The 99,041-nt window shown below is 73.1% G+C and carries 91 protein-coding genes and 2 riboswitches (1 of these 93 cut by a window edge); of the genes, 46 read left to right on the top strand and 45 right to left on the bottom strand.

Annotated features, from left to right (window positions below):
• Both CXY01_RS14185 and CXY01_RS21055 read right to left on the bottom strand, forming a co-directional pair.
• On the bottom strand, window positions 1–2,055 hold a 2,055-nt coding region (locus CXY01_RS14185), incomplete at its 3' end, for an ATP-dependent helicase (RefSeq protein WP_146928072.1).
• 85 nt (window positions 2,056–2,140) lie between these two features.
• Window positions 2,141–3,070 (bottom strand): DUF3152 domain-containing protein, encoded by a 930-nt coding sequence (locus CXY01_RS21055; protein WP_246125360.1) that lies wholly within the window; start codon window positions 3,068–3,070, stop codon window positions 2,141–2,143.
• A 47-nt stretch (window positions 3,071–3,117) separates the two neighbouring features.
• Here CXY01_RS21055 and CXY01_RS14175 point away from each other — a divergent pair, with 47 nt between their 5' ends.
• Window positions 3,118–3,786, top strand: a complete 669-nt coding sequence (locus CXY01_RS14175; RefSeq protein WP_146928068.1) for a TetR/AcrR family transcriptional regulator — start codon at window positions 3,118–3,120, stop codon at window positions 3,784–3,786.
• Window positions 3,787–3,880: 94 nt separating this feature from the next.
• Complete coding sequence (locus CXY01_RS14170; RefSeq protein WP_055915598.1) at window positions 3,881–4,105, top strand: DUF3107 domain-containing protein; 225 nt, start codon at window positions 3,881–3,883, stop codon at window positions 4,103–4,105.
• A 66-nt stretch (window positions 4,106–4,171) separates the two neighbouring features.
• On the opposite strand, the gene CXY01_RS14165 is transcribed toward CXY01_RS14170, so the two are convergent.
• Window positions 4,172–4,873, bottom strand: a complete 702-nt coding sequence (locus CXY01_RS14165) for a ferritin-like fold-containing protein (protein WP_146928066.1) — start codon at window positions 4,871–4,873, stop codon at window positions 4,172–4,174.
• Between the two features lie 333 nt (window positions 4,874–5,206).
• Here CXY01_RS14165 and CXY01_RS14160 point away from each other — a divergent pair, with 333 nt between their 5' ends.
• On the top strand, window positions 5,207–6,943 hold the full coding sequence (locus tag CXY01_RS14160; RefSeq protein ID WP_146928115.1) for a DEAD/DEAH box helicase: 1,737 nt from the start codon (window positions 5,207–5,209) through the stop codon (window positions 6,941–6,943).
• Between the two features lie 76 nt (window positions 6,944–7,019).
• On the opposite strand, the gene CXY01_RS14155 is transcribed toward CXY01_RS14160, so the two are convergent.
• Genes CXY01_RS14155 through CXY01_RS14145 form a run of 3 tightly spaced genes read right to left on the bottom strand, consistent with a single transcriptional unit; the run spans window position 7,020 to window position 9,256 of the window.
• A complete protein-coding gene (locus CXY01_RS14155) occupies window positions 7,020–7,790 on the bottom strand; it encodes a formylglycine-generating enzyme family protein (RefSeq protein ID WP_246125358.1) in 771 nt (256 codons plus the stop codon).
• Window positions 7,791–7,793: 3 nt separating this feature from the next.
• Entirely contained in the window at window positions 7,794–8,417 is a 624-nt protein-coding gene (locus CXY01_RS14150; protein ID WP_146928064.1) for a MarC family protein, read from the bottom strand.
• Window positions 8,414–9,256 carry a PHP domain-containing protein gene (locus CXY01_RS14145; protein WP_146928062.1) on the bottom strand — a complete coding sequence of 281 codons (843 nt, stop codon included), beginning with the start codon at window positions 9,254–9,256 and terminating at the stop codon, window positions 8,414–8,416. Before CXY01_RS14145 ends, CXY01_RS14150 begins: the two co-directional genes overlap by 4 nt.
• 59 nt (window positions 9,257–9,315) lie before the next feature.
• On the opposite strand from CXY01_RS14145, the gene CXY01_RS14140 reads away from it, so the two are divergent.
• Window positions 9,316–10,842, top strand: a complete 1,527-nt coding sequence (locus CXY01_RS14140; protein WP_146928060.1) for an aminopeptidase P family protein — start codon at window positions 9,316–9,318, stop codon at window positions 10,840–10,842.
• 180 nt (window positions 10,843–11,022) lie between these two features.
• Here CXY01_RS14140 and CXY01_RS14135 read toward each other — a convergent pair whose 3' ends face one another.
• Window positions 11,023–11,733, bottom strand: coding sequence for a general stress protein (locus CXY01_RS14135; RefSeq protein WP_146928057.1), 711 nt, complete (start codon window positions 11,731–11,733; stop codon window positions 11,023–11,025).
• A 117-nt stretch (window positions 11,734–11,850) separates the two neighbouring features.
• On the opposite strand from CXY01_RS14135, the gene CXY01_RS14130 reads away from it, so the two are divergent.
• From CXY01_RS14130 to CXY01_RS14085, 10 genes are all read left to right on the top strand, one after another.
• A complete protein-coding gene (locus CXY01_RS14130; RefSeq protein WP_146928055.1) occupies window positions 11,851–13,158 on the top strand; it encodes a magnesium transporter MgtE N-terminal domain-containing protein in 1,308 nt (435 codons plus the stop codon).
• The gene (locus CXY01_RS14125) at window positions 13,151–13,687 is read left to right on the top strand and encodes a DUF1003 domain-containing protein (protein ID WP_146928053.1); all 537 of its coding nucleotides are present in this window, start codon (window positions 13,151–13,153) and stop codon (window positions 13,685–13,687) included. The genes CXY01_RS14130 and CXY01_RS14125 overlap by 8 nt, the downstream gene beginning before the upstream one ends.
• Before the next feature lie 26 nt (window positions 13,688–13,713).
• Entirely contained in the window at window positions 13,714–14,853 is a 1,140-nt protein-coding gene (locus CXY01_RS14120) for an Mrp/NBP35 family ATP-binding protein (protein ID WP_146928051.1), read from the top strand.
• 274 nt (window positions 14,854–15,127) lie between these two features.
• Window positions 15,128–15,913 (top strand): DeoR/GlpR family DNA-binding transcription regulator, encoded by a 786-nt coding sequence (locus CXY01_RS14115; protein ID WP_146928049.1) that lies wholly within the window; start codon window positions 15,128–15,130, stop codon window positions 15,911–15,913.
• 14 nt (window positions 15,914–15,927) lie between these two features.
• Window positions 15,928–17,091 carry a galactose-1-phosphate uridylyltransferase gene (galT, locus tag CXY01_RS14110; RefSeq protein WP_146928048.1) on the top strand — a complete coding sequence of 388 codons (1,164 nt, stop codon included), beginning with the start codon at window positions 15,928–15,930 and terminating at the stop codon, window positions 17,089–17,091.
• Complete coding sequence (gene galK, locus CXY01_RS14105; protein WP_146928047.1) at window positions 17,088–18,293, top strand: galactokinase; 1,206 nt, start codon at window positions 17,088–17,090, stop codon at window positions 18,291–18,293. Before galT ends, galK begins: the two co-directional genes overlap by 4 nt.
• Window positions 18,294–18,594: 301 nt before the next feature.
• Window positions 18,595–19,593: a hypothetical protein gene (locus CXY01_RS14100; protein WP_146928046.1), complete on the top strand. Its 999-nt coding sequence runs from the start codon at window positions 18,595–18,597 to the stop codon at window positions 19,591–19,593.
• Between the two features lie 67 nt (window positions 19,594–19,660).
• The gene (locus CXY01_RS14095; RefSeq protein ID WP_146928045.1) at window positions 19,661–21,247 is read left to right on the top strand and encodes a hypothetical protein; all 1,587 of its coding nucleotides are present in this window, start codon (window positions 19,661–19,663) and stop codon (window positions 21,245–21,247) included.
• A complete protein-coding gene (locus CXY01_RS14090) occupies window positions 21,244–21,963 on the top strand; it encodes an ABC transporter ATP-binding protein (protein WP_146928044.1) in 720 nt (239 codons plus the stop codon). Before CXY01_RS14095 ends, CXY01_RS14090 begins: the two co-directional genes overlap by 4 nt.
• Window positions 21,960–23,207 (top strand): ABC transporter permease, encoded by a 1,248-nt coding sequence (locus CXY01_RS14085; RefSeq protein WP_146928043.1) that lies wholly within the window; start codon window positions 21,960–21,962, stop codon window positions 23,205–23,207. The genes CXY01_RS14090 and CXY01_RS14085 overlap by 4 nt, the downstream gene beginning before the upstream one ends.
• Here the strand turns inward: CXY01_RS14085 and CXY01_RS14080 are convergent.
• Window positions 23,147–23,713 carry a winged helix-turn-helix domain-containing protein gene (locus tag CXY01_RS14080; protein WP_146928042.1) on the bottom strand — a complete coding sequence of 189 codons (567 nt, stop codon included), beginning with the start codon at window positions 23,711–23,713 and terminating at the stop codon, window positions 23,147–23,149. The two genes, CXY01_RS14085 and CXY01_RS14080, sit on opposite strands and share 61 nt — an antisense overlap.
• A 58-nt stretch (window positions 23,714–23,771) precedes the next feature.
• Here CXY01_RS14080 and CXY01_RS14075 point away from each other — a divergent pair, with 58 nt between their 5' ends.
• Complete coding sequence (locus CXY01_RS14075) at window positions 23,772–25,040, top strand: MFS transporter (protein ID WP_246125356.1); 1,269 nt, start codon at window positions 23,772–23,774, stop codon at window positions 25,038–25,040.
• 31 nt (window positions 25,041–25,071) lie between these two features.
• Here the strand turns inward: CXY01_RS14075 and CXY01_RS14070 are convergent, their stop codons facing one another.
• The 4 genes from CXY01_RS14070 to glyA all read right to left on the bottom strand — a co-directional run bounded on the left by CXY01_RS14070 (window position 25,072) and on the right by glyA (window position 28,650).
• Window positions 25,072–25,884 (bottom strand): exodeoxyribonuclease III, encoded by an 813-nt coding sequence (locus CXY01_RS14070; protein WP_146928040.1) that lies wholly within the window; start codon window positions 25,882–25,884, stop codon window positions 25,072–25,074.
• A gap of 45 nt (window positions 25,885–25,929) precedes the next feature.
• Window positions 25,930–26,409: a VOC family protein gene (locus CXY01_RS14065; protein WP_146928039.1), complete on the bottom strand. Its 480-nt coding sequence runs from the start codon at window positions 26,407–26,409 to the stop codon at window positions 25,930–25,932.
• A gap of 70 nt (window positions 26,410–26,479) precedes the next feature.
• The gene (locus CXY01_RS14060; RefSeq protein ID WP_146928038.1) at window positions 26,480–27,361 is read right to left on the bottom strand and encodes a bifunctional methylenetetrahydrofolate dehydrogenase/methenyltetrahydrofolate cyclohydrolase; all 882 of its coding nucleotides are present in this window, start codon (window positions 27,359–27,361) and stop codon (window positions 26,480–26,482) included.
• On the bottom strand, window positions 27,361–28,650 hold the full coding sequence (glyA, locus tag CXY01_RS14055) for a serine hydroxymethyltransferase (protein ID WP_146928037.1): 1,290 nt from the start codon (window positions 28,648–28,650) through the stop codon (window positions 27,361–27,363). The genes CXY01_RS14060 and glyA overlap by 1 nt, the downstream gene beginning before the upstream one ends.
• 65 nt (window positions 28,651–28,715) lie before the next feature.
• Window positions 28,716–28,804, bottom strand: a riboswitch (ZMP/ZTP riboswitch).
• A gap of 137 nt (window positions 28,805–28,941) precedes the next feature.
• Between glyA and CXY01_RS14050 the strand changes: the two genes are divergently transcribed.
• Entirely contained in the window at window positions 28,942–29,931 is a 990-nt protein-coding gene (locus tag CXY01_RS14050; protein ID WP_146928036.1) for a class I SAM-dependent methyltransferase, read from the top strand.
• A 3-nt stretch (window positions 29,932–29,934) separates the two neighbouring features.
• Here the strand turns inward: CXY01_RS14050 and CXY01_RS14045 are convergent, their stop codons facing one another.
• Window positions 29,935–30,426, bottom strand: coding sequence for a GNAT family N-acetyltransferase (locus CXY01_RS14045; protein WP_146928035.1), 492 nt, complete (start codon window positions 30,424–30,426; stop codon window positions 29,935–29,937).
• A 48-nt stretch (window positions 30,427–30,474) separates the two neighbouring features.
• Here CXY01_RS14045 and purU point away from each other — a divergent pair, with 48 nt between their 5' ends.
• Both purU and CXY01_RS14035 read left to right on the top strand, forming a co-directional pair.
• On the top strand, window positions 30,475–31,338 hold the full coding sequence (gene purU, locus CXY01_RS14040; RefSeq protein WP_146928034.1) for a formyltetrahydrofolate deformylase: 864 nt from the start codon (window positions 30,475–30,477) through the stop codon (window positions 31,336–31,338).
• 117 nt (window positions 31,339–31,455) lie between these two features.
• The gene (locus CXY01_RS14035; RefSeq protein WP_146928033.1) at window positions 31,456–32,826 is read left to right on the top strand and encodes an extracellular catalytic domain type 1 short-chain-length polyhydroxyalkanoate depolymerase; all 1,371 of its coding nucleotides are present in this window, start codon (window positions 31,456–31,458) and stop codon (window positions 32,824–32,826) included.
• Window positions 32,827–32,946: 120 nt separating this feature from the next.
• Here the strand turns inward: CXY01_RS14035 and CXY01_RS14030 are convergent, their stop codons facing one another.
• From CXY01_RS14030 to CXY01_RS14015, 4 genes are read right to left on the bottom strand one after another with little or no spacing between them, the layout of a single operon-like run.
• The gene (locus CXY01_RS14030) at window positions 32,947–34,119 is read right to left on the bottom strand and encodes a sugar ABC transporter permease (RefSeq protein ID WP_146928032.1); all 1,173 of its coding nucleotides are present in this window, start codon (window positions 34,117–34,119) and stop codon (window positions 32,947–32,949) included.
• Entirely contained in the window at window positions 34,116–34,856 is a 741-nt protein-coding gene (locus CXY01_RS14025) for an ATP-binding cassette domain-containing protein (protein ID WP_146928031.1), read from the bottom strand. Before CXY01_RS14025 ends, CXY01_RS14030 begins: the two co-directional genes overlap by 4 nt.
• On the bottom strand, window positions 34,853–35,929 hold the full coding sequence (locus tag CXY01_RS14020; RefSeq protein ID WP_146928030.1) for a substrate-binding domain-containing protein: 1,077 nt from the start codon (window positions 35,927–35,929) through the stop codon (window positions 34,853–34,855). Before CXY01_RS14020 ends, CXY01_RS14025 begins: the two co-directional genes overlap by 4 nt.
• On the bottom strand, window positions 35,926–37,110 hold the full coding sequence (locus CXY01_RS14015; RefSeq protein ID WP_146928029.1) for an ROK family transcriptional regulator: 1,185 nt from the start codon (window positions 37,108–37,110) through the stop codon (window positions 35,926–35,928). The genes CXY01_RS14020 and CXY01_RS14015 overlap by 4 nt, the downstream gene beginning before the upstream one ends.
• A 397-nt stretch (window positions 37,111–37,507) precedes the next feature.
• Between CXY01_RS14015 and CXY01_RS14010 the strand changes: the two genes are divergently transcribed.
• From CXY01_RS14010 to CXY01_RS14000, 3 genes are all read left to right on the top strand, one after another.
• Window positions 37,508–38,806, top strand: coding sequence for an ABC transporter substrate-binding protein (locus CXY01_RS14010; protein WP_146928028.1), 1,299 nt, complete (start codon window positions 37,508–37,510; stop codon window positions 38,804–38,806).
• A gap of 151 nt (window positions 38,807–38,957) precedes the next feature.
• Window positions 38,958–39,860 carry a carbohydrate ABC transporter permease gene (locus CXY01_RS14005; protein ID WP_146928027.1) on the top strand — a complete coding sequence of 301 codons (903 nt, stop codon included), beginning with the start codon at window positions 38,958–38,960 and terminating at the stop codon, window positions 39,858–39,860.
• Window positions 39,860–40,756, top strand: coding sequence for a carbohydrate ABC transporter permease (locus tag CXY01_RS14000; RefSeq protein WP_146928026.1), 897 nt, complete (start codon window positions 39,860–39,862; stop codon window positions 40,754–40,756). Before CXY01_RS14005 ends, CXY01_RS14000 begins: the two co-directional genes overlap by 1 nt.
• Window positions 40,757–40,859: 103 nt before the next feature.
• Here CXY01_RS14000 and pulA read toward each other — a convergent pair whose 3' ends face one another.
• From pulA to CXY01_RS13980, 4 genes are all read right to left on the bottom strand, one after another.
• Window positions 40,860–46,646: a pullulanase-type alpha-1,6-glucosidase gene (gene pulA, locus CXY01_RS13995; protein WP_146928025.1), complete on the bottom strand. Its 5,787-nt coding sequence runs from the start codon at window positions 46,644–46,646 to the stop codon at window positions 40,860–40,862.
• Window positions 46,647–46,970: 324 nt separating this feature from the next.
• On the bottom strand, window positions 46,971–47,387 hold the full coding sequence (locus CXY01_RS13990) for a hypothetical protein (protein ID WP_146928024.1): 417 nt from the start codon (window positions 47,385–47,387) through the stop codon (window positions 46,971–46,973).
• Window positions 47,388–47,400: 13 nt separating this feature from the next.
• Window positions 47,401–48,390, bottom strand: coding sequence for a malate dehydrogenase (locus CXY01_RS13985; RefSeq protein ID WP_146928023.1), 990 nt, complete (start codon window positions 48,388–48,390; stop codon window positions 47,401–47,403).
• Between the two features lie 104 nt (window positions 48,391–48,494).
• Window positions 48,495–49,712, bottom strand: a complete 1,218-nt coding sequence (locus CXY01_RS13980) for an NADP-dependent isocitrate dehydrogenase (protein ID WP_146928022.1) — start codon at window positions 49,710–49,712, stop codon at window positions 48,495–48,497.
• A gap of 280 nt (window positions 49,713–49,992) precedes the next feature.
• Here CXY01_RS13980 and CXY01_RS13975 point away from each other — a divergent pair, with 280 nt between their 5' ends.
• A complete protein-coding gene (locus CXY01_RS13975) occupies window positions 49,993–51,084 on the top strand; it encodes an MIP family channel protein (RefSeq protein ID WP_146928021.1) in 1,092 nt (363 codons plus the stop codon).
• Window positions 51,085–51,237: 153 nt separating this feature from the next.
• Here CXY01_RS13975 and CXY01_RS13970 read toward each other — a convergent pair whose 3' ends face one another.
• The gene (locus CXY01_RS13970; protein ID WP_246125354.1) at window positions 51,238–51,576 is read right to left on the bottom strand and encodes a DUF3017 domain-containing protein; all 339 of its coding nucleotides are present in this window, start codon (window positions 51,574–51,576) and stop codon (window positions 51,238–51,240) included.
• Between the two features lie 140 nt (window positions 51,577–51,716).
• On the opposite strand from CXY01_RS13970, the gene CXY01_RS13965 reads away from it, so the two are divergent.
• Window positions 51,717–52,979 carry an FAD-dependent oxidoreductase gene (locus CXY01_RS13965; protein WP_246125352.1) on the top strand — a complete coding sequence of 421 codons (1,263 nt, stop codon included), beginning with the start codon at window positions 51,717–51,719 and terminating at the stop codon, window positions 52,977–52,979.
• Window positions 52,980–52,985: 6 nt separating this feature from the next.
• Here CXY01_RS13965 and purH read toward each other — a convergent pair whose 3' ends face one another.
• Together purH and purN are read right to left on the bottom strand one after the other, a co-directional pair.
• On the bottom strand, window positions 52,986–54,578 hold the full coding sequence (gene purH, locus CXY01_RS13960; RefSeq protein WP_146928019.1) for a bifunctional phosphoribosylaminoimidazolecarboxamide formyltransferase/IMP cyclohydrolase: 1,593 nt from the start codon (window positions 54,576–54,578) through the stop codon (window positions 52,986–52,988).
• A 35-nt stretch (window positions 54,579–54,613) separates the two neighbouring features.
• Window positions 54,614–54,701: riboswitch (ZMP/ZTP riboswitch) on the bottom strand.
• A gap of 23 nt (window positions 54,702–54,724) precedes the next feature.
• On the bottom strand, window positions 54,725–55,372 hold the full coding sequence (gene purN / locus CXY01_RS13955; protein WP_146928018.1) for a phosphoribosylglycinamide formyltransferase: 648 nt from the start codon (window positions 55,370–55,372) through the stop codon (window positions 54,725–54,727).
• Window positions 55,373–55,449: 77 nt separating this feature from the next.
• Between purN and CXY01_RS13950 the strand changes: the two genes are divergently transcribed.
• On the top strand, window positions 55,450–55,977 hold the full coding sequence (locus CXY01_RS13950; RefSeq protein WP_146928017.1) for a cytochrome d ubiquinol oxidase subunit II: 528 nt from the start codon (window positions 55,450–55,452) through the stop codon (window positions 55,975–55,977).
• A 6-nt stretch (window positions 55,978–55,983) separates the two neighbouring features.
• Here CXY01_RS13950 and CXY01_RS13945 read toward each other — a convergent pair whose 3' ends face one another.
• The 3 genes from CXY01_RS13945 to sucC all read right to left on the bottom strand — a co-directional run bounded on the left by CXY01_RS13945 (window position 55,984) and on the right by sucC (window position 59,492).
• Window positions 55,984–57,267, bottom strand: coding sequence for a cell division protein PerM (locus CXY01_RS13945; protein WP_146928016.1), 1,284 nt, complete (start codon window positions 57,265–57,267; stop codon window positions 55,984–55,986).
• 130 nt (window positions 57,268–57,397) lie between these two features.
• On the bottom strand, window positions 57,398–58,273 hold the full coding sequence (sucD, locus tag CXY01_RS13940) for a succinate--CoA ligase subunit alpha (RefSeq protein WP_146928015.1): 876 nt from the start codon (window positions 58,271–58,273) through the stop codon (window positions 57,398–57,400).
• Window positions 58,274–58,310: 37 nt separating this feature from the next.
• A complete protein-coding gene (gene sucC, locus CXY01_RS13935; protein ID WP_146928014.1) occupies window positions 58,311–59,492 on the bottom strand; it encodes an ADP-forming succinate--CoA ligase subunit beta in 1,182 nt (393 codons plus the stop codon).
• 249 nt (window positions 59,493–59,741) lie between these two features.
• Between sucC and CXY01_RS13930 the strand changes: the two genes are divergently transcribed.
• The 3 genes from CXY01_RS13930 to CXY01_RS13920 all read left to right on the top strand — a co-directional run bounded on the left by CXY01_RS13930 (window position 59,742) and on the right by CXY01_RS13920 (window position 61,449).
• The gene (locus CXY01_RS13930) at window positions 59,742–60,434 is read left to right on the top strand and encodes an AAA family ATPase (RefSeq protein WP_146928013.1); all 693 of its coding nucleotides are present in this window, start codon (window positions 59,742–59,744) and stop codon (window positions 60,432–60,434) included.
• A 254-nt stretch (window positions 60,435–60,688) separates the two neighbouring features.
• A complete protein-coding gene (locus CXY01_RS13925) occupies window positions 60,689–60,901 on the top strand; it encodes an RNA polymerase subunit sigma-70 (RefSeq protein WP_146844185.1) in 213 nt (70 codons plus the stop codon).
• On the top strand, window positions 60,901–61,449 hold the full coding sequence (locus CXY01_RS13920; RefSeq protein WP_146928012.1) for a Clp protease N-terminal domain-containing protein: 549 nt from the start codon (window positions 60,901–60,903) through the stop codon (window positions 61,447–61,449). Before CXY01_RS13925 ends, CXY01_RS13920 begins: the two co-directional genes overlap by 1 nt.
• Before the next feature lie 9 nt (window positions 61,450–61,458).
• Here the strand turns inward: CXY01_RS13920 and pcrA are convergent, their stop codons facing one another.
• From pcrA to CXY01_RS13905, 3 genes are read right to left on the bottom strand one after another with little or no spacing between them, the layout of a single operon-like run.
• Window positions 61,459–63,894 carry a DNA helicase PcrA gene (gene pcrA / locus CXY01_RS13915; protein WP_146928011.1) on the bottom strand — a complete coding sequence of 812 codons (2,436 nt, stop codon included), beginning with the start codon at window positions 63,892–63,894 and terminating at the stop codon, window positions 61,459–61,461.
• A gap of 58 nt (window positions 63,895–63,952) precedes the next feature.
• Window positions 63,953–64,435 (bottom strand): DUF456 domain-containing protein, encoded by a 483-nt coding sequence (locus CXY01_RS13910; protein WP_146928010.1) that lies wholly within the window; start codon window positions 64,433–64,435, stop codon window positions 63,953–63,955.
• 19 nt (window positions 64,436–64,454) lie between these two features.
• On the bottom strand, window positions 64,455–64,802 hold the full coding sequence (locus CXY01_RS13905) for a hypothetical protein (protein ID WP_146928009.1): 348 nt from the start codon (window positions 64,800–64,802) through the stop codon (window positions 64,455–64,457).
• A gap of 104 nt (window positions 64,803–64,906) precedes the next feature.
• Between CXY01_RS13905 and CXY01_RS13900 the strand changes: the two genes are divergently transcribed.
• From CXY01_RS13900 to CXY01_RS13860, 9 genes are all read left to right on the top strand, one after another.
• A complete protein-coding gene (locus CXY01_RS13900) occupies window positions 64,907–65,659 on the top strand; it encodes an SDR family oxidoreductase (RefSeq protein ID WP_146928008.1) in 753 nt (250 codons plus the stop codon).
• A 20-nt stretch (window positions 65,660–65,679) separates the two neighbouring features.
• Window positions 65,680–66,255, top strand: a complete 576-nt coding sequence (locus tag CXY01_RS13895) for a TetR/AcrR family transcriptional regulator (RefSeq protein ID WP_146928007.1) — start codon at window positions 65,680–65,682, stop codon at window positions 66,253–66,255.
• 4 nt (window positions 66,256–66,259) lie between these two features.
• Window positions 66,260–67,237: an NADPH:quinone oxidoreductase family protein gene (locus CXY01_RS13890; RefSeq protein WP_146928006.1), complete on the top strand. Its 978-nt coding sequence runs from the start codon at window positions 66,260–66,262 to the stop codon at window positions 67,235–67,237.
• Window positions 67,234–67,974, top strand: coding sequence for a glucose 1-dehydrogenase (locus CXY01_RS13885; RefSeq protein ID WP_146928005.1), 741 nt, complete (start codon window positions 67,234–67,236; stop codon window positions 67,972–67,974). Before CXY01_RS13890 ends, CXY01_RS13885 begins: the two co-directional genes overlap by 4 nt.
• A gap of 100 nt (window positions 67,975–68,074) precedes the next feature.
• On the top strand, window positions 68,075–68,821 hold the full coding sequence (locus CXY01_RS13880) for an ABC transporter ATP-binding protein (protein WP_246125350.1): 747 nt from the start codon (window positions 68,075–68,077) through the stop codon (window positions 68,819–68,821).
• Window positions 68,818–69,528, top strand: a complete 711-nt coding sequence (locus CXY01_RS13875; RefSeq protein ID WP_146928004.1) for an ABC transporter ATP-binding protein — start codon at window positions 68,818–68,820, stop codon at window positions 69,526–69,528. The genes CXY01_RS13880 and CXY01_RS13875 overlap by 4 nt, the downstream gene beginning before the upstream one ends.
• Window positions 69,528–70,406 carry a branched-chain amino acid ABC transporter permease gene (locus tag CXY01_RS13870; protein ID WP_146928003.1) on the top strand — a complete coding sequence of 293 codons (879 nt, stop codon included), beginning with the start codon at window positions 69,528–69,530 and terminating at the stop codon, window positions 70,404–70,406. Before CXY01_RS13875 ends, CXY01_RS13870 begins: the two co-directional genes overlap by 1 nt.
• Window positions 70,403–71,500 (top strand): branched-chain amino acid ABC transporter permease, encoded by a 1,098-nt coding sequence (locus tag CXY01_RS13865; RefSeq protein WP_146928002.1) that lies wholly within the window; start codon window positions 70,403–70,405, stop codon window positions 71,498–71,500. The genes CXY01_RS13870 and CXY01_RS13865 overlap by 4 nt, the downstream gene beginning before the upstream one ends.
• A gap of 5 nt (window positions 71,501–71,505) precedes the next feature.
• The gene (locus tag CXY01_RS13860; protein ID WP_146928001.1) at window positions 71,506–72,771 is read left to right on the top strand and encodes an ABC transporter substrate-binding protein; all 1,266 of its coding nucleotides are present in this window, start codon (window positions 71,506–71,508) and stop codon (window positions 72,769–72,771) included.
• A gap of 70 nt (window positions 72,772–72,841) precedes the next feature.
• Here the strand turns inward: CXY01_RS13860 and CXY01_RS13855 are convergent, their stop codons facing one another.
• The 5 genes from CXY01_RS13855 to CXY01_RS13835 are packed head-to-tail and all read right to left on the bottom strand — an operon-like array spanning window position 72,842 to window position 77,791.
• The gene (locus tag CXY01_RS13855; protein ID WP_146928000.1) at window positions 72,842–74,422 is read right to left on the bottom strand and encodes a long-chain-fatty-acid--CoA ligase; all 1,581 of its coding nucleotides are present in this window, start codon (window positions 74,420–74,422) and stop codon (window positions 72,842–72,844) included.
• A gap of 1 nt (window position 74,423) precedes the next feature.
• On the bottom strand, window positions 74,424–75,623 hold the full coding sequence (locus CXY01_RS13850; RefSeq protein ID WP_146927999.1) for an acyl-CoA dehydrogenase family protein: 1,200 nt from the start codon (window positions 75,621–75,623) through the stop codon (window positions 74,424–74,426).
• Window positions 75,623–76,681, bottom strand: coding sequence for a phosphotransferase family protein (locus tag CXY01_RS13845; RefSeq protein ID WP_246125349.1), 1,059 nt, complete (start codon window positions 76,679–76,681; stop codon window positions 75,623–75,625). Before CXY01_RS13845 ends, CXY01_RS13850 begins: the two co-directional genes overlap by 1 nt.
• 58 nt (window positions 76,682–76,739) lie before the next feature.
• The gene (locus CXY01_RS13840; protein ID WP_146927998.1) at window positions 76,740–77,153 is read right to left on the bottom strand and encodes an acyl-CoA thioesterase; all 414 of its coding nucleotides are present in this window, start codon (window positions 77,151–77,153) and stop codon (window positions 76,740–76,742) included.
• Entirely contained in the window at window positions 77,150–77,791 is a 642-nt protein-coding gene (locus CXY01_RS13835; RefSeq protein WP_146927997.1) for a QsdR family transcriptional regulator, read from the bottom strand. Before CXY01_RS13835 ends, CXY01_RS13840 begins: the two co-directional genes overlap by 4 nt.
• Before the next feature lie 101 nt (window positions 77,792–77,892).
• Here CXY01_RS13835 and CXY01_RS13830 point away from each other — a divergent pair, with 101 nt between their 5' ends.
• Together CXY01_RS13830 and CXY01_RS13825 are read left to right on the top strand one after the other, a co-directional pair.
• Complete coding sequence (locus tag CXY01_RS13830; RefSeq protein WP_246125346.1) at window positions 77,893–79,086, top strand: acyl-CoA dehydrogenase family protein; 1,194 nt, start codon at window positions 77,893–77,895, stop codon at window positions 79,084–79,086.
• Window positions 79,086–80,309: an acetyl-CoA C-acetyltransferase gene (locus tag CXY01_RS13825; RefSeq protein WP_146927996.1), complete on the top strand. Its 1,224-nt coding sequence runs from the start codon at window positions 79,086–79,088 to the stop codon at window positions 80,307–80,309. The genes CXY01_RS13830 and CXY01_RS13825 overlap by 1 nt, the downstream gene beginning before the upstream one ends.
• 56 nt (window positions 80,310–80,365) lie before the next feature.
• Here the strand turns inward: CXY01_RS13825 and CXY01_RS13820 are convergent, their stop codons facing one another.
• Genes CXY01_RS13820 through CXY01_RS13810 form a run of 3 tightly spaced genes read right to left on the bottom strand, consistent with a single transcriptional unit; the run spans window position 80,366 to window position 82,691 of the window.
• Complete coding sequence (locus CXY01_RS13820; protein ID WP_146927995.1) at window positions 80,366–80,821, bottom strand: MaoC family dehydratase; 456 nt, start codon at window positions 80,819–80,821, stop codon at window positions 80,366–80,368.
• A complete protein-coding gene (gene fabG / locus CXY01_RS13815; protein WP_146927994.1) occupies window positions 80,818–81,573 on the bottom strand; it encodes a 3-oxoacyl-ACP reductase FabG in 756 nt (251 codons plus the stop codon). The genes CXY01_RS13820 and fabG overlap by 4 nt, the downstream gene beginning before the upstream one ends.
• Window positions 81,570–82,691 carry an alcohol dehydrogenase catalytic domain-containing protein gene (locus CXY01_RS13810; RefSeq protein WP_146928100.1) on the bottom strand — a complete coding sequence of 374 codons (1,122 nt, stop codon included), beginning with the start codon at window positions 82,689–82,691 and terminating at the stop codon, window positions 81,570–81,572. Before CXY01_RS13810 ends, fabG begins: the two co-directional genes overlap by 4 nt.
• Window positions 82,692–82,787: 96 nt before the next feature.
• Here CXY01_RS13810 and CXY01_RS13805 point away from each other — a divergent pair, with 96 nt between their 5' ends.
• Window positions 82,788–83,918: a serine hydrolase domain-containing protein gene (locus CXY01_RS13805; RefSeq protein WP_146927993.1), complete on the top strand. Its 1,131-nt coding sequence runs from the start codon at window positions 82,788–82,790 to the stop codon at window positions 83,916–83,918.
• Here CXY01_RS13805 and CXY01_RS13800 read toward each other — a convergent pair.
• Window positions 83,915–84,331 (bottom strand): NUDIX hydrolase, encoded by a 417-nt coding sequence (locus CXY01_RS13800; protein ID WP_146927992.1) that lies wholly within the window; start codon window positions 84,329–84,331, stop codon window positions 83,915–83,917. The genes CXY01_RS13805 and CXY01_RS13800 overlap by 4 nt on opposite strands.
• Window positions 84,332–84,468: 137 nt before the next feature.
• On the opposite strand from CXY01_RS13800, the gene CXY01_RS13795 reads away from it, so the two are divergent.
• A complete protein-coding gene (locus CXY01_RS13795; RefSeq protein WP_146927991.1) occupies window positions 84,469–85,677 on the top strand; it encodes a hypothetical protein in 1,209 nt (402 codons plus the stop codon).
• A 24-nt stretch (window positions 85,678–85,701) separates the two neighbouring features.
• Here CXY01_RS13795 and CXY01_RS13790 read toward each other — a convergent pair whose 3' ends face one another.
• A complete protein-coding gene (locus CXY01_RS13790) occupies window positions 85,702–86,358 on the bottom strand; it encodes a LuxR C-terminal-related transcriptional regulator (RefSeq protein WP_146927990.1) in 657 nt (218 codons plus the stop codon).
• Entirely contained in the window at window positions 86,355–87,659 is a 1,305-nt protein-coding gene (locus CXY01_RS13785) for an ATP-binding protein (RefSeq protein WP_246125343.1), read from the bottom strand. Before CXY01_RS13785 ends, CXY01_RS13790 begins: the two co-directional genes overlap by 4 nt.
• Before the next feature lie 136 nt (window positions 87,660–87,795).
• Here CXY01_RS13785 and CXY01_RS13780 point away from each other — a divergent pair, with 136 nt between their 5' ends.
• Window positions 87,796–89,214, top strand: a complete 1,419-nt coding sequence (locus tag CXY01_RS13780; RefSeq protein ID WP_186813407.1) for a PspC domain-containing protein — start codon at window positions 87,796–87,798, stop codon at window positions 89,212–89,214.
• Window positions 89,214–89,840, top strand: coding sequence for a hypothetical protein (locus tag CXY01_RS13775; RefSeq protein ID WP_146927987.1), 627 nt, complete (start codon window positions 89,214–89,216; stop codon window positions 89,838–89,840). Before CXY01_RS13780 ends, CXY01_RS13775 begins: the two co-directional genes overlap by 1 nt.
• Window positions 89,841–89,910: 70 nt before the next feature.
• Here the strand turns inward: CXY01_RS13775 and CXY01_RS13770 are convergent, their stop codons facing one another.
• The 3 genes from CXY01_RS13770 to CXY01_RS13760 form a co-directional block, all read right to left on the bottom strand.
• Entirely contained in the window at window positions 89,911–90,480 is a 570-nt protein-coding gene (locus CXY01_RS13770) for an aromatic ring-opening dioxygenase LigA (RefSeq protein ID WP_246125340.1), read from the bottom strand.
• Window positions 90,481–90,629: 149 nt separating this feature from the next.
• Complete coding sequence (locus CXY01_RS13765) at window positions 90,630–91,769, bottom strand: glycosyltransferase family 4 protein (protein WP_146927986.1); 1,140 nt, start codon at window positions 91,767–91,769, stop codon at window positions 90,630–90,632.
• Between the two features lie 51 nt (window positions 91,770–91,820).
• Window positions 91,821–92,219 carry a DUF3817 domain-containing protein gene (locus tag CXY01_RS13760; protein ID WP_246125339.1) on the bottom strand — a complete coding sequence of 133 codons (399 nt, stop codon included), beginning with the start codon at window positions 92,217–92,219 and terminating at the stop codon, window positions 91,821–91,823.
• Window positions 92,220–92,381: 162 nt separating this feature from the next.
• On the opposite strand from CXY01_RS13760, the gene CXY01_RS13755 reads away from it, so the two are divergent.
• The gene (locus CXY01_RS13755) at window positions 92,382–93,263 is read left to right on the top strand and encodes a hypothetical protein (protein ID WP_146927985.1); all 882 of its coding nucleotides are present in this window, start codon (window positions 92,382–92,384) and stop codon (window positions 93,261–93,263) included.
• A 12-nt stretch (window positions 93,264–93,275) separates the two neighbouring features.
• Here the strand turns inward: CXY01_RS13755 and guaA are convergent, their stop codons facing one another.
• The gene (gene guaA / locus CXY01_RS13750) at window positions 93,276–94,862 is read right to left on the bottom strand and encodes a glutamine-hydrolyzing GMP synthase (protein WP_146927984.1); all 1,587 of its coding nucleotides are present in this window, start codon (window positions 94,860–94,862) and stop codon (window positions 93,276–93,278) included.
• A 110-nt stretch (window positions 94,863–94,972) separates the two neighbouring features.
• On the opposite strand from guaA, the gene CXY01_RS13745 reads away from it, so the two are divergent.
• The 3 genes from CXY01_RS13745 to CXY01_RS13735 form a co-directional block, all read left to right on the top strand.
• Window positions 94,973–96,808 carry an ABC transporter ATP-binding protein gene (locus tag CXY01_RS13745; protein WP_146927983.1) on the top strand — a complete coding sequence of 612 codons (1,836 nt, stop codon included), beginning with the start codon at window positions 94,973–94,975 and terminating at the stop codon, window positions 96,806–96,808.
• Entirely contained in the window at window positions 96,805–98,544 is a 1,740-nt protein-coding gene (locus tag CXY01_RS13740; RefSeq protein ID WP_146927982.1) for an ABC transporter ATP-binding protein, read from the top strand. The genes CXY01_RS13745 and CXY01_RS13740 overlap by 4 nt, the downstream gene beginning before the upstream one ends.
• Before the next feature lie 84 nt (window positions 98,545–98,628).
• On the top strand, window positions 98,629–99,041 hold the start of the coding sequence (locus CXY01_RS13735; protein WP_186813406.1) for a collagen-binding domain-containing protein. The gene runs 1,876 nt beyond the window's last position; 413 of the gene's 2,289 nt are visible here — the first part of the coding sequence; its start codon is at window positions 98,629–98,631; its stop codon lies beyond the right edge, outside the window.

Here is a 99,041-nt window from a genome sequence, read left to right as displayed (position 1 = left end):
CGCCTCGGCGTCGTCCGTGGCGGCGGGCGTCGCGCGACCCGCCACGAGGTCGACCAGCGCCTGCGCACCCAGCAGCGAGTCGCGCAGCCGCAGGTCCGGCCACGCCCCCTCCTGCACCCCGGCGACGACCACGAGGTCCCACTCCCGGCCCGCGGCCCCGGCCGGTGTCAGCACCTGCACGGACGCGCGGCGGGCCCGTGCGGCCAGCGAGTCGGAGGGCAGGTCCTGGGCCTGCAGCCAGTCGACGAACGCGGCGGGCGCCGATCGTGGCATCCGGTCCACGAACGTCTCGGCTGCGCGGAACAGCGCCAGCACCGCGTCCAGGTCCCGGTCGGCGCGCTCCCCCGCCGCTCCCCCGGCGAGCGCGGAACGGCGCCACGGCTCGGCCTGCTCGGCCGCGCTCCACAGGGCCCACAGGACGGTCTGCGCGTCGGCGCCCGGCAGGGCCGCGGCCGTGCGGCCGGCCGCGAGGACCCGCGCCAGTCGCGCGACCGGCCGCGCCCCCGGCACCTGCAGGGCGTCGTCCGACCCGAGCGCCTCGACGAGCAACACGTCGCTGGTCCGGCCGCCCCCCTGCGCCAGCTCGTGGCTGCGCAGCGCCCGCCGCACGCGCCGCAGCCCCACCGTGTCGAGGCCACCGAGCGGGGAGCACGCCAGCCGCGCCGCGGTGGTGGCGTCGAGGGTTGCCGCGCCGACGCAGACGCGCATCGCGTCCAGCAGCGGGCGCGCCGCCGGCTCCTCGCGCAGCGGCACGTCGCTGCCGAGCACGCTCACCGGCACCGAGGCTCCGGTCAGGGCGCGCCGCAGGGCGGTCACCTGGGCGCCCGACCGGGCGACGACCGCCATCTGCGACCACGGCAGCCCGCGCTCGACGTGCGCGCTGCGCAGCGTGTGCGCCACGAACGCCGCCTCCTGCGCGGTGCTCGGCAGCACGGCGACCCGCACGTCCCCGGCCCCGGGCCGCGCGGCGACGGCGCGCCGGTGCTGGACGGCGCCGACCGCACCGACGCGCTCGGCCACCCGACCGACCACGGACCGCAGCCCGGCGTCGTGGCGCCAGGCTGTCCGCAGCACGATCGTGCGGGCACCGAGCTCGCCCGGGCCCGACCCGCGTACCCCCGCGCGCCCGACCAGCGAGGGCGTCGCGCCCCGGAAGGTCTGCACGGCCGCGTCCGGGTCCGCCAGCAGCAGCAGCCGGGCCCCGTCGTCCGCGAGCACCCGCAGCAGGCGGGCGGTGGCCGACGTGCTCTCCTGGTGGTCGTCGACGACGACGAGTCGCCAGCGGGGCCGGACCGCCCCGGGCACCTCGTCGTCCCACGTCAGCAGCGCCTGGGCGGCCTCGTCGACCACGACGGCGGGGTCCAGCCGGGCACCGAGGTCGGGGGTGCCGGCGCGCAGCTGCACGACGTCGAGGTACTCCTCGTACAGCCGCGCCGCGCTGGCCCACACCGGCCGGTCGTGCTCCTCGGCGAGGGCGGCGAGGTCGACCGGGGTCAGTCCCCGCTCGGCCGCGCGCATCAGCAGGTCCCGGAGCTCGTCACGGAAGGGGCGCAGGCCGAGCACGTCGGGCCGGACCTCGGGCGGCCACGCGAGCGGCACACCGTCGCCGGCGGCGTGCCCCGCGAGCAGGTCACCGAGGAGGAGGTCCTGCTCGGCGCCGGAGACGAGCGTGGGGACCGGGTCACCCAGGAGCGATGCCCGGGACCGGAGCACCGAGAACGCCGCAGCGGCGGCGGTCTGCACGAGCGGCCGGCCCGACGTCCGGCGCAGCCGGGCGGACACCCGGTCCCGCAGGTCCGCCGCGGACCGCCGGCCCGACGAGAGGACCAGCACGTCCTCCGGTGACAGGCCGCCCTCGACCGCGGCGACGACCGCCTCGAGCGCGACCGTCGTCTTGCCGGTCCCCGGGGCGCCGAGCACGAGCACCGCGGGATCGGTCGCCGCGACGGCCGCCGCCTGCTCCGGGTCGAGCTCCACGAGCGCACCGGCGCCGAGCTCCGGGACGTCCGCGAACGCCGGGCGCACGAGGCGCAGCGCATGCGGGGAGCCGGTCACGCGACGATCCCATCACGAGCCACCGACACCGGGACGCACGACCCGCAGGGACCCGCGAACGACCCGCGAAGGACGCGCGCGATCGTTACGGGTACGGCCAGGAGCTCGGCACGCAGGGCGCCGCCCGGTAGCTCTGCTGCTGCATCAGCGGAGCCGGCTGACCGGCGCCGCGGCAGGTCTCGTGCCCGTGCCCGAGCAGGTGGCCGACCTCGTGGTTGACCAGGTACTGCCGGTAGCCCGTCTTGTCGACGCCGTACTCCTGCGTCGCCAGCACCCACCGGCGCAGGTTCAGGACGGCCCGGCCCTTCGTCCCGCACGAGAACTCACCCACCGTGTCCAGCGGCGCGCACAGGTCGTCGACCGCCGTCGGTGAGGCCAGCATCACACGCAGCTCGGCGTCGCCGTCGGTCCGTGCGAACGACAGCGACCCGTCGGCGCCCCACCCGCGCGGGTCGTTCAGGGTCGCCATGACGGTCGCCGCGAAGGCGGCCCCGTCGACGGCCAGACCGTCCTCCACCTCGACCCGCACGGTGCGGACGGCACCGGTGCCGGGACCGGGGTCGACGCCCGGGACGACACTGAACGTGCCCAGGCCGGACTCGACCACCTCGGGCGAGAGCAGTCCCGCCTCCACGTCCTGGATGGTGAGCCCGGGCGGCAGGGCGACGATGCCGGGCGCCGGCTCCGACGGGAGCATCCCGACCGGCGCGTCCACCGGCTCGGGGACGAGCGGCTCACGCCCGCTGGACCCCCGGCTCTGGGCGCCGACCCGGTCGACGACGTCGGCCGGTGCGGGCGACGAGGTGCCGAGCGCCGCGCCGACCACGCCGGCGGCCTGCGGGGCGTCCGCAGCCCACAGCGCGCTGCCGGCACCGACGGCGAGGCCCACGACCGCCACGAGGGCCGGGAGTGCACGGCCCCCGGGTGCCGCACGGCGTCGACGACGCGGGGCCGACCGGCGCAGGGACGCGCGGGTCAGGCCCCCGTCCGTGCGCAGCGGTTCCGGGGTCGTCACTCGGTCATCGTCGCATCTCCGACACATGCCGTGGCTACCATCGCGGGATGACGGACGGGACAGAGGACTCGACCCCGCGGGCTCGGAGCCCCCGGATGGCTCGCGACGAACGCCGTGCCCAGGTGCTGCGCATCGCCCAGGAGCTCTTCTCCTCCGAGGGCTTCCACCACGTCTCCATGGACGACATCGCGGAGCGTGCCGAGGTCAGCAAGCCGGTCCTGTACCGCCACTTCCCCTCGAAGCTCGACCTCTACCTCGCGGTCGTCGACCAGAACGGTGCCGATCTGCTGGTCGCCGTCGACGCCGCGGTGTCCGGCATCGAGCAGGGACCCGTGCGCCGGGGGGACGGGCGGGACGTCATCGCCGCGATCGTCGAGGCGTACATCATGTTCGTCGAGGGCGCAGGAGAGTCGTCCGCGCTGCTGTTCGAGTCCGACGTCACGCACGACGCCGACGTGCGTGCCCGGGTGGAGCACGCCTCCTCCGAGGCCGCCCGGCGCATCTCGGTGGTCCTGTCGCAGGTCACGGCCTTGTCGCTGGACGACGCGAGCATGCTGTCCGTCTCGCTGATCGCGATGGCGCAGGGCGCCGCGACCCACCGCCTGCGCCAGCCGTCGGACGTGGGGCCCGAACGCACCATCGAGCTGGTCACCCAGCTGGCCTGGGGCGGGGTGTCCGCGTTGATCCGGCCCGACTTCGAGTACGAGGACGCCTAGGATCGGACGACGTGCCACCGCCCACCGGCTGCGGCACCCCGGAAACGAACCACCGAGAACCACAGCGTGGAGTGAGGACGTGAAGGAGATGACGGTGGAGATCACCATCGGCGTGCAGAACCTGCCTCGGGAGATCAGCCTCGAGTCCGACCAGACGCCGGACGAGGTCGCTGCCGCCGTGGCCGCCGCCCTGAGCGGACGGCCGGCACTGGAGCTGGTGGACGTGCGTGGCCGTCGGGTCATCGTGCCGACCGCGAGCCTCGGCTATGTCGAGATCGGCTCCGAGTCGAAGGGTCGCGTCGGCTTCGGCAACATCTGAGCGCGCACGACGAAGCCCCGCACGGATCCGTGCGGGGCTTCGTCGTGAGGTCGTAAGGTCGTGCCGTCAGGCGGTGAGGCCGAGGCGGCTCATCCGACGCGTGTGCTGGGCCGTGAGCTCACCGAAGAGCTTGGCGGGCGCGTTCGGCGGTGCGGCGTCCGGGGCGCCGGCGGCACCGACGGAGACCAGGCGCACCAGGGCGGGCCGCTGCACCAGGAGCCGCTGGACCACACCGAGCGCCTCACCGACCAGGCGACGGCCCCACAGGGCGAGGCGGGCGGTGAGCACGCCGTCCGCCGACCCGGCGGCGTCCAGCTCGGCGACCGCGAGCTCGGCGTGCGAGGCGTCGTCGAGCACCTCGAGCACGACTGCGCGCGAGCCGGCGTCGAGCCCCTCGGCGGCGAGGCGGCAGAAGTCGTCGGCGACGCCGTACCCGACGTAGGCCTTGAGGAGCCGCTCCCACCACGAGCCGGGCTGCGTGCGGGCGTCGAAGTCGTCGAGCACGTCGTCGTACTGGCGGACGGCCGCGACGGGGTCCCCGCCGATCTCGGTGATGCGGGCCAGGACCCGGTCCCGGCGCTCGACGGCACCGGCCGCGAACCGGCTGAGCTCGAGGCGCTGCTCGATGGTGGGGGCCAGCGCGGCGTCGGCGGCGAGCCGGGCGAAGGCCACGTGCTCGAGCTGTGCGACGAGTCCGAGGAGCTCGAGGGCGTCCGAGTGCTCCAGGGTGCCCACCTCGGGAATGGCCTCGGCACGCGTCGTCGTCATCCGAGGATCGTAGCCCCGGCGGGGCGGCGACCGGCCTGCCGGGGTCGTCGGATAGACTGTGCAGGTAATTCGGTTGCCCGGTCGTCTAGGAATCCCCGTTGGTTCGACGATCAGACTTATTCTCGCGCAGCCCCGGACCCGTCCGGACGACGCGCGCGAGTCGACTTGCACGATCGGCTGCCGGCCAACCCGCGTGGTGAACTCCGCTGTCGCCCGGGACGCTCCGACACCCGTCGGCCCCGGCAGCGCGCGGCACACCACCCTTCGCAGTGAAGAGTCCTCGTGACCACCACCGACGAGACGCCGGAGCAGGTCTCTGCTCTGGCCGAGCCCATGACCCGTCCCCTGAAGAACACCTGGTCCTCCGTGCAGGCCGTCGAGGCGTCGTTCGCCGACTTCGACGTCCGCCCCGAGATCGTCCAGGCGCTGGCCGACGCCGGCATCACGCACCCGTTCCCCATCCAGGCGATGACGCTGCCGGTCGCGCTGTCCGGCCACGACATCATCGGCCAGGCGAAGACGGGTACCGGCAAGACCCTCGGCTTCGGCGTCCCGCTGCTGCACCGCGTGGTCGCCCCGGGCGAGGAGGGCTACGACCAGCTGCCCCACGCCGGCAAGCCGCAGGCCCTCGTCGTCGTCCCGACGCGTGAGCTCGCCGTCCAGGTGGCCGGCGACCTGGCCACCGCCAGCTCGCGCCGCAAGGTCCGCGTGCTGCAGGTGTACGGCGGCCGCGCCTACGAGCCGCAGATCGACGCGCTGAACAAGGGCGTCGACGTGGTCGTGGGGACGCCGGGCCGCATGATCGACCTGCTCAAGCAGCGCCACCTGGACCTCTCGCACGTCAAGGCGGTCGTGCTCGACGAGGCCGACGAGATGCTCGACCTCGGCTTCCTGCCCGACGTCGAGACGCTGCTCGCGGCCACCCCGGCGAGCCGCCACACCATGCTCTTCTCGGCCACGATGCCCGGCGCCGTCGTCGCGATGGCCCGCCGCTACATGACGCAGCCGACGCACATCCGCGCGGCCGACCCGGACGACGACGGCCAGACCGTCAAGAACATCAAGCAGGTCGTCTACCGGGCGCACGCGCTGGACAAGGTCGAGATGCTGGCCCGCATCCTGCAGGCCCGCGACCGTGGCCTGACCATCGTGTTCGCGCGCACCAAGCGCACCGCCGCGAAGGTGGCCGACGACCTGGTCGAGCGCGGCTTCGCCGCCGGGGCGCTGCACGGCGACCTCGGCCAGGGTGCCCGTGAGCAGGCGCTGCGCGCGTTCCGCCACGGCAAGGTCGACGTCCTGGTCGCCACCGACGTGGCCGCCCGTGGCATCGACGTCGAGGCCGTCACGCACGTCATCAACTACCAGTGCCCCGAGGACGAGAAGACCTACCTGCACCGCACCGGCCGCACCGGCCGCGCGGGCGCCAAGGGCACCGCGGTCACGTTCGTCGACTGGGACGACATCCCGCGCTGGGGCCTGATCGACAAGGCGCTCGGTCTGGGCATCCCCGAGCCCATCGAGTCGTACTCCTCCTCGGCGCACGTCTACGAGGACCTCGACATCCCCGAGGGCACCAAGGGCCGTCTGCCCAAGGCGCAGCAGACCCGTGAGGGCCTGGGCGCCGAGAAGCTCGAGGACCTCGGTGAGACCGGCAAGCGTGGTGGCGGGCGCCCGACCGGCTCGCACTCCGACCAGATCCGCGGCAACCGCGGCGGCGACTCGCGGCGCGGCAGCGACTCGCGGACCGACTCGCGGGGCGGGTCGGCGGCGCGCACCTCCGCACCGCAGACGTCCGAGCAGCGGTCCGAGCGCCCCACCGACGAGACCGGCGAGCCCCGTGAGGGTGGCACCCGCCGCCGTCGTGGCGGGCGTGGACGAGGTCGCGGCGAGGCCGGTGCCGAGAACACGACGCCCTCGGCCGAGGCGCCGGCGAACGGACCGTCCGCCGACCAGGGCGCCGACGGGGCCTCGACCGGCGGCGCGCGCCGGAGCCGCAGCCGTCGCCGCACGCGCAGCGGCCAGCCGGCCGAGGGCGGCGGCGCTCCGCAGGCGCCGGCCACCGAGGGCTGAGCAGGACCAGAAGCACGGACAGGACGGGGTGCGGGCTCAGCGGAGCTCGCACCCCGTCCGGCGTCGAGGCTGCCGGTCAGCGCCCGTCGTCGCGGCGGTCGCGGCGGGGCACCGGGGTCCCGAGCGGCGTCCATCCGAACGGGACGGGCCCCGGGAGGCTGGCCCGGGACAGGTCGGCCGCGGCCGACCACCCCTGCGCCTCGTCGGAACCGTCCGCGCCGACGCCACCGCGCGCCACGCGGAAGCCGACGTCCTCCAGCACTGCGCCCGGCGCACTGCCGCGGCGCACGGAGGCACGGCAGCTCCACGGCCGGTCCGCCCAGCCGCCGCCGCGCAACGTGCGGTAGTCGGCGTACCGCGCGGTGTCGGCGTAGTCCCAGACCCACTCCCACACGTTGCCGAGCATGTCGAACAGGCCGTAGGCGTTGGCGGCCTTCCGCGCGACAGGCTGTGGTCCGTCGACCTCGTCGGACGCGGTCCAGGCGATCTCCGCCAGCGGTCCGTAGGTCGGGGAGGTGGTCCCCGCACGGCACGCCCACTCCCACTCGGCCTCGGTCGGCAGCCGGTACCCGTCCGCGTGGACGAGCCAGATCACCTCCCCGTCGGCGAGCACGTACGCGGGCACGAGCCCGCCGGCGAGCGAGGCGGTGTTGCACCACCGCACCGCGTCGAACCACGTCACCGGGTGCATCGGGCGGTCCCCGCCCTCCACCGTCACGGGCGTGGTGGCGAGGGAGAAGGGGTCGAGCCGGACCTCGCGGCTCGAGCCGGTACGCGCGTCCCGGAGCACGACCGTCCCGCCGGGGACCGCCACGAGGTCGACGCGCGAGCCGAGCACAGCTCCCACGGGTCAGGCGGCCTTGATGAAGGCCTCGACGGCGTCGGCGACCAGCTGCACCGCGATGGCGGCGAGCAGGAGGCCGGCGATCCGGGTCACCAGGATGGTGCCGGAGTCGCCCAGGACGCGGTGGATGACGTTCGCGAACCGCATGGCCAGGTAGAGCGCCACGTGCACCGCGACCACCCCGGCGGCGATGGCGGTCCAGTCCGGCAGGGTCTTGTCGGACTGCTGGACGAAGACCATGGTCGCGACGATGGCACCGGGGCCGGCCAGCAGCGGCGTGCCCAGCGGCACCAGGGCCACGTTGACCTTCCCGTTCCCCGACGGCTGCGGCTCCTCCATCTTGCCGGTCAGCAGCTCCATGGCGATGAGCAGCAGGAGCAGCCCGCCGGACGCCTGCAGGGCGGGCAGCGTGATGTGCATGTAGTCGAGGAGCGACTGACCGAACAGCGCGAACGCCACGATCACGCCGAGCGCGACGAGCACCGCCTGGCGAGCGGCACGGTTGCGCTGCTGCCGCGTCATCGCCCCCGTCAGACCGAGGAAGATCGGCACCACGCCCGGTGGGTCCATGATCACGAACAGCGTGATGAACACGGACGCGAACAGGTACGCGTCGAAGAAGCCGCTCACGGCCGGACCACCTCCGTCGTCCCCTGGTCCTCGATCGCGGCGAGCACCTCGGGCGCGGTCAGGTTCTCCCCCAGGCGGTTCGCCTTGCCGGCGCCGTGGTAGTCGCTCGACCCGGTCACCAGCAGCCCCAGCCGGTCCGCGATCGCGGTCAGCCGCTTTCGCTGCGCCGGCGAGTGGTCGCGGTGGTCCACCTCGATGCCGCCCAGACCGGCCGCGGCGAGGCGGTCGAAGACGCGGTCGGGGACGATCCGGCCGCGGGCATCGGCGCCGGGGTGGGCGAACACGGGCACCCCGCCGGCCGCCCGGATCGCGCGCACCGCGTCGGGCCCGTCGGGGGCGTAGTGCGGCACGTGATAGGGCCCGGCGGCGGACAGCAGGTGCCGGAACGCGGTGTCCCGGTCCGGCACGACGCCGCGGGAGACCAGCGCGTCGGCGATGTGCGGGCGGCCCACGACCACGGCGTCGCGGGAGTGCTCCAGCACGTCGTCCCACGTGATCGGCACGTCGACCGCGAGCAGCTCCACGATCGCCTGCGCCCGGTGCAGGCGCGCGTCGCGGGTCTTGTCCAGCTCCGCCGTGAGCGCCGGGTGGGTGGGGTCCTGCAGGTAGGACAGCAGGTGGATGCTGATCCCGTGGGCGCGCGCCGAGACCTCGGTGCCCCGCACCAGCGCGATCCCGAGCGCCCGGGCTGCATCGGCGGCCTCGTCCCAGCCCGCGGTCGTGTCGTGGTCCGTGAGGGCCAGCACGTCGAGCCCGGCCGCGGCCGCGTCCGCCACCACCTGCGCGGGGGCATCGGTCCCGTCCGACGCCGTCGAGTGGGTGTGGAGGTCGATGCGCACGGCCTCACGGTAGCCGCACGCTCAGCCGCGTCCGTCCAGCCGGGTGCGAGGATGTCGGCATGAGTGAGGACCTGACGCCCGAGACCACCACCGAGCAGCCGTTGGCCGACCGCGGCAGCAACCGCTCGCAGCGCCCGGGCTCGGCCGAGTTCGTCCGGTTCATCACCTCCGGCTGGGGCGAGCGCCCGCCGTCGAGCCTCGGCCGGAGCCCGGCCGCCGACCACACCGCCGCCCGTCGGTCGGCGATCTCGGCGCAGTTCCCGGGCGAGCGGCTCGTCATCCCCGCCGGCACGTTCAAGCCGCGGTCCAACGACACCGACTACCGCTTCCGCCCGCACTCCGCCTTCGCGCACCTCACCGGGCTCGGGTCGGAGCAGGAGCCGGACGCCGTCCTCGTCCTGCACCCGGTCGAGGACGGCACGGGCGACGACGGGAGCGGCCACCGCGCCGTCCTCTACATCCGCCCGCTGGCCGGCCGGGACTCCGAGGAGTTCTTCTCCGACGCCCGGTACGGCGAGTTCTGGGTCGGCGCGCGTCCCACGCTCGAGGACCTGGAGAACCTCACCGGGGTCCGGACGGCGCACGTCGACGACCTGCGCGACGCCCTGGCCAAGGACGTCGGTGCCGACGGCGTGCAGGTGCGGGTGGTCCCCGACGTGGACGAGGCGATCGAGGAGCTCGTCGAGGAGATCCGGGCCACCGAGGCGGCCGGGCAGCGCGACGAGAAGCTGGCGGAGGCGCTCTCCGAGCTCCGGCTGGTCAAGGACGCGCACGAGATCGAGCAGATGCGCCTCGCGGTGGAGACCACGATCGACGGCTTCGAGAAGATCGTGCGCGCGCTCCCCGACGCGATCGCGCACCGTCGGGGCGAGCGGGTCATCGAGGGCACGTTCATCGGCCACGCCCGCCAGGAGGGCAACGCCGTCGGCTACGAGACGATCGCCGCGTCCGGCGAGCACGCCACGACGCTGCACTGGACGGACAACGACGGTCAGGTGCTCGCCGGTGAGCTGGTGCTCGTCGACGCCGGGGTCGAGGTCGACTCCCTCTACACCGCCGACGTCACGCGCACCCTGCCCGTCGACGGGACGTTCACGGAGGTCCAGCGCCGCATCTACCAGGCCGTCCTCGACGCGGCCGACGCCGCGTTCGTCGCCGCGGTGCCGGGCGCCCGGTTCCGCGACGTCCACGCGGCCGCGATGAAGGTCATCGCCGAACGGCTCGAGGAGTGGGGGCTGCTGCCCGTCCCTGCCGAGGAGGCGCTGCTGCCCGAGAACCAGCACCACCGCCGGTGGATGGTGCACGGCACCAGCCACCACCTGGGCCTCGACGTGCACGACTGCGCGCAGGCGCGGGCCGAGCTGTACCTCGACGGGATCCTCGAGCCCGGCATGGTGTTCACCATCGAGCCGGGCCTCTACTTCAAGTCGGACGACCTGCTGGTCCCGGCGGAGTACCGCGGCATCGGCGTGCGGATCGAGGACGACGTGCTGGTCACCGCGGACGGCAACGAGAACCTGTCCGCCGCGCTGCCCCGCGAGCCGGACGCCATCGAGGCGTGGATGGCGGGGCTGCTCGACCGCTGAGGGTGTCGATCGGGGTCACCGGTCGGCGTCACCTCGTGTGAAGGGACATCCCGACACAGGAGGCAGACATGGACCCGAACCTCGCACTGCTGTTCTCGAGGGCAGCGACCCTCCGTCTGATCGACGGCGGCACGGCCGACGGCCCGCAGGAGGAGCCCGCCCCGACGTTCCGCGAGCGCCTCAGGGCGCGGTCGGCGGCCCGGCGGGAGGCGCGGACGACGGCCCGGGCTGCCCGGGCTGGTCGGCAGGCGGTCCGCTCGGCGGAGCGGGTGGTCCGGGCGGCGGAGGCGGCGGCACGCTCGGCGAGCCCCACGGCTGGGAGCCCGCAGCCGGTGGGTACGCACCCGACGGATCCGACGGGCTTGTGGTGGTGAGGGGGGCCGGCGGCCGCGCTGGCCAGCCCGACTGGACGCCACCGATCTCGCGCAGGAGCTCGCGCGCCTTGTGCGCCTGCTCCTGCCGGCACAGCACCGCGTAGGACGACGCGACGATCTGGCTGGTCGACGTGAAGTCCCGCTTCCCGCGGGAGAACGAGTACGTGAGGATCGCGAACAGCAGGCCGAAGGCGCCACCGATGAAGATCGCGGGCACCAGCGGGCTCTGCGCGCCGGGAGTGGTGAAGAGGCTGAGCAGGAGCCCCACGAAGAGGCCGAACCAGGCACCGGACAGGAACCCGCCGAGGGCGACCCGGGGGTAGGAGAGGCGTCCGGTGACGCGTTCCACCATCTTCAGGTCGGTGCCGACGATCGTCACCAGCTGCACCGCGAACGCGTTGTCCGCGAGGTGGTCGACGGCCTTCTGCGCCTCGAGGTACGTGGCGTAGGAGGCGACCGTCTCACCCTGCGGCGGCGTGGGTGTGCGCGGGGGGCGGGCGTTACCGGAGATCGACATGCCGCGATCCTCCCCCAGCCCCGAACGGATCGCCAGACCCGGAGCGACGGGTGACGGGTGGCTGAACACTGGGCGGGGCGGCGGCCCGTGGCGCGCGGCCGGTCTAGGCTGACCGGCGTGAGCAGCGTCGGGACCAGGGTGTTCGTCGCGCGCCTTGCCGGGACCAACGTGTTCGACCCCCTCGGTGACCAGGTGGGGCGGGTGCGTGACGTCGTCGTGCTGGTGCGCCCCAAAGGGCTGCCCCGCGCCGTCGGGCTCGTCGTCGAGGTGGCCGCACGCCGGCGCGTGTTCCTGCCGCTCACGCGGGTCACCGCCATCGACTCCGGGCAGGTCATCTCGACCGGCCTGGTGAACATGCGCCGGTTCGAGCAGCGCGCCTTCGAGACCCTCGCGGTGGGCGAGCTGCTGGACCGCACCGTCGAGTTCGTCGACGGGTCGGGCCAGGCGACCATCGAGGACGTCGCCATCGAGCTGCAGCGCAACGGCGACTGGGTGGTCTCCAAGGTCTTCGTCCGCCGCAACCCCTCGGGCCGCTCGGGCATCCTGCGGCGGCGCGGCGAGACGCTGCTGGTGTCGGTCGACGAGGTCACCGGGCTGGGTCAGGCCAGCGCCGCCCAGGGCGCGGAGCTGCTGCTCGCGCAGTACGAGGACCTCAAGCCCGCCGACCTGGCGGACGTCCTGCACGACCTCGGCCTGACCCGACGGCTGGAGGTGGCCAGCGCGCTGGACAACGAGCGGCTGGCCGACGTCCTGGAGGAGCTGCCCGAGGACGACCAGGTGGGCATCCTGCAGGGCCTGGCCCTGACGCGCGCGGCCGACGTGCTGGAGGCGATGCAGCCCGACGACGCCGCCGACCTGCTCGGTGAGCTCCCCGACGAGCAGGCGGCCGAGCTGCTCGAGCTGATGGAGCCCGACGAGGCCAAGGACGTCCGGCGCCTGCTCGCGTACGAGGACAACACCGCGGGCGGTCTGATGACCACGGAGCCGGTGATCCTCGGGCCGGAGACCCCCATCGCCGCCGCCCTGGCGCACGTGCGCCGGCAGGACCTCACGCCCGCGCTGGCGTCGATGGTGTTCGTCGCGCGCCCGCCGCTGGAGACCCCGACCGGTCGGTTCATCGGGGTCGTGCACCTGCAGCGGCTGCTGCGCGAGCCGCCGCACGAGGCGATCGGCTCGATCGTCGACACGGACATCGAGTCCATCCCCGTCGACGCCCCGCTGCTGGCGGTGACCCGCAACCTCGCCACGTACAACCTGCTGGCGCTGCCGGTCGTCGACGCCGAGAAGCGCCTGCTCGGCGTGGTCTCCGTCGACGACGTCCTGGACCACCTGCTGCCCGAGGACTGGCGCGAGACCGACGACGAGGGCAACTTCCGGGACACCAGCGTCCTCGGCATCACGCGGCCGGGGGTGAGCCGTGGCTGACCGCCTGGACACGCCGCTGGAGACGCGCCGCCGCTTCATCCGCCGGCCGCAGCTCGACGAGGACGCGTCGGGCAAGGTCTCGGAGAGCATCGCCCGGTTCCTGGGCACCCCGCGGTTCATCATCTACCTGACGGTCTTCTGCCTCGTCTGGATCGCGTGGAACGTCTGGGCGCCGCCCGAGATGCGGTTCGACTCGGCGGCCCGCGGGTTCACCGCCCTGACCCTCATGCTCTCCCTGCAGGCGTCCTACGCGGCTCCGCTGATCCTGCTCGCGCAGAACCGGCAGACCGACCGGGACCGGGTGCAGGCCGAGCAGGACCGCCAGCGCTCGGAGCGCAACCTCGCGGACACCGAGTTCCTCGCCCGCGAGATGGCGGCGCTGCGCATCGCGCTGTCCGAGGTGGCCACCCGCGACTTCGTCCGCTCCGAGCTGCGCAACCTGCTCGAGGACCTGTCCGCCGAGCGCGAGCACGACGCCGACAAGGACCCGGAGGCGCCCGAGCGCGGACGCAAGGGGCAGCGGGGCTAGGTCCGGCGCGACCTTACGATGGGCCCATGCCTGACCCCACCGACCCCCTGATCGACGCCATCCGCGAGGCGCTCACCCGCGTCCTCGACCCGGAGATCAAGCGCCCGATCACCGACCTGGGGATGGTCCGCTCCGTGGAGGTCGACGGGTCCCGCGCGACCGTCGGCATCGACCTGACGACTCCCGGCTGCCCGCTCAAGGACACCCTGACGCGTGACGTCAGCACCGCCGCGGCGACCGTCGAGGGCGTCGACGACGTCGCCGTGGTGTTCGGCGTCATGTCGGCGGACCAGCGCGCGGCGCTGCGCACGATGCTGCGCGGCACCGACGCCGAGCCGGTCATCCCGTTCGCCCAACCCGGCTCGCTGACCAAGGTCTACGCGATCGCGTCCGGGAAGGGCGGCGTCGGCAAGTCGTCCGTCACGGCCAACCTGGCGGTCGCGATGGCCGCCGACGGTCTCAAGGTCGGCATCGTGGATGCGGACATCTACGGCTTCTCGATCCCCCGGATGCTCGGGGTCACGCGGCAGCCGACCCGGGTCGACGACATGCTGCTGCCCCCCGAGGCGTTCGGCGTGCTGGTCGTCTCCATCGGCATGTTCGTGCCGCCCGGGCAGCCGGTGGTGTGGCGCGGGCCGATGCTGCACCGCGCGCTGCAGCAGTTCCTCGCGGACGTCTTCTGGGGCGACCTCGACGTGCTCCTGCTCGACCTGCCCCCCGGCACCGGGGACATCGCCATCTCCGTGGCGCAGCTGCTGCCCAGCTCCGAGATCGTCGTCGTGACCACGCCGCAGGTCGCGGCCGCCGAGGTCGCCGAGCGGGCCGGGTCGGTCGCCGTGCAGACCCGGCAGCACGTGGTCGGCGTCGTCGAGAACATGTCCTGGCTCGAGCAGCCCGACGGCTCGCGGCTCGACGTGTTCGGCACCGGCGGCGGCCAGACCGTCGCGGACAACCTCACGCGCCTCACGGGCGGTGACGTCCCGCTGCTCGGGCAGGTGCCGCTGGACGTGCGCCTGCGCGAGGCCGGCGACGCCGGGACGCCCGTCGTGCTGAGCGCACCGGACTCCCCCGCCGCCCAGGCGCTGCGTGGCGTCGCCCGCTCGCTCGCCGCCCGCCGCCGCGGCCTCGCGGGCCGCTCGCTGGGCCTCACCCCGGCCGGCCGCTGACGCAGCGTCTCCACTCCATCGGGCAAAGCACGGACGAGTGCGGACGCGAGGCTCACCCCGTTCCGGACGTCCGCACTCCGGCGGGTTGGAGCACGCACGAGTGCGGACGTCACGCCCACCTCGTCGCCGACGTCCGCACTCCGGTGGGTTCGAGGACGCACGAGTGCGGACGTCTGACGGAACGTCGCCGGCCTGTGCGGTCGAGCACGCGCCGGCGTGAGGTGAGCGCCCAGCGCGTGTTGAAGTTTGTTTGTTTGCGTGCGAGAGTGTTCGGGTGCTTGCGTCGCAGCGTCAGGAGCGGATCCTGGCTGCCGTGCGTACCGAGGGCGCCGCGCGCGTCGCGGACCTGGTGGAGAGCCTCGACGTCTCGGACATGACCGTCCGGCGCGACATCGCCGAGCTCGCGCGCGCTGGCCTGGTCCGCCGGGTGCACGGGGGCGCCGTCGCCCCGGACGCGCCCGGGCGGCCCACCGACGAGCCGGGCTTCGACGCCAAGCGGTCGTGGGCCGGCGCCGAGAAGGCGGCGATCGCGCGCGCCGCGCTGGCCACCGTCGAGCCCGGGCAGGCCGTCGCCCTGTCCGCCGGCACGACCACGTACCTGCTGGCGGAGCTGCTCGCGACCGCCGGCATCGGGCCGCTGACGGTCGTCACCAACGGGCTGCGCATCGCCGACGCGCTGGACGGAGCCGCCGGGGTCGAGGTCATCCTCACCGGCGGGGTCCGCACCCCGTCGGACGCGCTCGTCGGGCCCGTCGCGGACGCGACGCTGGCGAGCCTGCGCGTCGACCGCACGTACCTCGGCGTGCACGGCATGGACGCCAGCGGTCTGACCACCCCCAACCTCGCCGAGGCCGCCACCGACCGCGCGCTCATGGCGTGCGCCGCCGCGACCACCGTGCTCGCCGACCACACCAAGTGGGGCGTCGTCGGCCTGGCCCGCATCGCGCCCCTCGACGACGTCGACACCCTGCTCACCGACGACGCCCTGCCCGCCGACGCCCGACGACACCTGACCGGCGCCGCCCTCCGCCTGGTCACCACCCCTGGAGGCACCTCGTGACCGCGACCGTGCGCATGACCCCGACCACCCTGGCCGACGGCCGGGAGCTGATCTACTTCGACGACTCCGAGCCGTACGTCTCCGGTGGCGCCACCCGCACCCTGACGGACGCGCGCCCGCTGGCGGACCGGTTCGCCCCCGTGCCCGACGCCGAGGGCGTGCCCCGCCCGGTGACCGGTCCGGAGCTGCGTCGCGACCCGCTCACGGGCGAGTGGATCCCCATGGCCGCGCACCGGATGAACCGCACGTTCCTGCCGCCGGCGGACGCCAACCCGCTCGCCCCCGCCAAGCCGGGCGCCGTCTACCAGGACGGCGAGATCCCGGCGGAGGACTACGACGTCGTCGTCTTCGAGAACCGCTTCCCGTCGCTGCTCGCGGTCCCGGGGGTGCCGGACGCGCCCGTGCAGCGCGACGGCGAGCCGCTCTGGACCGTCCGGCCCGCTGCCGGCCGGTGCGAGGTCATCTGCTTCTCGGCGGACTCGACCGCGTCGCTGAGCACGGTGACGCCGCGCCGGATGCGCACGATCGTCGAGGCCTGGACGCAGCGGACCGAGGCGTTGAGCGCGCTGCCCGGCATCGAGCAGGTGTTCGTGTTCGAGAACCGCGGCAAGGAGATCGGAGTCACGCTGCACCACCCGCACGGCCAGATCTACGCGTTCCCGTACGTCACGCCGAAGACGACGACGATGCTCGCCCAGGCCAGGGCCCACCACGAGCGGACCGGCCGGCTGCTCGGCCGGGACGTGCTCGACGCGGAGCTGGCGCACGGCGAGCGGATCGTGCTGGAGTCGGAGCACTGGGTGGCCTACGTGCCGTTCGCGGCCCGCTGGCCCGTCGAGGTGCACCTGGCCCCACGCCGCGACGTGCCCGACCTGCCGGCGCTCACCGACGCCGAGCGCGACGACCTGTCGACCGTCTACCTGGCGCTGCTGCAGCGGCTCGACCGGTTCTTCGTCGGCCCCGACGGCGAGGCCATCCCGCTGCCGTACATCTCCGGCTGGCACCAGGCGCCGACGCGCGAGGGCCGGGACGTCTCGCGCCTGCACCTGCAGCTGTTCTCGGTCCTGCGGGCGCCCGGCAAGCTCAAGTACCTGGCCGGCGTCGAGTCCGGCATGGGCGCCTGGATCAGCGACACCACCCCCGAGCGCATCGCGACCCGACTGCAGGAGCTGGCATGAGCGCCGACGTGACGTGGCTGGACGCCTGGACCGAGCAGGAGGGCGCCGACCGGGTCCGCGGCCTGTTCGCGGGCCGGTTCGAGGCCGAGCCGGACGGCACCTGGTCGGCACCCGGCCGGGTCAACCTCATCGGGGAGCACACCGACTACAACGGCGGCCTGTGCCTGCCCATCGCCCTCCCGCACCGGACGTACGTGGCGCTGCGCCGTCGTGACGACGACGTGGTCCGGCTCGTGAGCGCGCAGGAGCCCACCGGGGTGCGGACCGTCGACCTCGCCGGCGTCGCGCCCGGCACGGTCGACGGCTGGGCCGGGTACGTCGTGGGGGTGGCGTGGGCGCTGCGGGAGGCCGGTCACGCCGTCTCCGGGTTCGACGTCGCGATCGACTCGTGCGTCCCCTACGGCGCCGGGCTGTCGTCGTCCGCGGCGCTGGAGGCGTCGACCGCGGTCGCGCTCGACGCGGCGTTCGCGCTGGGGCTCGCCGGGTCCGACGAGGGGCGCGCCACCCTGGCAGCGCTCTGCGTGCGCGCCGAGAACGAGATCGCGGGGGCGCCCACCGGCGGCATGGACCAGGCGGCGTCGCTGCGGTCGCAGGGCGGTCACGCGCTCCTGCTCGACTGCCTCGACGGGTCCGTCCGGCACGTCCCCTTCGACCTCGCGGCGCACGACCTGGCTCTCCTCGTGGTCGACACCCGCGCCGAGCACGCCCTGGTCGACGGGCAGTACGCCGCCCGCCGCGCCTCCTGCGAGGCGGCAGCCGCACGCCTCGGCGTCGCCACGCTCCGCGAGGTCTCCGACGACCCCCGCGGGCTGGAGTGGCCGCTCGACAAGCTCGACGACGAGGTGCAGGTGCGCCGCGTCCGGCACGTCGTGAACGAGATCGACCGCGTGACCTGGTTCGTCGCGCTGCTCGACGCCGGGGAGGTCGGCCTCGTCGGGACGCTGATGAACGCGTCCCACGCCTCGCTCCGGGACGACTACGAGGTGTCGTCGCGGGAGCTGGACCTCGTCGTCGACACCGCGCGCGCGGCCGGTGCCGCGGGCGCGCGGATGACCGGTGGCGGGTTCGGCGGGTCGGCGATCGCGCTGGTCGCCGCCGACGAGGTGGACCGGGTGGCGCAGTCCGTCGCGGACGCGTTCGCGGACGCTGGCCTGCGTCCGCCGGCCTTCCTCGTGGCGACGGCGGCAGGCCCGGCCGCCTGACGACCCCCTGCGGGGCCGGGCGGCCGTCACGCCACCCACTACTGACGTATGACGTGGCGAAAAGGTTGTGCACCCTGCGGTGGATGTTCGCCGGAGCCCGGCTGTCTAGCCTCGGTACCTGCACGACGCGCTCGTGAGGACAGCCCCGGGCGCCCGCGGAGGGGCGGGCGCCCGGTGGCAGGTCGACCGGGTCCGGAGATCACCCTGAGGGATGATCTCTGGCCCGACCTCGGCCGATATGGTCCTGGGCGACACCAGTGAGAGCGACTGTGACTTCACCGCGCCGAAAGGGCCCGCCACGATGAGATTCACGACGACCACCACCGCGATCGCCACGGGGGCCGTCGCCCTGGCGCTCCTCGTCGGCTGCAGCTCCGGCGGCGGACCGTCGGACGACGCGACGCTGACGTACGAGGACAGCCCGCTCGCGGAGTACTGGGAGAAGATCGGCGGCTCGCAGGACCAGGCCGACTACGACGCCCAGATGGCCGAGTCGGAGGAGATCGTTGCCGCCTGCATGCAGGAGGAGGGCTTCGAGTACACGCCGCAGGACACCTCGGGGATGAGCAGGAGCTTCGACGAGGAGGACGACGGCATGCCGGCGTGGGACTCGATCGAGTTCGCCGAGCAGTACGGCTACGGCGCCACGACGTCCGAGGACATGCCGATCAACCAGGGCGCCGAGGGCGAGGAGTGGGTGGACCCGAACGCCGACTACGTCGCCTCGATGAGCGAGACCGAGCAGCAGGCGTTCTACGAGGCCCTCTACGGCGCGCAGACGATGTCCGAGGAGCCGATCGACGAGGAGACGGCCGAGGAGGACATCCCCGAGTACGACTGGACCACCGCGGGCTGCCAGGGCAAGGCGCAGCACGAGGTCTACGAGGCCGGCCAGATCTGGGACGACCCGGAGTTCAAGGACCTGACCGACGCGATGAACGAGCTGTGGCAGGACGCGCAGACCGACGAGCGGACGACGCAGGCGTACGCGAAGTGGGCCGAGTGCATGGCGGAGGAGGGTTACGACTTCGCCAACCCGCAGGAGGCGCAGGACAGCATCTACAACCTCACCAACGAGATCCCGTACGACGAGGAGACCGGCACCCAGGACGCGGCCGCGCTGGCGGAGATCCGCGACCAGGAGATCGCGACGGCCGTGGCCGACCGCACCTGCCAGGACAGCACCGGGGCCGGACGCGCGGCGCTCGAGGCGCAGTTCGCCATCGAGCAGGAGTTCATCGACGCGCACAAGGACGAGCTCGACGCGATGGTCGAGAAGGCCGCCCAGGCGTCCGAGTGAGCCGGGCGGGTGCCGTCGGACGACGGCACCCGCCCGTCTGCCCGTCCGAGGTCCCAGAAGGAGAGCAATGAGCACGCAGGTCACCGGTGGGCGACGCACGATCGTCGTGATGGCGGTCGTCGCCGTCGTCTGCCTCGCCGCAGGGGTGCTCCTGAGCCGCCTGATCGTGTCGCCCGGCAAGGCGGCCGCGGATGCCGCACCCCCGACGGCGGGCCCGATCACCGTGCCGGTGGAGAGCCGCGTCATCGCCAACGAGCTCGTCATCCGCGGGGACATCGGGTACGACGACCCGGTCGACCTGCGGGTCGAGACCGGGGACCTGGGCGGCCCGGCCGTCGTGACGGGGCAGGTGCCGGTGGTCGGCGCCGAGATCGGCCCCGCGTCCGTGGCGCTGGAGATCGTCGGCCGGCCCGTCATCGTGCTGCCGGGCGACCTGCCCACCTACCGGTCGCTGCGGGCAGGCGTCTCCGGGCCCGACGTCCGGCAGCTCAAGGCCGCGCTCGTCGCCCTCGGCATCGACGCGGGCGACGCGGACAGCGACGCGTACGACGCCGCGACCGCCGCGGGGGTCCGGACGCTCTACCAGCGGGTCGGCTACGAGCCGCCGTCGGCGGGCGAGGAGCTGCAGGAGGCCGTGACGGCGGCGCGCGACGGCGTCCGGTCGGCGCAGGACGCCGTCAACGCCGCCCAGCGGGAGCTGGCCGGCGCGGCCGTCGGCCCGCCGCAGTCGGAGCTCATCGGCCTGGACACCGCCGTGACGGTGGCCCAGGCGACGTTCGACCAGGAGCAGGCCAGCTGCGCGGCGCCCACCGAGGAGGCTCCGTGCAGCCCCATCGCCGTGGTCGAGGCGCAGGGCGCGCTCGCGCAGGCGCAGGCGGCGCGGGCCGAGGCGGGCAACCCCGCCGACACAGGCGCGCAGCGGGATGCCGTCGCGGCCGCACAGTCACAGCTGTCCGCGGCCCGGGAGGCCCAGGCCGAGGCGCAGGCCGCGACGCTGACCCCGCTCCCGGCGAGCGAGGTCGTGTTCGTCCCGTCGCTCCCCCGCCGTGTCGACGTCGTCAAGGCGACGCGTGGCGGGACGATCACCGGTGAGTTCATGAGCGTGTCCGGGGCCACCATCCAGATCACCGGGAGCGCGACGCGGGCGGACAGCGAGCTGCTCACGGTCGGGACCGCCGGGACGATCACGCTCGACGACCAGGAGCTCGCCGTCACCGTCGCCGAGGTCAAGGACCCGAGCGCGACCCCCGAGGCGCCCGAGGGACAGACGGAGGGCGAGGAGCCCGAGGAGCCGGAGCAGCCGAAGGGTGACCGCCGGACGGTCATCTTCACCCTCGGCGCCCTCACCCCGGAGCAGGTCGTCGCGCTGCAGAACACCAACGTCCGCGTGCGGGTCCCGGTGAGCTCCACCGAGGGCGAGGTGCTGGCCGTGCCGCTGGCGGCGCTGACCGCCGGCCCCGGTGGCGAGTCGCGGGTCGAGCTGGCCGGGAGCGGCGGCGAGGCCAGCTCGCTGGTCACCGTCACCACGGGGCTCGCCGCGGACGGGTACGTCGAGATCGCCGGGTCCGAGACACCGCTCACGGCGGGCGACCTGGTGGTCGTCGGCGTGGCCGACACGAAGAAGAAGGCGGCCGACACCGAGGCGGACGAGTGACCGTCCTCGACCTGCTCGACGCCCCGGAGGACGTCGGGCCGGTCCCACCGGTGCTCGAGCTGCGGGGGGCGGCCCGGCAGTTCCCGGGCGACCCGCCGGTCCACGCGCTGCACCCAGCCGACCTCGCCGTGGGGTCGGGCGACTACCTGTCCGTCATCGGGCCGTCCGGCTCGGGCAAGTCGACGCTCCTGAACCTGCTCGGCCTGCTGGACAAGCCCACCGACGGCGAGTACTTCCTCGACGGCATCCCCACGGCCGGCGCGAGCGAGCGCGAGCGGGCGGCACTGCGGGCGGGCCACATCGGGTTCGTGTTCCAGGCGTTCCACCTCATGCCGCACCGGACGGTGCTCGAGAACGTCCTGCTGGCCACCCTGTACAGCGGGGTCCCGCGCGCGGAGCGGCGTGACCGGGCGCTGGCCGCCCTCGACCGCGTCGGGCTGAGCCACCGGATCGACTTCGTCCCGACGGTGCTGTCCGGCGGGGAGCGCCAGCGCGCGGCCGTCGCGCGCGCGGTCGTCGCGCAGCCCCGGGTGCTGCTGGCGGACGAGCCGACCGGGAACCTGGACTCGGAGAGCTCGGCGAGCGTGCTCAACCTGTTCGACGAGCTGCACGCGGGCGGGCTGACCCTGCTGGTGATCACGCACGACGACGAGGTCTCGGCACGCGCGCAGCGTCGGGTCCGGATCGCCGACGGGTACCTGCGGGAGATCGCATGACCGCGGTGACCGAGCGCGTGGCGCGGTCCGACCGGTTCGGGCTGCGGGACCTGCTGGCCGAGGCGGCGGCCGGGATCGGTGCACGGCCGGGACGGCTGCTGCTCACCATCCTGGGCACCGTGCTCGGCATCGCCTCCGTCGTGGTGACCGTCGGGCTGGCCCAGACGGCGTCCGGGCAGATCAACAAGCAGTTCGACGCCGTCGCGGCCACGCAGGGGGTGGCCAAGCCGGAGACCAGCAACGGCTGGGACGGGTCGCAGCGCGCTCTCGGGACGCTGCCGTGGGACGCCGAGGCACGTGCGGAGCGGCTCGCGGGCGTCGAGGCGGCCGGGACCTTCTCCACGGTCGACGTCGACGGCGCGGAGATCACCGCGGTGCCGGTGCACGACCCGTCGGCCGCGCGGACGGTCGCCCCGGACGTCGTCGCCACCTCCCCGGGTGCGCTGGAGGCGGTCGGCGGCCGCGTCGTGCAGGGACGGTACTTCGACGAGGGCCACGACGCCCGCGCCGACCGCGTGGTCGTGCTCGGCGTCGACGCCGCCGAGCGCCTCGGGGTGGTCCGGGTCGACCGGCAGCCCTCGATCTTCATCGGCGAGCGCGCCTACCAGGTCATCGGCATCGTCGACGACGTGCAGCGCCGGGCCGACGTGCTGTCCTCCGTGGTGATGCCCGAGGGGACCGCCCGTGCCGACTTCGCCCTGGCGTCCCCGGACGAGCTGCACCTGCACCTGGCGGTCGGAGCCGGGGCCGTGGTCGGCAGCCAGCTGGCGACGGCGCTGAGCCCGAACGCCCCCGAGAGCATCGACGTGCAGACGCCGCCGGCCACCTCGATCGTCCGGCAGAGCGTGCAGGCGGACGTGAACACGATCTTCCTGGCGCTCGGCGGCGTGGCGCTGCTGATCGGTGGTGTCGGGATCGCGAACGTGACCCTGCTGTCGGTGCTGGAGCGCGTGGGCGAGATCGGCCTGCGGCGGGCGCTCGGCGCGACCCGGCGGGACATCGGCGCGCAGTTCATGGTCGAGTCGGTGGTCGTCGGCCTGCTGGGCGGGATGCTGGGCGCAGCGCTCGGCGTCGCCGTCGTCGTCGGGGTCAGTGCCGCCCAGGAGTGGACCCCCATCCTCGACCTGCGGATGGTCGGCGTCGCGGCCCTGGCCGGCGGTGTGATCGGTCTGCTCGCCGGGCTCTACCCGTCGCTCAAGGCCGCGTCGATCGAGCCCATCGCCGCGTTGCGCGGGGGCGTCTGACGCGTCACGTCCTCGTGCATCGCCCAGAACACGGAGTAGGGCGTGCCTCCGGGGGTGGGCGGCCGGTCGGCGAACTCGTGGAGCACCGCCCCGATCCGCGCGACCAGCTCCTCGAACCCGGCGGCATCGAGCCGCAGGCCCAGGCGCGTGGCCTGCACGTCCTTCGGGTCCACGAGGTCGACCTCCTCGAGGAACGTCCGGATGAGGACGCGACTCGTCCCCGGACCGCCGGGCGTTCGCCAGGACTTGCCCGTCGCCTTGTACGGCACCTCGCGTGAGCCGCGGGTCCCCCGCCGGGCCGGCTCGGCCACCAGGAACCCGCGGTCGACCAGCGTGCGGACGTGGTGCAGGACGGTCGCCGGGTTGCGGTCCAGCCGCTCGGCGATCTCCCGGTTGGTGAGCGCCTCGTCCAGGCACAGCCGCAGGATGCGGAGCCGCAGCGTGCTCGCCAGGGCGCGGGCGTCGGCGTCGGCGTCGGCCGTGTCCTGGGGAGCAGCCTCTGTCATGGGCCGATCCTCGCACAGTGATTGACTTATCCCAATCAGTGACCCGATGCTGGGCGCCGTGAGCACCTCCGACTCCACGGCCACCCGGTCGCTGATCCACCACCCGGACTTCCGGCGGCTCTGGACGGGTGACGCCTTCGGCCAGCTCGGCGCCCAGCTCACCGCCCTGGCCCTGCCCATCTTCGCCGTGCAGCAGCTCGCCGCGACCGAGTGGGAGATGGGCGTGCTCACCGCCGCCGAGTACGCCGCGTTCCTCGTCATCGGCCTGCCCGCCGGCGCGTGGGTGGACCGGATGCGCAAGCGGCGGGTGCTCGTCGTCGCGGACCTGGTCCGGGCCGCGGTCCTGGGCGTGGTCGTCCTGACCGCCGCCACGGGGCACGCCTCGGTCCCGCTGCTGATCGTCGCCGCCCTCGTGATCAGCGTCGCCACCGTGTTCTTCGACGTCTCCCACCAGAGCTACATCCCCGGCCTCGTGGGCCTCGACCACCTGGTGGAGGGCAACTCGAAGCTGCAGGCCACCGCGTCGGTGGCGCAGGTCGCGGCACCGGCGCTCGGTGGGTTGCTGCTGCGGGTCATCGCCGCGCCGGCGCTCATCGCGATCACCGTCGTCACGTACCTGGTCTCCGCGTTCGCCGTCGGCCGCATCCGGCACCAGGAGACACCGCCGCACCCCGACACCCGCCGGCCGCTGCGGACCGAGATCGCCGAGGGCCTGCGGTTCGTCGTGCACGAGCCCTACCTGCGGCGGATCGTCGTCTGCACGTCGCTGGCCAACTTCGCGAGCGCGATCAGCGGTGCCGTCCTGGTCATCTACGTCCTGCGGACCCTCGGTCTGGGCACCGCCGCCTACGGCGCGATCCTGTCCGCCTCGGCCGTCGGCGGGCTGCTCGGGGCGGTCGTCGCCGGCCGGCTCGCGCAGTGGGTGGGCGAGGGCCGGATCATCCCGCTCAGCGCGCTGCTGTCCGCCCCCGCGGCCGCCCTGACCCCGCTCGCCGCCACCAGCGTCATCCCGGCGGCGCCGCTGCTCATCGCCGGCGGCGCGACCTTCGGCTTCGCCGTCATCGTCTACAACGTGGCCCAGGTGAGCTTCCGCCAGCGCGTGTGCCCTCCCCCGCTGCTCGGCCGCATGAACGCCTCCGTGCGGTTCATCGTCTGGGGGTCGATGCCGATCGGCGGGCTGCTCGGCGGCTGGCTGGGCACCCACCTCGGTGTGCTGCCGACGCTGTGGGTCTCCGTCGGCGTCATGGCGCTCGCCGCGCTGCCCGTGGTCCTCTCGCCGCTGGTCCGGATGCGCGACCTGCCCGGCGCTCCGGTGCTCGACGCCTGACGCACTCTCCGCAACCACTCACCGGCCGTCGTCAGAGGTCGTACTCCACCACGACGGGGGCGTGGTCCGAGAAGCGCTCCGCGTACGTGGCGGCGCGGTCCACGGTCGCGCGCACAGCGGCGTCCGCGAGGTCGGGGGTGGCCAGCTGGTAGTCGATGCGCCAGCCGGCGTCGTTGTCGAACGCCTGCCCGCGCCAGGACCACCACGTGAACGGTCCCGGACCCTCGCCGCCCAGCTCACGGCCCAGGTCGTGCCAGCCCAGGTCGTCGAACCAGCGGTCCAGGTAGGCCCGCTCCCGCGGGAGGAACCCGGCCGACTTCAGGTTGCCCTTCCAGTTCTTGATGTCCGCCTCGCGGTGCGCGATGTTCACGTCCCCGGCGACGACCGCATAGCCGCCCTGCTCCGCGATCTCCGCCAGCCGGCCCGTGACGTGGTCCAGGAACGCGTACTTCTCGTCCATCGACGGCGTCCCGAGCGTGCCCGAGTGCAGGTAGGTGGACACGACGGTGATGCTGCGCGCCGGAGCACCCTCGTGCGCGGGCAGCTCCACGTCAGCCTCGACCCACCGGCCCGAGTCGCCCGTCACGCCGGTCCGCAGACCGATCCGCACGGCGGTCATCGGCAGCCTGCTGGCGATGGCCACGCCGGCGCGCCCCTTCACCTCGCTGGCCTCGTGCGCGAGGTGCCACTCCCCCGCGGGCAGGTGGTCCGCCAGGATCTCGTCGGTCGCCCGCACCTCCTGCAGCAGCACCACGTCGGGCTTCCGCGCCTCCAGCCAGGTCCCCATCCCCCGCTTGTAGGCGGCCCGGATCCCGTTGACGTTCACACTCGCGATGGTCAGCACCGGACCATCCAACCCGATGCCGCCGACAGCTCGAACCAGTGGCGGTCACTCGCCCCGGTACGCCGCCTCGAGGCCCTCGATGTCGAGCTTGCCCATGGTCAGCATCGCCGCCATCGCGCGCGCGACGCCCTCGCGGTCGGGTCGGGACATCACGTCGTCCAGCTGCACGGGCGTGATCTGCCACGAGACGCCGAACCTGTCGACGAGCCAGCCGCACTGGCTCGGCGTCCCGCCGTCGGCGGTCAGCGTCTCCCAGTAGTGGTCGACCTCCGCCTGGTCGGCGCAGTCGAGGACGAACGAGAACGCCTCGTCGAGCGTGAACGCGGGGCCCGCGTTGAGGAACGTGGCACGCATGCCGTCGATCGTGAGCTCCACGATGAACTCGGTCCCCTCGGCGACGCCCGGGGTGCCCGGCGGGGCGGTCGCGATCGAGTGGATCACGGTGTTCGGGATGACCTCGGCGTAGAACCGGGCGGCGTGCACCGCCTGGTCGTGGAACCAGAGGTGCGGACGGACGATACCCATGGCTGCTCCCTCTCCGACGGCCGGGGCCGGCCGTCCCGAGGGACAGCCTGGCCCCGACCACCGACAGGAGTCACCCCAGCAGCCGCTCCGCGGTGTCGACGACGTTGCTCAGCAGCATCGCGCGCGTCATCGGCCCGACCCCGCCGGGGTTCGGCGACACCCACGAGGCCACCTCGCGCACGCCGGGGTCCACGTCCCCGACGACGCGGCTCTTGCCGGTCTCGGGGTCGGTGGACCGGGAGACGCCGACGTCGATGACGACGGCGCCCGGCTTGATGATGTCCGCGGTGATGATCCCCGGGACCCCGGCGGCCGCGATGACGACGTCGGCGTTCCGGGTGTGCTCCGCGAGGTCGTCGGTGCCCGTGTGCGTGAGCGTCACGGTCGCGTTGATCTCGCGACGGGTCAGCAGCAGCCCGATCGAGCGGCCCACGGTGACCCCGCGTCCGACGATCACGACGTCCGCACCGCGCAGGTCGATGTCGTGGCGCAGCAGCAGGTCGATGATGCCCCGCGGCGTGCACGGCAGCGGTGAGGTGACCGGCTCGTTGACCCGCAGGACCAGGCGCCCGAGGTTGGTCGGGTGCAGCCCGTCCGCGTCCTTGTCGGGGTCGATCAGCTCGAGCACCCGGTTGGTGTCGATGCCCTGCGGCAGCGGCAGCTGCACGATGAACCCGGTGCACTCCGGGTCCTCGTTCAGCCGCGTGACCGCCGCCTCGATCTCGTCCTGCGTGGCCGTGGCCGGCAGGTCCTCACGGATCGAGGCGATGCCCACCTCGGCGCAGTCCTTGTGCTTGCCGGCGACGTACCAGCGCGAGCCGGGGTCGTCGCCGACCAGCAGCGTGCCGAGCCCCGGGCGCACGCCACGCGTCGCGAGCGCGGCGACCCGCTCGGTGAGCTCGGCCTTGATCCGGGCCGCCGTGGCGGTCCCGTCGAGGAGCTGGGCCGTCATCAGTACTGCTGCAGGTCGGAGTACAGCGGGAAGCCGTCGGTCAGCTTGAGCACCCGGGCCCGCAGCGCCGCGACGTCGGTGCCGGCACCGTTGATCAGCGCGGTGGCGATGATGTCCGCTACCTCGGTGAACTCGACGTCGCCGAAGCCGCGGGTGGCCAGCGCCGGCGTGCCGATGCGCAGGCCGGAGGTGACGCGCGGGGGGCGCGGGTCGAACGGCACCGCGTTGCGGTTCACGGTGATGCCCGCGGAGTGCAGGAGGTCCTCGGCCTGCTGGCCGTCCAGGTCCGAGTGCCGCAGGTCGACCAGGACCAGGTGCACGTCCGTGCCGCCGGTGAGGACGGAGACACCGGCGGCGGCCACGTCGGGTGCCGACAGCCGCTCGGCGATGAGGCGGGCGCCGTCGAGCGTGCGCTGCTGGCGGTCGCGGAACTCGTCCGTGCCCGCCACCTTGAACGCGACGGCCTTGGCGGCGATGACGTGCATCAGCGGACCGCCCTGCTGACCCGGGAAGACGGCCGAGTCGATCTTCTTGGCGTACTCCTCGCGGCTCAGGATGAAGCCGGAGCGCGGGCCGCCGATCGTCTTGTGCACCGTCGAGGACACGACGTCGGAGTGCGGCACGGGGCTCGGGTGCAGACCGGCGGCCACGAGGCCGGCGAAGTGCGCCATGTCGACCCAGAGCTTGGCGCCGACCTCGTCGGCGATGGACCGGAACGCCGCGAAGTCGAGCTGACGGGGGTAGGCGGACCAGCCGCCGATGATGACGTCGGGACGCTGCTCGAGCGCCTTCTCGCGCACGACGTCCATGTCCACGAGGAACGTCTCGGGGTCCACGCCGTAGGCGCCGACCTGGTAGAGCTTGCCGGAGAAGTTGATCTTCATGCCGTGCGTGAGGTGGCCGCCGTGGGCCAGCTCGAGGCCGAGGATCTTGTCGCCCGCGTTGATCAGGGCGTGCAGCACGGCGGCGTTGGCCGTGGCGCCCGAGTGCGGCTGGACGTTGGCGTGCTCGGCGCCGAACAGCTCCTTGGCGCGGGTGATCGCGATGGTCTCCGCGATGTCGACCTGCTCGCAGCCGCCGTAGTAGCGGCGGCCCGGGTAGCCCTCGGCGTACTTGTTGGTCAGCACGGAGCCCTGCGCCTGCAGGACCGCGCGCGGCACGAAGTTCTCGCTCGCGATCATCTCGAGCGTGCCCTGCTGGCGGGCGAGCTCGCCGTCGAGGACGGCGGCGATCTCCGGGTCCAGCTGGGAGATGTTCTGATCCATCAGAGGGATCTGGTCGGCGCTCATGAAGCACTCCTGTCGGCAGTCAGCGTGTACGCGCGCGTCCGGCACCCGCACACTCGTGTGTGGTGACCGGGGGCCCAGGCGTCCGACCCGTTGGTCTGCTGCTGCGTCGCTCCCCGGTGGTGACCCACCCGTTTCGCCAGTCGCGACCGGCACACCCTAGCAACGATCGTAGGGCTGCAGGACCCTGTGGGCACGACTGCGGACACGACTGCGGACACGACCGGGTGCGGACCGCTACCGTCCGAAGGAGCACCCGACCGCCCGTGGGCCAGGACCGACCCGAGGAGCCGCATGCCGAGTCAGGACGAGCGACGAGCGATCCTGACCGAGCTCGGCGGGCTCGGCGAGGGGAAGGGCCTGGAGATCGGGCCGCTCCACCGACCGATCGCCCTGCGACCGGCCTGCGACGTGCGCTACGTCGACATCTACCCGACCGAGACCATGCGGGAGCGGTACGGCACGGACCCCGACGTGGCGGTCGAGGACATCCCGCACATCGACCTCCCCCTGCACGACGCCGACGGCGTGCTGCACAGCCTGCGCGACGTGACCGCGGGTGACGCCCCGTACCGGTGGGTCCTCGCGTCCCACGTCGTCGAGCACGTGCCGGACCTGATCGGGTGGCTGTCGGACGTCGCGGCCGTGCTCGAGGACGGCGGCGTCCTGGCCCTCGCCGTCCCGGACCGGCGGTACTCCTTCGACGCCCTCCGCCCCCAGACGACCGTCGGGCAGGTCCTCGGGGCGCACGAGGCCGGCGACACGAGGCCGTCCGTCCGCGCCGTGTACGACCACTTCCTGTCCGCGGTCCGGATGACGTCGGACGCCCTGTGGGCCGGCGCGGTCCCCACCCTTGACGACCGCGCGCACGACCCGGAGCTCGTCCCCGGGCTGCTCGCGCGCCGCGCGGAGGGCGAGTACATCGACGTGCACGTCTGGACGTTCACGCCGACCTCGTTCGCGCAGCAGGTCGCCGAGCTGGCGTGGCTGGGCGCTGTCGACTTCACCGCCACGCAGGTCACGGCGACGGCCCGGAACGAGCTCGAGTTCTACGCCCGGCTCGAGCGGATCCCCCGCGGCGCGTCCGCCGACGAGCGGGCCGCGCTCGCCGCCGGTGCCGTCCGGCACGTCGCCGACGAGGAACCGCCTGCGGCGGACGAGCCCCCGGTGGTACCGGCCGAGCCCGAGCCGGACGGGATCCGCACGTACGTCTCGGCCAAGGAGCTGCAGCTCATCCGTGCCAAGCGCCGCCTGTTTGAGGCGCTGCGGCCCGGCCGCGGCTGAGCGTCACTCCGCTCCGCCGTCCCCCAGGATCTTGCGCAGGTACGCGTAGGTCAGGTCGCCCGCCGTCTGGTCGTGCTGGTGCTCGTAGCCGTGCTTGGCGTAGAGCGCGAGGTTGTGGACGGAGTCGCGGCCGGTGAAGACCCAGACCTCCTCGATGCCCTCGGGCAGGTGCGGCAGGATCGCCATCAGCAGCTGCGTGCCGAAGCCCTGGCCCTGCAGGTCGGGCGCGACCGCGAACCGGCCGAGCGTCGCCTTCGGACCCTCGATGAGCATCCTGATCGAGCCGACGAGGCGGTGCCCGTACCAGCCGCCGAGCGTGATGACCCCGTCGCGCTGGAGGTCCTCCTGCAGCTCCTCGAGGGTCTGCGTGAGCGGCGGGATGTGCGGGTCCCCGTACTGCTGGGCCTCGGTGACGAACGCGGCGCGGCGCAACGTCAGCAGCTCACCGGCGTCGTCGATCGTCACGGAACGGATGTCGAGGTCGGGCTGCGTCATGGCGCCCATCGTGTCAGCCGATCCGCGCGACCACTACTCTCGGACCTCGTGTCCTCCGACTCACCTGACGCCATCCACTGGGTCCTCACCCTGTCCTGCCCCGACCGCCCCGGGATCGTGCACGCGGTCGCCGGTGTGCTGGCGCAGCACGGCGGGAACATCACCGAGTCGCAGCAGTTCGGCGACCCGCTGTCCGGGCTGTTCTTCATGCGGGTCCAGGTCACGGCGGTCACGCCGCGCGACGAGCTGGAGCGGGCGTTCGCGCCGGTCGCCGGGCAGTTCGAGATGGACTGGTCGCTCGACGTGGTGGGCCGGCCCGTCCGGACGCTCGTCATGGGCTCCACGGCGGCGCACTGCCTGAACGACCTCGCGTTCCGGCAGCGGTCGGAGAACCTGCCGATCGACCTGGTCGCGGTGGTGTCCAACCACACCACGCTGGCTCCGCTGGCCGAGTTCTACGGCATCCCGTTCCACCACGTGCCGGTCACGTCGGCCACCAAGGCGCAGGCCGAGGCGCGGCTGCTGGAGCTGGTCGAGGAGCTGGACGTCGAGCTGGTCGTGCTGGCGCGCTACATGCAGATCCTGTCCGACGACCTGTGCCGGACGCTGGCCGGCCAGGTGATCAACATCCACCACTCGTTCCTGCCGTCGTTCAAGGGCGCCCGCCCGTACGCCCAGGCCCACGATCGCGGCGTGAAGCTCATCGGCGCCACCGCGCACTACGTGACCGGCGACCTCGACGAGGGGCCGATCATCGAGCAGGACGTCGAGCGCGTGGACCACAGCCGGCACGTGGAGGACCTGGTGGCGCTCGGGCAGGACGTCGAGCGCCGTGCCCTCGCCCGGGCCGTGCGCTGGCACGCGGAGCACCGGGTGCTCCTCGACGGGCACCGCACGATCGTCTTCCGCTGACCTCACCGGCCTGAAACGCTTCGTGCCCTGACCTGCACCGGGGCGGTTCGGCATGCTCCGAAGGACGATTCGATAGAGCTGTCGAAACTATCGGACGCACCCTCCCGGAGGACACCGATGAAGCCGTCCCTGCGCCGCACCGTCGCGGCCGCCACGACCCTCGCGCTGGGGGTGCTCGGTCTCGCCACCGCCGCCCTCACCACGGCACCCGCCGCCCAGGCCGCGTCCCTGGTGAACGTCCCCAGCTTCGGCAGCAACCCCGGCCAGCTGGGGATGAGCCTGTTCGTGCCCGACTCGCTCCCGGCCAGGCCCGCGGTGGTCGTCGCGGTGCACTACTGCACGGGCACCGCCCAGGCGATGTACGACGGCTCCCAGTTCGACGAGCTGGCCACGCGGTACGGCTACATCGTCATCTACCCGCAGGCCAACCGGAGCGGCAGCTGCTTCGACGTGAGCTCGTCCGAGGCCCTGACGCACGGCGGCGCGAGCGACCCGACGAGCATCGTCTCGATGGTCCGGTACGTGCAGCAGCGGTACACCACCGACACCAGCAGGGTGTTCGTCACGGGCGTCTCGTCGGGCGCGATGATGACGCAGGTCCTGCTGGCCACGTACCCCGACGTGTTCGCCGCCGGGTCGGCGTTCGCGGGCGTCCCGGCCACGTGCTTCTCGACGACCTCTCCCCCGCCGGGCACCGGCTCGCAGGCGCCCTGGAACAGCGACTGCTCGGGCGGCCGGCTGGTCCGCACCGGTCAGCAGTGGGGCGACCTGGCGCGTGCCGCCTACCCCGGCTACACCGGCGCCCGGCCGCGCGTGCAGCTGTGGCACGGGTCGCAGGACACCACGCTCAGCTACGTGAACCACGGCGAGGCGATCAAGCAGTGGACGAACGTGCTCGGCGTCAGCGCGACCCCGGCGTCGACCGACTCGCCCGCGAGCGGCCAGGTCCGCACGCGCTACGGCGCCACGGGTGACCGCGCGCCCGTCGAGGCGATCACCTTCCAGGACGTCGGTCACAACCTGCCCGTCGACGCCGCCGCGGCGGTGCGCTTCTTCGGGCTCGACTCGACGCCGACCCCGCCGCCCACGACCCCGGCACCGACCACGCCCGCCCCCACCACCCCGGCCCCGACGACACCGGCGCCGACGACACCCCCGCCCAGCCCGACACCGTCCATCGGCTGCACGGTCACGTACACCGTCAACCAGTGGAACACCGGCTTCACGGCGAACCTCGCGGTGAGGTCGAACGTGGCGCTCACCGGGTGGACGCTGACCTGGACCTACCCGTCGGGCCAGGCCGTGACGCAGGCGTGGAGCTCGGTGACCACGCAGACCGGCTCGGTCGTGACCGCGAAGAACGCCGCGTGGAACGGCTCCGTCCCGGCGGGCGGCTCGTTCCAGCTGGGTCTCAACGGCTCGCACCCGGGCACCAACGCCGCGCCGACGAGCTTCGTCCTCAACGGCGCACCCTGCTCCCGCGGCTGAGCGCAGCACGGCGTGACGGCGTGGTCCTGCCCGGCAGGACCACGCCCGCGCTGCCCGCCGGACCGGACGAGGAGCTGGACCGCTCGGCACGCGCGAGCCGGCCCGAGCGAAGCGGCCGGGTCAGGCCTCGCGGGCGCGGCGCTGGAGGGCGTCGATGGTCACGGCGACCGCCAGCACGAGGCCAGTGACGACGAGGCGGGCGGACTGGTCGAGGTTGAGCAGGGTGAGCCCGGTGGAGATGGACTGCACGACGAGGATCCCGACGAGCGCCGACCACGCCGAGCCGCGGCCACCGAAGAGGCTGGTCCCGCCGATCACGGCGGCCGCGATCGCGGTGAGGTTGGTGTCCCCCGCGCCGCTGCCCTGGTTCGCGGCGGCGAGCCGGCCGACGGCCAGGACCCCACCGAGCGCCGCGAGGGTCGAGCACGCGACGAAGGCGGACACGAACACGCGACGCACGGGCACGCCGGCCTTGCGGGCGGCCTCCGCGTCGCCCCCGACGGCCCGGACCGACCGGCCCCAGCGCGTCCGGCGCAGCAGCAGGTCCGTGAGCGCGACGAGCCCGACGAACAGCGCGAACACCGCGCCCACGCCCCGGTTGGTGCCGAGGTAGGCGACGACCACCGAGAGCAGGGCGGCCAGCGCCACGACCCGGGCGACGACCTCCCACAGGGGTGCGACGGGCAGCTCGGCGCGGACCCGGCGGATCCGGTCGGTCGCCCGGCCCGCGGCGTAGCCGGCGACGACGAGCGCGACGATCGCCCAGGACGTCGCGGGGGCCAGGAACGCCGTCTGGCAGAACCGCACCAGCCACCACTCGAACGGCAGGTTCACGGACCCGGTGGGGCCCAGCACGCGCATCTGCAGCCCGGTGATCACCAGCAGCCCGGCCAGGGTGAAGACGAAGCTGGGGACCGCCAGCCGGGTGTGCAGCGCCGCGTAGATGGACCCGACGAGCACGCCGACCGCGAGCGCCGCCAGGACCGCGAGCCACAGCGGCCAGCCCAGCTGGACGGAGCCGACGGCCACGACGGCCGCGGCCAGCCCCGAGACGGCGCCGACGGACAGGTCGATCTGCCCGACGTGCAGCGTGAGGACCACGCCGAGCGCGATGACCCCGGTGGCGGCGGACTGCTGCGTGAGGTTGACCAGGTTGTCGGCGGACAGGAAGTGCGGGTTGAGCACCTGGAACACCAGCCCGATGAGCACGAGCACCACGGCGACGGGCAGCACGCCGAGGTCGCCGGTGCGCAGCTTCTGCCAGGTCGTCGCCACCAGCCCCGACTCGCTCATCGCTGGATCCCCGTGACGGCGGCGAGCAGCTCTTCGTAGCTGGTCCTCGCGGCGTCGAACTCCCCGTTGGTGCGACCCAGCCGCAGGACGACGATGCGGTCGGCGACCGCCTGCACGTCGGCCAGCGAGTGGCTGGTCAGCAGCACGCCGTGCCCGCGCTCGCGCAGGCGCTCGACCAGCGTGAGGAACTCGGCCGTCTGCCGCAGCCCGAGGGCCGCGGTCGGCTCGTCGAGCACGATCACGCGCGGCTCGCCCAGCAGCGAGCGCGCGATCGCGACCGCCTGCCGCTGCCCGCCGGACAGCGCCGCGACGGGCACCCGGACGGACGGCACCCGGGCGGCGAGCTGGTTGAGCAGCTCCCACGCGTGCTTCTCCATGGTGACCTCGTCGAGTAGCAGCCCGCGCTGGGCCTCGTGCCCGAGGTAGAGGTTCTCCACGACGTCGAGGTTGGCGCACAGCGCGAGGTCCTGGAACACGGCCGCGATCCCGAGGCCGCGCGCGACCGACGGGTCCGACAGGGTCACGGGGCTGCCGTCGACGAGCACCTCGCCCTCGTCGGGCACGAGCGCACCGGTCAGCGCACCCACAAGCGTGGACTTGCCGGCGCCGTTGTCGCCGATGACCGCGACCACCTCGTGGGCGTGCACCTGCAGGTCCACGTCGACGAGGGCGCGCGCGGCGCCGTAGCTCTTGGACACCCCCCGCAGCGCGAGGACGGGCCCGTCCACGACGGTCATGACGCCCCCCCGTCGAGCAGGCCCGCGGCGGCGCAGGCGTCGGTGTAGGGCTCCACGCAGATCTCCTCGGTGGTGTAGACGCCGCCGTCGACGATGACGCGGCGGACGTTGTCCAGGGTCACGGGCACGGGGCTGAGCAGCAACGCCGGGACGCCCTGCACGCGGGCGGTGGTGACGGGCACCTCACCGCGCAGCACGCGCACGGCGAGCTCGGCGGCGGTGCGCGCCTGCTCGCTGATCGCCTTGTAGACGGTCATCGACTGGTCCCCGGTGACGATCCGCTGGATCGCCGCGAGCTCGGCGTCCTGCCCGGTGACGGGCGGGACGGGGTCGAGCCCGGCAGCCTTCATCGCGGAGATCGCGCCACCGGCGGTGCCGTCGTTGGCGGCGTAGACGGCGTCGACCAGCCCCGAGTACTGGGTGAGCTGGCCGGTCACCCACTCCTGCGCCTTGTCGGGGCTCCAGTCGGGGGTGTCGTACGCGGCCAGCACCTCGATCGGGGCGCCCTCGAAGGCGTCCGCGACCCCGGCCTCGAGCGCCGCGGAGTTCGGGTCGGTGGCCGACCCGTTCACCAGGAGCACGCCCTGCGGGGGGTCGTCGGGGCCGGTCCGGGCAGCGACGAGCTCCCGCACGAGCGCGTCGCCCTGCAGGCGGCCGATCCGGCGGCTGTCGAACGAGACGTAGTAGTCGAGGTCGGCGTCCTCGATGAACCGGTCGTAGGCGATCACGGGGACGCCACGGCGGTGCGCCTGCCCGACGATGCTCACGGCCGCCGCGGTGTCGACCGCGTCGAGCACGAGGACGCCGGCGCCCTGCGTGAGCGCAGACTCCGCCTGCTGCTGCTGCGCGGCGGCGTCCTGGTTCGCGTTGGCGTAGATCACGGTGCAGTCGGGACAGCGGTCGTCGACCACCTTCTCGAACTGGGGGCGGTCCACGGCCTCGTACCTTGCCGTCTTGGACTCGGGCAACAGCAGCGCGATGACCTGGTCCGAGGGTGCGGGGCTCGTCGGCGCAGCCGCACAGCCGCCCACGGCGAGCAGGACCGCGAGCGCCGCCAGCAGGGTCCTTCTCATACGACCACCGCCCCGGCGCCGGCGATCGTGACCGTGTCGAGCGCGACGGCGAGCGCGCCGCGCACCTCGGCCGCGGCACCGAGCTCCGCGCCGACCACGGGGACGGGCCCGGCGGTGCTCGGGATCGTGCGCTGGGTGAGCGCCGCGCGCAGGGGCTCCAGCAGCATCTCCCCCGCGTCGGCGAGCTCTCCGCCGACCACCAGCAGCTCGGGGTCGAACAGGTTGCACACGCCGGCCGCGGCCACGCCGAGGTGGTGCCCCGCGTCGGCGATGACCCGCCGGCACCCGGTGTCCCCGGTGGCGGCGCGGGCGATGACGTCGCGGAGGGTGAGGTTGCCGTGGCTCGGCCGCAGCATGTCGAGCAGGACGGGTGCGCCGACGTACATCTCCAGGCAGCCGCGGTTCCCGCAGCGGCAGATGGGCCCCTGGTCGTCGATCGTCGTGTGCCCGATCTCCCCCGCCGCGCCGACGCGGCCGCGGAACACCTCGCCGCCGAGCACCAGGCCGCCGCCGACGCCGTGGGACGCCCGCACGTACACGACGTGCTGCTTGCCGCGGGCGGCACCGAGGCGGACCTCCGCGAGCGCACCGAGGTTGGCGTCGTTGTCGACGTAGACGGGCAGACCGAGCCGCTCGCCGAGCAGCTGCGGGACGGCCGCGCCGTCCCAGCCGCGCAGCATGCCGAGCGAGGACAGCTGTCCGGTGCGCACGTCGACGGGGGCCGGGACGCCGACACCGACGGCCAGCACCTCGGACAGGCCGGCGTCGACGGAGTCCACCATCTCGGTCAGCAGCAGCGCCGCCCGCTCGAGCCCCTGGTCGGCGCGGTGGTCGGGGGGCAGCGGCATGCGCTGCTCGGCGACGATGCGGTGGGCGACGTCGGACAGGGCGACCCGCAGGGAGCGGGTGCCGAAGTGCATGCCCGCGACGAGGCCGAGGTTGCGCGCGAGCGTCACCTGCTGGGCGCGGCGACCGCTGCGGGAGGTGGGCGCGGTGTGCAGGACGCCGGCGGAGGTCAGCTCCTTGACGATGTTGGACACAGTGGCCGGGGACAGGCCGGTGACGCCGGCCAGCTCGACCTGCGTGAGCGACCCACGCTGCTGGACGGCGCTGACGATCCGCGCCCGGTTGGCTTCACGCAGTGAAGTCTGAGAGCCCGGGGTGACCCGGTCATTGCCCACGCGCGAAGGATACACAGGCCTCGAGGCGGCCCCGACCCGACCCCGCGGCGGCGCCTGTCGAGCGGGCGGTCGGTGTCGCGACGGTGCCCCCGAGACCGTTCTGGCCTGCGGCGACGTCGGACGAATACCCCGGAAGCGGCATCTCAGGGCACCTCGGGGACCGGATCGCCTACGAAGGGTGAAGGTCAGATCACGATTTGGTGACTCATGCGTTCATTTCTTGACTTCAACCACGACGGCCGATGAGATGTGACCCGGATCGGGCGAGGCGCACAGCAGAGCCTCCGACCGATCGTCCGGACGGTGCTCCCGTACCTCCGGGCGAGCACACCCCGGCCGCGGGTGCTCCACCCCGGCCAGACATCCATATCCACGGCAACGAAGGCGTAGGAGTCACATGCGTAACGCACGCAAGTTCACCGCCATGGCCGCAGGTCTCGCCGTCGCCAGCCTCGCGCTGGCTGCGTGCAGCTCCGGCGACGCAGGCGACAACGAGTCCGGCGGCACGGGCAGCAGCGACGAGGTGGAGGTCTTCACCTGGTGGGCCAGCGGCTCCGAGAAGCTCGGTCTCGACGCTCTCGTCGGCGTGTTCGACACCCAGAACCCCGACGTCGAGTTCATCAACGGCGCCGTCGCCGGTGGCGCAGGCTCCGCGGCCAAGGACCTGCTCCAGTCCCGGCTGCAGGCCAACGACCCGCCGGACACGTTCCAGGCCCACGCGGGCGCGGAGCTGACCGACTACATCAACGCCGGCCAGGTCGACGACGTCTCCGACCTGTACGACGAGTTCGGTCTGCGCGACACGTTCCCGGCCGACCTGGTCGAGCGCCTCACGGTCGACGGCAAGATCTACTCGATCCCGTCGAACATCCACCGCGCGAACGTCGTCTGGGCCAACACCCAGCTCCTCACGGACTCGGGCCTCGACCCGGCCGCGAAGTACGAGACGATCGACGACTGGTTCGTCGCGCTCGACGCCGTCAAGGAGAAGACCGGCCGCACGCCGCTCTCGCTGGCGACCACGTGGACCCAGGTCAACCTGCTCGAGACCATCCTGCTCGCCGACCTCGGCGCCGAGGGCTACAACGGCCTCTGGGACGGGTCGACCGACTGGGCCAGCTCCGAGGTCACCGACGCTCTCGCGGACTTCGAGAAGCTCATCAGCTACACCAACACGGACCGTGACGGCCTCGACTGGCCCGACGCGACCCAGCAGGTCATCGACGGCAACGCGGCGTTCAACGTCATGGGCGACTGGGCCGTGGCGGCGTTCGAGGAGGCCGGCAAGAAGGCTCCGGCCGACTACGTCTACATGCCGGTCCCCGGCACCGACGGCGTGTTCGACTTCCTCGCCGACTCCTTCACGCTCCCCGTGGGTGCGCCGCACCCCGAGGGCGCCAAGGCGTGGCTGAAGACGGTCGGGTCGCTCGAGGGCCAGGTCGCGTTCAACAAGGCGAAGGGCTCCATCCCCGCCCGCAACGACGCCAAGCCCGAGGACTTCTCGGAGTACCAGCAGTCCGCGATGACCTCCTTCGGTCAGGACACGATCGTGTCCTCGCTCGCGCACGGCGCGGCCGCCCCGGTCGCCTGGTCCAACGCGATCTCCGACGCCACCAGCAAGTTCACCACCGGTGGCGGCGACCTCGCCGGCTTCCAGGCCGACCTCGTCGCGGCCGCCGAGGCCAACGCGAGCTGATCCGGCTCACCGCGTCACCGGTCCCGTCCCGGCCCTGGCACCCGCCAGGGCCGGGGCGGGACCGCATGCCGCCACCACCGCACGCCCCGGGTCGGTCGCTCCCTGACCGCCCGACCCGTCCGCACGCTCGTCACGACCTCAGGAGGCACTCGTGCCCCGACAGATCCGCCGGTGGGGCCCGCCCCTCCTGCTCATCTCGCCGTCCTTGATCCTGCTCGCGGTGTTCGTCTACGGACTCCTCGCGATCAACGCGAAGACGTCCGGGCAGGACGTGCACACCGCCGCCCAGACGACCGGGCGCGCCCCGGTCAGCTTCGTGTGGTTCCAGAACTACATCGACCTGTTCGGGTCCGAGGAGTTCCAGCACTCGCTGAAGAACCTCGTCATCTACACCGTCGTCTTCCTCGCCGGCACCATGATCTTCGGGTTCCTCTGGGCGTGGCTGCTCGACCGGCCCGTGCGGTTCGAGGGCGTCTTCCGCTCGATCTACCTGTTCCCGATGGCCGTGTCGTTCGTCGCGTCGGGTGTCGTGTGGCGCTGGCTGCTGAACTCCAACCAGGGTGAGAACGCGTCGGGCCTCAACCGGCTGTTCCAGATGATCGGGTTGCCGTTCCTGCAGAACAACTGGTGGAACAACGTCGACGTCGGCATCGCCGCCATCGCGATCCCCGCCATCTGGCAGCTGTCCGGCTACGTCATGGCCCTGTTCCTGGCGGGCTTCCGGGGCGTCCCCGAGGAGCTGCGCGAGGCGGCGAAGATGGACGGCTCGTCCACCTGGCAGATGTACCGCCACGTGATCTTCCCGCAGCTGAGCCCCGTCGCGCTGTCCGCGGTGATCATCGTCGGCCACATGTCGCTCAAGGCGTTCGACCTGATCATGTCGATCTCGAAGCCGGCGAACTACCAGACCAAGGTCCCGGCCATCGACATGTACGTCTTCAAGTCGAGCTTCGACTACTCCAACGCAGCCGCCGTGGGCGTGATCCTGCTCGTCATCGTCGCGATCCTGATCGTCCCGTACCTGGTGCACCTCAACCGGACGGAGAAGCACTGATGACCGTCGTCACGCCCGCGGAGTTCACCGCTCCCCTCGGCACCCCCCTGAGCATCGAGCCGTCGAAGAAGAACAGCCGGTTCTCCAAGGGACGCACCGCCAAGTACGCGCTGCTCATCTTCTTCACGCTGCTCGTGCTGATCCCGGTCTACGTCCTGATCGTCACCAGCTTCAAGGGCCAGGGCGACGCCTCCCCCGCACGCGCGTGGAACCTGCCGCAGATCTGGACCACGGAGAACTGGACCGGCGCGTGGCAGGCGCTGTCGCCGTCGCTGTGGCGCACGTTCCAGATGGTCATCCCGGCCGCGATCATCTCGTCGTTCCTCGGCTCGATGAACGGGTTCGTGCTGGCGCGCTGGCGCTTCAAGGGTGCGGACATCGTCTTCACCCTGATCCTGTTCGGGATGTTCATCCCGTACCAGGCCGTGATGATCCCGCTGCTGCAGCTCATGCTGGGCGCCGGCATCCCCTCGGGCGTCCCGTCGCTGATCATCCTGCACGTGATCTACGGCCTGCCGATCACGACGCTGATCTTCCGCAACTACTACATGTCCATCCCCGAGGAGCTGGTCGAGGCCGCCCGCGTCGACGGTGCCGGGATGCTGCGGACCTACTGGTCCGTCGTCCTGCCGATCTCGATCCCCAGCTTCGTCGTCGTGCTCATCTGGCAGTTCACCTCGGCGTGGAACGACTTCCTCTTCGCGGTGTTCTTCTCCTCCAGCCAGAACGGCCCCGTCACCCTGGCGCTGAACAACCTGGCCAACGGTGCCCTGCTCACCAACTACGGCATCTCGATGGCGGGCGCCCTGCTCGCGTCGCTGCCCACGCTGCTGGTGTACATCCTGCTCGGGAAGTACTTCATCGGCGGCCTCATGTCCGGGTCGGTCAAGGGCTGACGCCCCTGGCACGACCAGCCGCGGTCTCCGCAACCCGGCACCCACCGAAGGGCCCGCGACAGTCACTGGTCGCGGGCCCTTCGGCTGTCCTGCCCTCAGCGCCTCAGCCGCGGTTCGGCCACCAGGGCCACCAGCCGCCGCCGTGCCCGCGGCCGGCCTCCTCCACGAGCACCGCGACCGTCCGCGGCGGGACCGTCACCGTGCCGGTGCGCTTGTCCCACGTCGTGCCCTTGACCACCGGGTCGCTCCCCTTCGCCTGCACGGGCGACAGGGACAGGCGGTGGCCGGCGAGCGACGTGACCGTCTGCGTGGTCGGCTCGTCGGACGCGTTGAGCACGACCAGGACGCCGTCGAGCTTCTTGTCGACGTCCTTGACCCAGCGCTTCGACGACCGGTCGAACCCGGGCTCGTCGTCGATCGTCATGACGACCACGCCAGGGTCGGCGTCCGGGCCGGAGCCCGGGAAGGCGACCTTCTGCTCGATGAGGTCGGCGGAGCCGAGCCGGAACAGCGGCGTCGAGAACCGCAGCCGCAGCAGGTCGTCCGCCGCCCTCGACGCCGTGGCGATGTCCGCCGGGGTCGGCTTGAGCGCCGGGTCCGCCAGCAGCGGCTGCTGGAACGACCACTTGGCCTCGTTGTCGGCCGCCGGCGGCAGACCGCGGCCGAAGCCGTTGTCCTGGCCGGACAGGTCGAGCAGGTTGAACCAGTCGCCCGAGTTGTAGCTGTTGCGGTCGAGCGACTTGCTGCGCAGCAGGTCCGCGCCCGCGTGCCAGAACGACGGCGTCTGGGCCAGGGCCGTGGTCGCCAGCGAGACGGTGTTCATGCGCACGCGGTCCGCCATCGGGGTGTCCGTGGGCAGCTTGTACGTGAGCGAGTCCCACAGCGTCTCGTTGTCGTGGGCGTCGACGTAGGTGATGACCTCCTCCGGGGAGTCGGCGTACCCGGCGGGCTGGCCGTTGTAGTCGAGCTCCTCCCCCGTCTGGACGGTGCCCGCACTGGTGAGGAACGCGTAGTCGCGCAGGTTGCCGGCCATGCCGAGGCGGACCAGGTCGGCGTCGTGCGCCGCCCGGGCCAGCTGGTCGGCGTCCGAGCCGTTGATCGCGTCGCCGTTCGGGTCGGTGCCGCCGCCCGAGCCGAAGCCCTGGATGCGCGGGTTCTCGTCGAACGGTCCACCGCCGCGGACGGCGTCGCGCAGCCGGTCGGAGAACGTGCCGATGCCCGTCCCGCCCAGCTGTCCCTGGGTCGCCTGCCGGAAGAGCCGGTTGTCGGCGACCTCGCCGAAGTTCCAGCCCTCGCCGTAGAGGTACACCCGTGACCCGTCCACGCCGTCCTTGCGCGGCGTCAGCTTGTCGAGAGCCGACCGGACGGCCTCCATGTTCTCCACCGAGTGGTGGCCCATGAGGTCGAACCGGAACCCGTCGACCTTGTAGTCACGGGCCCACGTCACCACCGAGTCGACCATCGCCTTCTGCGCCATGGTGTGCTCCGTGGCGATGTTCTGGCAGCAGGTCGACGTCTCGACGTTCCCGGCCGCGTCCAGCCGCTGGTAGTAGCCGGGCACCACGCGGTCCAGGACCGATTGCGGGGACTGGCCGCTGGCCGTGGTGTGGTTGAACACCTGGTCCAGCACCACCTGCAGGCCGTCCGCGTGCAGCGCGCCGACCATCGTGCGGAACTCGGCCACGCGGGTGCCGCCGTCCGCGTCCACCGCGTACGACCCCTCGGGGGTCGTCCAGTGCAGCGGGTCGTAGCCCCAGTTGAAGCCGTCGGCGTCGGCCACCGCGGTGACGCAGGCCTGCTGCTGGTCGGAGTCCGGTGCGTACGACGCGAGGTCGCAGTCCGCGGTCTCCTGCAGGGCCCTGTCCTCCTGGATGGAGGCGATGTCGAACGTCGGCAGCAGGTGGACCGTGGTCAGACCCGCCTTCTCGAGGTCCCGCAGGTGCGCGCGGCCGTTGCCGTTGCTGGCGAACGCGAGGTACGTCCCCCGCTTCGCCGCGGGGACCTTGGCGTCGTTGATCGAGAAGTCCCGCACGTGCAGCTCGTAGATCGTCTGGTCGACGGGCCGCACCACCGGCTGCTTCGCCTTCTCCCACTCGCGCGGGCGGAACGCCTTGTCGGCCAGGTCCACCAGCACCGAGTGCGTCGAGTTCAGCGTGAGCGCCACCGAGTACGGGTCGGTGACGCGGTTGACCTCGACCTGGTCGGTGGTCGGCGCGTACACCGTGACCTCCCAGAGGTACTGCGCACCGGCCCAGGACCTCTTCCCCTCGACCGTCCAGGAGCCGTCGGACTGCCGCTTCGCCGCCACGCGCTGGTCGGTACCCACCAGCAGGTCGACCTTCTGGGCAGTCGGCGCCCACAGCGCGAGGGACGGGACACCCTTCTTCCACGTCGCACCCAGGCGCCGCTCGGCGGCCTTGCCCGCGTAGAGGTCGTCGAGCACGCCCGGCACCTGCACGCCGGTCGCCGCCTGGAACGTGCCGTCGGCCGCGGCCTGCGTGACCAGGAGCGCACCACGCAGGAGCTCCGCGGTCGGCGTCCCGTCCGGAACCCGCAGGGCGAGGTAGCCCGCGAGCGCCGGGAAGCGGTCGAGCTGCGCCTCGGTGAGCCCCGCCGGGTCGTACGTGAGCGGCACCGCCGGGCCGTCCCCGAGGTCCGCCACCGACAGCCCGCCGGTCGGCGAGCCGTGCAGGGCGAACGTGCTGGTCGCCGGGGTCGGTGCCCACGCGGCCGGCCACGCGATCGTGCTCGCGTCGATCCAGTGCGCGCGCTCCTCGCCCGTGCCGGGCAGCGGCGGGTCCGTCACCTCGATGGTGAGCACGTGCGTCGCGAGGACGTAGGAGAACGTCACGGCCTTGCCGCCGGGCGCGGAGAACGGGATGTTCGCCCCGTCCCGGACGCCGTCGGCGCCGTAGTTCTCGGCCCAGCCAAGGCCGTGGGCCACCTTCACCTCGTAGGCGCCCTCGGGCAGGTCCGGCGCGGTGAAGGTGTACGTGCCGTCGCCGTCCGGGTCCTGCAGCCAGCTCTTCAGGCAGTCCGGCATCCAGTCGCCGGAGCAGCCGAGCTCGCTGTTGCTGGACCCGGGGACGGTGAGGATCGGACCCTGGGCGCTGGACGTGACGTAGTGCGTCGTCGGGTCGTAGTAGAACGTCACCGGACCCGCGGTGGCCGTCGTGTACGTCAGGTTCGCGCCACCCGGGGCGCCGCCCGCGCCGTAGTTCTCGTCCCACGAGCCGCCGACGGCAACCTTGTACTCGTAGCTGCCGGCCGGCAGCGTGAACGTGCCCGCGTAGATGCCGTCCGTGCGCTTGGTCAGCTGGGCCTTCGCGCAGTCGGGCTGCCAGTCCCCGGGGCAGCCCATCGCCGCGTTGTGGCTGCCGGGCACGGTGACGAACAGGTCCTCACCCGGGTCCGGGCCCGGGTCCACGACGCCGTCGATCGCGCCGCCGACGCCGCCGTACGTCGAGGCTGCGGACTTGTTGCCCGCCGCGTCGACCGTGACCGCGCGGTACTCGACGACCGCGCCGTCGGGCAGACCGTCGATGGTGTGGAAGACGCGCGGCGACGTCGTCTCGGAGGTCCCGAGCGGCGTCCAGCCGTCGTCGCCGAGCACGCGGTACGCGAACGAGGTCTGGCTCCAGACGTCGTCGGGCACGTCCGCGGTGACCGCGACGTCACCGGTCAGACCCGCACCGGGCGCCGGGGCGGTGAGGGTGAGGTCACCGGCCGTCGCGGGGGCGCCGACCGTCGTGCCTGCCTGCAGCACGATCGCGCCCAGCGCGGGGACCGTCACCGAGACGGTCCCGTCGGCCGCTGCGGTCACGGCCGTCGCGGTGCCGTACAGCGGCGCGAACGTCGCGCCCGGCGTCAGGGTGTCGATCGTGACGGTCGCCGGCGCGGTGCCGTTGTTCGTCGCGACGAGGTGCTCGACCTTCTCCTGCGCGTCGACCCGGCTGAACGCGTAGATCCCGCCGTCGGCGTAGCGCTCGATCTGCGCACCCGTGCGCAGGGCCGGGTGGGCGTTGCGCAGTGCTGCCAGCTCGGCGATGTGGTCGTAGAGGGCCGAGTCGGTGTCGTACCGGTCGACCGAGCCCGCGGGGGTGCCGTCGAGCAGGTTCTGGTTCGCGTACTCGCTCACCTGCGTCGCGAACAGCGACTGCCGGGCGTCCTTGTCGCCACCCGTGCCGGCGAAGCCCTGCTCGTCGCCGTAGTAGACGACGGGCTGCCCGCGCGTCAGGTACATGAGCGAGTGCGCCAGCGCGGAGCGCTGCTCCGGGTCGTCCGCGTCCTTGACGAAGTAGCCGATGCGGCCCATGTCGTGGTTGCCCAGGAACGTCGGCAGCGCCTGCGCGTTGGTCGTCGGCGTCGTGTACCGGTCGTCGCCCGCGTAGAGCGCGGAGAGGCCACCCGCCGAGAAGCCCTTGGCGTAGTTGCTGGCCGCCAACTGGAACGTGAAGTCGAGCACCGCGTTCATGTCGCTGTCGCGCAGGTACGGCGCCAGCTTGACCGGGTCGGCGTCGTAGACCTCGCCGAACATGAAGAAGTCGTCGTTGCCGATCGCGGCCGCGTGGTCACGCACGCCCGTCGTGAACTTCTCCCAGAACTCGAAGTTGACGTGCTTGGCGGTGTCGATGCGGAAGCCGTCGACGCCCAGGTCGACCCACTGGTTGTAGACGTCCACGAAGCCGTCCACCACCGCGGGGTTCTCGGTCATGAGGTCGTCCAGGCCGGAGAAGTCGCCGTACGTCGTGGACTCCCCGCTGTAGGTCGAGTTGCCGCGGTTGTGGTACAGCGTCGGGTCGTTGAGCCAGCCCGGGGCCTTGACGTCGGCGTCCTCCGGCTCGATCACCGGCGTGTACGGGAAGGAGGTGCCCGGGTCCAGCGTCGGGAAGGTGTCCGTGCCCGCGTACGTGGCCGGGTCGAACACCGTGCCGGCGGCGTCGGTGTACGGGCTGGTCGCCTGGCTGACGTAGTCGTACGTGCCCTCGGCGTAGTCGATGACGTCGGCCGTGTGGTTGGTGATGATGTCGAAGTAGACGTCGATCCCGCGCGCGTGGGCGTCGGCGATCAGCGCCTCGAGCTCCGCGTTGGTGCCCAGGTGCGGGTCGATCTGCGTGAAGTCCGTGATCCAGTAGCCGTGGTACCCGGCCGACGCGTCCGCGCCCGCGCCTTGCACCGGGCGGTTCTTGAACGACGGCGTCAGCCAGATCGCCGTCGTCCCGAGGCCCTCGATGTAGTCGAGCCTGTCGTGCAGGCCCGCCAGGTCGCCGCCCTCGAAGAAGCCCTTGTTCGTCGGGTCGAAGCCGGTGACGAGGCGGTCGCCCGTGAGCCCCCCGGTGTCGTTGGCGGGGTCGCCGTTGGCGAACCTGTCCGTCATGACGAAGTAGAACTGCTCGTCAGCACCGGGATCGCGCACCGGCGTCGCGACGAGGTCGTCGTCGGCCGCCGTGTACTCGCCGCCCAGGTCCAGCGGGGTCAGCGCGATGCGGTGCGTCGTGTCGTCGTAGGTGAACCGCAGGCTCGACGGGCCCGCGACGACGAGCGGGATGTTCGCGTCCCCGCCGTCCTTGCCATAGGCCTCGTCCCAGCTGTCGTCGATGGCGACCTTGTACTCGTAGGTGCCCGCGGGGACCGTGAAGTCCGCGGAGTACACGCCCGCCGTGCCGGTGGGGGCGAGCTCGGTCTCCGCGCACGCCGGCTGCCAGTCGTCGGCGCAGCCGAGCTCGCTCTGCAGCGAGCCGACCAGCGCGACCGTGCGGTCGGCGGCGGCGGCGGAGGTCCCGACGGCGGCGACGAGCCCGACGCCGGCGACCGCGGCGGCGGTCAGCGCGGCGAGGCCGCGGGACAGGGCACGGGAGAGGGGACGGACGGGGGCGTCGGCGACCGACATGGCGACTCCTTCGTCTCCCCGCACGTCGATGTGCGGGACAGGTGTCGCCGACCGTATCCGCTTGCAGCAACTTGCAGCAAGAGATCCGGGCGATTGCGTCGGACCGGGATCCTTCGGACCCGCGCTCGTGCCGCCCCCCTGCTACGCGGTCAGCGGGTAGGCCAGGGACGCCAGCAGGGCCGACGAGTCCGCCACCGCCGCGAAGGGCGCTGCACGACCTCCTCGGCGTCGAGGTGCGGTTGCTGCCGGGGACCGGGCACTTCGTGCAGCAGGACGACCCGGCAGCGTTCGCGGCCGCCATCCGCTCCGTGCTCTAGCGCCGCCTCACCGGCGCGGCTCGATGAGCGGCCCCGGCGGGCGCCGCGCCCGCAGGAACAGCACGATGCCGACGACCACCGCGACCACCCCGACCAGCACGAACGGCCACGGGTTGGACTGGGCCACGCAGTCGGACGCTCCCGTCACCCCGCCCGCGCAGTACTGGCCCGGGCCCCGCCGGTTCAGCCAGGCGATGGCGAGCGGGAGAGCCCCCAGACCCGTGAGCACCCCCAGCTGCGCCGGCCGCAGGCCCTGCCGGACGACGAGCACGCCGCCGACCACGAGCAGGCCCAGCGCGAGGAACAACCCGCCCAGGATGCCGAGCCCGAAGCCCGCGCCGACCCCGGCACCGAGCAGCACCCAGCCGAGGAACGCCCCCACGCCCGTGCCCGGGCGCGAGACGTGCACTTCCTCCGCCCACATGGTGAGCAGCAGCTCAGAGCAGGCCCAGCGCCTGCACGGCGTCCCGCTCCTCGACCAGCTCCGCGACGGACGCGTCGATGCGGCCGCGCGAGAACTCGTCGACGTCGAGACCCTGCACGATCGTCCACTGGCCGCCGTCGGACGTCACGGGGAACGAGGAGATGAGGCCCTCCGGCACGCCGTACGACCCGTCGGACACGATGCCGGCGGACGTCCAGTCGCCCTCGGGCGTGCCGTGCACCCAGGAGTAGACGTGGTCGATGGCCGCGTTCGCCGCGGACGCCGCCGACGACGCCCCGCGCGCCTCGATGATCGCCGCGCCGCGCTTGGCGACCGTCGGGATGAACGTCTCGCGCACCCACGCGTCGTCGCCGACGACCTCGAGCGCGGGTCGGCCGGCCACCGTGGCGTGCGACAGGTCGGGGTACTGCGTCGCGGAGTGGTTGCCCCAGATGGTCAGCCGCGCGATGTCCGCGACCTTCGCGCCCGTCTTGGTCGCCAGCTGCGAGACCGCTCGGTTGTGGTCCAGGCGCGTCATCGCGGTGAACCGCTCACGCGGGACGTCCGGCGCGTGCGACGCCGCGATGAACGCGTTGGTGTTGGCCGGGTTGCCGACGACGAGCACCCGGACGTCGTCGGCCGCACCCGCGTTGATGGCGGCGCCCTGCGGCTTGAAGATGCCGCCGTTGGCGGAGAGCAGGTCGCCGCGCTCCATGCCGGCCGTCCGCGGACGCGCCCCGACCAGCAGCGCGACGTTGACGCCGTCGAACGCGGCCGTCGCGTCGTCGTAGATCTCGACGCTGTCCAGCGTGCTGAACGCGCAGTCGTCGAGCTCCATCGCGGTGCCCTCCGCGGCCTTGACCGCCTGCGGGATCTCCAGCAGGCGCAGGCGGACCGGGGTGTCGGCGCCGAGCAGCTGACCGGACGCGATGCGGAAGAGCAGCGCGTAGCCGATCTGCCCGGCGGCTCCGGTGACGGTGACGGTGACGGGCGAGCTGGCCACGGAACGGGCTCCTTCGGTCGACGACGACGGCGACCTCACGCTACCCCGGGGACGACCGACGGCGCCCACCCTGGTGAGGTGGACGCCGTCGGGGAACCGCCTGCTCAGGCGAGCTTGGCCGCCAGGTTGGCGTCGAGCGTCGCGAGGAACTCCTCGGTGGTCTGCCACGCCTGGTCCGGGCCGACCAGCGACGCGAGGTCCTTGGTCATGGCGCCGGACTCGACAGTCTCGATGACGACCTGCTCGAGGGTCTCCGCGAACTGCGTGACCTCGGGCGTGTTGTCCAGCTTGCCGCGGTGCTTCAAGCCACCGGTCCAGGCGAAGATCGACGCGATCGGGTTGGTCGACGTCGGCTTGCCCGCCTGGTGCTGGCGGTAGTGGCGCGTGACCGTCCCGTGGGCGGCCTCGGCCTCGACCGTCTTGCCGTCGGGCGTCATGAGCACGGACGTCATGAGGCCGAGCGAGCCGAAGCCCTGGGCGACGGTGTCGGACTGCACGTCGCCGTCGTAGTTCTTGCACGCCCAGACGTAGCCGCCCTCCCACTTCATGGCCGCGGCGACCATGTCGTCGATGAGGCGGTGCTCGTACGTCAGGCCGGCGGCAGCGAAGTCCGCGGCGTACTCGGCGTCGAAGACCTCCTGGAAGATGTCCTTGAACGCACCGTCGTAGGCCTTGAGGATCGTGTTCTTGGTCGACAGGTAGACCGGGTAGCCGCGCTGCAGCCCGTAGGCGAACGAGGCGCGCGCGAAGTCGCGGATCGAGTCGTTGAAGTTGTACATGCCCATGGCGACGCCGCCGCCCTCGGGGTACGTGACGACCGTCTGGTGGATCGGCTCGGAGCCGTCCTCGGGCGTGTACGTCAGCGTCAGGGTGCCCGCGCCGGGGACCTTGAAGTTGGTCGCCTTGTACTGGTCGCCGTGGGCGTGACGGCCGATGATGATCGGCTTGTTCCAGCCCGGCACCAGGCGCGGGATGTTGCTGATGATGATCGGCTCGCGGAAGACGACGCCGCCGAGGATGTTGCGGATCGTGCCGTTGGGCGAGACCCACATCTTCTTCAGGCCGAACTCCTCGACGCGGGCCTCGTCGGGCGTGATCGTCGCGCACTTGACGCCGACGCCGTGCTCCTTGATGGCGTTGGCGGCGTCGATCGTCACCTGGTCGTCGGTGGCGTCACGGTGCTGGATCGACAGGTCGTAGTAGCGCAGGTCGATGTCGAGGTACGGGTGGATCAGGCGGTCCTTGATGAACTGCCAGATGATGCGCGTCATCTCGTCGCCGTCGAGCTCGACGACCGGGCCGACAACCTTGATCTTCGCCATGCGGGAATCTCCTGTGCTGGGGACGGATGGGGGCACGGCACGAGGGAACGTCTGCCGGCGCGGGTCCGGGGACAAGATTACTCGACGTCGAGAGATCTGGGAGAGTCGGGCCTCCGGTCCGCTCCTCGGCCCGCACCGTGACCGCAGCCACCAGGACTGGCATGCTGGCACCCACCAGGGGCGAGACGCTGATCACCGCGTCGCCAGGGCCGCATCGTCGGCCGTGGCAGGCTCCGTGCGCACCGCCCTTCCACCGACGGTTACTCACGACAGGATCGACATGTCACAGGACAACCCTGACAAGGCCGCAGGCTCCCCCGAGCCCGACGAGACCACCGCTGCCGGCACGCCCGCTCCCGAGGAGGCGACGGCAGCAGCAGCCGCCGACGCCGCGGCGCCCGCGTCCGAGCCGGTCTCCCCGGCCGCTGCCGAGCCCGTCTCCCAGCCCGCACCGGAGCCCGTCTCCGAGCCCGTCGCCGAGCGCGACGAGGACGTCGTCGTCGAGGAGCTCGACGCCTACGTCGTGCCCGCCGGCACGGTCGTCGTGACCGGCCCGAGCCTGGTCTCCCGCCTCGGTGCGGAGGCCTTCGGCACGTTCACGCTCGTGCTCGTGGGTCTCGGCATCGCGCTCTACGCCAGCCTGCCGAGCGTCGGCGGCGGGGCGATCGCCGTCGCCCTCGGCTTCGGCATCGCGGTGCTCGCGGGCATCATCGCCGTCGGCCACGTCTCGGGCGGGCACTTCAACCCGGCCGTCACGATCGGTGCCGCCATCGGCGGCCGGACGCCGTGGAAGGACGTCGTGCCGTACTGGCTGGCCCAGCTCGTCGGCGGCATCATCGCGGCGGCAGTCCTCTTCATCTCGGTCCCGTCGCAGCTGCCCGCCCTGATCGACACCAGCGGCGAGGCCACCACCCGGTCGTTCTTCTCGTCGGTGTCCAATGGCTACGCCGAGCACTCGCCGCTGAGCGGCATCTCCACCGGTCAGGTCGAGTTCTCCCTGGTGTCGGCGCTGCTCATCGAGATCGTCGTCACCGCCGTGTTCGTCGGCATCATCCTGGGTGCCACGGACCGCCGCTCGGCGCACAAGCAGGCGCCGTTCGCGATCGGCCTGGCCCTCGCCGTGCTGATCCTCGTCGCGATGCCCGTCACCAACGCGTCGCTCAACCCGGCCCGCTCGACCGCGTCGGCGATCTTCTCCGAGAGCTGGGCCCTGAGCCAGCTCTGGCTGTTCTGGGTCGCCCCGCTCGTCGGTGCGGCGCTCGCGGGCCTGGTCTACCGGGCGTTCGCCGCGGAGCCGGCCGAGGACAACCTGCTCGAGGAGGACGACGCGTACGTCACCACGGACGACGTCCTCGTGGTGTCGGAGCGCTGACACCCGCCTGACCCGCACGATCCGGACGCCCGGGACCGCCACGGTCCCGGGCGTCCGTGCGTGTCGAACCGCGTCAGCGCGACGGGATCGGCGTCAGCGCGACGGGATCGGCGTCAGCGCGACGGGATCTGCGTCAGCGCGACGGGATCTGCGTCAGCGCGGCAGGATCTGCGCGAGCACGGCCAGGCCGGAACCCAGCAGGACGAGGACGGCGACGTCGAGGGCCTTGGCCCGCACGGCGAGCGCCACGGGACCCGGCAGCGGCAGCACCGCCCGCACCACGGCGCACACGAGCACGACACCGGCGAGCACGAACGCGCCCGCCCGGGTGCCGACGACCAGCGCCACGACGGTGGCGACGACGATGCCGGAGCTGGTCCACCACAGCGAGACGTTGCGGGCGGCGTCGAGCGACGCACGCGCGATGGCCCGCGGGTCGAGGGGGGCCTCCTCGACGGGGATGGGACCGGTCGAGGGCGGCGGGCCCGGCACGGGGGGTTCCGACGGTTCCGGACGCACCGGGCCGACGGCGTCCGGGTGAGCGCCAGCGGCGCGGCGTACTCCGGCTGCCCCGCTCATGCGCTCCTTCACCATCTCGCTCGTGCCTCCCGACGGGAGACTACCGTTGCGAGGTGACCGACCGGACCGACCACGACCTGCAGGACCGCCGACCACCTCGTGACGTGCTCGTCGTCGGCGCAGGCCTGGCGGCCACCCGGACGGTCGCGGAGCTGCGCGAGCGGGGGTTCGACGGGCGTGTCGTGGTGCTCGGCGCCGAGGGGGTCGCCCCGTACGACCGCCCGCCGCTGTCGAAGCACCTCCTGGACCGTCCCGGCCCGACGTGGCTGGCCGACGAGCTCGGCGCCGACCTGCTCGCGCTCGCCGACGAGGTCCACCTGCGCACCCCGGCACGCTCGCTCTCACTCTCCGGGGCACGTCCTCAGGTGCTCACCGACGACGGCACGCTGTGCACGGACGCCCTGGTCGTGGCCAGCGGCGCGCACGCCGTCCGGCCGCCGGGCTGGGAGGCGGCCCTGACCCTGCACACCGCCGCCGACGCGGAACGGCTCCGTGCCGCGCTCGTGCCGGGCGCACGGCTCGTGGTGATCGGTGCGGGGTGGATCGGTGCGGAGGTGGCCGGGGTCGCCGCCGCGGCCGGGGTCGACGTCGTGGTGGTCGAGGCGAACGGCGGCCCGCTCGTCGCGGCGCTCGGCCCGACCGTGGGGGAGCTGACCATCCCCTGGTACGCGGCGGCGGGGGTCCGCCTGCTCACCGGCGAGCACGTGGTCGAGGTCGGCGCCAACGGCGTGAGCCTCGCGGACGGCAAGCTGGTCGTCGCCGACGTCGTGCTGGCCGCCGTGGGTGCCCGCCCGACGACCGACTGGCTGGCCGGTGCGCTGCCCCGCGAGCCCGACGGTTCACTGCGGGTCGACGAGCACCATGCGGTCGTCGGCGCGCCGCGCAGCGTCCGCGCGGTCGGCGACGTCGCGCTGCGCCGCTCCCCGCGGCACGGCTGGGTCCCGGGCGGCCACTGGGACGGAGCCCTGCGCGGACCGGCGGCGCTCGTCGCGGACCTGCTGGGCACGCCCGGTGACGCGGTCACCGACGTGGCGCCGTACGTGTTCTCCACGCAGCTGGGCCACGAGCTGGCCCTGTTCGGCAGCCCCCGCACCGAGGACCGCGTCGTCCTGCGCGGCAACCCTCGCGACGGCGAGGGCTGGACCGCCCTGTGGTTCCGGCCCGGCTCGGACGAGGTCGGCGCGATCCTCACCGTCGACCGGCCCCGCGACGTCGGCGCGGCACGGCGGCTGTTCACCGCGGCCGGGCTGCCCCGGCTCGACCGCGCGGTGGCGGTCGACCCGGGGCGAGCCCTGCGGGAGGCGTCCCTCGTCTAGGGGCGCTCAGTGCGCGAAGTGCCGCGTGCCGGTCAGGTAGAGCGTCACGCCGGCCGCCTGCGCCGCGGCGACGACCTCCTCGTCCCGGACCGACGCACCCGGCTGCACGATGGCGCGCACCCCGGCGTCGATGAGCACCTGCGCGCCGTCGGCGAACGGGAAGAACGCGTCCGAGGCCGCCACCGCTCCCCGGGCACGCTCGGTCTCCCCGCCGTTCGCACGCTCGACCGCGAGCCGGCACGAGTCGACGCGGTTGACCTGACCCATCCCGACGCCGACAGAGGCTCCCGCGTCGGCGAGCAGGATGGCGTTCGACTTCACGGCGCGCACCGCCCGCCACGCGAACGTCAGGTCCGCGAGCGTGGCGTCGTCCGCTGCCGAACCCGCTGCCAGGGTCCACGACGACGGGTCGTCGCCGGGGGCGTCCACCTGGTCGAGCTCCTGCACGAGCAGGCCGCCGCTGACGGCCCGCCGCTCGGTGCGCCCACCCTCGACCGGCGTCACCTGGAGGAGCCGGATGTTCTTCTTGCGCGCGAGGATCTCGAGCGCCTCGGGCTCGAAGGCGGGGGCGACGACGACCTCGGTGAACACCGGCGCGATCTGCTCCGCGGCGGCGGCCGTCAGCGTGCGGTTGGTCGCGATGACCCCGCCGAACGCGGAGACCGGGTCACACGCGTGCGCCTTCGCGTGCGCGTCGGCCACGTCGGCGCCCACCGCGATGCCGCACGGGTTGGCGTGCTTGATGATCGCGACGGCCGGGTCGGTGTGGTCGTGCGCGGCACGCCAGGCGGCGTCGGCGTCGACGTAGTTGTTGTAGCTCATCGCCTTGCCGTGCAGCTGCTGCGCACCGGCCAGCCCGCGTCCCGCCACGCCGTCGGGCGTCAGGTACAGCGCCGCCTGCTGGTGCGGGTTCTCGCCGTAGCGCAGCACCTCGCCGCGCACCCACGTGGTCCCCGTGAACGCCGGGAAGCCGGAACCCGCGGCCTCCTCGTCGGGCGCGTAGTCGGCGGCGAACCAGCTGGCGACCGCGGCGTCGTACGCGGCGGTGTGCGCGAACGCGTCCGCCGCGAGCAGGCGACGGGCGGCGAGCGTGAAGCCGCCCGCCTGGACCGCCGCGGTGACCTCCGCGTAGCGCGCGGGGTCGACGACGACCGCGACGCTCGGGTGGTTCTTCGCCGCCGCGCGGACCATCGACGGACCGCCGATGTCGATCTGCTCGACGCACTCGTCGGGCCCGGCGCCGGACGCGACCGTCGCGGTGAATGGGTAGAGGTTGACGACGACCAGCTCGAACGGGGCGATGCCCAGCTCGTCCAGCTGCGCGAGGTGCTCCGGGATCCGCGTGTCGGCGAGCACGCCCGCGTGCACCCGCGGGTGCAGCGTCTTGACGCGCCCGTCGAGGCACTCCGGGAAGCCGGTCAGGTCCTCGACACGGGTCACGGGGACGCCGGAGGCGGCGATGGTCGAGGCGGTCGAGCCGGTGGAGACGATCTCGACACCGGCGGCGTGCAGGGCGGCGGCCAGCTCGGTCAGGCCGGTCTTGTCGTAGACGCTGACCAGCGCACGGCGGACGGGTCGCTGGGTGTGCTCGGCGGACATCGGGGCTCCCGGGGGGATGGGTCGGCAACGGCGGACCCATGCACCCAGGCGGGCGGTGCGTGGCGGGGCACTGCGGCCGCTCCCCGGTGGTTGCACCCACCTGCGCCAGTCACGACCGGGGTCGAGTCTAGCCCGCTGCCCGGAGGTCAGCCGACGATCGCGTGACGCCCCTCGACCCGCAGCCCGCCGCGCGCGATGCGGCCGACCCACTCGACGAGCAGCGTCCGCTCGACCGCCTTGATCCGCTCGTGCAGGGTCGCCTCGTCGTCGTCGGGCTCCACCGGGACCGCCGCCTGCGCGAGGATCGGGCCGGTGTCGATGCCCTCGTCGACCACCATGACCGTGCACCCCGTGACCTTGACCCCGTACGCGAGCGCGTCCCGCACGCCGTGCGCGCCCGGGAACGACGGCAGCAGCGCCGGGTGGGTGTTGACGATCCGTCCGCCGAACCGCCCGAGGAACGTGGCGCCGAACAGCTTCATGAACCCGGCGAGCACGACCAGGTCCGGCGAGAACACCGCCACGGTCTCGGCGATCGCGGCGTCCCACGCGGCACGGTCGTCGAAGTCCTTGACCGACACGACGGCGGTCGGGATGCCCGCCTCCTTCGCGATCTCGAGCGCCCGGATGTTCCCGCGGTCCGCGACCACCGCGACGACCCGGGCCCCGTAGGCGGGGTCGTCGTGGGCGGCGAGCAGGGCGGCCAGGTTCGAGCCGGTCCCGGAGACCAGGACCACGAGCCGGCCCGAGTCGCGGGTGGCCGGGGCGGGTCGCGGGGGTGTCTCGTGCGTCACGCGCCGACCTTATCGGCGGATCGGGACGGGGCGGACGGCGCGTCCGACGTCGGCCGCCGATGGGCGAGAATGCTCAGGTGAGCAACCCGTACGCGCCCCCGGAGAACCGTCCCGGCACCCCGGACGACGCGCCCGCTCAGGAGGCCCCGGCCTGGCCGCCCGCCGGCGCGCCGCGCCCGGCCTCGGTCGCCCCCGAGCGCCCGCCGGCCGATCCCGAGGGGACGGCGCGCGCCACGAGCCTCACGCGTCTCTTCGCGGTGCTCGTGCTCGCGTCGGTGCTCGTCGCCACCCTCCGGCTGCCCTGGCAGGCCGCGGCGCTCCCGTTCGCGCTGGCGGCGATCGTCGTCGGCGTCCGCGCGCTCGTTGTCGCCGTCCGTGCCCGGGCCCGTGGGCTCGGCCCGCTGCTCGCCGTCGGGCTGGTCATCTCGCTGGCCTGGACCCTGCTCCTCAGCGTCCAGCTGGCCCTGTGGCCGGCCCAGCAGGACAAGCAGGAGTGCCTCGAGGGTGCGCTGACCCTCGGGGCGCGCAGCGCGTGCGAGACGCAGTTCGAGAAGGACCTGGACGACCTGCGCACCTCCGTGGAGGACCGCAGCACGGGGTCCTGAGGCGCGTCAGGAGGCGCCGCGCCGCACCATCGCCCGCAGGCCGCGGCCCAGCTCGGCGCGCAGCAGCGCGTCCCCGGGCAGCGCCACCAGGAGTGACCCGACCAGCACCCCGGCGCCGGCGAGCAGCCCGACGACCCCGCCCTGAGCGCCGATGTCGGCCAGCCGGTCCGGGCCGATCCCGCCGCTCGCCAGCGTGACGAGCAGCGTGACGGCGACCGCGGTGCCCAGCGCGGCGGCCACGCAGGCGAGCGCCGAGTCCCACCAGTGCCGCGGTACCAGCCTCCGGTGGACGTCGAGCCCGACGAGGGTGCCGACGACGACGAGGACGAGCGGCACCAGGCTCGTCGCGGGTCCCACGACGTCGGCCGACGGCAGCGCGCCGAGCATCGGCACCGCGGGCAGCGCACCCCCGACCACGTCGTCGGGAGCGAAGTGCGTCCCCTCCCCGACCGCGAAGCCGGCGCCCGTCAGCCACGCGAGCGCCCAGACCACCAGGTTGGGCAGGTAGGCCAGCTCGGCGACGGCCAGCACCACGCCCCCGACCAGATCGAGGCCGAGACCGCCCACGACGTCCGAGATGGTGGCCCGGCCCGCCACGATCCAGAGTGCGGTCACGAGCGCGGCGAGGAGCACGAGGAGCGCCGAGGCGAGCACCGCGCCCGTCGCGCCCGCGCGCACCGGTGCGGGACAGCGCGACCAGAGCGGCCGGGTGAGCGCTCGGAGCGCAGGCGCCTCCGGTCGCGCGAGCAGGCCGGCGCCGAGACCGAGGGCGGAGACCACCGCACCGCCCGCGAACGCGCGCACCAGGTCGGCCCCGGCAGCCCCGGTGACCAGCGCGAGCAGGATCGTGACCAGGGTGTACGTGCCGACGCCGGCCGCGTACGCCGACCACGTCGCCAGACCCGACCGGCGTGCGGACGCGTAGCAGACGAACAGCGCGAGCAGCGTCACCCCGAGCGGCACCAGGCTCACCACGACCGGACCGACGTGCGCCGGGACCCCGTGCCCCAGCAGCCAGAGCGACGAGCCCACGCCGACCGAGCGGAACCAGCCGACCCCGCTGTTGGACGGGTCCGCCGACGTCGCGACGTAGGCCGCGACGGCCGGCAGCGTCAGGACGAGGAACGACAGCAGCGCGGCCTGGAGAGCGGACAGGATGCCCGCGACCCACCGCGGGGCGCCGTCGAGCGCGCTCGTGAAGAACGTGGGCGTCGGCTCGTCGGACAGGGTGCGGCGACGGCGACGGTCGACGACGGGGGTGCCCCCCGTGCGGGGGCCGGTGGCGCTCACCGTGCCATGGTCGCTGCCGCGCCGCCGCGAGCGGTGAATCCGGTGCGGCGCGTCGGCTGTCTGGTCAGACACGTCGACCCCGGTGAGCGGGGCTCACCGGGGTCGACGGGACGGGCGGCGTCAGCCGGTACTAGCTCAGCAGCTGGCGCGCGAGCTCGGCCGTCTCGGACGGCGTCTTGCCGACCTTGACGCCCGCAGCCTCGAGCGCTTCCTTCTTGGCCTGCGCGGTGCCCGACGAGCCGGAGACGATGGCGCCCGCGTGGCCCATGGTCTTGCCCTCGGGCGCGGTGAAGCCGGCGACGTAGCCGACGACGGGCTTGGTGACGTGCTCGGCGATGTACGCCGCGGCACGCTCCTCGGCATCGCCACCGATCTCACCGATCATCACGATGACCTCGGTCTCGGGGTCCGCCTCGAACGCCGCGAGGGCGTCGATGTGCGTGGTGCCGATGATCGGGTCGCCGCCGATGCCGATGGCCGTGGAGAACCCGAAGTCCCGCAGCTCGTACATCATCTGGTAGGTCAGCGTGCCGGACTTGGAGACCAGGCCGACGCGGCCGGGGCCCGTGATGTCCGCGGGGATGATGCCCACGTTGGACTTCCCGGGGCTGATCAGACCCGGGCAGTTGGGGCCGATGAGCCGCACGTTCTTCTCCAGCGCGAGCGCGAAGAACTCGGCGGTGTCGGCCACCGGGACGCCCTCGGTGATGATGACGACGAGCGGGATGCCGGCCTCGATCGCCTCGACGACAGCGGCCTTGGTGTGGGCCGGCGGCACGAAGACGACGGACACGTCGGCGCCCGTGGCGTCCATCGCCTCGGCGACGGACCCGAACACGGGCACGTCGGTGTCACCGAACGACACGGACGTCCCGGCCTTGCGGGGGTTCACCCCGCCGACGACGGACGTGCCGGACGCGAGCATGCGGGTCGTGTGCTTCTGGCCCTCGGAACCCGTCATGCCCTGGACGATGACCTTGGATGCCTCGGTCAGGAAGATCGCCATGTGAGTGTCTGCTTCTCTCTGCGTCAGGTCAGGGGGTTCAGGCCGCGGTGTGGGCGAGCTCGGCCGCCTTGTCGGCGCCGCCGTCCATCGTGTCCGCGATCGTGACGAGCGGGTGGCCGGCCTCGGCGAGGATCCGACGACCCTCGAGCACGTTGTTGCCGTCCAGGCGCACGACCAGCGGCTTGTTCTCCTCGTCGCCGAGGATCTCGAGCGCCGCGACGATGCCGTTGGCCACGGCGTCGCACGCCGTGATGCCGCCGAAGACGTTGACGAAGACGGACTTGACCTGCGGGTCCGTCAGGATGATGTGCAAGCCGGCGGCCATGACCTCGGCGCTGGCGCCGCCGCCGATGTCCAGGAAGTTGGCCGGCTTCACGCCGCCGTGCGCCTCACCGGCGTACGCGACGACGTCCAGCGTGCTCATCACGAGCCCCGCGCCGTTGCCGATGATGCCGACCTCGCCGTCGAGCTTGACGTAGTTGAGGCCCGCCTCCTTGGCCTTGGCCTCGAGCGGGTCCGCCGCGGCGGCGTCCTCGAGCTCGGCGTGCTCAGGGTGCCGGAAGTCCGCGTTCGCGTCGAGCGTCACCTTGCCGTCGAGCGCGACGATCTCGCCGTCCTCCGTGAGGACCAGCGGGTTCACCTCGACGAGGGTGGCGTCCTCGCTGCGGTACACCGTCCACAGCGTCTGCAGGACGGCGGCGACCTTCGGGGCGATCTGCGGGTCGAACCCGGCAGCCGCGACGATCTCGTCGGCCTTCGCCTGGTCGATCCCCGTACGCGGGTCCACCGCGACCTTGGCGAGCGCGTCGGGGCGCTCGACCGCGAGCTGCTCGATGTCCATGCCGCCCTCGACCGAGCACATCGCCAGGTAGCGGCGCTCGGCGCGGTCCAGCAGCAGGGAGAAGTAGAACTCGGTCGCGATCTTCGCGCCCGCGGCGATCATCACGCGGTGGACCGTGTGGCCCTTGATGTCCATGCCGAGGATCTCGGCCGCCTTCTCGGCCGCGTCGTCCGCGGACCGGGCCAGCTTGACGCCGCCCGCCTTGCCGCGGCCACCGACCTTGACCTGCGCCTTGACGACGACCACGCCGTCCTGGCCACCGAGGAGCTGCTCCGCGCCGGCGCGGGCCTCCTCGGGAGTCGTCGCGACGACCCCGCCCAGGACGGGCACGCCGTGCTTCTCGAAGATGTCACGTGCCTGGTACTCGAACAGGTCCACCTGGTCTGGGTCCTCTCATCACCGGCATTCGACGGCCTCTGTGCGGCCGAAACGCCCCGGTCGATGGTAGCGGGCAGGGGGAGATCTCTTCACATCGAGAGATGTGGCGTGCGCAACCCTCGGAATCACACATTCTTCGCAACCCCTCCCCCGAATCGTCCCGATCCGCTACGTTCCCCGCATGGATCCGGTGACGGTCGTGGCTGCGTCGGTCGGTGCACGTCGTCACACCGTCGTCGACGGTCAGCGATGAGCGCCCCCTCGGACACAGCGCCCACGGCGTCGGTCGCACGCCTCGCCGTCCTGCGCGAGGTCGCCGGCCGCATCGCGGACCCTCGCGCGCTGGGCCGCCCCGTCCTCGTCGGCATCGACGGCATGGACGGCGCGGGCAAGACCACGTTCGCCGACGAGCTCGCCGCCGAGCTGCTCCGCCAGGGCCGCACCGTCGTGCGGATCGGCGTCGACGGGTTCCACCGCCCGCGCGACGAGCGGTACCGCCTCGGTCGGCACTCCCCCGAGGGCTTCTGGGCCGACTCCTACGACTACGACGCCCTGCGCACCCAGGTCCTCGAGCCCTTCGCGCCCGGCGGGTCCCGCCGGTTCCGCCGGGCCGTCCGCGACGTCGCGACCGACGCGGCCCTCGAGCTGCCGCGCGAGCACGGGTCCGACAGCACCGTGCTCGTCGTCGACGGGATCTTCCTGCACCGCGACGAGCTGGCCGCGTGGTGGGACTTCTCGGTGTATCTCGACGTGGACTTCGCCGAGACGTTCGCCCGCATGGCCGTCCGCGACGGCTGCTCGGCCGACCCGACCCACCCCGCGAACGCGCGGTACGTCGAGGGTCAGCGCCGTTACCTCGCCGCGTGCCGCCCCGCGTCACGCGCCACGGTCGTCATCGACAACCGCGTCCTGGTCCGCCCCCAGGTGATCGCCCACCCCTGACCGCCCCGACGCACCACGCACCTCGGACGTCCGCACCTCCTGTCGTCCTGGCGCACGATTCCGCGGACGCACCAGCCCCCTCCCACGAACGTCCGCACTCCGGCGGGTTCCAGCGCGTCGGAGTGCGGACGTCAACGTCAGCGGCTCCCTTGCGTCCGCACTCCGGCGGGTTCCAACGCGCCGGAGTGCGGACGTCCCACAACAGCGTCAATGTGGGTTGACGGGTCGTCGGGTGTCAATGTAGGTTGACGGGCATGTCCGATGAGCTCATGACCGCAGCCGCGAGTGCTGCGGAGCCTGCCGACGGCCTGCGGGCCGTCCGTTCGCTGCGGGCGCTGGCCGACCGGCTGGAGGCGCTGCACGTCGAGCGCGCCCGCCGGCTCGGGTGGTCCTGGCAGCAGGTCGCCGCCGCCCTCGGGGTCTCCCGCCAGGCGGTCCACAAGAAGTACGGGAAGAGGTTCGGCTGATGTTCGAGAAGTTCGCGAAGGACGCCCGCGAGGCCGTCGTCCAGGCGCAGGACGAGGCGCGCACGCTCGGCGACGACCGGATCGGGCCGCAGCACGTGCTGCTGGGCGCGCTCCGGACACCCGACACGGTCGCGGCGCAGGCGCTCGCACGGCTGGGCGTCAGCCACGACACCGTGCTCGGCGCGGTCCGGGCCCTGCCCGCCCACGCGATCGACGCCGACGCGCTGGCGGGGATCGGGGTCGACCTGGACGCCGTCCGTGCGCAGGTGGAGTCGTCCTTCGGCCCCGGGGCGCTCGACGCCGCGGCCAGGGCGACACCGAAGAAGGGGCACCTGCCGTTCGAACCCGACGCCAAGAAGCTGCTGGAGGTGTCGCTGCGGGAGGCCATCCGGTGCAAGCACCGCCGCATCGACAGCGGGCACCTGCTGCTCGCGGCGGTGCGCCTGGACGACACGACCGCCTACCGCGCGCTGGCGGCGGTCGGCGTGGCGCCGGCTGCGGTCCGCGAGGCGGTCACCGCGGTGTGGGCCGACGTCCCGGTGAGCTGACCGTCCGGCTCAGAGCTTGGTGACCGGCGAGAACCGCAGCAGGAGCCGCTTGACGCCGTCGGTGCCGAAGTCGACCTTGGCCACCGCGTTCGGGCCGGCACCCTCGAGCGCGACGACGGTGCCCAGACCGTACGAGTCGTGCGTGACGCGGTCCCCCACCGCCAGCTGCGGGATGGCGGAGTCGGGCCGGGGCTTGGCGGAGCCGAAGGTCGCGCCGGTGGACGGCAGCGCCGGACGCGCCTCGCGCTCCGCCCGTGGTGCGGAGGACGCCCGGTAGCCACCTCCGCCCGAGCCGTAGCCGGAGCCCCACCCACCGCGCAGCTGCGAGGTGGAGGACTCCCGCCGGCGCCAGTCGATGAGGTCGTCCGGCAGGTCGTCGAGGAACCGGCTGGGCGGGAACTCGTTGGGCACGCCCCAGGCCGTCCGGACGGCGGCGCGCGAGATGTACAGCCGCTCGCGCGCTCGCGTCAGGCCGACGTAGGCCAGGCGGCGCTCCTCTTCGAGCTGCTGCGAGTCCGACAGGGACCGCAGGTGCGGGAAGGTGCCGTCCTCCATACCCGTGAGGAAGACGACGGGGAACTCGAGTCCCTTCGCGGTGTGCAGGGTCATCAGGGTGACGACGCCGGGGTCGGGCCGGGACTCGTCGTCCCCGCCGTCGTCGTCGGGGATCTGGTCGGCGTCCGCGACCAGCGAGACGCGCTCGAGGAAGTCGGCGAGGACGCCCTCGGGGTCGCTCTGCTCGAACTCGGAGGCCACCGCGTGCAGCTCGGCCAGGTTCTCCACCCGGGACGCGTCCTGCGGGTCGTCGCTGCCACGCAGCTCGGCAAGGTAGCCGGAGCGGTCGAGCACGGCACCGAGGACCTCGGCGGGTCCGGCGGTGGAGGCGAGCGTGCGCAGCTCGTTCATCATCGCCGCGAACGCCGACAGCCCGGTGATCGCTCGCGTGCCCAGGCCGGGGACCTCGTCGAGCCGGTCGAGCGCCGCGCCGAACGAGATGCGCTCGCGCTCGGCGTACGACGCGACCATCGCCTCCGACCGGTCCCCCAGCCCGCGCTTGGGCACGTTGAGGATGCGGCGCACGCTGACGTCGTCGTCGGGGTTGTCGAGGGCGCGCAGGTAGGCGACCGCGTCCTTGATCTCCTTGCGCTCGTAGAAGCGCGTGCCGCCGACCACCTTGTACGGCAGCCCGACGCGGATCAGCACCTCCTCGAGCGCACGTGACTGCGCGTTGGCGCGGTAGAACACGGCGACGTCGCCGGGCCGGACACCGTCGGAGTCGCCGAGCCGGTCGATCTCCTCGGCGACGAACCGGGCCTCCTCGTGCTCGGTGTCCGCGACGTACGCGACGATCTGCGCGCCCGCGCCGGAGTCGGTCCACAGGCGCTTGCCCTCGCGGCCCGGGTTGCGGCTGATCACGGCGTTCGCGGCCGAGAGGATGGTCTGCGTCGACCGGTAGTTCTGCTCCAGCAGGATGGTCCGGGCGTCCGGGTAGTCGACCTCGAACTCGAGGATGTTGCGGATGGACGCGCCGCGGAACGCGTAGATCGACTGGTCGGCGTCACCGACGACCGTGAGCTCGCCGCGCGGCAGCTCCATGTCCGTCGAGTCGTCGACGATCCCGCGCGAGGACCCGACGAGCTCGCGCACGAGTGCGTACTGCGCGTGGTTGGTGTCCTGGTACTCGTCGACCAGCACGTGCCGGAACCGCCGCCGGTAGTGCTCCGCGACGGCGGGGAACGCGCGCAGGAGGTGGACCGTGGTCATGATCAGGTCGTCGAAGTCGAGCGCGTGCGCCTGCTTCAGCCTGGCCTGGTAGCGCGTGTAGACCTGGGCCAGCGCGGTGTCGAAGTCGTTGGCAGCGCCGCCGCCGGACGTGGCCGCGAACGTCTCCGGGTCCACCAGCTCGTCCTTGAGCGACGAGATCTTGTTCTGCAGCGCCTTGGCCGGGTACCGCTTGGGGTCGAGGTCGAGCTCCCGCGCGACGAGCGTGAGCAGGCGCTGCGAGTCGGCGGAGTCGTAGATGGAGAAGCTGGAGCGCAGGCCGAGGGTGGCCGCCTCCCGGCGCAGGATCCGCACGCACGCGGAGTGGAAGGTGGACACCCACATGCGGCCGGCGGCGGGCCCGACGAGGCTCTCGACGCGCTCGCGCATCTCCGCCGCGGCCTTGTTGGTGAACGTGATGGCGATGACCTCGCCCGCGCGCGCCCGGCCGGTGGCCAGCAGGTACGCGATCCGGTGGGTGAGCACCCGCGTCTTGCCGGAGCCGGCACCGGCGACGATCAGCAGCGGGCTGCCCTGGTGCAGGACGGCCTCGCGCTGCTGCGGGTTGAGCCCCACCAGGAGCCGGTCCGCCTCGTCGCGCCGGCGGGCAGCGGCCGCCTCACCCGAGGGGTCTGCGGAGGCGCCCGGGAGGGGCAGGGCGAGGTTCTCGAAGAGCGACGTCATGGCCCCTCCAGGATAGGCGCCGCGACTGACAGCGACGGCGCCCTGTGGAGCGTGCCGGTCAGGTCAGCGCCAGCGCGGTCAGCCACGCGCCGGTCGACACCAGGGCCGCGGCGAGCTCCACGAGGATCGTCAGGCCCGTGGCCTGCAGCGCCGCGACCGTGGCCCGCCACGCCGGCCGGGCCTCGCGCGACCGCAGCCACTCCGCGAGGTAGATCCCGAGCACGAAGCCGACGAACAGGCCGACCACGGGGATGGCGAAGAACCCGACCACGCCGGCGATCCCGCCCCAGATGAGCGTGGACGAGGGAACGCCGGCGCGCTTGAGGTGCCGCCCCGCCAGCAGGTACTTGCCGATGCCGGCGAGCACGGTGACGACGACGGTGATGGCGACGACCGTCCACCCCGCGGCCCCGCCGGTGACGACGCCCCAGACGACGATCGCCCCGGCGACGAGCAAGCCGCCGGGCAGCACCTGGACGATCACCCCGAAGAGCCCGACCAGCACCACGAGCCCGACGAGGAGGTCACCCACGGAGTTCACGGGGTGGACAGTAACGCGGTCAGCGCCAGAGCACCGCGATCGCGACGTTCAGGGCGGTGAGGCCGGCGATGGCGCCGAGGTACCCGGTGGTCACGCGCGACGGCTTGCGCACGCCGAGGATCACGAGCGTGGCCACGACGAGGGCGACGACGAGCTTGACCGCGATCTTCGTGGTGTTCGGGTCGTGACCGGCCAGACCGGCCGAGGCGATGCCCACGATGAGGATGCCGGTGACCAGCGCCGTGAGGATGCCGTGCAGCACGCCCGTGGCGATCTTGGGGGTGCGCAGGTTGACCAGGGTGCCGCCGAGCACGATGGCCCAGCCGAGCAGATGGAGGACGACGAGGAGGTTGTAGACGAGATCCATGCCGCCGAGCCTAACGGTATCTGACGCCGAGTCAGAAAATACCCGGACAGAGTGCGCTACTGTCTGGCGACATACCGAACAGTCGGTATCGAGAAGGGTGCACGATGCGCAGGTTCGAGGGCAGGGTCGCCCTGATCACCGGGGCGAGCCGCGGGATCGGTCTGGCCGTCGCAGAACGGCTGGTCACCGAGGGGGCCACCGTCGTCATCACCGGTCGCAGGCCCGAGTCGCTGACCGCCGCCGTCGAGCGGCTCGACGCGATCGACGCGGGCCACGCGGTCGCCGTCGCGGGCAAGGCCGACGACGCGGAGCACCGCGCCGAGGTCCTCGCGACGATCACCGACCGGTTCGGCCGCCTCGACCACCTGGTCAACAACGCCGGCATCAACCCTGCCTACGGGCCCGCGCTCGAGATCGAGAGCTCCGTCGTCCGCAAGATCCTCGAGGTCAACGTGGTCGCCGCCCTCGACTGGACGCGGTCGGCCGTGCAGGCGGGCCTGAGCCGCTCGATCGTCAACACCGCGTCGGTGGCGGGCCTGTCGGCCAGCCCGGGTGTCGCGTTCTACGGCGTCTCCAAGGCGGCGCTGCTCAACCTCACGCAGCAGCTCGCGGTCGAGCTGGCACCCGGCATCCGCGTCAACGCGGTGGCTCCCGCCGTGGTCCGGACACGCCTCGCGCAGGCGCTCTACGAAGGCGACCGGGAGGCCGCGCTCGCCGCGGCCTACCCGCTGGGCCGCATCGGCGAGCCCGAGGACGTCGCCGGACCGGTCGCGTTCCTGCTGTCCGACGACGCCGGGTGGATCACCGGTCATACGCTCACCATCGACGGCGGCGCCAGTGCCGTCGCGGTCGGCTAGAAGAAGAACGAGAGGCACCCATGGCAACCTCCAGCGTCGTCGACGACATCACGCGGGCGGCCGTCGACCTGTTCTCCACCCAGGGGTACGCCAACACCTCGGTGCAGCAGATCGTCGAGGCGGCCGGCGTCACCAAGGGCGCGATGTACCACTACTTCGAGTCGAAGGACGACCTCCTCTTCTCGGTCTACGAGCGCATGCTGTCGCTGCAGACCGAGCACCTCGAGGAGATCGTCGGCCGCGGGGCGTCGACCGCGCAGACGCTGCGCGACGTGTGCGTCGACGTCATCGAGACGTCGATCGACTTCCTCCCCGAGGGCACCGTCTTCTTCCGCAGCGTGCACATGCTCTCGGAGCCGCGCCAGAAGGAGGTCACCCGCCGCCGCCGGCAGTACCACGACGTGTTCGCGAGCCTCATCGAGCGCGGTCAGGAGGAGGGCCTCTACCGGACGGACGTCCCGCGCGCCGTGCTGGTGGCCCACTTCTTCTCCGACGTGCACTACCTCTCGAACTGGTACTCCCCCGAGGGTCCCGAGGACAAGGTGCTCCTCGCGCAGCAGCTGACCGACCTCTTCCTCGTCGCGATCAAGGCCTGACCCGGTGCGCGCGTGGCAGGTGGTGCGGCACGGAGAGCCGGCCGAGGTCCTCGAGCTCTCGCAGGTGGCGGACCCGGCACCGGGTCCCGGGCAGGTGCTGGTCCGGGTGCGTGCGGTCGCGCTGAACTTCCCCGACGTCCTGCTGGCCCGGGGCGAGTACCAGGTGCGGCCCCCGCTCCCCTTCTCCCCCGGCATCGAGCTGTGCGGTGAGGTGATCGGCACCGGGGAGGGCGTCACGCGTGCGGCGGTCGGCGACCGCGTCGTCGGGTCCCGGATCGGCGTGCTGTCGGAGCTGGCCGTGCTCGACGAACGGGAGGTCTTCCCCGCTCCCGCGGCCCTCGACGACGCCGAGGCCGCCGCCCTCACCATCGGCTACCAGACGGCCTGGTTCGGGCTGCACCGGCGGGCCGCTCTGCAGCCGGGCGAGACGCTGCTCGTCCACGCGGCGGCGGGCGGCGTCGGGACCGCGGCCGTCCAGCTCGGAGCCGCCGCGGGTGCGCGGGTGATCGGTGTGGTCGGCAGTGCGGCGAAGGTGGAGGTCGCCCGGAAGGCCGGGGCGGACGTCGTCGTCGACCGGTCGACGCAGGACGTCGTCGCGACGGTGAAGGCCGAGACGGGCGGTGCGGGCGCCGACGTGGTGTTCGACCCCGTCGGCGGGACCGCGTTCGAGCAGTCGACCAAGTGCATCGCCTTCGAGGGGCGCATCGTGGTGGTCGGCTTCGCGGGCGGGACCATCCAGGCGGTGAACGCGGGGCACGCGCTGGTCAAGAACTACGGCGTGCTCGGCCTGCACTGGGCGCTCTACGCGCAGCGCCGACCCGAGCTGGTCGACGCGGCGCACGTCGAGCTGACGAGGCTGGTCGACGCCGGGCGGGTCCGGCCGGTGGTCGGCGAGGTCGTCGCGTTCGAGGACGCCCCGGCAGCCGTGCAGCGGCTCGCGGACGGCGCCACGACGGGCCGTCTGGTGGTGCGGGTCTCATGAGCGACACCCGGCTCGACGGTCGCGTCGCCCTCGTCAGCGGCGGGGCACGAGGGCTCGGCGAGGCGTTCGCGCGCGCCCTGCACGCCGCCGGCGCGAGCGTGGTGATCGCCGACCTGCTGGACGACGACGCGGGCCGGCTGGCCGCCGAGCTGGGCGACCGCGCGCTGGCGACCCACCTGGACGTGACGTCGCAGGAGAGCTGGGCCGCGGCGGTCGATGCCACGCTCGGCGCGTTCGGCACAGTCGACGTGCTGGTCAACAACGCCGGGATCGCGAACGCCGGGCCGATCGACCACTACCCGGTGGCGAAGTGGGACGCGGTCATCGCGGTCAACCTCACGGGTGTGTTCCTCGGCGTCCAGGCGGTGGTCCCGACGATGAAGGCCGCCGGCCGCGGCTCGATCGTCAACATCTCGTCGGTCGAGGGCATGCTCGGCGGCTCGCACCTGCACGGCTACGTGGCGTCGAAGTTCGGCGTCCGGGGACTGACCAAGTCGCTGGCGGTCGAGCTGGGCCCCGACGGGATCCGGGTCAACTCCGTGCACCCGGGCTTCGTCCAGACGTCGATGACCTCACGGCTCGACCCGACCGCCGTGCCGATCCCCCTGGGGCGACCGGCACTCCCTGCCGACGTCGCGGGCACCGTGGTGTTCCTCGCGAGCGACGACTCCGCCTACACGACGGGCACCGAGCTGGTGGTCGACGGCGGCATGATCGCGGGCGTCCCGCACTCGTAGAACTCCCTCAAGAACGGCGTGATCGAACCGTGTCCTGATCTCCATACCGTCCGGTCGGTTTCTGTTGTACTTTCGTCCTCACCGACACGAAGAGGTGCCGATGTCCGCACAGATGACACCCGTCAGGACGGGTGGTGAGCCGCATCTCGACGTCCGCGGCCTGAGCGTCCGCTTCGGGGGCCTGAGCGCCCTCGACGACGTGAGCCTGCAGGTGCGCAAGGGCGAGGTCGTCGGGCTGATCGGCCCCAACGGAGCCGGCAAGACCACCCTGTTCAACGCCGTCTGCGGCCTCGTCCGCCCGAGCGCGGGAACGATCACCGTGGACGGCGACCCGCTCCCCGGCGACCCGACCCGGCTGTCAGCGCGAGGCGTCGCCCGCACCCTGCAGGGCCTCGGCCTGTTCCGCGGGCTGACCGTCCGGGAGAACGTGCTGGCCGGCCACCTCGGCGCGACGGACCCCGGCGCGGACGCCCAGCGGCAGCTCGACGCGCTCGACCTCGCCGCGCACGCCGACCGTCCGGTGGGCGACCTGCCCTACCCCGAGCAGAAGAAGGTCGCGCTGGCCCGGGCGCTCGTCGCGCAGCCGGGTCTGCTCCTGCTCGACGAGCCCGCGGGGGGCCTCGGCGCCGAGGACATCGCCACGCTCGGCGAGCTGGTCCGGCACACCGCCGGCACCGGCTGCGCCGTCCTGCTGGTCGAGCACCACGTCGACTTCGTGATGAGCGTCTGCGACCGCGTCGTCGTCCTCGACTTCGGGCGCGTGATCGCGTCCGGCACCCCCGACGAGGTCGCGGGCGACCCGGCCGTGGACGAGGCGTACCTGGGGATCGAGGTGACCACCCGGTGAGCGCGCTGCTGGAGGTCCGTGGGCTGACCGTCGGCTACGGCGGCGCGCCGGTCCTGCGCGACGTCGACCTCGACGTGCCGGCCGGCAGCATCGTCGCCCTCGTCGGGGCTAACGGGGCCGGCAAGACCACGCTGCTGCGGACCCTGTCCGCCCTCGTCCCGGTGACCCGGGGCAGCATCCGCCTGGCCGGGCAGGACCTCGCCGGGGTGAGCGTCGAGGACCGGGTCCGGCGCGGGCTCGCGCACGTCCCCGAGGGTCGCGGCGTGGTCGCGGAGCTCACGGTCGACGAGAACCTGCGGCTCGGCGGGCTGTGGCGCGGGCCCGACCGACGCACGGCCGTCGCCGAGGTCTACGAGCTGTTCGAGCCGCTCGCCCGTCGCCGGGACAACCCCGGCCACCAGCTCTCCGGCGGGGAACGGCAGATGCTCTCGCTCGGCCGGGCCCTGGTCGCTCGGCCCACCGTCCTGCTGCTGGACGAGCCGTCGCTCGGCCTGGCGCCGCGGGTCGTCGCGCAGATCATGGGCGTCCTGCGCTCGCTGGCCGACCGCACCGGGCTGACCGTCCTGCTCGCCGAGCAGAACGTCGTCGGCGCACTCTCCGTCGCCGACCACGGCGTCGTCCTCGGGCTCGGCGAGGTCGTCGCGTCGCGGCCCGCGCACGAGCTCGCCGCCGACGACCGCCTCCGCCACGCCTACCTGGGGTTCTGATGGACAGACTCGTCTTCCTCCTGGGCACCGGCCTCGCGCGCGGTGCCGTCCTCGCGCTGTTCGCCCTCGCGCTGGTGCTCATCTGGCGCGGCGCCCGCGTCGTCAACTTCGCGCAGGGCGCCATGGCGGTGGTCAGCACCTACGTCGCGTTCGAGGTCACGTCGCTGACCGGCAGCTACTGGCTCGGTCTGCTGGCCGCGCTGCTGGCCGGCGGGCTGCTGGGGTTCGCGGTCGAGCGCGGGGTCATGCGGTTCGCGTCGCCGGCGTCGCCGCTGTCCGGCGTCATCCTGGCCATCGGGCTCGTGATGGTGCTGCAGTCCGCGCTCGGGATCCTCTTCGGGCCCGACTACCGGCCGATGCGCGTCCCGTTCGACGACAGTGCGATCGTCGTCGGCGGGGTGCCGCTGCTGTCGCCGTACGACCTGTTCGTGCTGGTCGTCGCCGTGGTGGTGATGGGCGCACTGGCCGTGCTGTTCCGGTGGACGTCGCTCGGCCTGCAGATGCGCGCCGCGGCCTTCGCTCCCGAAGTCTCGCGCCTGCTCGGCGTCCGGGTGTCGCGCACCGTCACCGTCGGCTGGGTCCTGTCGAGCGTCGTCGGCTCGCTGGCGGCGCTCCTGCTGGTGCCGACGAGCCTCGGCCTGAACCCGCACGCGACCGACTCCCTGTTCGTGCTCGGGTTCACGGTCGCGGTGGTCGGTGGGCTGGACTCGCCGGTCGGCGCGCTCGTCGGTGGGGTGGTCGTCGGCGTCGCGATGAGCCTGGTGACCGGCTACCTCGGCGCCGGCCTGGTGCCCATCGCCGTGCTCGTCCTGCTCGTGCTGGTGCTCCTCCTGCGACCGGCGGGACTGTTCGCGGCGGCGGAGGCGAGGCGCGCATGACCGGCCGGCAGAGGCTCCCTGGACAGCGCCCGCTGGCGCGCACGCTGGTCCTCGCGGCGGGCTGGACGGTCGTCGCGCTGGGCGGCACGTTCGCGCTCGACCCGTTCCGCAACTACCAGCTCGCGCTGGTGGCCGCGTACCTGTGCGCGACGGCCGGGCTCACCGTGCTCGTCGGCGCCACGGGCCAGCTCTCGCTCGGGCACGCCGCCCTCATGGCGGTCGGCGGCTACGGGTTCGCGCTGACGACCAACGCGCTGCCGTTCGGCGGCCTGGCCGCCTTCGTGCTCGCGCTCCTCGCCGGGGCGCTGGCGGCGGCCGTCGTCGGCCTGCTCCTCGGCCTCGCGGCCGCCCGCCTATCGGGCCCGTACCTGGCGGGTCTCACGCTCGCCGTCGTGGTCGCCCTGCCCGCGGTCGCGTCCACCTGGTCGACCGTGCTGCACGGCGACCAGGGGGTCCAGATCCCGTTCGAGGGGGTGCCCGACGCCCTGCGCCGGGTGGTCGCCCTGGAGCAGTGGCAGGCGATGGTGGCCGTCGTGGTCACGGCAGCCGTGGTGACCGGCCTGACGCTGCTGCGCGGCGGACGGTTCGGTCTGAAGATGCTCGCCGTCCGCGACGACGAGGTGGCCGCCCGGCTCAGCGGCATCCCCGCCGGGCGCGTCAAGGTGCTCGCGTTCACCGCCAGCTCGGTCGCGGCGGGCGTCGGCGGAGCCGTCCTGTGCTTCGTCGCCCAAGCCGTGAGCCCCGGCGCGTACACGGTCGGGTTCTCGCTCCTGCTCGTGGTGGCGGTCGTGATCGGCGGGCTCGGCAGCATCCTCGGCGCCGCGCTGGGCTCGGTCGTCGTCGTGCTCCTGCCCTGGCTCATCGGCCGGCTCACGGCCAGCCTCCCCGCGGACGCCGCGCAGCGGCTCGACGGGAACCTGGCCGTCCTCGTCTTCGGGCTCCTGCTCATCACCGTGATGGCGGTCGCCCCGCACGGCCTGCACGGCGCCATCGACGCCGCCCGGCGACGCCGCCGCCCCACCCCCGACGTCCCACCTCCCGCAGCAGAACCCGCACCGCGCAAGGTCCTCGTCCCTACCGAAGAACAGAGGTGACACCGATGTCACAACGCTCCCGGTCCGTCGCGCTGATCGCCACCACGGCCCTCCTCGCGGGCGGCCTCGCCGCCTGCAGCACCCCGGAGCCCTCCCCGGGGGTCACCGAGGACACCGTCACGGTCGGCACGCACACGCCGCTGACCGGCCCCGCCGCAGCGGGCTACTCGTCGATCTCGGCGGCGACGAAGGCGTACTTCGAGTACGTCAACGACAACGGCGGCATCAACGGCCGCAGCATCGAGTACGTCGTGAAGGACGACGGGTACAACCCGGCGACCACCTCGACGGTGGTCCGCGAGCTGGTGCAGGAGGACGAGGTCTTCGCCGTCATCAACGGCCTGGGCACGCCCACGCACTCCGCGGTGGTCGACTACCTGAACGAGAACGAGGTGCCGGACCTCTTCGTCGCCTCGGGCAGCCCCAAGTGGGACCAGCCCGGCACGTTCCCGTGGACGTTCGCCTACAACGCGAACTACATCGTGGAGGCGAAGGCGCTGGCCACCTACGCGAAGGAGACGTGGCCGGACAAGACGTTCTGCGTGCTCGGGCAGGACGACGACTTCGGCACCGACTTCACCACCGGTCTGCTGCAGGTGCTCGGGCCCGACGGGCTCGCGTCGACGCAGACGTACTCGGTGTCCACGCAGGACGTCGTCGCCCAGGTCGGCGCCATGCAGGCCGCCGGCTGCGAGGTCAACTTCCTGGCCACCGTCAACGGCTTCACGGCGCTCGCGCTGGGCACGGCCGCCAAGATGAAGTACCCGGCGCAGTGGGTCTCCTCGTCGTCCGGCGGCGACTACCCGACGCTGGTCGGCTACCTCGGCGAGGACGTCGCACCGCTGCTCCTGCAGGGCTTCGTCAGCTCCAACTACCTGCCGTTCAGCCCCGACGACGAGTGGGTCTCGCTGTTCCAGGAGATCAACGACGAGTACAACGACGGCGCCCCGTTCAGCGGCAACACCGTGTTCGGGATGTCGGTGGGGTACCTGTTCGCGCAGGCGCTGGCCAAGGCCGGCGACGACCCGACGCGCAAGAGCCTGCTCGACGCGCTGGAGGTCGGCGCCCTCACGGGCAACGGCATCGTCCCCCTGAGCTTCTCCAAGGACAGCCACGCCGCGTTCGAGGGCGTCGGCATCACGGTGGTCGACAAGGGCGTCCAGGACTACGTCGACGGTCAGATCTACACGACGGACGCCGGCAGCGGCGCGGTCGAGCCGTACACCGGCACGTCCGTGCCGCTCGAGGGCGACGGCATCCCGACCGCCTGACCCGGCACGACGGAGGCCCGGTCCCCCACGAGGGGACCGGGCCTCCGGCGCGTCAGGCGGGCGACAGTCGTCAGGCGTCGACGGGGGCCGTCGAGTACTGCGCCACCAGCTCGCGCTTGAGCACCTTGCCGCTGCCCCCGAGCGGCAGGGAGTCGACCAGGTGGACGACGCGCGGGAACTTGTACGCGGCGATGCGCTCCTGCACGAACGCCACCAGCTCCTCGGGCGTGGCCTCGTGCCCGTCGAGGAGCACGACCGCGGCGTGCACCTCCTGCCCGCGCGCCTCGTCGGGGAGCCCGAAGACGGCGGCGAACGCGACGGCGGGGTGCCGCATCATGACGTCCTCGACCTCGCTGGGGTACACGTTGTAGCCGTTGCGGACGATCATGTCCTTCTTGCGGTCGACGATCGTGACGATGTCGTCGGCGTCCTTGGTGCCCAGGTCACCCGTGCGGAACCAGCCGTCGACCACGGCCGCGGCCGACGCGTCCGGGTTGCCCAGGTACCCCTTGAACAGGGCGTGACCGCGCACGACGATCTCGCCGAGCTCGCCGACGGGCAGGCGGACGACGCGGTCGTCGATGCTGGCGTCCGCGATCTCGATGTCCACGCCCCACAGCGGGCGGCCGACGGTGCCGGGCCGGATCGGCTCGCCCACGTGGTTGAACGCCACTGCGGGCGACGTCTCGGTCAGGCCGTAGCCCTCGTGCACCTCGGCGCCGAACTCGCGGTCGAACGCCTCGAGCACCGCGACCGGCAGGGCGGCGCCCCCGGAGACGGCGTAGCGCAGGGGTGGCCGGGCGGTGCTGCGCGCGGCGGCCTGGATCAGCCCGATGTACATCGTCGGGACGGCGGTGAAGACGGTCGCGCCGTGCTGCACCATCTGCGCGAGCGCCTGGTCCGGGTCGAACTTGGGCAGCAGGATCACGGCGGCGCCGCGGCGGAACGCCGTGTTCATGACCGACACCTGGCCGAACGTGTGGAACAGCGGCAGGCCGCCGAAGACGACGTCGTCGCGCACCATGTCGAACAGGTCGATGAGGGCGACGTTGACCTGCTCGATGATCGCCATGTGCGATCCGACCGCGCCCTTGGGCCGGCCGGTGGTGCCGCTCGTGTACAGGATCGTGGCGGGGCTGATCGGGTGCACGGACTCGTACAGGTCGATCGCCTGGGCGGCCGCCGCCTCGTCCTCCAGGCGCGGGAACGGCACGGCCATCCCGTCCGGCACCAGCACCGTCAGCAGCGGGATGCCGGCGCGCGCGGCCGCGGGACCCGCCTCGGCGAGCATCGGGGCGGCGGCCACCAGGACCGTCGCGCCGGAGTCGCGCAGGACGAACTCGATCTCGTCGGCCTTGAACAGCAGGTGGACCGGCACGACGACCGCGCCGAGCGCGAGCACGCCGTAGTAGACGCGGGCGAAGTCGGGCACGTTCGGCACGATCATGGCGACCCGGTCGCCCGGTCCGATACCGCGAGCGCGCAGCGCCCCCGCGTACGCCCGGGTCTGGTCCCAGAGCTCGCCGTAGCGGACCACCTGGTCACCGAGGAAGAACGCCGTGCGGTCGGGGGTGCGGTGGGCGGTCTCGGCGAGGATCGCCGCGACCGACATGCTCCCGAAGCCCGCACCGTCGAGGGCCTGATCAGTCATGTCACTCTCCTGTCGTCGTGAGCTGGGCTCGCCCGAGGGAGGCGAGGTGGACCTCGTCCGGACCGTCCGCCAGGCGCAGGGCCCGGGCGCCGGCGAACATCTCGGCCAGCGGCTGGTCGCCGGACAGGCCGGCCGCGCCGAACAGCTGGATCGCGCGGTCGAGGATCTGCTGCACGGCCCGCGGGACCGCGATCTTGATGGCCTGGATCTCGGTCATCGCGGCGCGGTTGCCGACCGTGTCCATGAGCCAGGCGGTCTTGAGCACCAGCAGCCGCAGCGCCTCGATCTGCAGGCGGGACTCGGCCACCCACTCGCGCACGACGCCCTGGGCCGCCAGGGGCCTGCCGAACGCGACGCGCGAGGTCGCGCGCTCGACGACCAGGTCCATGGCTCGCTCCGCCATGCCGAGCGACCGCATGCAGTGGTGGATCCGGCCGGGCCCGAGCCGGGCCTGCGCGATCGCGAACCCCTGGCCCTCTCCCGCGAGGATGTTGCCGACGGGGACGCGGACCTCGTCGAACATGATCTCGGCGTGGCCGCCGTGGTCGCGGTCGTCGTACCCGAACACGGTCAGCGGCCGCACGATCTGCACCCCGGGCGTGTCCCGCGGGACCAGGACCATGGACTGGCGGCGGTGCCGGTCCGCGGACGGGTCGGTGGCGCCCATGACGACCAGCAGCGTGCAGTCCGGGTTCATGGCCCCCGTCGACCACCACTTGCGGCCGGTGATCACGTACTCGTCGCCGTCGCGGACGATGCGGGTCGCGATCTGCGACGCGTCGGACGAGGCCACGTCCGGCTCCGTCATGCAGAACGCGGACCGGATCTCGGCGTCCAGGAGCGGCTCGAGCCATTCCTCCTTCTGCTCGGGCGTCCCGAACTCGGTGAGCAGCTCCATGTTCCCGGTGTCCGGGGCGGCGCAGTTGAACGCGGCCGGGGCCAGGCGCGGGCTGCGGCCCGTGAGCTCGGCGACGGGCGCGTACTGGAGGTTGGTCAGGACGCTCGGCAGGAACAGGTTCCACAGGCCCTGCTCGCTGGCCAGGCCCTGCAGGCGCCGGACCACCGGCCGGGTGCCCCACTCGGTGGGGGTCGCGGCGAGCTCGGCCTCCAGCACCGGCTCGGCCGGGTAGACGTGCTCGTCGAGGAACGCCCTGGTGCGACGGACCATGTCGACCGTCGTGGCGTCGGGGGCGAAGTCCATCAGCGCACCGCCCCCGCCAGCTGCGCGAGCCCTTCGTCGGCGAGCGGCGCGACGAGGGCGCCGATCCGGTCGAACCCGTCGCCCACGGTGTCCCCGCCGAGGAACCGGAAGTGGATGCCCTCGAGGATGACGGCGAGCTTGTAGGCGGCGAACGCCCGGTACCAGCCCAGCTCCGGCACGCTGCTGCCCAGCCGGGCGCTGTACGCGTCGACGAGCTCGTCGAACTCGGGGTAGCCCGCCGCCGGGTCGACCGCGCTGGGCGCGACGCTGCCACCCGCTGCGACTTGTGGGATGTCGCGAATGTGCCAGTACAGCCCCAGCATGCCGAGGTCGACGGCGGAGTCCCCGAGCGTCGCCATCTCCCAGTCGAGGATCGCGGCGATGCGCGGGCCGTCGGAGACGAGCACGTTGTCCAGGCGGTAGTCGCCGTGCACGATGCTGCTGCGCCGGGTGGTCGGGACGCGCTCGGCCAGGCGTCCCTGCAGGTCGTCCAGGCTGGGTACCGGCCGCGAGCGCGAGCCGTCGAGCTGCGTCCGCCAGCGCCTCAGCTGCCGGTCGAGGTACCCGTCCGAGCGTCCGAGGTCGGCCAGCCCGACGTCCGCGGGCTCGATGGCGTGCAGCTCGGCCAGCAGGGTGGCCAGCTCCAGGCTCACGGTGCGCAGGTCGTCCGCGGTGTACGTGGTGTTCTGCGACGGGTGCGCGAGCACGGTGCCCTCGACGAGGTCCATGACGTAGAACACGGTCCCGGTCCCGGCGGACGGGTCGTCCACCAGCGCGACGGTCGGCGGCACCGGCACCCGCGAACCCTGCAGGGCGGAGATGACGCGGTGCTCGCGGGCCATGTCGTGCGCCGTGGTCTGCACGTGCCCGAGCGGTGGCCGCCGGACGACCAGCGGCCGGACGCCCCCGTCGACCCGGTACGTGAGGTTGCTGCGCCCGCCGGCGATCACGCGTGCGGACAACGTGCCGTCGCCCACCACGGTCGGGTGCTCACGGCGCAGGTACGCCTCCAGCTGTGCCACGTCGAGCCCGGGTGGGTCCGGCATGCGTCGGGTCATCGTCGACCACCTCTCCGGGCCGCACGTCGTCATACCGCCCGGTCGGTATGCTACCGGATCAGACGACCAGGTCGCGTTCGATCGCCGCACGGATCCGGTCGGGGATCGGGACCGGCCGCCGCGTCGCGTCGTCGACGAACACGTGCACGAAGCGCCCCTCGGCCACGAGCTCGCCGCCGCGCAGGATGCCGAGCTCCCAGGTCACGCTCGTCGCGCCCAGCCGGCCGGCGCGCAGGCCGACCTCGAGCGGCTCCGGGAAGGCGGCGGAGGCCTTGAACTCGCACGACGACGAGACGCAGACGCCGATCGGCTCCCCCGCAGTCGGGTCGAGCCCGGCGGTCGACATGAGCCAGACGTTGATCGTCGTGTCCATCGCCTCGTAGTAGACGGTGTTGTTGAGGTGGCCGTAGACGTCGTTGTCGTTCCAGCGCGTTCCAAAATGTGCACGATGGGGCCACCGCTGCTCTGTCATGGCCGCAGCACCAGCTCGAAGGCCGCGCGCGCGCGCTCCGCGCTGGGCCGGTCGCCGTTGAGCAGGTCGGCGTAGGTGAACGACTCCGAGATGCGGACCAGCAGGTAGGCCAGGTCGTGCGCGCTCACCCCGCGCCCGAACGGCTGCTCTCCCAGCTCCTGGCGCACCAGGGCCTCGACGACCGCGACGTACCGCCGCTGGATCTCGCTCTCCTTGGTCGTCAGCAGCCGCAGGGCGCGTGCGGGCTCGCGCTGGAGGAAGCCGCGGAAGTAGTCCGCCGTGATGAGGTCGCCGGCGAAGTGCGTGAGCACCGCGGACACGCGCGCCGCCCCCTCCGCGTCCCGGGTGGCGGCTTCCGCCTGCTCCAGCGTGGGGACGGCGAGCGACCACAGCACCTCCGAGAGGAGCGCGTCGCGGTTGCCGACCCACCGGAACAGCGACGTGCGGTCGACGCCCAGCTTGGCGGCCAGCCGGCCCATGTCGATGCGTGAGCCCTCGATGAACGTGGCGCGGGCGGCGACGAACGCGCGCACGGCGTCGGCGTGCTCACCGTCCTCCAGCCGTTGCGACAGCCACGACGGGGCGACGCGGGTGCCGATGCGGCCGAGCCCGTCTCCGATCACGCCAAGGTTCGACATGGCGGCAACCTACTCCTTCTCGGTAGGGGCTATGCAACATCTCAGAAAATGATGCAGACTCGGGGGCGAGATCAGAGCCGATCCACGAGCGGAGCCATCCGGTGACCCAAGCAGACCTCTCCCACGCGCTCCTGACGAGCGACTTCTACTCCTTCCAGGACCTCCTCACCCCCGACGAGAACGCGCACGTCATGGAGATCCGCGAGTTCCTGGAGCGCGAGCTCCGCCCCATCGCCGACGACTACTGGGACCGCGCCGAGTTCCCCATGCACCTCATCCCCGAGGTCGGGCGGCTCGGCATGCTCGGGCCGGTGTGGCCCGAGACCCAGCGGTTCGAGAACAGCGCGCTGTACCGCGGCTGGGTCGCGCTCGAGCTCGCGCGGGTCGACCCCGGCTTCGCCACGTTCGTCGGCGTCCAGAACGGCCTGACCATGGGCGCGATCGGCGTCGGCGGCTCGCCCGAGCAGCGCGCGCAGTGGCTCCCGCCGATGGCGACGGGCGAGGTGATCGGCGGCTTCGGGCTGACCGAGCCGCTGTCCGGCTCGGACACCGCCCGCGGCCTGCGCACCACGGCGCACCGGACGGGGGACACGTGGGTGCTCAACGGAGCCAAGCGCTGGATCGGGAACGCCACGTTCGCGCACGTCGTCGTCATCTGGGCCCGCGACACCGCGGACGACCAGGTCAAGGGCTTCCTCGTCCGCCGCGGCACCCCGGGGTTCACCGCGACGAAGATCGAGCGCAAGCAGGCGCTGCGCACGGTGCAGAACGCCGACATCCTGCTCGACGGGGTCGAGGTCGCCGAGGCGGACCGGCTCCCGAACATCCGCTCGTTCAAGGACGTCGCCGTCGTGCTGCGGCTGACCCGCGCGGAGGTCGCCTGGCAGGCCGTCGGCGTGGCCGTCGGCGCCTACGAGGCCACCGTCCGCTACGCGCTCGAGCGCGAGCAGTTCGGCAAGCCGATCGCGTCGTTCCAGCTGGTCCAGGACCGGCTCGCGCGCTGCCTCGGCAACATCACCGCGAGCATCGCGATGTGCGTCCGCGTCTCCCAGCTTCTGGACGAGGACCGGCAGGGCGACGAGCACTCCGCGCTCGCCAAGGCGTACACGACCCAGACGATGCGCGAGACCGTGGCGCTGTGCCGCGAGACGCTCGGCGGCAACGGCATCCAGCTCGACCACGGCGTCGCGCGCTACATGGCGGACGCCGAGGCGGTCTACTCGTTCGAAGGGACCCACGACATGAACAACCTCATCGTGGGGCGTGCCATCACCGGCATCGCGGCGTTCGTCTGATGGCCGAGGCGTACATCGTCGCGACCGCCCGCTCCCCCATCGGCCGCGCGTTCAAGGGCTCGCTGAAGGACCTGCGTCCCGACGACCTGGCGGCGTCCATGGTCCGCGCCGCTCTCGCGCAGGTGCCCGACCTCGACCCCGGGCGGGTCGAGGACCTGCTGCTCGGCTGCGGCATGCCCGGCGGCGAGCAGGGCATGAACATGGCCCGGATCGTCGCGGTGCTCCTCGGGCTCGACGGCGTGCCCGGCACGACCGTCAACCGGTACTGCTCGTCGTCGCTGCAGACCACCCGCATGGCGTTCCACGCGATCAAGGCCGGCGAGGGCGACGTGTTCGTGTCGGCCGGCGTCGAGTGCGTGAGCCGGTCCGCCATCGGGAACAGCGACTACATCCCCGGCGCCTCGCTGGAGAACCCGCGGTTCGCCGACGCCGTGGGCCGCACGGCCGCGCGGGCGGTGTCCGGCGAGGCCTGGGTGGACCCGCGCGAGAGCGGCCTGCTCCCCGACGCCTACATCGCCATGGGTCAGACCGCGGAGAACGTCGCCGCCCTGACCGGCACCACGCGCGCCGACCAGGACCAGTTCGCGGCGCTGTCCCAGAACCGCGCGGAGAAGGCGCTCGCCAACGGGTTCTGGGCCGAGGAGATCACGCCCGTGACCCTGCCGGACGGCACGGTCGTGTCCGCCGACGACGGTCCGCGCGCCGGCGTCACGCCTCAGTCGCTGGCCGGCCTGAACCCGGTGTTCCGACCCGACGGCACCGTCACGGCGGGCAACTGCTGCCCGCTCAACGACGGCGCCGCGGCGGTCGTCGTGGTCAGCGACCGGATCGTCGACGAGCTGGGACTCACCCCGCTCGCCCGGATCGTCTCCACCGGCGTCAGCGGCCTGTCGCCCGAGATCATGGGCCTCGGCCCCGTCGACGCCTCGCGGATGGCACTGGCGCGGGCGGGCCTGACCATCGACGACATCGACCTGGTCGAGCTCAACGAGGCGTTCGCGGCACAGGTCCTGCCGTCGGCGCGGGCGCTCGGGATCGACCACGAGAAGCTGAACGTGCACGGCGGCGCGATCGCGGTCGGCCACCCGTTCGGCAGCACGGGCGCCCGGCTCACGACGACCCTCCTGCACGGCCTGGCCACGCGTGACGCGACGTTCGGCCTGGAGACCATGTGCGTCGGCGGCGGCCAGGGCATGGCGATGGTGGTGGAGCGGGTCTCGTAGAACCGTGACAGCACGACGCCCGAGGACGTGGGTCACGTCCTCGGGCGTCGTGGCGCTCAGGCGGCGAAGTACAGGACGACCGTCTCCGCGACCAGGGCCGGCTTGGACGCGCCCTCGATCTCGAGGGTGATCGTGAAGGTCGCGCGGACGCCCTGCGCCGTCGGCTCCGCGGACGTCACCGTGCTCGTCGCCCGGATGCGGGAGCCGGCCGTCACCGGCTGCAGGAAGCGGACCTTGTCGAGGCCGTAGTTGACCACCAGGCCCGTCCCGCCGACCTCGACCAGCCCGTCGGTCAGCGACGGGATCAGCGACAGGGTCAGGTACCCGTGCGCGACGGTCGCGCCGAACGGCCCCTGCGCGGCCCGCACCGGGTCGACGTGGATCCACTGGTGGTCGTCGGTGGTGTCGGCGAACGCGTCGATCCGCGCCTGGTCGACGGTGAACCACTCCTCGGCCGTGACCGACTGCCCGATCACGTCGACCAGGCCGCCCGGTGTCGCGACGGCGATCATGCCTTCGGACCGCCCGCCACGTAGAGGACCTGCCCGTTGACGAAGCTCGCGGCCTCCGAGCAGAAGAACGAGACGGCGTGCGCGATGTCCTCGGGCACCCCGATGCGCCCGACGGGGATCTCCTTGGCGGCGGCCTCGACGAACTGCTCGTACGTGACGTGCATGCGCTCGGCGGTCTGCCGGATCATGTCCGTGCCGATGAACCCCGGCGCCACCGCGTTCGTCGTGATCCCGTACCGCCCCAGCTCGAACGCGAGCGTCTTGGTGAACCCCTGGATCCCCGCCTTGGCCGTGGCGTAGTTGGCCTGCCCGCGGTTGCCCAGGGCCGACGTGCTCGACAGGTTCACGATCCGGCCCCAGCCGGCGTCCACCTGGTGCTTCTGCACGGCCCTGCTCATGAGGAACGCGCCGCGCAGGTGCACGGACATCACGGAGTCCCAGTCGTTCTCGGTCATCTTGAACAGCAGGTTGTCGCGCAGGATGCCGGCGTTGTTGACCAGCACCGTCGGCGCACCCAGCTCGGCGGCGACACGGGCGACGGCCGCGGCCGCGTCGTCCGTGCTGCCGACGTCGGCACCGAGGCCGAGGGCCGAGCCGCCGGCCGCCCGGATGGCATCGACGGTCTCCGCGGTGTCGTCCTCCCGCAGGTCGAGGACGGCCACCTGGAAGCCGTCGGCGGCCAGCCGGAGGGCGGTCGCGGCGCCGATGCCACGAGCAGCTCCGGTCACGAGGGCGGTTCGGGTCTCTGTCATTGGAGGGGGTCCCTTTCGTCGAGAACGATCAGCTGGCGGAGCTCGCCACCGGCCGCGAGGCGGTCCATGGCGACGTCGAGGTCGTGCAGGGTGATGCGGGAGGAGACCAGGCGCTCGAGCGGCAGGCGCCCGGACCGCCACAGGTCCACGTAGAGCGGGATGTCGCGCGCGGGCACGGCGGACCCGAGGTAGCTGCCGACGACGGTCCGGGCCTCGGCGGTGAGGGTCAACGGGCTCACGGACGCGCGGGCGTCCGGTGCCGGCAGACCCACGGTGACCGTGGTGCCGCCCGGCGCGGTCGCGGCGAACGCGGTCTCGAACGCCCGGGCGTTCCCGGCCGCCTCGATCACGACGGGTGCCCTGACGGACGCCTCGGCGAGTGCGGCGGGGGTGAAGACGGCCGACGCCCCGTTGGCTCGCGCAGCGTCGAGCTTGTCCGGGAGCGCGTCGACCCCGACGACCTCGAACCCGAGCGCGACCGCGACCAGCAGTGCGGCCATGCCCACCCCTCCGAGCCCGACGACCATCACCGTGTCACCCTCCCGCGGACGGCCGGCGTTGACCACCGCGCCGCCGCCGGTCAGCACCGCGCAGCCGAGCAGCGCCGCGACCTCCGGCGGGACGTCGGGATCCACGCGGACGACCGAGGTCCGGCTGACCACGGCGTGGCTGGCGAACGCGGACACGCCCAGGTGGTGATGGACGGGCCGGCCGTCACGGGAGAGGCGTCGGCCGTCGCCCACGAGCGAGCCGGCCCCGTTCGCCGCGCTGCCCACCCGGCACGGCAGCCGGCCGTCGGTCGCGCACTCCGGGCAGTCGCCGCAGCGGGGCAGGAACGTCATGACGACGCGGTCGCCCACCGCCAGGCCGTTCACGCCGTCGCCGAGCACCTCGACGATGCCCGCGGCCTCGTGGCCCAGCAGCATGGGGGTGGGCCGCACGCGGTTGCCGTCGACCACCGACAGGTCGGAGTGGCACACCCCGGCCGCCTCGATCCGGACCAGCACCTCGCCCGGACCGGGTCCGTCCAGCTCGAGGGGTCCGATGGTGAACGGTCGCGACCGCGCGAACGGCGCCGGTGCGCCCGAGCGTTCGAGCACCGCACCCACGATCTGCACGAGCACCTCCAGCGTCGACGTCGTTGTCACGCATACCGACCGCGCGGTATGTTGCCGCCACAGTACACACCATCGCCGAGGTCAGGGAGACGCTCGATGACGGGCACACCGGTCCAGGGAGTCGCCGACGAGCGGTTCGCACCGCTGCGCGAGGTGTTCCAGCAGCACCTCGACAGCGCCGAGGAGCTGGGCGCGAGCCTCGCCGTCGTCGAGCGCGGGACCCTCGTGCTCGACCTCTGGGGCGGCTGGGCCGACCAGGCGCGCACCACGCCGTGGGCGGCGGACACGCTCACCAACGTCTGGTCGATCTCCAAGACCATGACCTCCCTGACGGCCCTGGTCCTCGTCGACCGCGGCCTGCTCGACCCCGACGAGCCCGTCGGCACCTACTGGCCGGAGTTCAAGGCCGCCGGCAAGGAAGCCGTGCTCGTCCGGCACGTGCTCAACCACACCTCCGGCGTCTCCGGCTGGGACCAGCCCGTCACCGGCGAGGACATCCTCGACGTCCCCGCCGCGACCGCCCGCCTCGCCGCCCAGGCGCCGTGGTGGCCTCCGGGCACGCTGTCCGGCTACCACCTGCTCGACTACGGGCACCTCGTGGGCGAGCTCGTCCTGCGCGTCACGGGCCGCACGCTCGGCGAGTTCTTCCGCGCCGAGATCGCCGAGCCCCTCGGCGCCGACTTCTGGCTCGGGCTGCCCGAGTCGCAGGACGGCCGGGTCAGCCACGTCGTCCCGCCGCCACCGTCGCAGATCGACCTCGCACAGCTGCCACCCGGGTCGCCGGCGCGGCGCACCCTCGGCGGTCCCGGGCTCGACGCCTCGATCACGTGGACCCGCGGCTGGAAGGCGGCCGGGATCGGCGGGGCGGGTGGCCACGGGAACGCCCGGTCGGTCGCGCGGGTGCAGTCCGTGCTGACGAACGGCGGCGGCGGGCTGCTCTCCCCCGACACGATCGAGCTCGTGTTCGCGCAGCACACCGACAACGTGGACCTCGTCCTCGGCGTCCCGGTGCGGTTCGGTCTCGGCTACGGGCTGTCGAACCCGGTCAGCACGCCGCACATCCCCGAGGGCCGCGTGGCGTTCTGGGGCGGCTGGGGCGGCTCGCTCGTCGTCAACGACGTCGACCGCGGCCTCACGTTCGCCTACGTCATGAACCGGATGTCGCCCGGCATCCTGGGGTCCCCCCGCTCGGACGCGTACCTGCAGGCGCTCTACGGCGCGCTCTAGTACCCCGCCATCCGCAGCGCGGTGTCGACCAGCTCGACACGGTCGAGCGACGCGACCTCGGCCACGTCGAACCAGGCCGCGGTGTCCGTGCTGCCGTCCACCTCGTCGGTCAGCTCGCCGCCGACGACGTGCGCGCGGTAGACGATCCGGAGGCCGTGCAGGTCGCCGTCCCGCGGGTCGAGGCGCAGGGCGGCCGGCACGACGATCGAGTCGATGCCCAACAGCTCGTCGAGCTCCACGTGGTACCCGGTCTCCTCGAGGACCTCCCGCACCGCGGCGTCCGCGGGGTCCTCGCCCGGGTCGATCCCGCCGCCCGGGAGCGTCCACCCCGACCGCCCACCCTCGACCCAGTGCGGGAGCAGGACCCGTCCCGACTCGACGACCACGGCATAGGCGGCGACGCGTTGCTTCACGCGGGCGAGCCTAGGCCCCTGCGGTGCTCGTGCCAGGGCCAGCCACCTGAGCCGTTCGAGGGACGACCAACTCCCGGCAGGACTCCGCGTGCCACGATGTGCCCCTCCACGTCCCTGCTCTGCTCCTGGTGGTCCCGATGCGACGTCCGACCGCGCTCGCCCGGCTCGTCCCGCTCGTCGCCCTCGCGGTGCTCCTCGGTGCCGCACCGCCCGCCGCGGCCGCACCCGGGGACTTCGTGCCGTGGCTGCAGACTGCACACGTGCGCCCGGGCGGGGGGATCAACCTGTGGCGGGCACCGGTGGGGTCGGCAGGCCTCGGTGAGCCCGTGGCCCCGGCGCTGGTCGCGACGCTCGACACCGGAGGATTCCGGTTCGACCAGTCCCGGACGGGGTCGGGGGTGTTCGCCCCGGTGGGTTCGCCACCCACCCCGGACGCGCTGATCTCCCACCAGCAGCCCAACGGCGGCGTGCTGCTGTGGGTCGTGCCGGTGTCGACCGGGCAGCCCGAGGTCTGGGCGGACCTGCGCGGCGGCGGGTGGAGCTGGGCGGACTCCCGCCAGTACGTGGGGGACGTCGACGGCGACCGCCGCGACGACGTCGTCAGCGTGCACCGCAACGACTGGGGCCTGGGCGCCGTCGGCGTCAACGTGTGGGTGCACCGCAACACGGGGTCCGGGTTTGCGGACCCGCAGCTCTGGGCCACGATCATGCCGCGCGACATCCCCGGCGCCGAGCACATCGACCGCTGGGAGCCGTTCGTCGACTCCCGCTTCCTCGTCGGCGACGTCAACGGCGACCGCCGCGCGGACCTCTCGATGACCCACCGGGCCAACGGCGCGGCGCGCGGCTACGGGATGATCCACACGCTCTGGCAGAACACCGGGGGGTCGTTCGCCAACTCGGGCAGGTGGGAGGGCGCGCGGACGTCGCAGGGCTGGTCGTTCGACGCGAGCCGCGACCTGCTCCAGGAGATCGATGGCTACGGGAGGCGTGGGCTGACGATCGTGCACCAGCAGCCCGGCGACGGTGTCCTGGTCTTCCACCGGCCCTTCCACCCCGAGAACGGTGGAGGGTGGAGCGGCGTCTGGCTCGCGTCGGACCTCCGTGCGGGCGGGTGGAGCTGGTCGGGCTCCCGGCAGGTCGCCGCGGACATCGACAGCGACGGGCGCGAGGACCTCCTGAGCGTGCACGCGCAGGTCAGTGGCGGCGAGCTCGTCTGGGCGCACACGTTGGCCGGGCCGTTCGAGCCCATGGGTGCACCCGTCCTCGTCGGCGACCTGCGCAGCGGGGGCTGGGACTTCCGCACCAGCACGGAGACCGTCAGCTCCCCCTCGATCTGGCACTGAGCAGCCGGCACCGCAGCCGCACCGTCACAGCAGCCGTCGAGCCGCCGCCCAACGCGTCAGCTCGTGCCGGCTGGACAGCTGGAGCTTGCGCAGCACCGCGGAGACATGGGTCTCGACCGTCTTGATCGAGATGAACAGCTCGGAGGCGACCTCGCGGTAGGAGTACCCGCGCGCGATGAGCCGCATCACCTCGCGCTCCCGCGCGGAGAGGCGGTCCAGCTCGTCGTCCCCGATCGCGACGTCCCCGGCGGCCGCACCGAACGCGTCGAGCACGAAGCCCGCCAACCGGGGCGAGAACACCGCGTCGCCGCCGGCCACGCGGCGGACGGCGTCCGACAGGTCGGTGCCGTCGATCGCCTTGGTGACGTACCCGCGGGCGCCCGCGCGGATGACCGCGACCACGTCCTCGGACGCGTCGGACACGGACAGCGCGAGGAACCGGGTCTCACCCAGCAGGTCGGTGCACGCCTTGATGACCTCGGCGCCGCCACCGCCGTCGCCGCCGGGCAGGTGCACGTCGAGCAGCACCACCGGCGGCCGCAGCTCACGGACCAGGCGGATCGCCTCGTCCACCGAGTCGGCCTCACCCACCACGCGGACGCCCGCGTCCAGCGACGCCTTCACCCCCGTCCGGAACATGTGGTGGTCGTCGACGAGGACGACATCGACTGCGTCGGTCATGGTTGGACTCCTTCGTCGTCCACGGCGCGGATGGGCACCACCAGGTGCACCTCGGTCCCACGCTCCGGGCTGCTGGTCACCTTCGCCGTGCCGCCCCGGCGCCGCACGCGCCCGATGATCGACTCGCGCACCCCGAACCGGTCGGTGCCCACCTCGTCCAGGTCGAAGCCGTCGCCGTGGTCGCGCACGAACACCTCGACCTCCGACGTCCCGACCTCCAGGTACAGCGACACGGGCGGCCGGCCGTGCACCACGGCGTTCACCAGCGCCTCGCGCGTCGCCTGCAGCAGCGCCTCGGTGTCGGCGTCAGGCACGCGGTCCCCGACGACCACCGACTCGATGGCCACCGGATCGCCCGACGGTCCGGACCGGGAGTCCTCGACCTCGGCGACGATGCCGCGCAGCGCCGCCGCGACCGACGTCCCGGGCGCGGGACGGTCGTCGTACAGCCACTCGCGCAGCTCGCGCTCCTGGGCGCGGGCCATCCGGGCGACCTCCGCGGAGTCGTCGGCCCGCGACCGGATGAGGGCGAGGGTCTGCAGAACGGAGTCGTGCAGGTGGGCCGCGATGTCGGCGCGCTCGGACTCCCGCGCGCGGGCGGCCCGCTCGTCGCCCAGCTCGCGCACCAGCCGCAGCCACCAGGGCGTCAGGACGAGGGCGACACCGCCGAGCATCACGACGGCGGCGATGATCGACTGCACGAGCGTCGCGGCCTCGACCCCTTCGCCGGACGCCAGCCCGACGAACAGGAGCACGCCGACCCCCGCGAGCAGGATCCCCCCGGCCACGCGCAGGAGGCTGACCGGGGTGCGGCCTCCCGCCCGGTCGCGCAGGCGGCCGCGCTGCACGGCGTCCAGCTGGCTCCACGCCAGCCACAGGCCGGCCAGCACGATCACGGCGGGCAGCAGCCAGTCGGCCTGCACGTCCGCCCCCGACCGGACGGCGATCAGCAGGGCCGCCGCGACGACGAGCAGCCCGCCGATCGCGATGTCCGTCACGGGGATCCGTCGACCGGGCTCGACGATCGCCTGCCGCCGCGCGAGCCGGGTCAGCGCGCTCGGGCGCACCTCCTGCGCCGCGTCCGCCGGGTCGCCCGCCGGGACCGCCAGCCACCAGAACGCGTACAGCAGCGCTCCGATCCCGGCGACCGGCGTGAGCAGGACGAACCCGAGGCGCACCAGGGCGACCGGAACGTCGAGGTGCGCGGCGAGCCCGAGCGCGACACCGCCGAAGACGCGCCCGCGCGCAGGGCGGCGCAGCGGCAGCCTGCGGGGCGCGACGACGGTCGGGGTGGGGTGCACGGTCCGATCGTCACATGCCCCGAGCCGTTCGGGGGTCGGGTCCAGGGTCCGTTCAGGGGCGCCACCCGACAGGTTCAGGGTGGGGTCAGGGGTCCACCCGATGCCGCTGCCTCGTCGGGACGGCCAGGATCGAGACATGGACACGAGCACTCCCACCGGCGCTGCCGGACCCGACCCGGCACCGGGCAGCCCCGCGCCGGACCCGACACCGGCGCCGGGGAACGCGCCGAACAGCTTCTTCGCCGCCGTGCGCCGACTCGGCATCACGCGGTCCGACGACCGCTGGATCGGCGGCGTCAGCGGCGGCCTCGGTGACCGGTTCGGCATCGACCCGCTGCTGGTGCGCGGCATCTTCTTCGCGACGCTCCTGCTGGGCGGGATCGGGCTGGTCGCGTACGGCGTGGCCTGGGCGCTCCTGCCCGAGCGCCGCGACGGCCGGATCCACCTGGAGGAGATGGTCCTCGGGCGGTTCGACATCGCCCTGCTCGGTGCGCTGGCCTTCGTGATCGTCGGTTTCGGCCGAGGTGACAACTGGTTCTTCTTCTGGGGTCCTCCCGGCTGGGTCCAGGGGCTCCTGTGGGTGACCCTGGTCGGCGGCATCGTGATGGTGATCGCCATCGTCTCCAACCAGCAGAACCCGAAGCCGCGGCCGCCCGGCGGGCCCTACGGCCAGCCTCAGCCGTACGGCTCGCAGCCGACGGTCGGCTACCCCGCCGCGACGTACCCGGCCGCCGGCGGCTACCCGGCGCCCACCGCGACGACGGCACCCGTCGACGGCGACCAGCCCGCAGCACCGCCCGCCGCCGGGTGGTCCACCGGGTACGCACCCACCCCGCCGCCGCCCCCGGCGCCGCGCCCGGTGCCCGCGCCACGCCCGGTCACCCCGCCGCGTCCGCGGACCCCGGGGGCCGGGGCCGGCACCGTCGGCGTCGTCGTCGCGCTGAGCCTGCTCAGCCTCGCGGTCCTGCTGATCGCGGAGCGCCAGGGCGACTTCGACGGACCCGTCGGCCTGACCGCGCTGGGTGTCGGGATCGTGCTCTGCGGCCTGGGGATCATCGTCTCCGGGCTGCGCGGCCGGACCAGCGGCGGCCTCGGCGGTCTCGCCGTCGTCGGCATCCTCGTCGCGGTGCCCGTCGGAGCGGTGAACAACGCCAGCTGGGTCTGGTCGGGCGAGTCGCAGCACGACTTCGCCGCCGAGGGCGTCGTGCACGTGACCGACCGCGAGGAGGCCGCGAACGGCTTCTCGATGGGCTTCGGTGACGTCACGATCGACCTCAGCGACCTGCAGATGACCTCCGACACCCTCGAGGTCCCGATCTCGCTCGCCGCCGGTGACCTCACCGTCGTCGTGCCCAGCGAGGCGAGCATCTCCGCCGATGTCGACGCCGGCGCCGGCACCGTGCGCTGGGACGTCGACGGCGAGAGCAAGAGCGTCGACGGCGTCGGCCTCAACCCCCGCACCTTCACGTCCGGCGCGATCGACGAGGACGGACCGCAGCTCGCGCTGCAGGTCCAGATCGGCGCCGGCGACGTCTCGATCATCGAGGAGAACTGATGCCCACCGACAAGACCCCCCGCGACGCCGACCAGACGCTCGCCCTGCCGGTCACCGACGAGGCCCCCACGACGGGGACCACCGACGACGACACCGCGGTGATCACCGAGCACGACACCGTCGTGATCTCCGACGGCGACACCACCGTGATCCCCGCTGACGACACCGCCGTGCTCACGCTCGAGACGGCCGAGCCGGTCGAACCGGTTCGGCCGGCCGAGCCGGTGGAGACCGACAGGTCGTTCGGGACGAGCGAGCCGGTCGCCGACGAGACCCGTCCGTACCCGAGCACCACGGCGTGGTCCTCGCAGGACGAGCCGGCGCCGTACACGTCGCCGATCGGTGCGCTCTACGCGCCGGCCGACCGGCCCGACCCGGCACCGAGCGCCGCCGCCGACCCGCTCCCCGTCGTCGAGACGGCGCCGGCCGACCCGCCGCGCCGCCGGCTGCGCGTGGGCACGGTCGTGTGGGGTCTGGTCATCGCCGCGATCGGCGTCGGCCTGCTCGCGTGGGCGGCCGGCTTCGCGATCGACCTCCAGCTGGCGATGATCGTCCTGCTCGCGGTCGCCGGCACGGCGCTGCTGGTCGGCTCGATCGTCAGCGGGGCGCGAGCCGCGCGGCGCTGACCCCCCGGCAGCGCAGACGCCCGAGCAGCCACGGTCCTCGAACCGTGGCTGCTCGGGCGCCCTCGTGCGGTCAGGCCTTCGAACCCGTCGGGGCCGGGGGCGGGGTCGTCGACGAGGTCGGCGCCGCCGGTGCGGTCGGCCGCCCGGACGGGACGGGGTCCGGGTAGCTCGACGAGCCGGTCGACGTGACCGCTGCGCTGCCGACACCGGCCGCGGCCGCGGCCTTGCGCAGGGCCCATCCGATGAGGATGAACACGACGCCGATGCCGACCACGAGGACCGCGACGCCGAACGCGACGACGGACGTGAACAGCGAGGCCCGCAGGAACGACGCCGTCATGACGGTCTGGCGCGTCGGGTCGTCCTGGTCCAGCTCGGCGTAGGTCTTCCCGCCGGACGCCTCCAGTGCGTGGGTGTTGATGATGTCGGCCTGGAACCAGGCCTCCCAGGGCGTGTCCACCAGCTCCCCGCCGAACGCCTGGGCGTCGTCGGAGACGGTGATCTTCTCGGCGGCGAGGTTGCTGGCCACCGCCCCCCAGGTCACACCGCCCGCGATGATGAAGATGATCCCGAAGATGATCGTCAGCAGCCCCAGCACCCGGACCGTCTTCGAGCTCCCCGTGGTCGTGGTCGTGGTCATGTCTCCCCTTCCGAACCCCCAACGGACGGGCCCGAACCCCCTGGACCCGGTGAGTCGCGAACGACCCATGACAGTGCGTCCAACACCACGACTGTAGTGATCCACGACCTGCAGGAATACGGCGAATCGCCGCGAGCTGCGTCGGGCCGTCAGACGCGGGCGAGGTCCCGTGCGCGGGAGTACTCCGCCTCGGCGGCGCCGAGCACGTCGTCCCACCCGAAGGCCGGGCGCACCACCCGGTTGTGGGCGAGCATCCCGTCGAGGAGCCGGCTGTCCCGGGCGAGGTGGACGATCGCCTCGGTCATCTCCGCGTCGTCGGACACGAGCAGCCCGTCGATGCCGTCCTCGACGAACTCGGCGATGCCGGTGCCGCGTCGCGCGACGACGGCGAGCCCCGCCGTGCGCGCCTCGAGCGCGGCGATGCCGAACGCCTCGAGCTCGGCAGGGGCGAGGAAGACGTCGGAGTCCGTGTAGGCCGCGCGGACCTGCGGTCGGGTCAGCCGTCCGCGCAGCTCGACCACGTGCTGCAGACCCTGACCCGCCACCGCGGACGCCACCCGGCCCTGGGCGGGCCCGGAGCCGATGACCGACAGGCGCAACCGGTCGGGGGGCAGGCGCCGGGCCGCGGCACCGACGAGCTCGATCAGCGGGACGGCACGTTTGCGGGGTGCCAGGCGCATCGTCGAGACCAGGCGCAGCGGCCCGCGCTCGCCGGGACGGCCGCGGCCCTGCGCGAGGGACGTCGGCGCCCAGAGGTCGAGGTCGATCCCGTTCGGCATCACGGACACGTCGGCGTCGAACACCTCCCCCACCCGGGCGGCGGCGGCGTGGCTGACGGCGCTGAGCGCGGCGGGCGTCCGCTGCCACCGGGTGCGCTGGACGAGCGTGCGCAGCGCACCCACGACGCCGTCGAGCATGCAGTGCCAGGTGATCGCGGTCGGCAGGCCGAGGTCCAGGGCGATCCGCGCGCCGTCGTACGCGAACGGCGAGAGCACCCCGGCGTGCACGTGGACGACGTCGGGGCGCAGCTCGGCGAACGCCGACCGCACGAGCCGTGGGCCGACGGGGTTCACCGGCAGGTCGAAGGGGATCCGCGCACCCAGCCGGTGCACGTGCACCCCGTCCTCCAGGTCCACGACACCGCCACGCTCGCCGCCGACCCCGAGGGTCGCGGTCAGCACGTGGACGTCGTGCCCGGCAGCGGCCTGCCGGGCGGCGAGGTCGCCCACCTGGGACTCGATCCCCCCCGTACGCGGCGCGTAGCAGTCGGAGACGTGGACGATCAGCACGGAGCCACCGTATCCGCGCGAACCGGACGGGTGTTCACCATCCGGCGCACATCACCCGCGTGCGCCACCGGCGGCCTCGATGCGCGCGAGCGCCTGCGTGTGCACGGTCCGCTCCAGCACGAACGACATGACGGGGACGACGCCCGCGGCGGCCATGGTCGCCAGCCGGCCGAGGCGCCAGCGCATCTTCGACCAGAGGTCGAACACGGTGACCAGGTAGATCACGTAGATCCAGCCGTGCGCGTACGCGATCCACGCGCCGATGACCGGGTTCGGCGTGCCCGCGGCATCCACGCCGTTGGCGTGGAACACGTACTTCAGGACCAGCTCCACGCAGAGCAGGAGCAGCAGCGTGCCGGTGATCCACGCCATCACGCGGTAGCGCGTCGTGGCCCCTCGGGCCTTGCGCACCCACGGGTCGACGCTGGTCGTCGTCGGTGTCTCGTCCACTGGCCCTCCTCCCACTCGGTTGCTCCGCAAGAGATCCTAGAGCGGTCCCGACGATGCCCAGGCCACCGCGGCGTCAGGTCAGGCCGCACCGTGCAGCGCGTTCTCCTCTCCTGTCCCGACATCTCCGTTGACGCGGCCGGGGCGCAGGACGACGCTTCGCTCATGGACGTCCCGACGTCTGCGCCCCACCAGCCCGAGCACCAACCCGCCCACCCTCGGTGGGCGGTACTCCTCGCGCTCGTGCTCGTCGCTGCGGGGGCGGCCTGCACCGCGCCCGGCACCCGGGACGCGCCGGCCCCGACCGCCCAGGTCCCGAAGCCCACCGTGGCCGCGCCGACCACGGGCGGCGCATGGTCGTTCGTGGTCCTGCCGTACGACGGTGCCGACCCCGCGCCGGTGGTCCACGGCACCACGCACCGCTTCGTCAACCCGCACCCCGGCTCGGACGCTGCCGACACCGCGGTCACCGCGGACTACCGGTGGATCGAGTACACCGTCCCCCGAGGATGGGAGGTGGGCGACGTCTACGTCGGCAAGCACCTCGGCGAACCGGACGAGGTGGCACTGAGCATCTGGACGACGGCCGGCCTGTATCCGGATCCCTGTCGGCGGGGCGCGGAGCTGAGCCCCTTCGACCTGTACGACCACGGCCACCCGGACGGCCTCACCATCTCGCTGGCGAGCGACTACGCCGGGAAGGGGCTGGCAGCGCAGCACGGCCGCGAGGCCTCGGAACCTCGCTCCGTCGTCATCCCCGACCCGACGGACGACGAGGGCACGCTCGCTCTCCGCCTCGAGCTGACGGTTCCTGCGGAGCTCGACCTCACCTCGTGCGACGGCGGCGTCTACCGCGCGTGGCAGGGGTACGGCGACGGCGACCAGCCGCACGACAACCACGTCGCCGGGCAGACGGACATCGTCCTCCAGATCGACGTCGACCGGGCCCCGCTCGTGGTCGACGCCTCGTTCCGCCCTGCCTCGTCGCAGACCGACGTCGACGAGCTCTACTCCGTCATCGGGTCGATCGTCATGAACCGGTGGTGAGCGGCACGGCGCTCATTCCCACTCGATGGTCCCCGGCGGCTTGCTCGTCACGTCGAGGACCACCCGGTTGACCTCGGGCACCTCGTTGGTGATCCGGGTCGAGATGACGGACAGCACGTCGTACGGCAGGCGGGTCCAGTCCGCGGTCATCGCGTCCTCGGACGACACCGGCCGCAGCACGACGGGGTGCCCGTAGGTGCGGCCGTCACCCTGCACGCCCACGGACCGCACGTCCGCCAGCAGCACGACGGGGCACTGCCAGATGTCGCGGTCCAGCCCTGCTCGGGTCAGCTCCTCGCGGGCGATCACGTCGGCTGCGCGCAGGATGTCGAGCCGCTCCGCGGTGACCTCGCCGATGATCCGGATGCCCAGGCCGGGCCCGGGGAACGGCTGGCGCCAGACGATCCCCTCGGGGACGCCCAGCTCCAGACCGACCGCGCGGACCTCGTCCTTGAAGAGGGTGCGCAGCGGCTCGACCAGCTCGAACTGCAGGTCGTCCGGCAGGCCGCCGACGTTGTGGTGCGACTTGATGTTCGCCGCACCCTCGCCACCACCGGACTCGACCACGTCGGGGTAGAGCGTGCCCTGGACGAGGAACCTGACGTCCTCGCCCTCGCCGGCCTCCTCGATGACCTCGCGGGCCGCCTGCTCGAACACCCGGATGAACTCGCGGCCGATGATCTTGCGCTTGGTCTCGGGGTCGGTGTGCCCGGCGAGCGCCCGCAGGAACCGGTCGCGGGCGTCGACGATCTTCAGCTGCACGCCCGTGGCGGCGACGAAGTCCTTCTCCACCTGCTCGGCCTCGCCGGACCGCAGCAGGCCGTGGTCGACGAAGACGCAGGTGAGCTGGTCCCCGACCGCCTTCTGCACGAGCGCGGCCGCGACGGAGGAGTCGACTCCACCCGAGAGCCCGCAGATGACCCGCGCGTCCCCGACCTGGGCGCGGATCTTCTCCACCTGCTCCGCGACCACGTTGCCGGCGTTCCAGTCGGGGGCCAGCCCCGCGCCCTCGTAGAGGAAGTTCTCGAGCGCCTTCTGCCCGAGCGGCGAGTGCTTCACCTCGGGGTGCCACTGCACACCGAAGAGTCGGCGGGCGCGGTCCTCGAACGCCGCGACCGGGCTGCCGGACGACGTCGCCAGCACCTCGAAGCCCTCGGGGGCCGCGTGCACCGCGTCGCCGTGGCTCATCCACACGGTCTGCGACGCCGGGCTGCCCGACAGCACCGTGCCGGCCGACGTGACCTCGACGGCGGTGCCGCCGTACTCGCGCTGGCCGGTCTGCGCGACCGTCCCGCCGAGCGCGGCCGCCATCGCCTGGAACCCGTAGCAGATGCCGAGCACGGGGACCCCGGCCTCGAACAGCGCCGGGTCCACGAACGGCGCACCCGTGGCGTACACCGACGAGGGGCCGCCCGACAGGATGATCGCGGCCGGGTCCTTGGCCAGCAGGTCCGCGACGGACGCGGTGTGCGGCACGATCTCGGAGTAGACGTTCGCCTCACGGACGCGGCGCGCGATCAGCTGCGCGTACTGCGCGCCGAAGTCGACGACGAGCACGGGACGGTGGGTGGTGGCGGCCGGGTCGGGCGTCTGCGTCACGCCGCCAGGGTAGTCGGCGCCCGGAGGTCGCCGTGCACCCGGTCCGGCCTCCGGGCGGCCGCGGAAAACCATGCGGAGGGTGTCAGTACCGCCCCGTAACGTTGCTCCTCGTGCGTTCTCTCCCCCTCGACGACCCCGGCACCCCGCCCCTGAGCGGGCCCGTCGCGCTGCTCTGGTGGCTGGCGCGGCGGCAGTGGGGCATCCTCTTGGCGGCCGTCGGGCTGGGCATCCTGCAGTTCGCGGCGCAGGCGTTCACCCCGTTCGTCGTCGGCCGGGCCGTCGACGACGGGCTGGACAGCGGCTTCGGCCCGGACCTCTGGCGCGCGTGCGGCACGCTGCTGGCGCTCGGCGCGGTGATCATCACGACGTCGGCCATCGGCCACCGGTACGACGTGAACAACTGGCTGCGGGCGGCGTTCACGTCCTCGCAGCTGGTCGGCCGGACCGTCGCCCGGTCGGGGCACACGATCACCAAGGAGCTGCCGACCGGCGAGGTCGTCTCCGCGGTCGCCAACGACGCGCTGCGCATCGGCGAGGTGTTCGCCCTCGCCGCCCACTTCCTGGGCAGCCTCGTCGCGTACGGCATCGTCGCGGTGCTCATGCTGCGGGTGTCGGTGCCGCTCGGGCTCGTCGTCGTCCTCGGCCTGCCGACGGTCGCGGCCATCCTCGGTCTGCTCGTCAAGCCGCTGTCCCGGCGCCAGTCGGCGCAGCGCGAGGCGTCGGGCCGCCTGACCACGCTCGGCTCCGACACCGTCTCCGGCCTGCGCATCCTGCGCGGCATCGGCGGCGAGGAGGTCTTCACGGGCCGTTACCGCGCGCAGTCCCAGGAGACCCGGCGCCGCGGGGTCGAGGTCGCCCGGACGCAGTCGGTCCTGGACGCCCTCCAGGTCCTGCTGCCCGGCGCGTTCGTCGTGACCCTCATCTGGCTCGGCGCCCACATGGCGCTGGCGGGCACCATCACACCCGGCCAGCTGGTCTCGACGTACGGCTTCGCCGCGTTCCTGTCGTGGCCGGTGCAGAACGCGACGCAGATGCTCCAGGCGGCGACGCGTGCGCACATCGGTGCGTCCAAGGTGGTCAAGGTCCTGCAGGTCGTCCCGGCGACGGGCGCGACGCCCGGCACGGCCGCCGCACCCGGACCGCGTGCACCGCTGGTCGACGAGGCCAGCGGCCTGCGGCTCGAGCCCGACCGGGTCGTCGCCCTGGTGAGCGCGGATCCCGACGAGTCCGCGCGGATCGCGACGCGGCTCGGACGGTTCGACGACGAGGCGGAGAAGGCCACCCCGGTGCGCCTGGGCGGGGTGCTGCTCTCGGAGCTGGACAAGGAGCTGGTGCGGGAGCGGATCGTCGTGGCGGAGGCCACGCCGCACCTCTTCTCGGGGCTGCTCGAAGAGGAGCTCGACGTGCGAGGGTCGGCGACGCAGGACGACCTGCTGCGCGTCATCGCGACGGCCGACGCGCAGGACGTGCTCGACTCCGTGCCCGACGGCCTCGCCGGCGAGCTGCCCGAGAAGGGCCGCTCCCTGTCGGGCGGTCAGCGCCAGCGCGTCGCCCTGGCCCGGGCGCTGCTCATCGACCCGGAGATCCTCGTCCTCGTGGAGCCGACCAGCGCGGTCGACGCCCACACCGAGGCGCGGATCGCGGCGCGGCTGGCCGACGTCCGGCGCGGCCGCACCACCCTCGTGGTCACCGCCAGCCCGCTGGTGCTGGACCACGTGGACGAGGTGGCGTTCGTGCAGGACGGGGTCGTGCGCGCCCGCGGCAGCCACGACGACCTGCTCGCGCACGGTGCCGACGACCTCGAGGTCGCCCGGGCGTACCGGGCGGTGGTCGGGCGGCAGATGGAGGAGGAGTCCGTCGAGAACAGCAGCATCGAGTCCCTGGCCGAGGACGAGCGGCTGCACGAGGAACTGATGGCCGAGCAGAAGAGTGGAGGACAGTCATGAAGCTCCCCATCGCCGACACGGCGACGGTCCGGGCGTACACGGGCGTGCTCTTCCGCAAGCACCGCCGCCCGCTGGTCCTCATCGCCGCCCTGCACACCCTGGCGGCGACCGCGGGGCTGGCCGGGCCCTGGCTGCTCGGCATGCTCGTCGACGCGGTCACGGGCGGCACGACGGCCGGGTACATCAACACCCTGATCGTCATCGGCGCCGTCGCGGTGCTGGCGCAGACCGTCCTCATCCGGTTCGCGCAGCGCGCGTCGATGATCTTCGGCGAGGAGGTCTTCGCCGAGCTGCGCGAGGAGTTCATCGAGAAGGTCACGGCCCTGCCGCTGTCCGTGGTCGAGCGGGCCGGCACGGGCGACCTGGTGGCGCGCACGACGAACGACGTCAACAAGCTGCAGCACGCGGTGCGCTTCGGCGTCCCGCGGGTGATCGTCGCGGTCGTCACCATCTCGCTCACGATCGTGGCGTGCCTGTTCCTGTCCCCCGTGGTCTCGCTCGCGATGTTCGTGGGCGTGCCCACGCTGCTCCTGGTCGTGCGCTGGTACCTCAAGCGCGCGACGCCGGCCTACCAGCGGGAGTCGGCCGCCTACGCCGTGCTCAACGGGACCATCACGGAGTCCGTGGAGGGCGCCCGCACCGTCGACGCCCTGCGGCTCGGCCGTCGCCGGTCGGCCCGTGTGGACGCCGACCTGCGGGAGGCGTTCGAGGCCGAGAAGGTGACGCTGCGCCTGCGCACCATCCTCTTCCCGGGCATCGACGCGGCGTTCGTCCTGGCGCCCGCGGCGGTGCTGCTCTGGGGTGGCTACCTCGCCTCCGAGGGTTACGTCACGGTCGGCGCGGTCACCACGATCGTCCTGTACACGTACCAGATCACGGGTCCGGTGTGGGAGCTGATCTTCTGGGTCGACGAGATCCAGGTGGCGGCCACGTCGCTCGCGCGCATCGTCGGCGTGCAGCTGGTGGAGCCCGACCGCGAGACGCGGCCGGGCACGCCGGTGGACGAGGACATCGCGTCCCGGGGGCTGGTGTACGCGTACCGCGAGGGCCACAACGTGCTGCACGGGATCGACCTCGACCTGGCCGCCGGGGAGCGCCTTGCCGTGGTGGGGCCGTCCGGCGCGGGCAAGTCGACGCTCGGCCGGATGCTCGCGGGCATCCACCCGCCCACCGAGGGCACCGTGACGGTCGGCGGCGTCCCCCTGATCGACCTGCCGCTGGAGGACCTGCGCGGGCACGTCGCCCTGGTCACCCAGGAGCACCACGTGTTCGTCGGGTCCGTGGCGGACAACCTGCGCCTCGCCCAGGTGGACGCCGACACGGCGGCGCTCGAGCGCGCGCTGCGGGCGGTCGACGCCTGGGAGTGGGTGCAGGGGCTGCCCGAGGGCCTCGACACCGAGGTCGGCTCCGGCGGCGCGGCCCTCACCCCGGCGCAGGCCCAGCAGATCGCGCTGGCCCGGCTGGTCCTGCTCGACCCGCACACGCTCGTCCTCGACGAGGCCACCTCGCTGCTCGACCCGCGGGCAGCCCGGCACCTCGAGCGCTCGTTGTCGGCGGTGCTGTCGGGCCGGACCGTCGTCGCGATCGCCCACCGCCTGCACACCGCGCACGACGCGGACCGGGTCGCCGTCGTCGACGGTGGCCGGATCACCGAGATCGGTCCGCACGACGAGCTGGTCGCGGCCGGTGGCGACTACGCCGCGCTGTGGCACTCCTGGCAGCACGACGCGGTCTGAGCGCCTGTACGCCTCCTTCGGGCAGATCGGTACACATCGGTTACCTTGCTCGTGAGAAACCTCTCATCGCCGGAAGGACCTCACGTGCAGACCACCCGAAGCCGATCGCGCGGGCCGGTCGCCGCCGTGGTCGCCACTGCCCTCGCGGTTCCCGCCGTCGCCGCCGCGCTGACGCTGGGGGCGGCAGCTCCGTCCGCGGCGATCAGCTTCTGCGGCGTGCCAGGCGACCCGACGCAGGGATTCACGGTCCTCGTCGAGGGCGATGCCTCGGTGGGCGGCTCGGAGATCGAGGGCACGCTCGGAGTCGGCGGATCGCTCTCCTGGTTGTCGACCTTCGACGTGCGTCACTCGACCGGGCTGACCCCACCGGACTACGACCTGCCGATGCTCGAGGTCGGCGGCACCGACCAGCCGGTCCGGGTGTCGGCCGGTGCCTACGACCTGGCAGGTTCGCAAGGGATCCTGCAGGTGGGCTCCGGTGCGGACGACCCGGCGTG

It is taken from the genome of Cellulomonas xylanilytica (genome assembly GCF_007989805.1).
Taxonomy (GTDB): Bacteria; Actinomycetota; Actinomycetes; order Actinomycetales; family Cellulomonadaceae; genus Cellulomonas; species Cellulomonas xylanilytica.
Note: the sequence above shows the minus strand (reverse complement) of the source record. Positions and strands in the feature narration are given on the sequence as shown.

Excerpts from the sequence above, each read along its gene's own strand:
- CXY01_RS14120 (WP_146928051.1), top strand. The coding sequence starts at position 13,714 with ATGCCTGACCCCACCGACCCCCTGATCGACGCCATCCGCGAGGCGCTC.
- CXY01_RS13850 (WP_146927999.1), bottom strand. The coding sequence starts at position 75,623 with ATGGACTTCGCCCCCGACGCCACGACGGTCGACATGGTCCGTCGCACC.
- CXY01_RS14050 (WP_146928036.1), top strand. The coding sequence starts at position 28,942 with ATGCCGAGTCAGGACGAGCGACGAGCGATCCTGACCGAGCTCGGCGGG.
- CXY01_RS13885 (WP_146928005.1), top strand. The coding sequence starts at position 67,234 with ATGAGCGACACCCGGCTCGACGGTCGCGTCGCCCTCGTCAGCGGCGGG.
- CXY01_RS13755 (WP_146927985.1), top strand. The coding sequence starts at position 92,382 with ATGGACGTCCCGACGTCTGCGCCCCACCAGCCCGAGCACCAACCCGCC.
- CXY01_RS13975 (WP_146928021.1), top strand. The coding sequence starts at position 49,993 with ATGTCACAGGACAACCCTGACAAGGCCGCAGGCTCCCCCGAGCCCGAC.
- CXY01_RS13805 (WP_146927993.1), top strand. The coding sequence starts at position 82,788 with ATGACGGGCACACCGGTCCAGGGAGTCGCCGACGAGCGGTTCGCACCG.
- CXY01_RS14025 (WP_146928031.1), bottom strand. The coding sequence starts at position 34,856 with ATGACCGTCGTGGACGGGCCCGTCCTCGCGCTGCGGGGGGTGTCCAAG.
- CXY01_RS13920 (WP_146928012.1), top strand. The coding sequence starts at position 60,901 with ATGTTCGAGAAGTTCGCGAAGGACGCCCGCGAGGCCGTCGTCCAGGCG.
- CXY01_RS13895 (WP_146928007.1), top strand. The coding sequence starts at position 65,680 with ATGGCAACCTCCAGCGTCGTCGACGACATCACGCGGGCGGCCGTCGAC.
- CXY01_RS14165 (WP_146928066.1), bottom strand. The coding sequence starts at position 4,873 with ATGACGACGACGCGTGCCGAGGCCATTCCCGAGGTGGGCACCCTGGAG.
- CXY01_RS13740 (WP_146927982.1), top strand. The coding sequence starts at position 96,805 with ATGAAGCTCCCCATCGCCGACACGGCGACGGTCCGGGCGTACACGGGC.
- CXY01_RS13855 (WP_146928000.1), bottom strand. The coding sequence starts at position 74,422 with ATGACTGATCAGGCCCTCGACGGTGCGGGCTTCGGGAGCATGTCGGTC.
- CXY01_RS14080 (WP_146928042.1), bottom strand. The coding sequence starts at position 23,713 with ATGACAGAGGCTGCTCCCCAGGACACGGCCGACGCCGACGCCGACGCC.
- CXY01_RS13795 (WP_146927991.1), top strand. The coding sequence starts at position 84,469 with ATGCGACGTCCGACCGCGCTCGCCCGGCTCGTCCCGCTCGTCGCCCTC.
- CXY01_RS13790 (WP_146927990.1), bottom strand. The coding sequence starts at position 86,358 with ATGACCGACGCAGTCGATGTCGTCCTCGTCGACGACCACCACATGTTC.
- CXY01_RS13780 (WP_186813407.1), top strand. The coding sequence starts at position 87,796 with ATGGACACGAGCACTCCCACCGGCGCTGCCGGACCCGACCCGGCACCG.
- CXY01_RS14010 (WP_146928028.1), top strand. The coding sequence starts at position 37,508 with ATGCGTAACGCACGCAAGTTCACCGCCATGGCCGCAGGTCTCGCCGTC.
- CXY01_RS13845 (WP_246125349.1), bottom strand. The coding sequence starts at position 76,681 with ATGACCCGACGCATGCCGGACCCACCCGGGCTCGACGTGGCACAGCTG.
- CXY01_RS13820 (WP_146927995.1), bottom strand. The coding sequence starts at position 80,821 with ATGATCGCCGTCGCGACACCGGGCGGCCTGGTCGACGTGATCGGGCAG.
- CXY01_RS14175 (WP_146928068.1), top strand. The coding sequence starts at position 3,118 with ATGACGGACGGGACAGAGGACTCGACCCCGCGGGCTCGGAGCCCCCGG.
- pulA (WP_146928025.1), bottom strand. The coding sequence starts at position 46,646 with ATGTCGGTCGCCGACGCCCCCGTCCGTCCCCTCTCCCGTGCCCTGTCC.
- glyA (WP_146928037.1), bottom strand. The coding sequence starts at position 28,650 with ATGAGCGCCGACCAGATCCCTCTGATGGATCAGAACATCTCCCAGCTG.
- CXY01_RS13880 (WP_246125350.1), top strand. The coding sequence starts at position 68,075 with ATGTCCGCACAGATGACACCCGTCAGGACGGGTGGTGAGCCGCATCTC.
- CXY01_RS13775 (WP_146927987.1), top strand. The coding sequence starts at position 89,214 with ATGCCCACCGACAAGACCCCCCGCGACGCCGACCAGACGCTCGCCCTG.
- CXY01_RS13860 (WP_146928001.1), top strand. The coding sequence starts at position 71,506 with ATGTCACAACGCTCCCGGTCCGTCGCGCTGATCGCCACCACGGCCCTC.
- CXY01_RS14060 (WP_146928038.1), bottom strand. The coding sequence starts at position 27,361 with ATGACGGCCCAGCTCCTCGACGGGACCGCCACGGCGGCCCGGATCAAG.
- CXY01_RS13770 (WP_246125340.1), bottom strand. The coding sequence starts at position 90,480 with ATGACCACGACCACGACCACGGGGAGCTCGAAGACGGTCCGGGTGCTG.
- sucD (WP_146928015.1), bottom strand. The coding sequence starts at position 58,273 with ATGGCGATCTTCCTGACCGAGGCATCCAAGGTCATCGTCCAGGGCATG.
- CXY01_RS13825 (WP_146927996.1), top strand. The coding sequence starts at position 79,086 with ATGGCCGAGGCGTACATCGTCGCGACCGCCCGCTCCCCCATCGGCCGC.
- CXY01_RS14085 (WP_146928043.1), top strand. The coding sequence starts at position 21,960 with ATGACCGCGGTGACCGAGCGCGTGGCGCGGTCCGACCGGTTCGGGCTG.
- CXY01_RS13840 (WP_146927998.1), bottom strand. The coding sequence starts at position 77,153 with ATGACAGAGCAGCGGTGGCCCCATCGTGCACATTTTGGAACGCGCTGG.
- CXY01_RS14065 (WP_146928039.1), bottom strand. The coding sequence starts at position 26,409 with ATGGGTATCGTCCGTCCGCACCTCTGGTTCCACGACCAGGCGGTGCAC.
- fabG (WP_146927994.1), bottom strand. The coding sequence starts at position 81,573 with ATGACAGAGACCCGAACCGCCCTCGTGACCGGAGCTGCTCGTGGCATC.
- galT (WP_146928048.1), top strand. The coding sequence starts at position 15,928 with ATGACCCCGACCACCCTGGCCGACGGCCGGGAGCTGATCTACTTCGAC.
- CXY01_RS13905 (WP_146928009.1), bottom strand. The coding sequence starts at position 64,802 with ATGGATCTCGTCTACAACCTCCTCGTCGTCCTCCATCTGCTCGGCTGG.
- CXY01_RS14045 (WP_146928035.1), bottom strand. The coding sequence starts at position 30,426 with ATGACGCAGCCCGACCTCGACATCCGTTCCGTGACGATCGACGACGCC.
- pcrA (WP_146928011.1), bottom strand. The coding sequence starts at position 63,894 with ATGACGTCGCTCTTCGAGAACCTCGCCCTGCCCCTCCCGGGCGCCTCC.
- CXY01_RS14000 (WP_146928026.1), top strand. The coding sequence starts at position 39,860 with ATGACCGTCGTCACGCCCGCGGAGTTCACCGCTCCCCTCGGCACCCCC.
- galK (WP_146928047.1), top strand. The coding sequence starts at position 17,088 with ATGAGCGCCGACGTGACGTGGCTGGACGCCTGGACCGAGCAGGAGGGC.
- CXY01_RS14035 (WP_146928033.1), top strand. The coding sequence starts at position 31,456 with ATGAAGCCGTCCCTGCGCCGCACCGTCGCGGCCGCCACGACCCTCGCG.
- CXY01_RS13900 (WP_146928008.1), top strand. The coding sequence starts at position 64,907 with ATGCGCAGGTTCGAGGGCAGGGTCGCCCTGATCACCGGGGCGAGCCGC.
- CXY01_RS13870 (WP_146928003.1), top strand. The coding sequence starts at position 69,528 with ATGGACAGACTCGTCTTCCTCCTGGGCACCGGCCTCGCGCGCGGTGCC.
- CXY01_RS14100 (WP_146928046.1), top strand. The coding sequence starts at position 18,595 with ATGAGATTCACGACGACCACCACCGCGATCGCCACGGGGGCCGTCGCC.
- CXY01_RS14030 (WP_146928032.1), bottom strand. The coding sequence starts at position 34,119 with ATGAGCGAGTCGGGGCTGGTGGCGACGACCTGGCAGAAGCTGCGCACC.
- CXY01_RS13990 (WP_146928024.1), bottom strand. The coding sequence starts at position 47,387 with ATGTGGGCGGAGGAAGTGCACGTCTCGCGCCCGGGCACGGGCGTGGGG.
- CXY01_RS14140 (WP_146928060.1), top strand. The coding sequence starts at position 9,316 with ATGAGTGAGGACCTGACGCCCGAGACCACCACCGAGCAGCCGTTGGCC.
- CXY01_RS13980 (WP_146928022.1), bottom strand. The coding sequence starts at position 49,712 with ATGGCGAAGATCAAGGTTGTCGGCCCGGTCGTCGAGCTCGACGGCGAC.
- CXY01_RS14095 (WP_146928045.1), top strand. The coding sequence starts at position 19,661 with ATGAGCACGCAGGTCACCGGTGGGCGACGCACGATCGTCGTGATGGCG.
- CXY01_RS13865 (WP_146928002.1), top strand. The coding sequence starts at position 70,403 with ATGACCGGCCGGCAGAGGCTCCCTGGACAGCGCCCGCTGGCGCGCACG.
- CXY01_RS14020 (WP_146928030.1), bottom strand. The coding sequence starts at position 35,929 with ATGAGAAGGACCCTGCTGGCGGCGCTCGCGGTCCTGCTCGCCGTGGGC.
- CXY01_RS13835 (WP_146927997.1), bottom strand. The coding sequence starts at position 77,791 with ATGTCGAACCTTGGCGTGATCGGAGACGGGCTCGGCCGCATCGGCACC.
- CXY01_RS14160 (WP_146928115.1), top strand. The coding sequence starts at position 5,207 with ATGACCCGTCCCCTGAAGAACACCTGGTCCTCCGTGCAGGCCGTCGAG.
- CXY01_RS13925 (WP_146844185.1), top strand. The coding sequence starts at position 60,689 with ATGTCCGATGAGCTCATGACCGCAGCCGCGAGTGCTGCGGAGCCTGCC.
- CXY01_RS13930 (WP_146928013.1), top strand. The coding sequence starts at position 59,742 with ATGAGCGCCCCCTCGGACACAGCGCCCACGGCGTCGGTCGCACGCCTC.
- purH (WP_146928019.1), bottom strand. The coding sequence starts at position 54,578 with ATGTCCGCCGAGCACACCCAGCGACCCGTCCGCCGTGCGCTGGTCAGC.
- CXY01_RS14135 (WP_146928057.1), bottom strand. The coding sequence starts at position 11,733 with ATGTCGATCTCCGGTAACGCCCGCCCCCCGCGCACACCCACGCCGCCG.